The 113,086-nt window shown below is 74.2% G+C and carries 102 protein-coding genes, 1 tRNA gene and 1 pseudogene (1 of these 104 cut by a window edge); 58 read left to right on the top strand and 46 right to left on the bottom strand.

The window, feature by feature from the left end; all coding sequences use genetic code 11:
- A protein-coding gene (lon, locus tag ACZ7LB_RS13355) for an endopeptidase La (protein ID WP_471467795.1) crosses the window boundary here: on the top strand, positions 1-480 show its 3' portion. Its footprint begins 1,944 nt before the window's first position; only the last 480 of its 2,424 coding nucleotides appear in the window; the start codon falls outside the window, past its left edge; the stop codon is at positions 478-480.
- Positions 481-583: 103 nt separating this feature from the next.
- Here the strand turns inward: lon and ACZ7LB_RS13350 are convergent, their stop codons facing one another.
- On the bottom strand, positions 584-1,414 hold the full coding sequence (locus ACZ7LB_RS13350) for a lysozyme (RefSeq protein WP_471467794.1): 831 nt from the start codon (positions 1,412-1,414) through the stop codon (positions 584-586).
- A 252-nt stretch (positions 1,415-1,666) separates the two neighbouring features.
- On the opposite strand from ACZ7LB_RS13350, the gene ACZ7LB_RS13345 reads away from it, so the two are divergent.
- A complete protein-coding gene (locus ACZ7LB_RS13345) occupies positions 1,667-2,161 on the top strand; it encodes a MarR family winged helix-turn-helix transcriptional regulator (RefSeq protein WP_471467792.1) in 495 nt (164 codons plus the stop codon).
- A 609-nt stretch (positions 2,162-2,770) separates the two neighbouring features.
- On the opposite strand, the gene ACZ7LB_RS13340 is transcribed toward ACZ7LB_RS13345, so the two are convergent.
- Entirely contained in the window at positions 2,771-3,562 is a 792-nt protein-coding gene (locus tag ACZ7LB_RS13340; protein WP_471467790.1) for a protein phosphatase 2C domain-containing protein, read from the bottom strand.
- A gap of 450 nt (positions 3,563-4,012) precedes the next feature.
- Here ACZ7LB_RS13340 and ACZ7LB_RS13335 point away from each other — a divergent pair, with 450 nt between their 5' ends.
- The 5 genes from ACZ7LB_RS13335 to ACZ7LB_RS13315 all read left to right on the top strand — a co-directional run bounded on the left by ACZ7LB_RS13335 (position 4,013) and on the right by ACZ7LB_RS13315 (position 10,606).
- Positions 4,013-7,681, top strand: coding sequence for a sensor histidine kinase (locus ACZ7LB_RS13335; RefSeq protein ID WP_471467789.1), 3,669 nt, complete (start codon positions 4,013-4,015; stop codon positions 7,679-7,681).
- Positions 7,678-8,181, top strand: coding sequence for a roadblock/LC7 domain-containing protein (locus ACZ7LB_RS13330; protein WP_161227952.1), 504 nt, complete (start codon positions 7,678-7,680; stop codon positions 8,179-8,181). Before ACZ7LB_RS13335 ends, ACZ7LB_RS13330 begins: the two co-directional genes overlap by 4 nt.
- A complete protein-coding gene (locus tag ACZ7LB_RS13325; protein WP_471467787.1) occupies positions 8,178-8,600 on the top strand; it encodes a DUF742 domain-containing protein in 423 nt (140 codons plus the stop codon). Before ACZ7LB_RS13330 ends, ACZ7LB_RS13325 begins: the two co-directional genes overlap by 4 nt.
- Positions 8,581-9,222 carry a GTP-binding protein gene (locus ACZ7LB_RS13320; protein WP_471467785.1) on the top strand — a complete coding sequence of 214 codons (642 nt, stop codon included), beginning with the start codon at positions 8,581-8,583 and terminating at the stop codon, positions 9,220-9,222. The genes ACZ7LB_RS13325 and ACZ7LB_RS13320 overlap by 20 nt, the downstream gene beginning before the upstream one ends.
- A 103-nt stretch (positions 9,223-9,325) precedes the next feature.
- Positions 9,326-10,606, top strand: coding sequence for a styrene monooxygenase/indole monooxygenase family protein (locus tag ACZ7LB_RS13315; protein ID WP_471467783.1), 1,281 nt, complete (start codon positions 9,326-9,328; stop codon positions 10,604-10,606).
- Between the two features lie 92 nt (positions 10,607-10,698).
- Here the strand turns inward: ACZ7LB_RS13315 and ACZ7LB_RS13310 are convergent, their stop codons facing one another.
- The 11 genes from ACZ7LB_RS13310 to ligD form a co-directional block, all read right to left on the bottom strand.
- The gene (locus ACZ7LB_RS13310) at positions 10,699-11,823 is read right to left on the bottom strand and encodes a C40 family peptidase (protein WP_471467781.1); all 1,125 of its coding nucleotides are present in this window, start codon (positions 11,821-11,823) and stop codon (positions 10,699-10,701) included.
- Between the two features lie 103 nt (positions 11,824-11,926).
- The gene (locus ACZ7LB_RS13305; RefSeq protein WP_471467779.1) at positions 11,927-12,226 is read right to left on the bottom strand and encodes a hypothetical protein; all 300 of its coding nucleotides are present in this window, start codon (positions 12,224-12,226) and stop codon (positions 11,927-11,929) included.
- 4 nt (positions 12,227-12,230) lie between these two features.
- On the bottom strand, positions 12,231-12,890 hold the full coding sequence (locus ACZ7LB_RS13300; RefSeq protein ID WP_471467777.1) for a TetR/AcrR family transcriptional regulator: 660 nt from the start codon (positions 12,888-12,890) through the stop codon (positions 12,231-12,233).
- A 194-nt stretch (positions 12,891-13,084) separates the two neighbouring features.
- On the bottom strand, positions 13,085-14,023 hold the full coding sequence (locus ACZ7LB_RS13295; protein WP_471467775.1) for an AurF N-oxygenase family protein: 939 nt from the start codon (positions 14,021-14,023) through the stop codon (positions 13,085-13,087).
- Positions 14,024-14,304: 281 nt separating this feature from the next.
- Positions 14,305-14,850 carry a DUF3291 domain-containing protein gene (locus ACZ7LB_RS13290; protein ID WP_471467773.1) on the bottom strand — a complete coding sequence of 182 codons (546 nt, stop codon included), beginning with the start codon at positions 14,848-14,850 and terminating at the stop codon, positions 14,305-14,307.
- Between the two features lie 100 nt (positions 14,851-14,950).
- Positions 14,951-16,408, bottom strand: a complete 1,458-nt coding sequence (locus ACZ7LB_RS13285) for a penicillin-binding transpeptidase domain-containing protein (RefSeq protein WP_471467771.1) — start codon at positions 16,406-16,408, stop codon at positions 14,951-14,953.
- A complete protein-coding gene (locus tag ACZ7LB_RS13280; RefSeq protein ID WP_471468013.1) occupies positions 16,405-17,739 on the bottom strand; it encodes an FtsW/RodA/SpoVE family cell cycle protein in 1,335 nt (444 codons plus the stop codon). The genes ACZ7LB_RS13285 and ACZ7LB_RS13280 overlap by 4 nt, the downstream gene beginning before the upstream one ends.
- Positions 17,740-17,857: 118 nt before the next feature.
- Positions 17,858-18,379 (bottom strand): SH3 domain-containing protein, encoded by a 522-nt coding sequence (locus tag ACZ7LB_RS13275; protein ID WP_471467770.1) that lies wholly within the window; start codon positions 18,377-18,379, stop codon positions 17,858-17,860.
- Between the two features lie 643 nt (positions 18,380-19,022).
- Positions 19,023-20,258 (bottom strand): ATP-binding protein, encoded by a 1,236-nt coding sequence (locus ACZ7LB_RS13270; RefSeq protein WP_471467769.1) that lies wholly within the window; start codon positions 20,256-20,258, stop codon positions 19,023-19,025.
- Entirely contained in the window at positions 20,255-21,040 is a 786-nt protein-coding gene (locus ACZ7LB_RS13265) for a hypothetical protein (RefSeq protein ID WP_471467768.1), read from the bottom strand. The genes ACZ7LB_RS13270 and ACZ7LB_RS13265 overlap by 4 nt, the downstream gene beginning before the upstream one ends.
- A gap of 342 nt (positions 21,041-21,382) precedes the next feature.
- Positions 21,383-22,264 carry a non-homologous end-joining DNA ligase gene (gene ligD, locus ACZ7LB_RS13260; protein ID WP_471467766.1) on the bottom strand — a complete coding sequence of 294 codons (882 nt, stop codon included), beginning with the start codon at positions 22,262-22,264 and terminating at the stop codon, positions 21,383-21,385.
- 67 nt (positions 22,265-22,331) lie between these two features.
- Here ligD and ku point away from each other — a divergent pair, with 67 nt between their 5' ends.
- Positions 22,332-23,513 (top strand): non-homologous end joining protein Ku, encoded by a 1,182-nt coding sequence (ku, locus tag ACZ7LB_RS13255; RefSeq protein ID WP_471467764.1) that lies wholly within the window; start codon positions 22,332-22,334, stop codon positions 23,511-23,513.
- A gap of 366 nt (positions 23,514-23,879) precedes the next feature.
- On the opposite strand, the gene ACZ7LB_RS13250 is transcribed toward ku, so the two are convergent.
- From ACZ7LB_RS13250 to ACZ7LB_RS13205, 10 genes are all read right to left on the bottom strand, one after another.
- Positions 23,880-24,455, bottom strand: coding sequence for a hypothetical protein (locus ACZ7LB_RS13250; protein ID WP_471467762.1), 576 nt, complete (start codon positions 24,453-24,455; stop codon positions 23,880-23,882).
- A 277-nt stretch (positions 24,456-24,732) separates the two neighbouring features.
- The gene (locus tag ACZ7LB_RS13245) at positions 24,733-25,245 is read right to left on the bottom strand and encodes a nitroreductase family deazaflavin-dependent oxidoreductase (protein WP_471467760.1); all 513 of its coding nucleotides are present in this window, start codon (positions 25,243-25,245) and stop codon (positions 24,733-24,735) included.
- A gap of 302 nt (positions 25,246-25,547) precedes the next feature.
- The gene (locus tag ACZ7LB_RS13240) at positions 25,548-26,363 is read right to left on the bottom strand and encodes a DUF3152 domain-containing protein (protein ID WP_471467758.1); all 816 of its coding nucleotides are present in this window, start codon (positions 26,361-26,363) and stop codon (positions 25,548-25,550) included.
- A gap of 417 nt (positions 26,364-26,780) precedes the next feature.
- On the bottom strand, positions 26,781-27,116 hold the full coding sequence (locus ACZ7LB_RS13235) for a TcmI family type II polyketide cyclase (protein ID WP_265292591.1): 336 nt from the start codon (positions 27,114-27,116) through the stop codon (positions 26,781-26,783).
- A 30-nt stretch (positions 27,117-27,146) separates the two neighbouring features.
- Positions 27,147-27,626 (bottom strand): SRPBCC family protein, encoded by a 480-nt coding sequence (locus tag ACZ7LB_RS13230; protein ID WP_471467756.1) that lies wholly within the window; start codon positions 27,624-27,626, stop codon positions 27,147-27,149.
- A gap of 2 nt (positions 27,627-27,628) precedes the next feature.
- Positions 27,629-27,898, bottom strand: coding sequence for an acyl carrier protein (locus ACZ7LB_RS13225; protein WP_365208619.1), 270 nt, complete (start codon positions 27,896-27,898; stop codon positions 27,629-27,631).
- A gap of 80 nt (positions 27,899-27,978) precedes the next feature.
- Entirely contained in the window at positions 27,979-29,229 is a 1,251-nt protein-coding gene (locus ACZ7LB_RS13220; protein WP_471467755.1) for a ketosynthase chain-length factor, read from the bottom strand.
- Positions 29,226-30,494: a beta-ketoacyl-[acyl-carrier-protein] synthase family protein gene (locus tag ACZ7LB_RS13215; RefSeq protein ID WP_471467754.1), complete on the bottom strand. Its 1,269-nt coding sequence runs from the start codon at positions 30,492-30,494 to the stop codon at positions 29,226-29,228. Before ACZ7LB_RS13215 ends, ACZ7LB_RS13220 begins: the two co-directional genes overlap by 4 nt.
- Entirely contained in the window at positions 30,491-30,958 is a 468-nt protein-coding gene (locus ACZ7LB_RS13210; protein ID WP_471467752.1) for a cupin domain-containing protein, read from the bottom strand. The genes ACZ7LB_RS13215 and ACZ7LB_RS13210 overlap by 4 nt, the downstream gene beginning before the upstream one ends.
- A gap of 197 nt (positions 30,959-31,155) precedes the next feature.
- Positions 31,156-32,406 carry a SchA/CurD-like domain-containing protein gene (locus tag ACZ7LB_RS13205; protein ID WP_471467751.1) on the bottom strand — a complete coding sequence of 417 codons (1,251 nt, stop codon included), beginning with the start codon at positions 32,404-32,406 and terminating at the stop codon, positions 31,156-31,158.
- 371 nt (positions 32,407-32,777) lie between these two features.
- Here ACZ7LB_RS13205 and ACZ7LB_RS13200 point away from each other — a divergent pair, with 371 nt between their 5' ends.
- Both ACZ7LB_RS13200 and ACZ7LB_RS13195 read left to right on the top strand, forming a co-directional pair.
- Complete coding sequence (locus ACZ7LB_RS13200; protein ID WP_471467749.1) at positions 32,778-34,481, top strand: FAD-dependent oxidoreductase; 1,704 nt, start codon at positions 32,778-32,780, stop codon at positions 34,479-34,481.
- Between the two features lie 284 nt (positions 34,482-34,765).
- Positions 34,766-35,023 (top strand): LapA family protein, encoded by a 258-nt coding sequence (locus tag ACZ7LB_RS13195; RefSeq protein WP_471467748.1) that lies wholly within the window; start codon positions 34,766-34,768, stop codon positions 35,021-35,023.
- 188 nt (positions 35,024-35,211) lie between these two features.
- Here the strand turns inward: ACZ7LB_RS13195 and ACZ7LB_RS13190 are convergent, their stop codons facing one another.
- Together ACZ7LB_RS13190 and ACZ7LB_RS13185 are read right to left on the bottom strand one after the other, a co-directional pair.
- Positions 35,212-35,697 (bottom strand): DUF1269 domain-containing protein, encoded by a 486-nt coding sequence (locus ACZ7LB_RS13190; RefSeq protein WP_471467746.1) that lies wholly within the window; start codon positions 35,695-35,697, stop codon positions 35,212-35,214.
- A gap of 97 nt (positions 35,698-35,794) precedes the next feature.
- The gene (locus tag ACZ7LB_RS13185) at positions 35,795-36,121 is read right to left on the bottom strand and encodes a thioredoxin family protein (protein ID WP_471467744.1); all 327 of its coding nucleotides are present in this window, start codon (positions 36,119-36,121) and stop codon (positions 35,795-35,797) included.
- Between the two features lie 646 nt (positions 36,122-36,767).
- Here ACZ7LB_RS13185 and ACZ7LB_RS13180 point away from each other — a divergent pair.
- From ACZ7LB_RS13180 to ACZ7LB_RS13170, 3 genes and pseudogenes are all read left to right on the top strand, one after another.
- Positions 36,768-38,450: an SWIM zinc finger family protein gene (locus ACZ7LB_RS13180; RefSeq protein WP_471467742.1), complete on the top strand. Its 1,683-nt coding sequence runs from the start codon at positions 36,768-36,770 to the stop codon at positions 38,448-38,450.
- Positions 38,451-38,625: 175 nt separating this feature from the next.
- Positions 38,626-38,970: pseudogene (locus ACZ7LB_RS13175) on the top strand (transposase family protein); the annotation flags it as partial.
- Positions 38,971-39,042: 72 nt separating this feature from the next.
- The gene (locus ACZ7LB_RS13170) at positions 39,043-39,294 is read left to right on the top strand and encodes a hypothetical protein (RefSeq protein ID WP_471468032.1); all 252 of its coding nucleotides are present in this window, start codon (positions 39,043-39,045) and stop codon (positions 39,292-39,294) included.
- Here ACZ7LB_RS13170 and ACZ7LB_RS13165 read toward each other — a convergent pair.
- Both ACZ7LB_RS13165 and ACZ7LB_RS13160 read right to left on the bottom strand, forming a co-directional pair.
- The gene (locus ACZ7LB_RS13165; RefSeq protein WP_471468011.1) at positions 39,184-39,543 is read right to left on the bottom strand and encodes an HNH endonuclease; all 360 of its coding nucleotides are present in this window, start codon (positions 39,541-39,543) and stop codon (positions 39,184-39,186) included. The genes ACZ7LB_RS13170 and ACZ7LB_RS13165 overlap by 111 nt on opposite strands.
- Positions 39,544-40,282: 739 nt before the next feature.
- A tRNA-Arg gene (locus tag ACZ7LB_RS13160) sits at positions 40,283-40,354 on the bottom strand.
- 180 nt (positions 40,355-40,534) lie between these two features.
- On the opposite strand from ACZ7LB_RS13160, the gene ACZ7LB_RS13155 reads away from it, so the two are divergent.
- The 25 genes from ACZ7LB_RS13155 (at position 40,535) to ACZ7LB_RS13035 (ending at position 68,820) form a co-directional block, all read left to right on the top strand.
- Positions 40,535-40,984, top strand: coding sequence for a response regulator (locus tag ACZ7LB_RS13155; RefSeq protein ID WP_161227985.1), 450 nt, complete (start codon positions 40,535-40,537; stop codon positions 40,982-40,984).
- Between the two features lie 886 nt (positions 40,985-41,870).
- The gene (gene nrtL / locus ACZ7LB_RS13150; protein WP_471467740.1) at positions 41,871-43,091 is read left to right on the top strand and encodes an ArgS-related anticodon-binding protein NrtL; all 1,221 of its coding nucleotides are present in this window, start codon (positions 41,871-41,873) and stop codon (positions 43,089-43,091) included.
- Between the two features lie 17 nt (positions 43,092-43,108).
- On the top strand, positions 43,109-44,500 hold the full coding sequence (lysA, locus tag ACZ7LB_RS13145; RefSeq protein WP_471467738.1) for a diaminopimelate decarboxylase: 1,392 nt from the start codon (positions 43,109-43,111) through the stop codon (positions 44,498-44,500).
- A gap of 150 nt (positions 44,501-44,650) precedes the next feature.
- A complete protein-coding gene (locus tag ACZ7LB_RS13140) occupies positions 44,651-45,943 on the top strand; it encodes a homoserine dehydrogenase (protein ID WP_471467736.1) in 1,293 nt (430 codons plus the stop codon).
- 6 nt (positions 45,944-45,949) lie between these two features.
- Positions 45,950-47,008 carry a threonine synthase gene (gene thrC, locus ACZ7LB_RS13135; RefSeq protein WP_471467734.1) on the top strand — a complete coding sequence of 353 codons (1,059 nt, stop codon included), beginning with the start codon at positions 45,950-45,952 and terminating at the stop codon, positions 47,006-47,008.
- A 568-nt stretch (positions 47,009-47,576) separates the two neighbouring features.
- Complete coding sequence (thrB, locus tag ACZ7LB_RS13130) at positions 47,577-48,494, top strand: homoserine kinase (protein ID WP_161227990.1); 918 nt, start codon at positions 47,577-47,579, stop codon at positions 48,492-48,494.
- 406 nt (positions 48,495-48,900) lie between these two features.
- Entirely contained in the window at positions 48,901-50,967 is a 2,067-nt protein-coding gene (gene rho / locus ACZ7LB_RS13125; protein ID WP_471467731.1) for a transcription termination factor Rho, read from the top strand.
- 836 nt (positions 50,968-51,803) lie between these two features.
- The gene (locus ACZ7LB_RS13120; protein ID WP_471467729.1) at positions 51,804-52,979 is read left to right on the top strand and encodes an LCP family protein; all 1,176 of its coding nucleotides are present in this window, start codon (positions 51,804-51,806) and stop codon (positions 52,977-52,979) included.
- A gap of 122 nt (positions 52,980-53,101) precedes the next feature.
- Complete coding sequence (gene rpmE, locus ACZ7LB_RS13115) at positions 53,102-53,326, top strand: 50S ribosomal protein L31 (protein ID WP_055625166.1); 225 nt, start codon at positions 53,102-53,104, stop codon at positions 53,324-53,326.
- Between the two features lie 115 nt (positions 53,327-53,441).
- A complete protein-coding gene (gene prfA, locus ACZ7LB_RS13110) occupies positions 53,442-54,518 on the top strand; it encodes a peptide chain release factor 1 (protein WP_471467727.1) in 1,077 nt (358 codons plus the stop codon).
- A 107-nt stretch (positions 54,519-54,625) separates the two neighbouring features.
- Positions 54,626-55,471 (top strand): peptide chain release factor N(5)-glutamine methyltransferase, encoded by an 846-nt coding sequence (prmC, locus tag ACZ7LB_RS13105; protein WP_161227994.1) that lies wholly within the window; start codon positions 54,626-54,628, stop codon positions 55,469-55,471.
- A 55-nt stretch (positions 55,472-55,526) separates the two neighbouring features.
- Positions 55,527-56,174, top strand: coding sequence for an L-threonylcarbamoyladenylate synthase (locus ACZ7LB_RS13100; protein ID WP_161227995.1), 648 nt, complete (start codon positions 55,527-55,529; stop codon positions 56,172-56,174).
- A complete protein-coding gene (locus ACZ7LB_RS13095; RefSeq protein ID WP_471467725.1) occupies positions 56,171-56,851 on the top strand; it encodes an arsenate reductase/protein-tyrosine-phosphatase family protein in 681 nt (226 codons plus the stop codon). Before ACZ7LB_RS13100 ends, ACZ7LB_RS13095 begins: the two co-directional genes overlap by 4 nt.
- Before the next feature lie 584 nt (positions 56,852-57,435).
- The gene (locus ACZ7LB_RS13090) at positions 57,436-58,680 is read left to right on the top strand and encodes a serine hydroxymethyltransferase (protein WP_471467723.1); all 1,245 of its coding nucleotides are present in this window, start codon (positions 57,436-57,438) and stop codon (positions 58,678-58,680) included.
- A 129-nt stretch (positions 58,681-58,809) separates the two neighbouring features.
- Positions 58,810-60,120 (top strand): MraY family glycosyltransferase, encoded by a 1,311-nt coding sequence (locus ACZ7LB_RS13085; protein WP_471467721.1) that lies wholly within the window; start codon positions 58,810-58,812, stop codon positions 60,118-60,120.
- Positions 60,121-60,409: 289 nt separating this feature from the next.
- Positions 60,410-60,847 (top strand): hypothetical protein, encoded by a 438-nt coding sequence (locus tag ACZ7LB_RS13080; RefSeq protein WP_471467720.1) that lies wholly within the window; start codon positions 60,410-60,412, stop codon positions 60,845-60,847.
- 210 nt (positions 60,848-61,057) lie between these two features.
- A complete protein-coding gene (atpB, locus tag ACZ7LB_RS13075; RefSeq protein WP_161228000.1) occupies positions 61,058-61,897 on the top strand; it encodes a F0F1 ATP synthase subunit A in 840 nt (279 codons plus the stop codon).
- A gap of 69 nt (positions 61,898-61,966) precedes the next feature.
- Entirely contained in the window at positions 61,967-62,188 is a 222-nt protein-coding gene (gene atpE / locus ACZ7LB_RS13070; protein WP_471467718.1) for an ATP synthase F0 subunit C, read from the top strand.
- Positions 62,189-62,228: 40 nt separating this feature from the next.
- Positions 62,229-62,789 carry a F0F1 ATP synthase subunit B gene (locus tag ACZ7LB_RS13065; RefSeq protein ID WP_345943498.1) on the top strand — a complete coding sequence of 187 codons (561 nt, stop codon included), beginning with the start codon at positions 62,229-62,231 and terminating at the stop codon, positions 62,787-62,789.
- Between the two features lie 5 nt (positions 62,790-62,794).
- Positions 62,795-63,610 carry a F0F1 ATP synthase subunit delta gene (locus tag ACZ7LB_RS13060; protein ID WP_471467716.1) on the top strand — a complete coding sequence of 272 codons (816 nt, stop codon included), beginning with the start codon at positions 62,795-62,797 and terminating at the stop codon, positions 63,608-63,610.
- Positions 63,611-63,762: 152 nt separating this feature from the next.
- Positions 63,763-65,352, top strand: a complete 1,590-nt coding sequence (gene atpA, locus ACZ7LB_RS13055; protein ID WP_471467714.1) for a F0F1 ATP synthase subunit alpha — start codon at positions 63,763-63,765, stop codon at positions 65,350-65,352.
- Between the two features lie 21 nt (positions 65,353-65,373).
- Positions 65,374-66,291, top strand: coding sequence for a F0F1 ATP synthase subunit gamma (locus tag ACZ7LB_RS13050; protein WP_471467712.1), 918 nt, complete (start codon positions 65,374-65,376; stop codon positions 66,289-66,291).
- Positions 66,291-67,727 (top strand): F0F1 ATP synthase subunit beta, encoded by a 1,437-nt coding sequence (gene atpD, locus ACZ7LB_RS13045; RefSeq protein WP_471467711.1) that lies wholly within the window; start codon positions 66,291-66,293, stop codon positions 67,725-67,727. The genes ACZ7LB_RS13050 and atpD overlap by 1 nt, the downstream gene beginning before the upstream one ends.
- Positions 67,728-67,859: 132 nt before the next feature.
- Positions 67,860-68,234 (top strand): F0F1 ATP synthase subunit epsilon, encoded by a 375-nt coding sequence (locus tag ACZ7LB_RS13040; protein ID WP_471467710.1) that lies wholly within the window; start codon positions 67,860-67,862, stop codon positions 68,232-68,234.
- Positions 68,235-68,376: 142 nt separating this feature from the next.
- On the top strand, positions 68,377-68,820 hold the full coding sequence (locus ACZ7LB_RS13035) for a DUF2550 domain-containing protein (protein ID WP_471467708.1): 444 nt from the start codon (positions 68,377-68,379) through the stop codon (positions 68,818-68,820).
- Positions 68,821-68,871: 51 nt separating this feature from the next.
- Here the strand turns inward: ACZ7LB_RS13035 and ACZ7LB_RS13030 are convergent, their stop codons facing one another.
- From ACZ7LB_RS13030 to ACZ7LB_RS13020, 3 genes are all read right to left on the bottom strand, one after another.
- Positions 68,872-70,707 carry a glycosyl hydrolase family 18 protein gene (locus ACZ7LB_RS13030; RefSeq protein ID WP_471467706.1) on the bottom strand — a complete coding sequence of 612 codons (1,836 nt, stop codon included), beginning with the start codon at positions 70,705-70,707 and terminating at the stop codon, positions 68,872-68,874.
- Positions 70,708-70,841: 134 nt separating this feature from the next.
- Positions 70,842-71,483 carry a response regulator gene (locus tag ACZ7LB_RS13025; RefSeq protein ID WP_471467705.1) on the bottom strand — a complete coding sequence of 214 codons (642 nt, stop codon included), beginning with the start codon at positions 71,481-71,483 and terminating at the stop codon, positions 70,842-70,844.
- Positions 71,480-72,673, bottom strand: coding sequence for a sensor histidine kinase (locus ACZ7LB_RS13020; RefSeq protein ID WP_471467704.1), 1,194 nt, complete (start codon positions 72,671-72,673; stop codon positions 71,480-71,482). The genes ACZ7LB_RS13025 and ACZ7LB_RS13020 overlap by 4 nt, the downstream gene beginning before the upstream one ends.
- A gap of 148 nt (positions 72,674-72,821) precedes the next feature.
- On the opposite strand from ACZ7LB_RS13020, the gene ACZ7LB_RS13015 reads away from it, so the two are divergent.
- From ACZ7LB_RS13015 to ACZ7LB_RS13005, 3 genes are all read left to right on the top strand, one after another.
- Complete coding sequence (locus ACZ7LB_RS13015; RefSeq protein ID WP_471467702.1) at positions 72,822-73,400, top strand: hypothetical protein; 579 nt, start codon at positions 72,822-72,824, stop codon at positions 73,398-73,400.
- Positions 73,401-74,288: 888 nt separating this feature from the next.
- Positions 74,289-74,696: a YciI family protein gene (locus ACZ7LB_RS13010; protein WP_471467700.1), complete on the top strand. Its 408-nt coding sequence runs from the start codon at positions 74,289-74,291 to the stop codon at positions 74,694-74,696.
- Between the two features lie 8 nt (positions 74,697-74,704).
- Positions 74,705-75,850, top strand: coding sequence for an RNA polymerase sigma factor (locus ACZ7LB_RS13005; RefSeq protein WP_471467698.1), 1,146 nt, complete (start codon positions 74,705-74,707; stop codon positions 75,848-75,850).
- A gap of 133 nt (positions 75,851-75,983) precedes the next feature.
- On the opposite strand, the gene ACZ7LB_RS13000 is transcribed toward ACZ7LB_RS13005, so the two are convergent.
- Positions 75,984-76,556 (bottom strand): cob(I)yrinic acid a,c-diamide adenosyltransferase, encoded by a 573-nt coding sequence (locus ACZ7LB_RS13000; RefSeq protein ID WP_471467697.1) that lies wholly within the window; start codon positions 76,554-76,556, stop codon positions 75,984-75,986.
- Between the two features lie 120 nt (positions 76,557-76,676).
- On the bottom strand, positions 76,677-77,411 hold the full coding sequence (locus ACZ7LB_RS12995) for a D-Ala-D-Ala carboxypeptidase family metallohydrolase (RefSeq protein ID WP_471468009.1): 735 nt from the start codon (positions 77,409-77,411) through the stop codon (positions 76,677-76,679).
- A 352-nt stretch (positions 77,412-77,763) separates the two neighbouring features.
- On the opposite strand from ACZ7LB_RS12995, the gene ACZ7LB_RS12990 reads away from it, so the two are divergent.
- The 3 genes from ACZ7LB_RS12990 (at position 77,764) to ACZ7LB_RS12980 (ending at position 82,519) form a co-directional block, all read left to right on the top strand.
- Positions 77,764-78,612, top strand: a complete 849-nt coding sequence (locus ACZ7LB_RS12990) for a 3-hydroxyacyl-CoA dehydrogenase family protein (protein ID WP_471467696.1) — start codon at positions 77,764-77,766, stop codon at positions 78,610-78,612.
- A 206-nt stretch (positions 78,613-78,818) separates the two neighbouring features.
- Complete coding sequence (locus ACZ7LB_RS12985; RefSeq protein ID WP_161228015.1) at positions 78,819-79,142, top strand: STAS domain-containing protein; 324 nt, start codon at positions 78,819-78,821, stop codon at positions 79,140-79,142.
- A gap of 509 nt (positions 79,143-79,651) precedes the next feature.
- Positions 79,652-82,519 carry an ATP-binding protein gene (locus ACZ7LB_RS12980; RefSeq protein ID WP_471467695.1) on the top strand — a complete coding sequence of 956 codons (2,868 nt, stop codon included), beginning with the start codon at positions 79,652-79,654 and terminating at the stop codon, positions 82,517-82,519.
- A 348-nt stretch (positions 82,520-82,867) separates the two neighbouring features.
- On the opposite strand, the gene nucS is transcribed toward ACZ7LB_RS12980, so the two are convergent.
- Positions 82,868-83,539, bottom strand: a complete 672-nt coding sequence (nucS, locus tag ACZ7LB_RS12975) for an endonuclease NucS (RefSeq protein ID WP_471467694.1) — start codon at positions 83,537-83,539, stop codon at positions 82,868-82,870.
- 301 nt (positions 83,540-83,840) lie between these two features.
- Between nucS and ACZ7LB_RS12970 the strand changes: the two genes are divergently transcribed.
- Positions 83,841-84,233 carry an SCO5389 family protein gene (locus ACZ7LB_RS12970; RefSeq protein WP_471467692.1) on the top strand — a complete coding sequence of 131 codons (393 nt, stop codon included), beginning with the start codon at positions 83,841-83,843 and terminating at the stop codon, positions 84,231-84,233.
- 147 nt (positions 84,234-84,380) lie between these two features.
- Here ACZ7LB_RS12970 and ACZ7LB_RS12965 read toward each other — a convergent pair whose 3' ends face one another.
- Complete coding sequence (locus ACZ7LB_RS12965; RefSeq protein WP_471467690.1) at positions 84,381-85,409, bottom strand: LLM class flavin-dependent oxidoreductase; 1,029 nt, start codon at positions 85,407-85,409, stop codon at positions 84,381-84,383.
- 190 nt (positions 85,410-85,599) lie between these two features.
- Here ACZ7LB_RS12965 and ACZ7LB_RS12960 point away from each other — a divergent pair, with 190 nt between their 5' ends.
- Positions 85,600-85,932 (top strand): ATP/GTP-binding protein, encoded by a 333-nt coding sequence (locus tag ACZ7LB_RS12960; RefSeq protein ID WP_471467688.1) that lies wholly within the window; start codon positions 85,600-85,602, stop codon positions 85,930-85,932.
- A 22-nt stretch (positions 85,933-85,954) separates the two neighbouring features.
- Here the strand turns inward: ACZ7LB_RS12960 and ACZ7LB_RS12955 are convergent, their stop codons facing one another.
- From ACZ7LB_RS12955 to mce, 7 genes are all read right to left on the bottom strand, one after another.
- A complete protein-coding gene (locus tag ACZ7LB_RS12955) occupies positions 85,955-86,827 on the bottom strand; it encodes an ABC transporter permease (protein ID WP_471467686.1) in 873 nt (290 codons plus the stop codon).
- Entirely contained in the window at positions 86,824-87,969 is a 1,146-nt protein-coding gene (locus tag ACZ7LB_RS12950; RefSeq protein WP_471467685.1) for an ABC transporter ATP-binding protein, read from the bottom strand. Before ACZ7LB_RS12950 ends, ACZ7LB_RS12955 begins: the two co-directional genes overlap by 4 nt.
- Before the next feature lie 130 nt (positions 87,970-88,099).
- Entirely contained in the window at positions 88,100-88,876 is a 777-nt protein-coding gene (locus ACZ7LB_RS12945) for an ABC transporter permease (RefSeq protein ID WP_471467683.1), read from the bottom strand.
- Positions 88,873-89,940: an ABC transporter ATP-binding protein gene (locus ACZ7LB_RS12940; protein ID WP_471467681.1), complete on the bottom strand. Its 1,068-nt coding sequence runs from the start codon at positions 89,938-89,940 to the stop codon at positions 88,873-88,875. The genes ACZ7LB_RS12945 and ACZ7LB_RS12940 overlap by 4 nt, the downstream gene beginning before the upstream one ends.
- A gap of 96 nt (positions 89,941-90,036) precedes the next feature.
- On the bottom strand, positions 90,037-90,972 hold the full coding sequence (locus ACZ7LB_RS12935; RefSeq protein ID WP_161228024.1) for a coiled-coil domain-containing protein: 936 nt from the start codon (positions 90,970-90,972) through the stop codon (positions 90,037-90,039).
- A gap of 206 nt (positions 90,973-91,178) precedes the next feature.
- Complete coding sequence (gene scy, locus ACZ7LB_RS12930; RefSeq protein ID WP_471467679.1) at positions 91,179-95,225, bottom strand: polarized growth protein Scy; 4,047 nt, start codon at positions 95,223-95,225, stop codon at positions 91,179-91,181.
- Positions 95,226-95,460: 235 nt separating this feature from the next.
- Positions 95,461-95,901 carry a methylmalonyl-CoA epimerase gene (mce, locus tag ACZ7LB_RS12925; protein WP_471467678.1) on the bottom strand — a complete coding sequence of 147 codons (441 nt, stop codon included), beginning with the start codon at positions 95,899-95,901 and terminating at the stop codon, positions 95,461-95,463.
- A gap of 149 nt (positions 95,902-96,050) precedes the next feature.
- Here mce and ACZ7LB_RS12920 point away from each other — a divergent pair, with 149 nt between their 5' ends.
- The 3 genes from ACZ7LB_RS12920 (at position 96,051) to ACZ7LB_RS12910 (ending at position 100,426) form a co-directional block, all read left to right on the top strand.
- The gene (locus ACZ7LB_RS12920; RefSeq protein ID WP_471467677.1) at positions 96,051-97,274 is read left to right on the top strand and encodes an acetyl-CoA C-acetyltransferase; all 1,224 of its coding nucleotides are present in this window, start codon (positions 96,051-96,053) and stop codon (positions 97,272-97,274) included.
- A gap of 33 nt (positions 97,275-97,307) precedes the next feature.
- A complete protein-coding gene (gene meaB / locus ACZ7LB_RS12915) occupies positions 97,308-98,264 on the top strand; it encodes a methylmalonyl Co-A mutase-associated GTPase MeaB (protein WP_471467676.1) in 957 nt (318 codons plus the stop codon).
- A 734-nt stretch (positions 98,265-98,998) separates the two neighbouring features.
- Positions 98,999-100,426, top strand: a complete 1,428-nt coding sequence (locus ACZ7LB_RS12910; protein ID WP_471467675.1) for an MFS transporter — start codon at positions 98,999-99,001, stop codon at positions 100,424-100,426.
- A gap of 262 nt (positions 100,427-100,688) precedes the next feature.
- Here the strand turns inward: ACZ7LB_RS12910 and ACZ7LB_RS12905 are convergent, their stop codons facing one another.
- From ACZ7LB_RS12905 to ACZ7LB_RS12890, 4 genes are all read right to left on the bottom strand, one after another.
- Entirely contained in the window at positions 100,689-101,165 is a 477-nt protein-coding gene (locus tag ACZ7LB_RS12905) for a MarR family winged helix-turn-helix transcriptional regulator (protein WP_471467674.1), read from the bottom strand.
- A 101-nt stretch (positions 101,166-101,266) separates the two neighbouring features.
- Positions 101,267-102,037 (bottom strand): AIM24 family protein, encoded by a 771-nt coding sequence (locus tag ACZ7LB_RS12900; RefSeq protein WP_471467673.1) that lies wholly within the window; start codon positions 102,035-102,037, stop codon positions 101,267-101,269.
- Positions 102,034-102,684, bottom strand: a complete 651-nt coding sequence (locus ACZ7LB_RS12895) for an AIM24 family protein (protein WP_471467672.1) — start codon at positions 102,682-102,684, stop codon at positions 102,034-102,036. The genes ACZ7LB_RS12900 and ACZ7LB_RS12895 overlap by 4 nt, the downstream gene beginning before the upstream one ends.
- Before the next feature lies 1 nt (position 102,685).
- Entirely contained in the window at positions 102,686-103,318 is a 633-nt protein-coding gene (locus ACZ7LB_RS12890; protein ID WP_471468007.1) for an AIM24 family protein, read from the bottom strand.
- 258 nt (positions 103,319-103,576) lie between these two features.
- On the opposite strand from ACZ7LB_RS12890, the gene ACZ7LB_RS12885 reads away from it, so the two are divergent.
- The 5 genes from ACZ7LB_RS12885 to ACZ7LB_RS12865 all read left to right on the top strand — a co-directional run bounded on the left by ACZ7LB_RS12885 (position 103,577) and on the right by ACZ7LB_RS12865 (position 107,330).
- Positions 103,577-103,921, top strand: coding sequence for a DUF3817 domain-containing protein (locus ACZ7LB_RS12885; protein WP_471467670.1), 345 nt, complete (start codon positions 103,577-103,579; stop codon positions 103,919-103,921).
- Positions 103,918-104,211: an MTH1187 family thiamine-binding protein gene (locus ACZ7LB_RS12880; protein WP_161228033.1), complete on the top strand. Its 294-nt coding sequence runs from the start codon at positions 103,918-103,920 to the stop codon at positions 104,209-104,211. Before ACZ7LB_RS12885 ends, ACZ7LB_RS12880 begins: the two co-directional genes overlap by 4 nt.
- A gap of 84 nt (positions 104,212-104,295) precedes the next feature.
- Positions 104,296-104,805 (top strand): MarR family winged helix-turn-helix transcriptional regulator, encoded by a 510-nt coding sequence (locus ACZ7LB_RS12875; RefSeq protein WP_471467668.1) that lies wholly within the window; start codon positions 104,296-104,298, stop codon positions 104,803-104,805.
- 203 nt (positions 104,806-105,008) lie between these two features.
- Positions 105,009-105,347 carry a DUF3817 domain-containing protein gene (locus ACZ7LB_RS12870; protein WP_471467666.1) on the top strand — a complete coding sequence of 113 codons (339 nt, stop codon included), beginning with the start codon at positions 105,009-105,011 and terminating at the stop codon, positions 105,345-105,347.
- 282 nt (positions 105,348-105,629) lie between these two features.
- On the top strand, positions 105,630-107,330 hold the full coding sequence (locus ACZ7LB_RS12865; RefSeq protein WP_471467664.1) for an acyl-CoA mutase large subunit family protein: 1,701 nt from the start codon (positions 105,630-105,632) through the stop codon (positions 107,328-107,330).
- Positions 107,331-107,491: 161 nt separating this feature from the next.
- Here the strand turns inward: ACZ7LB_RS12865 and ACZ7LB_RS12860 are convergent, their stop codons facing one another.
- Positions 107,492-108,109 carry a TetR/AcrR family transcriptional regulator gene (locus ACZ7LB_RS12860; protein WP_265292655.1) on the bottom strand — a complete coding sequence of 206 codons (618 nt, stop codon included), beginning with the start codon at positions 108,107-108,109 and terminating at the stop codon, positions 107,492-107,494.
- Between the two features lie 367 nt (positions 108,110-108,476).
- On the opposite strand from ACZ7LB_RS12860, the gene ACZ7LB_RS12855 reads away from it, so the two are divergent.
- From ACZ7LB_RS12855 to ACZ7LB_RS12840, 4 genes are all read left to right on the top strand, one after another.
- Positions 108,477-109,457, top strand: a complete 981-nt coding sequence (locus ACZ7LB_RS12855) for a tetratricopeptide repeat protein (RefSeq protein WP_471467662.1) — start codon at positions 108,477-108,479, stop codon at positions 109,455-109,457.
- 637 nt (positions 109,458-110,094) lie between these two features.
- Complete coding sequence (locus ACZ7LB_RS12850) at positions 110,095-110,727, top strand: DUF6230 family protein (RefSeq protein WP_471467660.1); 633 nt, start codon at positions 110,095-110,097, stop codon at positions 110,725-110,727.
- Between the two features lie 129 nt (positions 110,728-110,856).
- Complete coding sequence (locus ACZ7LB_RS12845) at positions 110,857-111,450, top strand: DUF6114 domain-containing protein (protein ID WP_471467658.1); 594 nt, start codon at positions 110,857-110,859, stop codon at positions 111,448-111,450.
- A complete protein-coding gene (locus tag ACZ7LB_RS12840; protein ID WP_471467657.1) occupies positions 111,440-112,996 on the top strand; it encodes a DNA polymerase III subunit gamma/tau domain-containing protein in 1,557 nt (518 codons plus the stop codon). The genes ACZ7LB_RS12845 and ACZ7LB_RS12840 overlap by 11 nt, the downstream gene beginning before the upstream one ends.
- Positions 112,997-113,086: the final 90 nt, after the last annotated feature.

Raw genomic sequence — 113,086 nt, 5'->3', positions numbered from 1 at the left:
GGGCAGCTCGGCGACGTGATGAAGGAGTCGGCGCGGATCGCCCTGGGCTACCTGCGCAGCCGCGGCGCCGAACTGGAGCTGCCGGTGGCCGACCTCAAGGACCGGGGTGTGCACATCCACTTCCCGGCGGGCGCGGTCCCCAAGGACGGCCCGAGCGCCGGCATCACCATGATCACCGCCCTGGCCTCACTGCTCTCCGGCCGCCCGGTGCGCACGGACGTGGCGATGACCGGTGAGGTGTCGCTGACCGGACGGGTGCTGCCGATCGGCGGGGTCAAGCAGAAGCTGCTCGCGGCGCACCGGGCGGGCGTCACCACGGTGATCATCCCCAAGCGCAACGAGCCCGACCTGGACGACGTCCCCGCCCGGGTGCTGGCGGCGCTGGACGTCCACGCCGTCACCGATGTCCGCCAGGTGCTGGAACTGGCCCTGGCCCCGGCCGCCGGCGCCGGACGGCGGGAGGCGCCGCTGGCCGCGTGAGCCGTCCGCGCGCGGGGGCCCGGGAAGGGGTTCCGCGCGCGGAGGCCCGGAACCCCTTCCCGGGGTTCCGGGCCCGTGCGCGCGGTGCGGAAGGGGGCGGGGGTCAGCCGTTGGCCAGCGCCTGGACCCGGTCCAGGGCACCGTTGAACCGGCTGTGGTCGCCCACCGTCGGGCCGGAGGAGGTGTACTGCCACATGGTCTGGAAGCCCCACCCGGCGGGCAGCGTGCCCACCGCGTCCGCGTACCGGGCGATCCACAGCGGGTTGTTCACCGCGAAGCCGCCGTAGTTGCCGGTGCACTGGGTCCACCAGCTCGTGGCCGTGTAGATGACGGCGTCGCGGCCCGTGCGGGCCTTGTAGGTGTTCAGGAAGTCCGCGATCCAGGAGACCATCTGGCCCGCGCTCTTCCCGTAGCAGGTGTCCCCGTACGGGTTCCACTCGATGTCGAGCGCGCCCGGCAGCGTCCTGCCGTCCCGGGACCAGCCGCCGCCGTGGTCGACGAAGTAGTTGGCCTGGACGGCGCCGCCGGTGGTGTCCGGGGTGGCGAAGTGGTACGAGCCCCGGATCATGCCGACGCCGTAGGAGCCGTTGTACTGCTGGGCGAAGTAGGGGTTGGTGTAGTACGTCCCCTCGGTGGCCTTGGCGTAGGCCCACTTGACGCCGCCGGACCACAGGGTGGGCCAGTCGACGTTGCCCTGGTGGCTGGAGACGTCGACGCCCTCGGTCTGGACGGCGGCGTTCGCGGCGCGGCCGGAACCGCGCTGCTGCCCGTCGTGGGCGACGACGCCCATGCCGAGGTGGGCGCTGCCGCGGGCGGGGGTGTCGGCGGCGGACGCGGGGGACGCCGGCAGGGCCAGTAGCAGGGAGAAGGCGGCGAACAGGACGGCGGCCGCGGTCCGGCGGCGGTGGGGGGATCCGGGTCTGGGCGCGAGCATGACGTGCCTCCGATGGCTCGGTGGTGCTCGGTGGGGGGGTGTGGTGCGTGGGGGGTGGGCACGACGGGGTCCGCCCGTATGGCGTGACCATGCCATTCGTGTCCTGTCCATGACGCTACGCACGTAGAACGGGGGTGGGAAGGGAACGGGAAACCTCCGTTGGTCTAAGCCTGCGAAATACTTGTGGAGCTGCGGTGATGGGGGCCGTTGGCGGAAACTTTCAGGACCGGGAACTTCGAGACAGGGGCTGACGTGCGCGAAGACGGAATCGGCGGCGGTCACGGGGACGGACCGGCGGTGCCCGCGAATGGTGTGAACCAGCCCGGATTCCTGGCGCTGGAGCGGGAACTGACGGTTCTGCTGCGCCGCGCCCGCGCCAGCCAGGGCGAGATGGCCCGGGAGGTCCACCCCGACCTCGAACCCTCCGCGTACGGGCTGCTCGTCCGGCTCGGCGAGTGCGGCGGGCAGCGCGCCACCGAACTCGCCGCCTACATCGGCGTGGGCAAGGCCACGATGTCCCGCCAGTTGCGGGCCCTGGAGGAACTGGGCCTCGTCGCCCGCGAACCGGACCCCGCCGACGGCCGCGCCTGGCTGATCACCCTGACCCCGCGCGGCCAGGACCGGGTCGGCAGGGTCCGCGACGCCCGCCGGGCCCGCTACGCGCGCCGGCTGGCCGGATGGGACCCGCGCGAGGTGACCGAACTCGCCCGGCTGCTGCACGAGCTGAACCGGGGCATGGACAAGTAGCCGCGCGCCGGACCCCGCTCACCCCCCCGCCCGCGCCGCGCGCGGGTGTCCGCTCACCTCATCCGGGACGGGCGCCGGTGTCCGCTCACCTCATCCGGGACGCGCGCGGGTGTCCGCTCACCCCGTTCAGGACGCGTGCGGATTCCGCTCATCCCGCCCGGGACGCGCTCCGGCCCGGCCGTCGCCCACCCGCACTGGTCGCGTCCGCCGGCCTGTCCGCGCCCTCGGTCGGTCCACCCGTGTCGGTCCGCCCGTGTCGGTCCGTTCACTTCGCCCGCGCCGCGTTCCGGTCGGCTCCGGCCGTGCCCGGCGCGCGGCGACCGGCCCGCCCGTGTGGCGTCCGGTCACCGGTGCCGGTGCCGGTGCCGGTGCCGGTGCCGAGTTCCGGTCGGCCTCGGCCGTGCCCAGCGGTCGGCCCGGCCGTCGGTCCGCCCGCGCCGCGTCCGCTCGTCCGGCCCGCCCTCGACGGTTCGGGACCGTCCGCCCGGGGGCGGCTCCGGAGGTGCGCCCGTTCCGGCCTCGTGCCGTTCCCGGTCGGCGCCGCCCGGGTCCGTACCGTCCCGGTCCCCGGCGGCACCCGCCGGGGGAGAGGGGCGCACCCGGTGCCGGTCACAGTTCCGCGTGGACCACCGTCGCGTCGTCGTGCGTCTTGGAACGGCCCAGGAAGGAGCGGGAGCGCGCCGCGTCGGACCGCTCCAGGTGCCGGACCCGCTCCACCAGGGCGCGGGCGCCCTCCTCGCGGATCACCGACAGACAGTCCGCCCAGTCGCCCTCCCGGAACGTCTCCACCCAGCGCGTCGCCCCGTCCGTCAGCGCCGCCAGCGTCCGCACCGCCCCCCGGGGCAGCACCCCCGTCACCGCCCGCGCCGCCACCGCCGGATCGGCCGCCGCCGTGAAGAAGCCGCCCTCCTTGTTCCGCAGCACCGCGTCCACCTCCGCCTCCGAGGCCAGCGCCGAGCGCGGCAGCCGCGCCAGCCGGTCGTCGAGCAGCGCCCTGACCCCGCCGTCCGGCCCCTCCACCAGCAGCGCCGAGTCGCAGAGCACCAGGTACTCCACCCAGGAATCGGACCAGCGGGCCAGGGCCACCGTCGCCTGCGGCGTACGCGGGTGAGAAAGGTCACAGGTCTCCGCGTGGGCGGACGCGGTACGGGCGATGGCCCGGCCCAGCACCCCGGCCAGGGAGACGTCCGGGAGCGAAACGGCCAGTTCGGTCAGCGCGCCGCCGAGACGGGCGGTGAACCACGGGACGGAATGCAGACAGCCCGTGGCACCCCGGGGCGGCGTCACCCCGTCCAGGACGACGAGCGCGCCACCCCGTCCGGACGCCGGTAGTCCGACGCTCGCGAAGTCCTCATTGGGGCGGTCGGGCCGGCCGGGTTCCGAGACGAGTTCCGTACGCATCCGGCCAGTCTGCACGACCCCTTCACGTCACCCGCGAAAGCCCGCCAACTCTCACCAAATCGACGCGACAGCCCTGTTCCGGTGCCGCTTTTGACGGGGAATACGGTGGTCCCGGAAGGCGTGGCGGCACATCCTCCCACCGCCCGTCGCGGACGTCCAACCGGCACGCCACCGGTGCGGCCGACATGCGCCAGGGGAACTTGCCCCTCAACTCCCCTCCGGGGTTCACTCCTTCGGGTGGCGGGTCAGATGATGCCCGCCCACCGCATACCGGCACTGGGATGGTCGGGAACCGGTGGGGGGTCTGCCCCGCTCACGCGGCCACCCCGCCCGACGCGCAGCCGACGGGGAGGGACGGCCGGGAGCTTGGGGGAGGGCGCACGCCGCCCGGCCAGTTTGACGGAGCGCCACCCGGGCCCACGGGTACACGAGTCAGGAATGCGAGCACCGGTGCAGAAGACGCGGCCTCGTCGCAGAGACAAGCAGACGGCCCCCGCGGAAAGCGCGGAGCGGACCCCCGGCACCTCCGCCCCGGGAGCACCCGCCACCCCACCGGCCCCCCCGGCGCCCGCCGTCGGCAAGGGCCGGCCCACGCACGTCCGCAACCGCCTCATCGTCGCGGTGGCGGTCGTCGCCGCCGCGGTCGCCGGGGCCGGGGCGCCCTCGGTCGTCGCCGCCTCCGGGCAGCTCCACGACACCCAGGCACTCGTGACCCTGGCCGGCCGCACCCAGGACGCGCTGACGCTCGCCCACTCCCTCGCGGACGAGCGGGACGAGGTCACCCCCTACATCGCCGCCGGGCGGCCGCGGTCCAAGGCGCCCTCCGAGCAGCGCGGCGCCCGGGTCGACCGCCAGGTGGAGGAGATGCGGGCCGATCCCGCCACGCCCGCCGCCCTGCGCGAGGACCTCGACGCTATCGCGACGCTGCGGAGAGCGGCGCTCACCGGCAAGAGCACCGCTCTCGAAGCGCACGAGGAGTACACCCGCACCATCACCGAGCTGCACTCCCTGGCGACGGAGCTGGCCGAGCGGATGCCGCCCCGCGCGGGCGCCGGCGCCCACGCCCTGGCCGAGCTGGACACCGCCGTCCAGCAGGCCGCCGCCACCCGCGGTCTGCTGCTCGCCGCCCTCAGTGTGCCCAGCAGCACCCAGACCGTCATCGACCCCCTCACCGGGCTGCCCACCGAGACCACGGTCACCTCCGACGCCGACACCGAGCGCCGGGACGCCCTCACCACCGCGGCCCAGCAGGCCCGGGTGCGCTCCGACGCCTCCCTCACCGCCTTCCGCGAGGGCGCGCCCAGGGAGAGCCGCGACCGCTACGACGCCACCGTCACCGGACCCGAGGTCAACTCGGCCGAGAAGTACCTGGCCGGGCTCACCGACCGGCCCGTCCTCTCCGACGAGGACCTGCGCACCTCGGTCAAGCGGCTGGACGCCGCCCTGTCGGCCCGGATCGACGCGATGCGCGGCGCCGAGTCCGCCCTCTACGAGAAGCGCACCGCCGGTCTGGAGCAACTGCGGGACGACGACGTGACCGGGCTGGAGCTGCGGATCGCCGCCCTCGGCGCCCTGATCCTGCTCGCCCTCGGCGTCGCCACGGCCATGGCCCGCACCCTCACCCGCCCGCTGTCGGTACTGCGCCGGGGCTCCGCCCGGCTGGCCGCCGCCGAGCAGCCCGCGGCCGAGCAGCCCATCGCCTTCACCGGCCGCAACGACGAGTTCGCCCAGGTCGTCCGCTCCGTCAATGCCCTGCACGCGCAGGCCGCCACGCTGGCCGAACGGGTCGTCACCCTGGAGTCCGACCGCAAGCACCTGGTCGGCCAGCGCCAGCGGATGGCCGACGCCCGCGAGGAGCTCCGCTCCGAACTGGCCGAATCCACCGCCCGGCTGGAGACGGTGCGCAAGAGCATCGGCGGCACCTTCGTCAACCTGGCCCTGCGCACCCTCGGACTGGTCGAGCGTCAGCTCGCCGTCATCGAGAGCCTGGAGCAGCGCGAGCAGGACCCGGACCGCCTGTCCACCCTGTTCAAGCTGGACCACTTCGCCACCGTGATGCGGCGGCACAGCGAGAACCTCCTCGTGCTGGCCGGCACCGAGCACATCCAGCACAGCTCCGGGCCGGTGCCGCTGGTCGACGTCGTACGGGCCGCGGTCAGCGAGATCGAGCGGTACGAGCGGGTCCGCATCGCCGCGCTGCCGCCGCGCGCGCACGTGGCCGGGTTCGCCGCGGACGACCTCTCCCACCTGCTCGCCGAGCTGATGGAGAACGCCACCTCGTTCTCGCCGCCGGACCTGCCCGCCGAGATCTCCGGCTGGCTGCTGGAGAACGGCGAGGTGATGCTCTCCGTCCAGGACGAGGGCATCGGCATGACCGCCGAGCGGCTGGAGCGGCTCAACGCCCGCCTCACCGACTTCGACCCCGAGGCGCCCTACGAGCAGGACGAGGAGGACGGGCTCGGGCTCGGCCTCTACGTCGTCGCCCGCCTCGCCCACCGGCACGGGGTGCGGGTGCGGCTGCGGGAGCAGAAGCAGGGCGGGATCGCGGCCGTCGTGGTCCTGCCGACCACGCTGCTCGCGGCGGAGCCGCCGGCCGCGGTCGCGCCGTCCGCCGCCGCCCCGGGGGCCGAGGAGTCCGGCACGGTCTCGCTGCCGGGCGCCGACTCGGAGGCCAACTCCAACGTCCTGCCCGGCCGCGCCGCCCAGGGCTCCGCGAAGACGCCCACCGTCCCGGCGGCACGCCGCGCGGAGCCGGACGCCGTCACGGAGGGCACCCGGGACCCGGCGCGGGGTGAGGCGGACGCCCCGGCGCGGGCCGGGGCGGGCGGGGACACCCCGACGCCGGACACCTCGACGCCGGACGTCCCGGGCACGGATGCCCCGGGCACGGACGTCCCGGACCTGGATGCCGCGGACTCGGACGCTCCCGATCCGGATGCCTCGAACCCGGACGCCCCCGGCACGACCGCCCCGGACCCGGAGACCGTCGGCACCGATGCCCCCGGAACGGGCGCCCCCGGAACGGGCGCCCCCGGCACCGACGCCCCCGGCACCGACGCCCCCGGCTCGGGCGCCCCCGGTACCGACGCCCCCGGTACCGACGCCTCCGGCACGGGCGCCGCCGCCTCCGAGCGGCAGGGTGCCTCCTCGCCGGGCGAGGACACCGAGGGGGCGGCCCCGTCCGCCGCCCCGGACCCGTCCGACACCGTGTCTTCCGTCCCGGCTTCCGGCCCCGGCCCCGAGCCCGACACCGCCCCGGCCGCCCCCGGCACCGAGGGCGCCGAGACCACCGCCACCCCCGGGACCTCCGGGGGGACCCGGCCCGGCGCCGGAGCCACGGCGGCCCCGGACACCGCTGCCGTGGACGGGACCCCGGACACCCCGGAGCCCGCCCCGCGCACGGAGACCCCGCGCACCCCGGCGGCCCCGGACGCCGCCGCCCCCTTCGCGGCCCCCGCCACCGCCCTCGCGGACCGCGCGCCCACCGCCGCCGGGGAGACCCCCGGGCCCCCGCGGGCCGGGGCCCCCCGGACCTCCGCGACCGGGACCGCCCCACAGGCCCCCGCGGCTCCCGCCGCCCCGCCCGCTCCGGAGACCCCCGAGCCCCCGGCGGCCCCCCGCACCCCCGCGCCCCGCTCCGGCGGCGCCGCCGACGCGGACGCCCCCGACGCGAACGCCCCCCAGGGGGACGGCCCCGCCGGGGACCCCGCCCCGGCCACCCGCGGCCGCCGGGAACTGCCCGACGACACCACCATGGCGCTCCTGCTCCCCGCACCGGCGCAGGCCCCCGCCGACGACCCCTACGCCATCGGCCCCGACGCCCATGAGCGCACCCCCGACGAGGCCACCGACCGGCAGGCCGAGCCCGTCACCGACAAGGGGCTGCCCAAGCGGACCCCGAAGCTCACCACTCCCACGCCGGCCGAGCGGCCGCGCACGGGTTCCGTCGACGCCGAGGCGCTGCGACGCCGTCTGGGAGGCTTCCGCCGGGGGGCGGAGGCCGGGCGGCGCGATGTCGAGGCGGAGATCGCCGACCGGACGGCCGGGCACCGGTCCCCGGCGGCAGCAGGGACGACCGAGGAAGCAACGGGGGGCACCGTCGAGGAGGCAAGCAGTTGACCGCGCCCAGTACGCTCCGACCGAGCAGTGAAGCCCGCAACCTGCACTGGCTGTTGACGAACCTGGTCGAGGAGGTCCCCGGCATCCGGTCCGTCGCCGTGGTCTCCTCGGACGGACTGCTGCTCCTCTCCTCCGACCCCGGCCGCCACGACGAGGCCCGCAGGAACCACGACGACGCCCCCGCCGGGCCCCGGGGCCACGCCGCCGACCTGGCCACCGTCGTCTCCGGCGTGGGCAGCCTCACCGTGGGCGCCGCCAAGCTGCTGGAGTTCGGCGGCGTCAAGCACACCATGGTCGCCATGGAGGAGGGCAGCCTCTTCGTCATGTCGATCAGCGACGGCTCGCTGCTCGGCGTGCACGGCTCCGCCGACTGCGACATGAGCGTGGTGGCCTACCACATGGCCCTGTTCGTCGGCCGCGCCGGACATGTGCTGACCCCCGAACTCCGCAGCGAGCTGCGCAGGTCGCTGGAGGGCGAGCCGGCCGGGAGCGCGCGATGACCGACCGTGCCGCCGCGAACCGCGGCGACCTGCCGGTGCGCGGCGCCGACCGCAAGCCCGCCCGGGTGCGCCCCTACTCGCTCACCAGCGGCCGCACCCGCTTCGGCCACGTCCTGCTGGTGGAGACCTTCGTCGGCGCCACCGCGATCGAGGCCGCCGGGGAGCGCCGCGAACTGGCCGGCCCGGCCTCCCGGGTGATGCCCGAGATGCGGGCCATCGTCGAACTCTGCCGCCGGATGCGTACGGTGGCCGAGATCTCCGCCCTGCTGAGGATGCCGCTCGGCGTCGTCCGCGTGCTGCTCAGCGACCTGGCGGACCAGGGAAAGATCCGTGTCTACGGCACCGGGACCGGCCATGGCACGGGCCGCCCGGACCGTGTTCTGCTCGAAAGGGTGCTCAGTGGACTCCGCCGTCTCTGACGCCGCCGTCGGCGGCGCTCCGCTCGCCGGGACCGACGACGGACCGCTGCTGCCGTGGCAGACCGACCGCACCCGCGCCCCCGTCGCCACCAAGATCGTGGTGGCCGGCGGCTTCGGCGTGGGCAAGACCACCCTGGTCACCACCGTCTCGGAGATCACGCCCCTGCAGACCGAGGCGCTGATGACCGAGGCGAGCGCCGGGACCGACGACCTCAGCGCCACCCCGGGCAAGCTCACCACCACCGTGGCCATGGACTTCGGCCGCATCACCCTCGACGACAGCCTGGTCCTCCATCTGTTCGGCACCCCCGGCCAGCAGCGCTTCTGGTTCATGTGGGACGACCTGGTGCGCGGCGCGATCGGCGCCGTCGTGCTGGCCGACACCCGCCGTCTGAAGGACTGCTTCCCGGCGCTGGACTACTTCGAGAGCTGCCGGCTGCCGTACATCGTCGCCGTCAACCACTTCGACGGCAGTGAGCTGTTCGACGCGGCGGACGTGCGCGAGGCGCTGTCGGTCCCCCCGCACATACCCGTCGTGATCATGGACGCGCGCAACCGGGTCTCCGTCGTCGAGACGCTGCTGTCCCTCGTGGGCCACGCGCTCGACGAGACCCCCGAGTAGACCGGACCCCCGGACACCCGGGGACCCCGTGCACCCGGACCCCCCGCCGGAACCGGCCGGCCGCGCCCCAGCAGACGCAACCCGAGTAGGAGTCGAACGCCGCATGCGGAAGATACTCGTCGTCGGAGCCGGGCAGTCCGGCCTGCAACTGGCCCTGGGCCTCCAGTCCCACGGCTACGAGGTCACCCTGATGTCCAACCGGACCGCGGACGAGATCCGCACCGGCCGGGTCATGTCGACGCAGTGCATGTTCCACACCGCCCTCCAGCACGAGCGCGACCTCGGGCTGAACTTCTGGGAGTCCCAGGCACCGAGGATCGAGGGGCTCGGCGTCTCGGTGGCCGTCCCCGGCTCCCACGACCCCGGCCCCACCCGCCGGGCGGTCGACTGGCTCGGGCGGCTGCGGGGCTTCGCCCAGTCCGTCGACCAGCGGGTGAAGATGGCCGGCTGGATGGAGACCTTCGCCCAGCGCGGCGGCCAACTGGTCATCCACGGTGCCGCGGTGGGCGACCTCGACTACTTCTCCCGCGCCTACGACCTCGTCCTGGTCGCCGCGGGCAAGGGCGAACTGGTGGGGATGTTCGGCCGGGACGGCTCCCGCTCCCCGTACGCCGAGCCGCAGCGGGCGCTGGCGGTGGCGTACGTCCACGGGCTGGGCCCGCGCCCCGAGCACCCGGACACCGAGGCCGTCCGCTGCAACCTGGTGCCCGGCGTCGGCGAGATGTTCGTCATGCCGACCCTCACCACCTCCGGCCGCGCCGACATCCTCTTCTGGGAGGGCATACCGGGCGGCCCCCTCGACGTCTTCCGGGGAGTCAAGGACCCGGCGGAGCACCTCTCCCTCACCCTCGGCCTGATGAGGACCTTCCTCCCCTGGGAGTACGCGCGGGCCACCGGGGTCGAACTGACCGACGCGGGCGCCACCCTCGCCGGGCGCTACGCCCCCACCGTCCGCCACCCCGTCGGACGGCTGCCCGGCGGCGGACTCGTCCTCGGCGTCGCGGACGTCGTCGTCGCCAACGACCCGGTCACCGGCCAGGGCTCCAACTCGGCCTCCAAATGCGCCGCCAGCTACCTCGCCTCGATCGTCGAGCACGGCGACCGGCCCTTCGACGAGGAGTGGATGCTGCGGACCTTCGACCGCTACTGGGACACCGCCCGGCACGTCACCAAGTGGACCAACGCCATGCTCGCCCCGCCGCCCGGGCACGTCCTGGACCTCGTGGGCGCCGCCGGGCAGCTCCAGCCGGCCGCCGACCGCTTCGCCAACGGCTTCGACGACCCCTCCGACTTCGAGAAGTTCTTCTACGACCCCGAGCTGACCGGCTCCTACCTGGCCGGGCTGGGCGCCACGCCCCCGGCCGCCCCGGCCAAGGCCCCCTGAGACCGGTCCGGCGATTCCCGTCGGCCGCCCCACGGGCGACGCCGGCGGCGGCCGTCGGACGGCCCCGGGCCGGCGGCCGCCCGGCCCCGGGGCTACCCGGCGAACCCCGCGTCGGACCCGGCCGCCGCCCCCGCCGGCAGTGAGGGCGGCGTGTACCGGCGCAGGGGCACGCCCTCCGGGTCGGGGCGCACGGCGCCGAGGACCGGGTTGGCCGCGACCGGGGAGACCTTGACCCGGGCCCCGGGGCGCGGCGCCTGCACGACCAGGCCGCCGCCGAGGTACAGCGCCACATGGGTCGCCTCCGGGAAGTAGACGACCAGGTCGCCGGGGCGCAGCGCGGACATCGGCACCCGGCGCAGCCGCGCCCACTGCTCCTGGCTGGTGCGCGGGATCGCCCGGCCCGCCCGCCGCCAGGCCGCCGAGGTCAGCCCCGAGCAGTCGTAGGACGACGGGCCCTGCGCGCCCCAGACGTAGGGCTTGCCGAGCTGGCCCACCGCGAACCGCACCGCGCTGCGGCCCGCCGCCGACGGCTTCCCGTCGTCGCCGAGCGCGCCGGACGCCAGCAGCCGCTCCTGCGCCAGGGCGGTGCCCGAGCGCTCCAGCGCGGCCACCCCGGCCCGCTGCTCCGGGGTGAGCGCGGCCAGCAGCCGCTCCACGTCGGCGAGACCGCGCCGGACCTCGTCGCGCTGCCGCCGCTGCTCGGCGGCCAGGGCGAGCTGGGCGCCCAGGGCGGTGCGGGCGCGCCGGGCCAGCGCCTCGGTCCGCCGCTCGTCCCGGGCCAGCCGGCCCACCACCCCGGCCCGCTCCCGGGCCAGCCGGGCGAGCACATGGCCCTGTTCGAGGGCGCCCTGCGGATCGCGGGCCAGCAGCAGCCGGAGATAGAGGGAGAGGGCACCGCCGTCCCGGTACTGCTGGCGGGCCAGCGATCCGGCGGCGGCCCGGCTGTCGCCGAGGGAGGTCCGGGCCCGCGCCAGCTCGGTGTCCAGCCGCTTCACCTCGGCGCGCCGGGTGCCGAGCCGCTCGGCGGTGCCGTTGTAGGTCTCGGTGGCCTTCTCGGCCTCCCGGTAGAGCCGCTGGAGGTCCGTCAGCAGTTCGGCCGGGGTCCGGCCGCCGGCCGCGCCGCCCGGCCCCGGGGCGGCCCCGGCGGGCAGCGGCGCGAGGACGAGACCGGCCGTCAACGCCGCCGTGCACACCAGACGCGGGAACCTTCCTGACACGCCATCACCTCCGCCGCGGGGCGGGCCCTCCGCTCCGCACGGTGAATATCGGGCGATGGCGCCGGGTCCGCGCGCCGGATGTGCGCGGTTCGGCGCAACGGAGTCACCCGTGGGCGTCGTCCGGCTTGCCGTCCGGCGTGGCGTGCGGCCGGGACCAGGGCCAGCGCACCCGGGGGCCCCGGTCGCCCCCGGGGTCGTAGGCGTACTTCCAGCGGGCGAACCCGGCCCGGGGGCGTTCGGAGCGGGGGACGCGCCGGTAGACCAGCACGGTGGGCGGACCGCCGCCGGGGGCGGGGACGGGGATGCGGTAGGTCTTCGGGGGGTGGCCCGTCATGCCGACCAGCACGGGCAGCACCCGGCCGTCCATGGGACCGCCCTCGAAGGGGGTGTCTTCGCTCTTCACCGGATCAGTGTCGGACATCCGCCGCGGGCGCCCCGAGGAGCGCGGCGGTCCGCGGGTCGTGCCGGGCGGTGACCGCCAGTGCCGCGAGGAACTGCTCCACCAGCCAGTCCCGCAGCTCCTCCACCGGCGGCTGCCGGCCCTCGTCCAGCCAGATGAGCGAGGCCGCCTCCACCGCCGTGATCCACACGCGCACCGTCATCCGCAGCCGGGGACCGGGGTCGGCGGCGTCCAGGTGGCGCAGGATGTGCCCGGCGGCGGCCCGGCGCACCCCGTCCACGATGGCGGCGGTGCGGGAGGTCGCCGCGACGCTGCCGCCGCGCAGCAGGGCGCTGAACCCGGGGCCGTGCCCGTCGACGAAGGCCAGATAGCGGTCGAGGGCGCGGGCCAGCCGGTCGGGCAGCGGGCCCTCCGGGGGCTCGTCGAAGCAGGACCGCAGCGCGTCGGCGGCCGAGCCGAGGGCGGCCTCGTAGAGCTGCTGCTTGCCGCCGGGGAAGTACCGGTAGACCAGCGGACGGGAGACCCCGGCCCGCTCCGCCACGTCGTCCAGGGAGACCTCCTCCGGCGGCCGGTGGGCGAAGAGGCCGAGCGCCGTGTCGAGGAGCTGGCCGCGGCGCTCCTCGACGCTGAGCCTGCGGTAGGCGGGGGTGGGGGCCTGCGGGGTCATGGGCGCAGGGTAGCGGCCGGGGCCCGGCGGCGGCCCCGCCGGGAACGCCCGCTCCCGGTCCCGGTCCCGGCCCCGGTCCCGTGAGCGGTCCCGGCTCCGGGCCAGGCCCAGGCCCCGGTCACGACCGGCCTTCGGTCGGCTGCCGGCCCCGGCCTCGGGTCCCCGGCCTTCCGTCCCGGGCCCCGGGGCGGTCGTCAGGCGAGCAGGCCCGAGGAGCGCCAGAGGCGGCGGCCGACGCCGCGCAGGACCCCGATGTCGTCGAGGAAGCCGGTGAGCCGCCCGGCGCCGGTCCGCATCACCTCGCGGCGGTGTCCGCTGGCCCTGACCTGGGCCACGGCCTCGTGCCGGTCCAGGCCGACGCCGGTGTACACCTCGGGGTTGACGAAGGCGACGGAGAAGACCCGGGCGAACTCGCCCGAGCTGATCCGGGTGAGCTCCCGGGACCACCTCGGGGCGGTCACCATCTGGCGGCGCAGCTCCTCCCGGGCGTAGCGGACGTGGCGGGCCTCCTCCACCACGTGGATCCGGGTGACGCCGCGGACCAGCGGCTGGACGCGCTCGTCGGGGAAGGTCAGCCGCTGCATCCAGTCGAGCACCTCCTCGCCGAGCAGGGTGGCGGTGAAGGAGCCGGGCGTGGTGGAGACGGTCTTGAACAGCCGCCCCAGCTGCTGGTGGGCCCGGCCGACCGGGTACCAGGGGGCGCCGCTCCGGGTGATCAGCCGGGCGAACATCCTGGAGTGGCGGCACTCGTCCTCGATCTCGGTGAGCGCGTAGCGCACATGGGCGCTGGTCGCCGGCTTGTCGTAGGCGTGCCGGACCAGCAGCTGCATGAGGATCAGCTCGAACCAGATGCCGAGCGAGGCGAGCGCGGCGGCCTCGTGCCGGGAGAGCAGGACGCGCTGCTCCTCGCCCATCCGCCGCCACATCGGGGTGTCGTACAGGGAGACCAGCTCCGGTGGCCAGAACCACTTGCCGTCCTCGAAGGGGGCGTCCCAGTCCAGCTCCCGGTCGGGGTCGAAGGAGTGGCGGGCGGAGGAGGCGAGCAGCCGTTCGGCCACCCGCTCCCGGTCCTTGAGCGGACCGAGCGCGTCGCGCGGGCCGTCGAGCGCGTCGGCTTCCGTCGGGATCGTCATGGCTGTCCCACCTCGTCGTGCGGTTCGGTGTTACCGGCGGTCACTCATCCCCTCTTATGAGACTGCCTGTCAGCAAGACCGTCAATCCCCCGCGCGGCACTTGTCGGTGACAGGGGCGGGGGGAGGGGGCCCGGGCCGCTCGCGGGCGGAGCCGGGGCGGCACCTCCCGGGCGGGCTCCGTGGGGGAGGGGCTCCCTCGGCGGGTCTCCGGGGCGGCGCCCCGAACCCCCGGGTGGCACGGGTCGCGGGCCGACGGAGCCGGGACCCGTGCCGCGCCGCCGTCAGACCGGGCTGCCCGCCTCCTCCGGTCTCCCGTCGGCCACCGGGGACGCCCCCGCCGCCACCGGCTCGGCCTCCGCCGCCACCGGCTCCGCCGGCCCCGGCGGGAACGACGTGCGCAGGGTGAACGCGTACGGCGTCGGCCCGTGCGCCCGCAGATGCAGCAGCCGTTCCTCCGCCTCGGCCACCGTCGGCCGGTGGTCCGACGGCACCCACCACAGCGCGGTCACCGCCTCCGACAGCCGTTCGAACCACTCCCGCCGCCTGGCCAGCAGTTCCCGGTGCCGCCCCTGGTACATGAACGCCGTCAGGGCGTCCGTGTCCCGCCACACCGACATGTTGACGATCAGCCAGGAGTCGCCGAGCACCGGCACCTCCGTGGCGTTGCCCGACTCGTCCTGGAGCCGCCACACGAACCCCGGCGCCGCGTCGGCGACCGCGTTCACCGGGTCGAGCGCGTCGACGAAGTCCTTGAGCAGGGGCGAGTCCAGAGGGGCCCTGAGACGGGCGATGTTGACCTGGGCGAGCCGGTGTCCGGAAGTATCCATGCACCGGATGCTAGATCGCTCCCCCAACACCGCTGCGACCGGCGGTGGTTGGGGCGCCCGTACCCCTCCGGGCCGGACGGGGGCCGCCGCCCGCGCCGGCTCACCCGCCCAGCACCGCCTCCATCACCGCCCGGGCCACCGGCGCCGCCAGCCCGCCCCCGCTGATCTCCTCCCGCTCCCCGGGCGCCCCCTCCACCACCACCGCCACCGCGACCCGCGGCCGGGCCTCCCCGTCCCGCTGCGCCCAGGACACGAACCAGGCGTACGGCGTCCCCGCGTTGCCCACCCCGTGCTGCGCCGTGCCGGTCTTGCCGCCCACCAGGGCGCCCGGGATCGCCGCGTTGGCGCCGGTGCCGTGCTCCACGACCCCCGCCATCAGCTCCTTCAGCCGCCGCGCCGTCGACGGCCGCATCGCCTCCCGCACCGGCCGCGACCCGGCCGCCGCCACCAGGCTGCCGCCCGCCCGCACCGTCCGCTCCACCAGGTACGGCGCCCGCACCTGGCCGCCGTCCGCCACGGCCGCCGCCACCATCGCCATCTGCAACGGGGTCGCCCGGGTGTTGTACTGGCCGATCGACGACAGCCCGAGCTGCGCCCGGTCCACCTCGGTGTCGAACGTCGACCGGGCGACGGAGAACGGGATGCGCAGCCCCTCGTCGTTGAACCCGAACGCCTCCGCCGAGGCCGCCATCCCCGCCACCCCCACGTCCACGCCCAGCTTCGCGAAGACCGTGTTGCACGACCACTCGAAGGCGTCCCGCAGCGAGGCGTTCCGGCACCCGTCGCCCTCGTTGGTCAGCCGCGTCCGCGTCCCCGGCAGGGTGTACGGGTCGGGGGTGAGGGTCGGCGCGTCCAGGTCGCGCACCACCCCGGCGTCCAGCGCCGCCGCCGCCGTGACCACCTTGAAGGTCGACCCCGGCGGATAGGTGCCCCGCACCGCGCGGTTGAGCATCGGCTTGTCCGGATCGCGGTTCAGCCGGGCCCAGGTGCCGTTGGCGTCCGCGCCGTTGCCGGACAGCAACTGCGGGTCGTACGACGGCGTGGACACCAGCGCCAGCACCCGCCCCGTCGCCGGGTCGACCGCCGCCACCGCCCCCTTGCGCGCCCCCAGCCCCTCGTACGCCGCCCGCTGCGCCGCCGGGTCGACGGTCGTCACCACGTCGCCCCCCGGGCTGCGGCCGCCGGTGACGTCGTTCCACAGCGGCAGCGGCGCCAGCACCGGATCGGCGCCCGACAGCAGCCCGTCCTCCGCGTGCTCCAGCAGCGTCGTGCCGTACGCCTGCGAGGCGAAGCCGGTCACCGGCGCGTACAGCGGACCGTCGGCGTACGTCCGCTCGAAGCGCAGGTGCTCGCCGGTGTCCCGGGAACCGGTGACGGCCCGCCCGCCGACCAGGATGTTCCCGCGAGGCTGCTGGTAACGGGCGATGTCCGGGCGGCGGTTGGCCGGGTTGCCGTCGTACTCCGGGGCGCGGACCAGCTGCACCCGGACCGCGTTCGCGAGCAGCGCGGCCAGCAGCAGCGCACAGAAGAGGGCGGCGTGCCGGATGTTGCGGGTCATGGCCGCGCCCCGCGCCGGGCCGCGTCGCTGATCCGGATGAGCAGCGCCACCATCGCCCAGTTGGTCACGACCGACGAGCCGCCCTGCGCCAGGAACGGCATCGCCATCCCGGTCAGCGGGATCAGCCCCGTCACCCCGCCCGCGATGACGAACACCTGGAGCGCCAGGATGGAGGAGAGGCCGACGGCCAGCAGCCGGCCGAAGGGGTCGCGGGCGCCCAGGCCCGCCCGCAGCCCCCGCTCCACCAGCAGCCCGTAGAGCAGGAACAGCGCGGCCAGCCCGAGGAAGCCCAGCTCCTCGCCCGCGGTGGCGAGGATGAAGTCGGACTTCACCGCGAAGCCGATGAGGGCCGAGTGGCCGAGCCCCAGCCCCGTCCCCGTCCAGCCGCCCGCCGCGAACGCGAACAGCGACTGCGCGAGCTGGTTGGGCCCCTGGCCCGCCTCGATGGAGGCGAAGGGGTGCAGCCAGTCCTCCACCCGCGCGTGCACGTGCGGCTCCAGCCACCCCACGGCGAGCGCGCCCAGCGAGGCCAGCAGCAGGCCGACGGCGATCCAGCCGCTGCGGCCGGTCGCCACGTACAGCAGGACCACGAACAGGCCGAAGAACAGCAGCGAGGTCCCGAGGTCCCGCTCCAGCACCAGCACCAGCACGCTGACCAGCCACACCGCGAGGATCGGGCCGAGCACCCGCCCGGTGGGCAGCCGCAGCCCCCACACCCGGCGCCCCGCGTACGCCAGCGCGCCCCGGTTGGCGGCCAGATAGGCGGCGAAGAACACCGCGAGGAGGACCTTGGCGAACTCCCCGGGCTGGATCGACAGGTCCCCGACCCGCAGCCAGATCCGGGCCCCGTTGACCGCCGGGAAGAGGATCGGCAGGGTCAGCAGCACCAGCGCGGCGGCGACCGACACGTAGGCGTAGCGCTGGAGCACGCGGTGGTCGCGCAGCAGCAGCACGACCAGGGTGAACAGCCCGATGCCCAGCGTCGACCAGACGAGCTGCGCGGGGGCCGCCCGGTCGCCCGGCGTCTCCAGGTCCAGCCGGTAGATGAGGACCAGGCCGAGGCCGTTGAGCAGGACCCCGATGGGCAGCAGCAGCGGGTCGGCGTACCGGGCGCGCAGCCGGACGGCGAGGTGCGCGAGGACCGCGAGCACGCCGAGCCCGGCGCCGTAGCCGGCGGCGCCGGGCGGGAGGGTGCCGTGCCGGGCGAGGCCCACGGCGCAGTAGCCGCAGACCGAGAGCAGCACGGCCAGCAGGATGAGGGCGAGTTCGACGCCGCGGCGCCGGGGGAGCCCGGCGGTGGGTTCGGGGGCGTCCGCCTCGGCCACGGCCATCCCGATGCCCGGTCCGGCGCCGGTGCCGTGCCCGGTGCCGTGCCCGCCGTCTCCCGTGCCGTGCCCGGTCCCGGTGCCGGGTCCCGCTCCGGCCGTCGTCATCCGCGGTCCTCCGGCGTCAGCACCAGCGCGGTGCGGGGCCGATGTTGTCGATGTACCGGGCGGTGCCCCAGGCCCAGGTGCCGTCCGTGAGGAGGTACCAGAGCGGATTGCCCCGCACGGTGTCACCGGGGGTCTTGCAGTGGATGGAGACGATCTCGCCCCGGTGGGCGTAGCGGATCACGTCCCCGCCGCGGGTGGGCGAGGTGCGCAGGGCCAGCCGGTCGGCGGTGACGACGCCCCGGTAGGCGCCGCTCTGCTCCGGCCGCCCGGTGCCGCCGCCCCCGTCGCCGGTGCCCTCGTGGCCTCCGCCCCCGGTGCCCTCGTGACCCCCGGCTCCGTTGCCCCCGCCGCCCCCGTCGCCGGAGCCGCCGCCGGGCCGTTCGCCGTGGGCGTTCTGCCCGGTGGCCGCCGAGGGCCCCGGGTCCGGGCCGTCGGCCGCGCCCGCGGGGGTGGCGGCCACGGAGGCGAGGAGCGCTCCGGCGGCCACCGCTATGGCGAACCGGCGGACGGGGACGGGGCGCGGCTGCCACGTCGGCATGGGAACCTCCCGGGAGGACGAGTGCACCGGAACGGTGTCGAAGGTGGGCAAACGCCACCTTAGAAGCGCCCCCGGCGCCCCGCCCGTCTCACTGCGCCATCGGGGCCCCGGGCGGGCGTACGGCGGCGTGTGCGGGGCGGGGCGGGGGCTTGCGGCGCGGCGGGGGTACGTGGTGGGGCGCGGTGGGGGTGCGCGGTGGGGCACGGCGGACCACGGCGCGGGGTTCCCGGCCGCCGGAGTCCGGGGCGGGGCCGTGGGTTCGCGAACGGCCTGTCGTCGGGAGGGTGTTGGCGTGAGGGGCCGACGGCCACGGGATCCGGCCGGGGCGTCACCGGCGGCTCGCGGTCGGCACCCCGGCGGGATGCGGCGGAGCGGGTACGGGTGGTCGGCGCGGGTCGGCGCGGGTCGGCGCGGGTCGGCGCGGGTCCGCGTGGGTCGGCGTGGTGGGGCGGGCCGGGCGGCCGGCTCGGGGTGCGGCCGGTCGGGGCGCGGTCGGCCGGGACGCGGCCGGCCGGGCGGGTCGGGCGCGGTAGGGCGGTCGTGCAGGGCGTTGTGGGGTTGTCGGCCGGGCGCCGTCGGGGTTGGAGTTCCCGGGGGCCGGGGCCGGGGCCGGGGGCGTGGGTCGTGGGGCCGGGGTCCGTGGTCAGGGGAGGGTCAGGACCGCCCGGGCCCCGCCGTCGGGCGGGTTGGTGAACTCCAGGCGCGCGCCTAGCACGTCCGCCTGTCCCAGGGCGATGGTCAGCCCCAGCCCGTGCCCCTTGGAACCGCCCTCCGTGCGGAACCGCTGCGGCCCGTGCGCGAGCAGGTACTCCGGATAGCCGTCCCCGTGGTCCCGGACGGAGACCTCCCGGCCGTCGACGGTCAGCACCACCGGCCCCCGCCCGTGCCGGTGCGCGTTGGCCACCAGATTGCCGAGCACCCGCTCCAGCCGCCGCCGGTCCGTCTCCACCCGGGCCTCCCGCACGACCTCCACCCGGGTGGAGGTGCCCGAGGCGCCCACCACCCGCCGGGCCAGCTCGCCCAGGTCCTCGGTGTCCGTCTCCAGCAGCTCCCGGCCCGCGTCCAGCCGGGAGATCTCCAGCAGGTCCTCGGTCAGCGTGCGCAGCGCCGCCACCCGGTCCCGCACCAGCTCCGTCGGACGGCCCGGCGGCAGCAGTTCGGCCGCCGCGTGCAGCCCGGTCAGCGGGGTGCGCAGCTCGTGCGCCACGTCCGCGGTGAACCGCTGCTCCGCCAGCAGCTTGCCCTGGAGCGAGGCGGCCATGGAGTCCAGCGCCGCGGCGACCGAGGCCACCTCGTCCTGCCGGGACACCGGGTCCTTGGTCCGGGGGTCGTCGACCCGCGCGTCCAGGTCGCCCGCGCTGATCCGCCGGGCGACCCGTGCCGTGGTGTGCAGCCGGCGGGTCACCCGGGCCACCGCGAAGGCCCCCACCAGCAGCGTCGCCCCGATCGCCAGCGCCGACGACCACACGATCGCCCGGTCCAGGTCCTCGATGGTGCGCCTGCCCTGGGAGTGGTCGACCCCGACCGCGAGCACCCGGCCCCCCTCGGCCGGACCCGCCGCCCACATCGTGGACCGTCCGCCCTCCTCGGTGGCCATCGTGCCGTGCCGGCCCGAGGCGGCCAGCGCGCGCAGCGGCTCCGGCAGCCCCGGCGGATCGATGGCGGCGCCCGGCCGCAGCGGGTCCCCGGCCTCGTACGCCGCCGTCGCGTCCCGCAGCCGGACCAGCGCCGTCTCCCGGGCCCGGCCCTCGGTCTGGTCGGCCACCGAGACATGGACCAGCACACCGAGCAGCGCGGCCAGCGCGCAGCACATCACGGTGATGAACACGGCGGCGCGCACCGCCAGCGGACCGGCCCAGCGGGGGCGGACGAGCCTCACCGGACCCCCGCCGGAGGCGTGGGCGGGGACGGCGCGGGTGAGGACGGCGGAGGTGAGGAGGGGGAGGCGGAGGGCGGCCCCGACGGCCGCCGGCCGTCACCGGTGCGCAGCATCTCGTCCCGGGTGAGCAGCATCGCCCGCTGGTCCGGGTCCCAGGTCCACTGGAGCCGGTACTCGTAGCCCGCGACCTCCGACGGCGCGCGGACGATCACCGACCGCCCGGCCAGCTCGACGGCGCTCACGGCGTCCTCGTAGGCCATGATCCGGACGAGCCGGTCCCCCTCCACGGTGAAGACGCGCACGGCGGTCAGCTTCTCCGGCAGCAGCCGGAACCCCAGCGTCAGCTCGGGCCGCCCGTCGCCGGTGAGGTCCCGGTAGTACGGCCGCAGCACCGGGCACCCGGCGCCCCGCCCGGCCGCCGAGCAGTCGGCCAGGCGGCGGGTCGTCTCCCGGTACGGCGCCCGGTCGCCGTCGTACTGCTCGGGGTGCGCGGTGATCTCGGCCCGTACGGCGGCCAACGGGTCGACGTCCCGGATGTCCCCGCCGGGCACGCCGACGCCCTCGACGTCCTGGTGCTCCACCTCGCCGATGTCGTAGGCGGGGCTCGACGCGGGCGGCAGCTCCGGCCAGGGCCGGGCCGGGCTCACGGCCGTCGGGGTCGCCCCGGCGCCCCGCAGTCCGCCGGTGTCCCCGCAGCCGCTCACCGCCACGGCGGCCCCCAGCGCCGCCACCGCGGCGGCGGACGCGCGGGCGGCGCGGCGCCGTGGGCGACTGGTGGGCACAGCACTCCTGTGGGGGGAGGGCGGACGGGGCGGCCTGGCCCCGCACGCCCTGTTCGGCTTCGTACGCCTGTCCATCTTGCCTGGCGCACCCGGCGAACGACCACCGAGACCCCCCTGGAAACCCGGCTCGCCCCGCGCGCACTCGCGAGGACCGCCCGCCCCCGGGCGGGTCCCGGGCCCCTCCGTGTCCCGGCCCCGGCCGTCCCGGAGCCGGGGGTCTCCCCGGTCCCCCGCCCCGGTCGGCCCCGGCGCGCACCCCGGGTTCCCGCCGCGTCCCGGCGCCGTGCGCACCATGAGTTCCCGGCCGCGCGGACGCCACGGGCCCCGGCTGCCCGGCCCCGCTCAGGGGGGCGGGGCCGCCCGGTCGCGGTCCAGGAGGGGGGCCAGCAGGTCGCCGTGGGAGGCGAGGCGCGCGAGGACGTCCCCGGGGAGGAAGCGCAGCCGGTCCGGGTCGTCGCAGTCCGCCACCTCGTCCCAGGTCACCGGCGTCGAGACGGCGGGCGTGGCGCGGGCCCGCACGGTGTAGGGGGCGGCGGTGGTCTTGCGGGCCGCGTTCTGGCTCCAGTCGACGAACACCTTCCCCGGCCGCAGGCTCCGCGTCATCCGGTGCACCACCAGTCCCGGCAGCGCCGCCTCCGCCTCCACCGCCAGCCCCTTCGCGTACGCCGACACCCGCTCCGGCGACGCCCCGCGCACCCCCGCCAGCAGGTGCAGCCCCTTGGCCCCGGAGGTCTTCGCGTACGCCTCCAGACCGTCCGCCGCCAGCCGCTCCCGCAGCCACAGCGCCACCTCGCAGCACTGTGCGACGGTCGCGGGCGGGCCGGGGTCCAGGTCGAGCACCAGGCGGTCCGCCTCACCGGGCGCGGCGGCGGTCCACTGGTGGGTGTGGAACTCGGCGACCAGGTTCGCCGCCCACATCAGGCTCGGCAGGTCCTGCACCATCACCATCCGCGCGGGCCCCTCCGACCGGGCCACCTCCGCCGTGGTGACCCAGCCGGGCGTACCCGGCGGCACGTTCTTGGTGAAGAACACCTGCCCGTCCGGCCCGTCCGGATAGCGCAGGAAGGAGAGCGGGCGGTCCCGCAGGTGCGGCAGCAGCGCCCCGGCCGCCGTCGCGTAGTAGTGCAGGAGCTCGCCCTTGGTGAGGCCGGTCGCCGGATACAGCACCTTCCCCAGGTTGCTGAGGGCCACCCGCCGCCCCTCCACCACGGTGATAGGCGCCATACCATGAGAATCTCACGCAATACGGATGAACCGCCCGGCGGTGGGCGCGACCGGAAAGGTGCTGCACGTGCGATCCATCTGGAACGGCGCCATATCCTTCGGCCTGGTCAGCATCCCCATCAAGCTGGTGAACGCGACCGAGAGCCACACCATCTCCTTCCGCCAGATCCACACCGAGGACGGCGGCCGGATCCGCTACCGCAAGGTCTGCGAGCTGGACGACCAGGAGGTCACCTCCGGGGAGATCGGCAGGGCCTACGAGGACGCGGACGGCTCGATGGTCCCGATCACCGACGAGGACCTCTCCCGGCTGCCGATCCCCACGGCGCGCACCATCGAGATCGTGGCCTTCGTGCCCGGGGACCGGATCGACCCGCTCCAGATGGGCTCCGCCTACTACCTCGCCGCCGCCGGGGCGCCCGCCGCCAAGCCGTACACCCTGCTGCGCGAGGCGCTCAAGCGCAGCGACCGGGTCGCCATCGCCAAGTTCGCGCTCCGCGGCCGGGAGCGCCTCGGCATGCTCCGGGTGGTGGGGGACGCCATCGCCATGCACGGGCTGCTCTGGCCGGACGAGGTGCGCGCCCCCGAGGGCGTGGCCCCGGACGCCGACGTCACCGTCCGGGACAAGGAGCTGGACCTCGCGGACGCCCTGATGGACACCCTCGGCGAGATCGACCTGGACGATCTGCACGACGAGTACCGCGAGGCCCTGGAGGAGGTCATCGCCGCGAAGTCGGCCGGCGAGGCGCCGCCGGAGAGCCCGGAACCGGCGGGCCACGGCAAGGTGCTGGACCTGATGGCCGCGCTGGAGGGCAGCGTGCGGGCGGCCCGGGAGTCGCGGGGCGAGGGCGAGAGCGGCGGAGGCGGGGCGGAGGGCGGGGGCGGGAGCGGGAAGGGCGCCGGGCGTGATGCCGCCGGGCGCGAGGACGCCGAGGTCAGGGCGCTGCCGCGGCGCGAGGCGTCCTCCCGGGCCACCCCCAAGCGGACCGGCGGCAAGAAGTCGACGTCGGCGGCGAAGAAGTCGGCCGCAGGGAAGCCGGGGTCGGCGGCGAAGAAGTCGACCGCGCGGTCCTCCGCCGGATCGCGCACCGGCTCGGCGTCCGGGTCGGCCTCCGGGTCGGGGTCGGGGGCGGGGAAGAAGGCCGCCGCCAAGGGGGCCGGGGGGAGGAATACGGCGGGCGGCGGCTCGGGGAAGGGCACGGCGGGGACGACGGCGAAGAAGACGTCGTCCCGCAAGCGCACGGCCTGATCCCGGGCGCGCGCGGCACCGGCGGGTCCGGAACCGGGGCCGGGTCCTGCCGGGACGCCACCGCCGGGTGCCGGGGGAGTACGTCCGGCGGCCGGGCCCGCCCGACGGACGTCATCAGGCCCGCCGGATCGGATCGGCATCCGGGCCCGCCCGATCGCACCGGCATCCGGGGCTGCCCGAGCGACCGCACCCGCACCCGTGCCCGCACCCGTGCCCGCACCCGCACCCGTGCCCGCACCCGTGCCCGCACTCGTGCCCGCACCCGCACCCGTGCCCGGGCCCGCCCGGCTGGACCCGCGTCCGGGCCGCCCGGCCCCGACCGCCGGCAGGGCCCGCCCGCCACGCCGTCCACGGCGAGGGGCGGCGTCAGCTTCCCGGTGCCCCGGAGGGTGCGTACAGCGCGGGGCCCGCGGACGCCGTCGCCTCCGGAGCCCCCGTGGCCACGGGCACCGCCGGGGCCACCGACGCCGCCGGGGCGGCCGGTACCGCCGAAGCGGCCGGTGCCGCCGGTGGCGTCGACGCCGTGGGTGACGCCTCCGTCGGCAGGCCGAAGGGGGTCTCCTCCAGCGGGCGGCCGATGGTGTCGGCGGGGCCCTCCACCGGGGCGACCGGGCCCCCGGCCCACTGCGACCAGGCCGTCAGGGCGAGGGCGACCGCCGCCGCCGTGCCCGCCACCCGGCCCGCGCGACGCAGCCGTCCGCCCCGGTCCAGTTCGCCCCAGGCGGGGCGGGACCGGGGCTCCTCCGGCTGCCACGGTTCGCCCACCGTGTCGGCGTACGGCGCACGGGCCGGCGGGGGCGGGACCGACGGGGGCGGCGGCGCGGTCGTCCGGCCCCGGCCCCGCTCCGCGGCGGCGGGCTCCCTGGGCGCCGAGGCGAGGATCGCGCGCTCGGTGTCCGCCAGGAACTTCCGCCAGACGTCCTCGCCCACCGGCTCGCCCACCGGGGGGACCGGGGGCGGCGCGGGCACGGGAGGCACCGGGGGCGGGGACGGCCGCGAAGGCGTCCCGTCCGGCCCCGGAGGAACCCCGGCGGCGCCGTCGGGTTCCTCGGCACCGCCGGGTCCGCCGGGTCCGCCCGGTCCGCCGGGTCCGTCCGGCTCAACCGGCTCGCCCGGGCCGCCCGGTTCGTTCGGTCCGGAACCGCTCATCGTGCCCCTCCGGCCGTCGCGAAGCCCGGGCGGCGCCCGGGGGAAGGGGGAGCGCGGTGGTGCCCGTCCGTCATCCGCGGCCCCCGTCGGCCGCGTCCAGCCGGACGAACGGGATGATCCGGCCCGCCGCGCGGAACGACTCCTCGCCACCGTCCACCGCCAGGCCCATCAGCGCGCACAGCCGCCGGGCGGTAACCGGATGGCGCCGGGCGTAGTCCGCCATGATCCCGGCGCCCGCGTCCGGCGTCAGGAACCGCGCGGTGATGGCGTGGTGGCGGTTGCCGAACTGGATGACGGTCTTGGGCTGCCGCAGCAGGTTGCGGTACCAGTCCGCCGTCGGGCCGAACCCGGAGGCGACGGTCCAGCTCCGGCCGTCCGGCTCGTGGCGCTCGTACTCCACCACCTCCAGCACCGACCGCCGGTCCAGGCCGCTGACCCGGCCGGTGTGGTGCAGCAGGAGCAGGCGGCCCCGGAAGAGGGGGGCCAGGCCCGCCCGGAAGAGGAGGTCCGGCAGCCGGGCGGCGAGCCGCCGCCACCGGGTGGGCGACTGGGGCCGGCCGGGTGCGGTGCGGGTGCGCGCCATGATCGCCCTCCCGGTGCGAGCGGTACGGAACGGAACGGTACGGATCGCCAGGGAACAGATCCTTCGCCGCCCACCCTTCCACAGTCACCCGGTCACCGTGCAGTCGCCGCCGTTCACGGTCCGCTCACGGTCGGGTCACGGCCGCCCCGGGCCGCCGTCGCGGAGGAGCGTGAGGGGGGAACGGGGGGAGGGGAAGCGGGGGAGAGGGACGACGAAGGCGCGGGGCGCGGAGGGTGGGAGCGGGGCGCGGGGGCGCCGCCCCGCCGTGCCCGGCGGGGCGGAGCGTCAGGGGACCGGGAGCGTCAGGGGACCGGGGGGCCGCCGAGATAGGTGCCGGCGCGGTCGTGGGGCCAGGCGTTGGCCACGCATCCCTTGAGCCCCTTGATCTGCTGCATCATCACCGGCGCGGGACGGCCGGGCCCGGGGCAGGTCTCGTGGCCCCGGCCGATGCGGTGGCCCACCTCGTGGTTGACGATCAGCGCCCGGTACTCCCCGATCGGCCCGTCGAACTCCGGCGAACCCAGCTTCCAGCGCTTGAGGTTGACCACCACGTCGCTGCCGACGCTGCAGTTCACCTCGCCGCGCGTGTCCAGTCCCGCCCGGCCGCAGATGGCGTCGACGGTGCCCGGGGTGGCGATCCGCACCACGAAGTCGTACGGCTCCGAGCCGGCCAGCCGGAAGGACTCGGTGCCGTCACGGGTCCAGCCGCGCGGGTCGGCCAGCACGTCCGCGATCTCGGCAGCGGCCTTCTCCGGGTTGACGTCGATGCCGTTCTCCACGACCACCATGTACCGCCGGACCCGGCCGCCGTGCCCCACGACCCGGCCGTCCGCCTTCGCCGTGACGAAGGTGCCGGGGCCGGTCGCCGGGATCGCGCCCGGTGACGGCGGGGGCGCGGCGGGGGAGGCCGGGGCGGGCGCGGAGCCGGGCGGTACGGCGGCCGGGGAGGGCCCGCCGGGGGACGCGGTGCCCCCGGCCGCCGGGGTCCCGGACCGGGCCGGCGGGTCCGCCGCCTCCGGTGTCCGGTGCCCGTTCCAGTACAGCAGCGCGGCACCCGCCAGCACGACGGCTCCGGCGGTCCGCGCGGTCACGGGCGGGCGGCCTCGGTGTGGGCTCATGGCGGGTGCCTCCTCCTCACGGCGCGTCACCTCCGGCGCCGTTCCCTCCGCCAAGATCAAACCGGATGGATGTGCGAAAGGGGTACGGATGGTCATGTAACCCTTCTCACAGGGGGGTTGACGCGAGGCGGTGCAACCTCCCGGGACCGGCGTCCCTCCCCGCTCGCACCCGCCCCGCGCGCCCGTGCCCCCCCGTGTCCATGTCCCCCGCTCGCCCGCGCCCGCTCGCCCGCGCCCGCTCGCCCGCGCTCCGGGTCCGCGCCCCGCGTCCCGTGCCCGAGCCCCGCATCCCTCCTCCCGGCGCCGAGCCCCGCCCGCGCCCCGGGCCCCTTCACCCGCGCCCCCCGTTCACGCCCCCGCCCACGCGCCGGGGCCGCCCCGCGACGGCGGGACGGCCCCGGAGGGGGAGCGCGGGCGTCAGCCGGGGGCGGACCGCTCCCAGCGGTAGAAGCAGCGGGCCATCGCGTCCCGGGGACCCCGCCAGGTCTCCGGGTCGTACGCCGAGACGTACGGCTCCAGCCGCTCGCTGACCTGCCGGAACTCCGGATGTCCGGTCAGCCTGCCGATGGCGGGCGCCGGGTCCTCCTCGCTCTCGATGAGGTGCAGGTACACACCGTCACCGAACTCGAAGAGACTGCGCCGGCTGACGCCCACGAGATGGGGCAGCTCGCCCCGGTCGGACTCGGCGAACACCTTCGCGATGTCCGGTGCCGCGCCCGGGGCCATCCGGGCGACGATCAGGGTGTGGTGCATGCGGATGCCTTCCCGGTCGGCGGGGCCGTGTCAGTCCGCGACCGCGGCGGCGGTCCGCCGCTCGCCCGCCGCCTGCTCGATCCGGTCCCGGATCAGGGCCATCTGCGTACGGGAGTTGCGGTTGATGTTGTCCGTCATCCCGGCGTCGTCCACCGGGGCCTCCGGCTTCATCGCGAAGTCCTGGATCCAGCGCATCCGGGTTCCCTGCGGGGTCTCGGCGTACTCCCAGACGATGTCCATGTACTGGAACGGGCCCGTCTCCACCCGCCGGGCGCGGACGGTGCGGGCCACCGGGTCCACGACCCGCTCCGAGACCCAGCTCCACACCCGGTCCTGCTCGTCCGGGTGCATGGTGAGCCGGAACACCACGCGGTCCCCGTCCCGCTCGATGACGTCCACCGAGGCGTACTCGCTGAACAGCCGCGGCCAGTTGTCGACGTCGTTGGTCATCGTCCACACCAGCTCCAGCGGCGCGGCGATGGTGATCTCGTTGTCGGTGTGCCCTGCCATGCTCACACTCCTGTCCTGAGGGCGCCGTTGACCAGCGCGAGGAAGTCCGCGGGCGTCTTGCACCGCTCGGCCTGCTCGGGCAGGCCGAGGCCGTAGCGCTTCTCCAGCTCGGCCACGATGCCCAGCAGCCCGAGGGAGTCCAGGCCGAAGGCCTCGAAGCCGTCGCCGGCCTGCTGCTGGAGGGTGACCGGGTCGACCTGGACGCCCGCCGTGCGCTTCATCAGCGCCGACAGCTCCTCGACGGTCACCTGGTGGTCCACTTGGTCGGTCATGGGTGGTGCTCCTTCACTGGTTCGCTGGATGCGGCGCGCGCCCGCGGCGGCGCCGGTCGGATCGGCCGGACCGGCCGTGGTCAGGCCCCCGGGGTACCGCCCCGGCGCAGGACGAGCGCCGAGTTGCCGCCCATCAGCCCCCGGCCGAGGACCAGCGCGGTGCGCGGCCGGGCGGCCCGGGCCCGGCCGGTCACCAGGTCCAGGTCGTGGCGGACCTCGTGGACGTTCGGGGTGGGCGGGATCAGCCCGTGCTCCATCGAGAGCACCGCCGCCGCCACGTCCAGCACCGGCGCCGCGCAGTACGCCCGGCCGGTCCCGGTCTTCGGCGCCGTGACCGGCACCCGGTGGGCGTGCGGGCCCAGCGCGTCGGCGAGGGCGAGGGCCTCCGCCCGGTCGGCCTCCGGCACCCCGAGGGCGTCGGCGAAGACCACGTCGACCTCCTCGGGCCGGCACTCCGCCTCCGCCAGCGCCCCCCGGACCGCGCGGGCCAGCCCCTCCCGGGACTCCGCCCACCGGGACGCGCCGGTGAAGGTCGCCGCGTGCCCCGCCACCGTCGCCCGGACGTCGGCGCCCCGCCGCCGGGCCGCCCGCTCCTCCTCCACCAGCAGCACCGCGCCGCCCTCGGCGGGGGCGAAACCGCACGCCGCCTCGGTGAACGGGCGGTAGGCGCGGCCGGCTTCGGACTCCCGGCTCAGCTCCGGGTAACCGAGCTGGCAGACGATGGAGTACGGCGCGAGCGGCGCCTCCGTCGCCCCGCACACCACGGTGTCGGTGCCCCCGCGCACGGTCAGCGCCGCGTGCGCCAGCGCGTCCAGCCCGCCGGCCTCGTCGGCCGCGACCACCCCGCAGGGGCCCTTGAAGTCGTTGCGGATGGAGATCTGGCCCGTGCTGGCCGCGTAGAACCAGGCGATCGACTGGTACGGGCCCACGTACCGCGAGCCCTGGCCCCACAGGTTCTGCAGCTCCCGCTGGCCGAACTCGCCGCCGCCCGAACCGGCAGCCGTCACCACTCCCACCGAGAACGGCGACGACACGTCCGCCCGTCCGAACCGGGCGTCGTCCAGGGCCAGTTCGGTGGCGGCCAGCGCGAAGTGCGTGAACCGGTCGGTCTGGACGAGGTAGCGCTCCTCGACCGTCCCGGCCGGCTCGAAGCCGCGCACCTCGCCCGCCACCCGCAGCGGCAGGTCCCCGCAGCCCTCCCGGGTCACCGGGCCGAGGCTGCTGGTGCCGTCCGACGTCGCCTTCCAGAACGTCTCCACGCCGATGCCGTGCGGGGACACCACACCGAGGCCGGTGATGACGGCGTTCCGCCGCCGCTGCCGTCCGCTCATCGCAGCCCTCCTTCGCCGCCGAGGACGACCGCCGACTGGAAGCCGCCGAAACCGCTGCCCACCGACAGCACGTGCCGCAGCGTCCGCTCCCGCGCCTCGCGCGGCACGTAGTCGAGGTCGCACTCGGGATCGGGGGTCGTGTAGTTCGCCGTCGGCGGCACCACCTGGTGGTGCAGCGCCAGGACGCAGGCGGCCAGCTCGATGGAGCCGATCGCCCCCAGCGAGTGGCCCACCATCGACTTGATGGAACTCATCGGGGTCGCGTACGCGTGCTCGCCCAGGGACCGCTTGACCGCCGCGGTCTCGTGCCGGTCGTTCTGCAGCGTGCCCGAGCCGTGCGCGTTGACGTAGTCGACGGCGGTGCCGTCCAGCCCGGCCATGTCCAGGGCGCAGTCGATGGCCCGCGACATCTCCAGGCCCTCCTTGGTGAGCCCGGTCATGTGGTAGGCGTTGCCGAAGGTGGCGTAGCCGGTGATCTCGCAGTACACGTCGGCGCCCCGGGCCCGCGCGTGCGCCAGGTCCTCCAGGACCAGCACCGCCGCGCCCTCGCCCATCACGAAACCGTTGCGGTCGGCGTCGAACGGCCGGGAGGCGTGCTCCGGGTCGTCGTTGTTCGGCGAGGTGGCCTTGATGGCGTCGAAGCACGCCATGGTGATCGGGGCGATCGGCGAGTCCGAGGCGCCCGCCAGGCAGACGTCGGCCCGCCCCTCCGCGATCGTGTGGTACGCGTACCCCACCGCGTCCAGCCCGGAGGTGCACCCGGTGGACACCGTCCGCACCGGTCCCCGCACCCCGGCCCGCTCGGCCACCGCCGAGGAGAGCGTGGCCGGGGTGAAGGCCCGCTCCAGATGCGGCTCGGCCCGCCCCGCGTCGACGTCCCAGCGCGAGCCCCGCTCGCTGACCAGCACGTAGTCGTGCTCCAGCCGGGTGGTGCCACCGACCGCGGTGCCCAGTACGGCACCGGCCCGCCAGGGGTCCTCCCGCGCCATGTCGAGCCCCGCGTCGCGGATCGCCTCGTCGGCGGCGACCAGCCCGAACTGCACGTAGCGGTCGCTGCGCTGGACGGTCGCGAGGTCCAGGCCGTGCTCCGCGGGGTCGAAGTCGCACTCGGCGGCGATCCGCGACCGCAGCCCCTCCGGGTCGAAGAGGGTGATGCCGCGCGTCGCCGTGCGGCCGGCCGCCAGCATGTCCCAGAACGCCCGTGCGCCGATGCCGCCCGGCGCGACCACGCCTATGCCGGTGACGGCCACCCGACGCCGGGTCATGACAACGCCTCGGCGGCGGTGGGCCGCCCGTGCCCGGCGCACCCCGCGTGGTCCGCGCCGGGCAGGGGGTTGCCGGCCGCGTCCTCCGTGTCGACGTGCCCCAGTTCCGGGCGGGGCGCGAGCGGCCCCAGGTGGAACACGATCCGCGCCTCCGTGTCACCGGTGTTGCGGAAGCGGTGGCGCACGTCCTGCGGGATGAGCACGCCCTGCCCGGTCGCGAGCGGGTGCGGCACACCGTCCAGGTCGACCTCCAGGGCGCCGTCGGTGACGTACACGAACTCCTCGGAGTACGGGTGGTAGTGCTCGGCGATCCGCTCGCCGGGCCGCACCGTGGCCACGCCCATGAAGCCGCTGGTCGACCCGGCGGTCGTGGGGGTGAGGAGGGCGCGGACGTCACCGCCGCGACGGCGGTTGGGGGCGATGTCGGCGAGGGAGACGATGCGTGCCTGCTGCTGGTCTGACATGTCGGTCACTCCGGGGTGGGCGGAAGGCTGGGGGAGGGGCACCGCGGTGTCCGGCACCCGCCTCGGCGGGACCGCCGGACACGGCGGTGGGTCGGGGTGGCGGACCGGGGCCGCCGGGTCGGGGCCGCCGGACCGGTGGGACGGGCCGCGGACGACGGGCCGTGGGGGAGCGTCGCGGACGGGGCGGACCCCGGCCGTCAGGTCTCGGAGGCGCGCCGGTCGGTCAGCGGCCTCATCCGCGCGTACGCGAGCAGCCGGGCCTGCGTCTCCGGGTCGGTCAGCGGACCGTCGGCCCCGGCGGCGTCGGTGTCCAGCAGCCGCCGGGCCCCGTCGGCCGCCCGCCCGTACAGCCCGAGCACCCGGCCCGGGGCGTTTGCCGGGTCACCGGCCACGTCGACCAGGCGGACGACGAGGTCCTCGCGGTGGAAGACGGTGGCGGCGCGCACCGGGCCGCCCGGTTCCCGTACGGCGGCCTCGTCCTGCCGGGCCAGCAGCCGCGCCAGTTCGGGACCGGCGCCGGGGCGCACCGGGTAGAGGAGCCCGCAGCGCGTCGTGGGGGCGGTGTCCGCCGCCGCCGATCCGGTGGCGGCCCGCGGGGTCCTGCCCGTCCCGGCCGGGGCCGTCATGTGGTGCACGGCGGGCATCGCGGCCCGGGTGAAGAACGCGCGGGCGGACCGCGGGTCGTCCAGGTCCCGGTCCTCCTCCAGGTGCGGGTTGAGCGCCTCCTCGACGGCCCGTACACCGGGCTGCCGGGCGACGTGCCGCAGCGCGGTCTGGAGGTCGCCTCGCACCTCCACGGCCCGCACGATCCGGTTGCCGTGCAGGAACAGCGAGGTCCGCAGCAGCCGGGTGGCGCCGTCGACCTCGGCCGCGGGCGACACATAGGTCGACAGCAGCTCCGCGGCCCGCTCCTCGCTGCCGGGCCGCACCGTGAAGGTCAGCGCGTGCCGCACGACGTCCCCGCCGATCCGGGGGGCGCCGAGCAGCGGGCCGTCGGCCGGGGCGGCGCCGCCCTCCGGGAGGGTCTCCCGCAGGACGCTGTAGCGCAGCGAACGCGTGTCGCGGACGCAGTCCTGCAGCGGCTCGACGGTCGCCAGGTGCTCGTCGCTGTTGACCCACGCGAGGAAGGGCCCGGCGCTCTCCCACTCGCTGGTCAGCAGCCACTGCGTGGGGTTCTCCAGGGACTGGCAGAGCTGGTCGCTCACGTGCCCCGGCACCGCCGCCACCCGGTCGCGGATGCGTTCGTAGGCGTTCAGGAACTCCCGCTGCATGCCGTCGTGGATGTCCAGCATCAGCACGACCCGCACACGGGCTCCGTCGAACGCGGATATCGAGACGCCGCCCTCCTCGGCGGCTCCGGCGGCCGTCGTCGCGGCGGCGGCCGGGGCGTCCAGGGACGCGGCATCGGTCGATACGGTGTCCGTCGGTACGACGGGAGAGACCGTCATCCGGCCCACCTCTTCTCGGAAACGTCTTTCGGGTCTTCTTCACGGCCCGGGTACGGAACGGGTGCCGCGGCCGGGGAGCCGATGCTCCGGCCGGGCGGCCGCCCGGCCGTCCGCCGGGACGTGCCGTGGGCGCGCCCGCCGCGGCGGTGCGGGGACCGTGCCGCCCCCGGATGCGTCACGCCGTTGTGACGAGGGGTGCCGGTCGCACAAGGACGATCGTGTGCCGTGCCCGCGGTGACCGCGAACCAGACGGGTTAAGCGGGTGAAGCCTGGGCCGCGGGCGGCCCGGCGGGGCATGGATGAAGGCCCAGGTCCCGACGTGTCCGGGACCCGCCGTCAGACATCAGCCGCGCCGCAACGGAGGACGAGCAATGAAGGAAAGAGCCGATCGATCCGCGCCCCGGTCCGACCCCGGGGCGGCGTCCGAGCCCGGCCCCGGGCCCGGCGGCCTGCGGGTGCCGGTGCTGATCGTCGGGGGGTCCCTGGTCGGACTGTCGGCCTCGGTGTTCCTGGGCCGGCTCGGTGTCCGGCACACCCTCGTGGAACGCCACACCGGCACCTCCCGTCACCCCCGGGGGCGCGGCAACAACGTCCGCACGATGGAGCTGTTCCGCGTCTCCGGCACCGAACCGGACATCCGGCGGGCCGCCGCCACCCTCGCCGGCAACCACGGCATCCTGCAGACGCCCACGCTCGTCGGCGACGCCGGGGAGTGGCTGTTCAAGGACATCGACCCGGGCAACGGACTGGCCCGCTTCAGTCCCAGCTCCTGGTGCCTGTGCAGCCAGAACGACCTGGAGCCCCAACTGCTCCGGCACGCCCGCGACCTCGGCGGCGACCTGCGCTTCGGCACCGAACTGCTGTCCTTCGAGCCGGCCGCCGACGGGGTGACCGCCGTCCTCAAGAGCCGCGAGACCGGCGAGCACACCACCGTCCGCGCGGACTACCTGATCGCCGCCGACGGCCCCCGCAGCCCCGTCCGCGAGCAGCTCGGCATCGGCCAGAGCGGCCCCGGCGACCTGTTCCACAACATCAGCGTCACCTTCCGCTCCCGCCGCCTCGCGGACGTGGTCGGCGACCGCCGCTTCATCGTCTGCTACCTGACCGACCCCGACGCCGACGGCGCCCTGCTGCCCGTCGACAACCGCGAGAACTGGGTCTTCCACGCCCCCTGGCACCCCGAACGGGGCGAGACCCTGGAGGACTTCACCGACGAGCGGTGCGCCGCCCACATCCGCCGCGCGGCCGGCGACCCGGACCTCGACATCGAGATCACCGGCCGGGCGCCCTGGCACGCCGCCCAGCGCGTCGCCCGCGGCTACCGGGCGGGCCGCGTCCTGCTCGCCGGGGACTCGGCGCACGAGATGTCCCCCACCGGCGCGTTCGGCTCCAACACCGGCATCCAGGACGCGCACAACCTCGCCTGGAAGCTGGCCGCGGTCATCGGCGGCTGGGCGGGCGACGGCCTCCTCGACACCTACGACGCGGAACGCCGCCCGGTCGCCGAGGCCACCAGCGCCCGCGCCGCCGCCCGTTCGGCCGAGCACAGCCACCCCGGCTTCGCCCCGCCGCCCACCCCGGGGGGCGGCCCCGGCCCCCAGCGCGGCATCCTCAACGTCGCCCTCGGCTACCGCTACCCCCGGGGCGCGGTCGTCGGCGCCGACCCGGCCACGCCGGTGGTCCCCGAGGGCCTCGACCTCACCGGAGCCCCCGGCAGCCGCGCCCCCCACCTCTGGCTGCGCCGGGGCGGGGAGCGGATCTCCACCCTCGACCTCTACGAGGACGCCCCCGTCCTGCTCAGCGACGCCGCCGAGGGCACCGGATGGCACGAGGCCGCGCTCCGCCTGGCCGACGACACCGGCATCCCCCTGCGCTCCCACCGCCTCGGCGACGCCCCCGGCGCGGACCTCGCCGTCGAGGACGGCGCCGACTGGGCGAGGCCGCACGGCGTCACCCGCGGCGGGGCGGTCCTGGTCCGCCCCGACGGCTTCGTCGCCTGGCGCTCCCCGGGCCCGGCCACCGACCCGGTCCCCCTTCTGCGCCGGACCCTGACGGCGGTGCTGTCCCTCACCTGACCCTCGACCGGGGCACACCACACCCACCGGAGGCATACGAGTCCCCGGGCCTCACGCGGGCTCGGGGGCCGACGGCTCGGGCTCGGGGCCGGCGGCTCGGGACCGGGGCCCAGAGGGCGGCACCGGGACCCGGGGCTGACGGCCCGGGAGCCCGCCCCGACCCTCCTCGGACGCGTTCCCCCGGCCGGCTGCCGGGGGAACTCCGCCGGAGCGGGCGGAGGCGGTGCACCCGACCGGCCGTACCCAACGGACCGCCACCCGCCGGAGCAGCCGATCCTGGCTCCATGAGCCCAGAACGATCGTCCCCGCAGTCGTCCGGCACCCGAAGGGGCGGGGGCCGCGGCTCCCCGCTCACCCCGTCCCGCGTCGCCACCCTGGTGGTGGCCGCGCTCGCCGTCGTGCTCATCGTGCAGAACACCAGGGAGGTCAGGATCAGGCTCCTGGTACCGGTGGTGACCATGCCGCTGTACCTGGCGCTGCTCATCATGTTCGTGCTCGGCGGCCTCTGCGGTGCCCTCCTGTGGCGCGGCAGGGGCAAGTGAGCCGACGACGGCGCGGATCAGGACCGCAGGGACGCTCACGGGGCCGGGCCCTCGCGACGACGGCCCACACCCGCCACGAGGGCTCGGCACCCGCCCATGACGGCCGGACGCCCGCGACGGCGTGCCGGGAGCCGGGCGTGGAGCCCGGTTCCCGGCACGCCGCCGAGACGTTCGATGACCCGCCCTGTTCAGTCCGCGAAGACCGAACGCAGCTTGGCCTCCTGCTCACCGTTCAGGTTGGACTGGAGCAACTGGGCGTGGCCGCTGGGGAAGGCCTCCCGCACCCGGTCCACGACCGCGTCCTGGGAGAGCAGGAACAGCGCGGAGGTGCCGGGCGTGACCTCGGACTTGACCGACTCGATGAAGTCGTCGTCGATCCCGACGTCGGCCATCTTCCCGCCGAGCGCACCGGCCGCGGCGCCGACGGCCGCCCCGAACAGCGGCATGAGGAAGATCAGCCCGAAGAGCATCCCCCAGAAGGTGCCGGACAGCGCCCCGGCGCCGGTGAGGTTGTGCAACTGCTTGGTCTTCGGCTTGCTCGCCCCCGCGGGCCAGGAGGCGACCGCCGCGTCCAGGATCCTGATCAGCTCCTGCTTCTGCAGCCGGAGCAGGGTCTCCTCGGCGGTGGCCGCTCCCTCGGGCGTGTCGAACTTCCAGACGGTCAAGGTGGCCATGGGCCCCTCCGGTGACGTACGGCGGACGATCGGTGCCCCCAGTAAATCCGCACCGGACAAAAGCCGCATGTCGCGGCAGTCGCCACCGCCCGCCCGGTCACAGGTGCGGCGTGACCAGCTCCACGACGTTGTCCCTGGAGGCCGGCCCAATCCTCGTGGCCGCGATGCTCCCGCCCTTGAACAGGTGCAGGGTCGGGATGGCCGTGACGCCGTACCGCGGCGGTGTCCGCGGGCTCCCGTCGATGTCCAGCCGGGCAACGGTCAGGCGGCCCGCGTGGGCGGCGGCGACGTCCGCCAGCACCGGGTCCAGGGCGCGGCACACGCTGCTCCACTCGGCACGGAAGACGGCGAGCACCGGCCCGGCGGCCGTGGCCACCTTCGCCTCGAAGTCCGCATCGGTCACGTCGACGACGGTCGCGGTCACTGGTGATCCTCTCGTTCGCACGGCACCCACCGAAAGTAGCGAAGCGCGTGCAGTGCGTCACGATCGATTCCCGCCCCGCGAAGGTTGGCCGAACGGCCCCCCTTGCGGAACGCGATCGTGCGACGAGAGCTGCCGGGCGGCCCGGAACGCACGCGCGGTGGACCGGGGGGTGATTTTTTCCGTGAACACAATGAGGGAGACTGCCAGGAAGGCGCTCATATGAGCGCAAACCTCCGTCGATCCGGGCGGCGCCCGACACGGAACCCTGAAGCGACCGGACTCACCACCCCGCATCACCCGGGACACCAACGGCGACACGAAGAATCGCTCCCGCCAGGGACCCGGAACACGGCGAAGCCCCCACACCTGCCCGCACGACATGGACGCAACCGCCCACGAACGCCAGGAAGCAACCAGCCCCGAACAGACCTATGGGGAAGCGTAGTCAGGCCCGACACGCGGCCAACTCGCCTCTCGGGCAGAACGCCACGCAGCCGCCGAACGCCAACCAGGCAGCCTTCAGGCGCGTTTCAACACCCCTGGCCCCCTGGTTCACGTGCTTCTCGTCGACGGACCGCGCCGAACCCCGAATGCGCCCGGCGCCCACCCGCTAGCTTGGGGGACCGCCGACGGGAGTGGGGGAGACGTGGGGCGATTCACCGAGTCGGAACTGCGATCGGCGTCCGGAGCACGCTCGTTCGCGCGCGGGCACGCCTACGTCGAACGGGTCTCGGGGGTCGAGACCGGCAAGGGCCGGATCAGGGCGTCGGTCGACGGCACGGAGCGGTACGCCGTCGAGCTGGACCTCGACGGCGACGACGGGCCGACGGGCACGTGCGACTGTCCCTACGGGCAGGAGGGCAACTTCTGCAAGCACCTGGTAGCCCTCGGTCTGTCCCTGCTGCCGGAGCGCGCCGGCCCCTCCGGTCCGTCGGATGACGAACGCGAGCGCGCGCGGGACCTGGACGACTGGCTGTCGGGCCTGGCGAGAGAGGATCTGCTGTCCCTCGTCCGGGGTGAGGCGGCCACCGACGCGCGTCTGAGGCGGCGCCTGGGACTGCGGGCGGCGAGCGACCGCGGCGACCTCGCCGCGATCAAGGACCGGGTGCTCGAACTCCTGGACATGGAAAGCTTCTTGCTCGAAAGCCCGCAGGGGGGCGTCGACCTCCACGAGGGTGCCGACCGCGCGGACGAGGCGCTGGCGGCGATACGAGGGCTGCTCCACGCGGGCCGGGCCGCCGACGCGGCGGTCGTGGCCAGGGAGGCGCTGGAACTGCTGGCCGCGAGGGTCGGCAGCGTCGGCGAGGACGACAGCTGGCTCGGCATGCTCTGCTCCGGTCTCGTCACGGTCCACCACGAGGCGTGCCGCGCGGCACGGCCCGACCCGGAGGACCTGGCACGCTGGCTGGTCACCCAGGCCGTCGGCGACACCGGCGGAGTGATCGACGCCGATCCGCTCGGCCACGAGGACGTGCTCGGGGAGCGCGGGATGGCCGCCATGCGCCGGTTCGTCCGGGAGGCGTGGCGGGCGAACCCCACCGGCTGGAACGAGAAGTACCTGATGAACCGCCTGGCCCGGGCGGACCGGGACATCGACACGGTGATCGCCGTCCAGGCGGCGGATCTCGCGCCGAACGGCCACACCCACCTCGCCATCGCCCGTGAACTCGAGGACGCCGGACGGCACGAGGAGGCCCGCGCGTGGGCCGAACGCGGCCTGCGCGAATGCGAGGACCTCGCCACCGTCGCCGAAGCCCTCGTCGATCACCTCGCCGACCTCCACCACCTCGCCGGCCGGTACACCGAGGCCCTCGCCCTGCGCCGCGACCACTTCACCGCCCGTCCCACCCTGCGCTCCTACCGGCGGCTGCGCGACGCGGCCCGTTCGGCCGACAGCGGACCGGCCGAGCGGCACGAGGCCCTCGAACTCCTGCGCACCGACGCCGCGCGTGGGAGTTCCCGCCGGGGGAGCGCCCGTCGCGCCACCCTGCTCGTGGACGTGCTCCTCGACGACAAGGACACCGCCGCGGCCTGGCAGGCGGCCACGCGCCACGGCGCGGACGACGCCCAGTGGCTCGCCCTTGCCGACCAGACCCGCTCCCTCCGCCCCGCGGCCGCCCTCACCGTCTACCTCCGCCTGGCCACCCCGCTCACCAACGAGACGGGCAACCGCGCGTACACCCGACTCGTCGATCTGCTCCTGAGCATCCGAGACTGCCACCAACGCCTGGACACCGAAGCCGAGTTCACCGCCTACGTCACGACCCTCCGCAAGACCCAGAAACGCAAACCCAACCTGATGCGCCTACTGGACCAGAACGGACTGTGAACCTTTTCCCATCTCCGGTTCGAGCTCGGCAGTTGGGCTTACAGACAGGTGAAGCCTCTGGCAGATGGGATTTCGACCGAGAAGAACCCGTGCTCACCAGAGACTTCGCATTCCTGTCAACCCGTCCGGGCTGAACGTGTCCAGCTCCGCCCTGCGCTTCCTCGCCGCTCGTCCGTGGGTATCTCCCGCCGTGCCCGGGACCGTCCACGACGTCCGTGCGGCCCGCGAGCACGGTGTCGTCGACGCTCGCGCAGGAGCCGGCATTGTCTGCTGGGCAGACAAGGGACACCACGGAACTGGGGGCATGATCCGTGCGCCCTGCCGCGGCCGGCGGGAGACGCTCTGCTCAGGGGCCATCAGGCCGTCAACCGGTCCTACGCGAAGATCCGGCCCCAGGCCGAGCATGCCGCCGCCACCCCCAAAGTCCTGGCGGCTCCTCCGCAGGCTCCGCTGCCCGACCACCCGCGTCACGGACCTCGTTCAGGCCACCCTCACCCTGTATCTGGCCAGCTCGGAGTGAAGATGGAAAAGGGCTCAGTATGTCACCAGCCGTCGTATCGAGGACCTGCTGCGCGAGTACGAATGACGGCACTTGACCTTCACCGATGCCTCTGGCTCCCGGCCAGGGGCATCGTCGCCCATTCGCGAAGCGGCCCTCGTGTCGCGGGTGGCGCTGGAACGCTCACCGAAGATCACGTCCCATGGCGCACACACACGGAGGTTGTTGGCGCGGCTACCGACCTCCTTTGCCGACTCCACCGATATGACTCCGGTGGTATTCCAGGTAGCGACGCTCGATCTGATGCTCGGGATTTTCCTCGAGTCGCCCTATCGGTGTTTCTGAGTTCTGATCAATGACGGCAAGGTCATCGTTGATGTGCAGCGTCCCGAGGTCGAAGAGCACATGGTGATTGGGGCATAGGCACAGCACATTCGACGGTATGTCAGGGCCTTCGTGCGGCCGCCCCAACGGTTGTATGTGAGCTGCCTCGGCGTAGGCACCTGTCGGTGTGATGAGTCGAGTTCCGCATATTTGACAGGTGCTGTCGTGAACGCGCTTCACGTACTCCGCGACCGCGGTGCTGCGAACCATGCGTTGAGTGGTCATCTCGACGCGTGTTGGAGATCGGGTGCCGTCTGGCTGTAGCGGGTCGACGTTTCGCTCTCTCGGTGCCCCCGGCAGTGCAGTGCTGGCCGCCAGACCTCGACTTTCCCTGTACGCGTTCGAACCGGCTTCTGTCAGCCTCCATACCCCCCGCGATTCACGTGCCGGTATCAGCAGCCCCTCGCGTTCCATCTTCTTCCGCTCGAACCTGGTCCTATTGTGCCATTTAGGCTCATTGTCCCGCTCGGTTCCTTCCCAGTCGCCGGGTGTCAGACGGGATCCGTAGCGTCGCTCCATCTGACGAAGGGCGTGGGCTGTCGGGGCGCTGTCTCCCAGTTCCCCCGGCGTCGTCAACAGCCATGAACGCAGGACTTGTTGGGGCGTCAGATCTGCTTTCATGGCAGGAGAGTAGAGAGCCTGAGCTCTCGGGGACAGCCTTCCGCGGCTCGGTCGTCGTTGTGTGGGGGTTCCTGCCGCCGAAGGCGCGAATGTTGCACCTGCCTGACGCGGGTCGCAGAGCTTGGTGTGGCGTCTCCCGGGCATGCCGACGTAGAGGAACTTCTCTCCCGATCTCGGGCCCTCACCCGGGGTAATGTCCCAAGATCCCGGCCCCGTCCGCAGACCCCCGGCACACGCCCGCTCCGAGCGGCACACGCCTGCTCATACACGAAGACCCCATCCTCAGCGTTTCCGCTGGTGACGGGGTCTTTGGGCACCTCATGAAGGGTGCCCCCGGCAGGATTCGAACCTGCGCACACGGCTCCGGAGGCCGTTGCTCTATCCCCTGAGCTACGGGGGCGTGTCCGTCGCGGTGGTGTTGCTCGCGGCGACGGGTAGAACACTACCAGCTCCGGTGGGGTGGTCCGGAACGGGTTTCCGCGAGGTCGGGGGCGTCATCGGCGTGGGGCGTTGTCCCCCGCACGGGGTGGAAGTGGGGAAAACCCGGACGCGGCGGCCGGGGCCGACCTACTCTCGGAGGGTGCCTAGGGCGTCCGGCCGGATTCTTGTTGTGGACGACAACAAGGTCATCCGGCAGCTGATCAGGGTCAACCTCGAACTGGAGGGCTTCGAGGTCGTGACCGCGGCCGATGGTGCCGAGTGTCTGGAAGTCGTCCATCAGGTACGTCCCGACGCGGTCACTCTGGATGTGGTGATGCCGTGCCTCGACGGCATCCGGACCGCCGCCCGGCTGCGTGCCGATCCCCGCACCCGCGATCTGCCCCTCGCGATCATCAGCGCCTGCACCCAGGCCGAGGTCGACGCCGGGTTCGAGGCCGGGGCCGACGCCTATCTCTCCAAGCCCTTCGAACCCGCCGATCTCGTCGCCCTCGTACGGCGGCTCGTCGAGGGGAAGGGCAAGCGCCGGGGGAGTCGCCCCAAGCGGGAGAGCCGGGGGTCCTCGGCCGCCCAGGCCGAGTCGGCCGGATAGTTCCGTCGTCCCCATGGACCCGGGGTTCGTTGAGTCGGGCCGGGCCGGGGTCGGGCCGGCTGGTTGAGGGGTGAGGGCTCGTGCCCCGCCCGTTTCGTGCGTGTACGCGGCGGCCGGACCATCCCGACCGCCGGGCCGTCCCCTCTCCGTTCCGCGCGTGCGCGAGTGTCTGCCCGTGCGTGCCGCCGTCGTGTTGTCGTGGATGAATGTTGCCGCTTGCCGCTTGCCGCTTGCCGCTTGCCGCTTGCCGCCCGGCGTTCCGCGTCACCTCGTCGCCGGTTGCCGCGTGGCGTTCCGTACCGGGCGGTCGCATCGGTTCCGGTGGCCGTAGCGTTACGGTCGCCGGGGCCTCCGCTCCTCGGCGGAAGTGTCTCTCCGCCCTTCCCGGCCCCGGCGGCCGGTGCCGCCTCGCACCACCCGGCCCCGCCGGCCGCGTTCCGCGTCTGCCCGCGGCGACTCCCGATCTTCCGCCCCCGGGCATGCCCGACGATTCAGTCGTGCCCCGGCCGCCCGGCCCCGCCGATCGCTTCCGAATCCCTCCGGGTCTCCCTCGCAATCGGCCACCACCGACCTTCCGTCCGGCGGGCACCCTCCGACGGCCGGTGCTGTCCCGCGCCGCCTCGCCTCCTGCGACTCCGCACCCTCCCGTCGCCCGGTCCCTCGCCCCGCGGCTACGCGACCATCCGCCGCCGGAGCATGTCCCGCACGCCCCATGCCCCGCCGCAGCCCGGCACCCCCCGCCCCGCTCGCCCACCCCCGTCGCTCCCACCCCCGGGTGACGGGAACCGTCCCGTCCGCCCGCTTCGTCGCCCCCCTCGCGTCCATATGTCGGGACTGCCATAAACCAGTTCGCCTACCCACCCCCCTCCTCCCCTACGCTTGTCCCGTGACCCCCGCCGAGCTGTCCCGTACCGTGCTGCACGCGGTGCGTCGTGCCGTCGACGCGGGGGAGCTGGGCGTGGGCGTTCCCGAGCGGGCCGTCGTCGCGCCGCCGGGGCCCGGGGGCTGCGGCGACTACGCCACCACCATCGCCCTCCAGCTCGCCGGGGCCGCCGGGCAGCCGCCCCGCCGGGTCGCCGAGGTGCTGCGGGCGTACCTCCTCGATGCGGACGGCGTCACGGACGCCGTCATCACCGGGCCCGGGTTCCTCAACCTCACCCTCGGCTCCACCGCCCCCGCCGCCCTCGTCGCCGAGATCCTCCGGCGCGGCCCCCGCTACGGGCACGCCCCCACGGCCCCCGGTGCCGTCGACCCGGACGCCCCCGGCATCCCCGCCCCCCTCGTGCTGACCTGCGCCCACGAGCCCCGCGCCGTCGTCGTCGCCCAGGCCGCCGCCCGCATCCTGCGTTCCCAGGGCACCCCGGCCCGCACCCGGTGCGCCGCCGAGCCCGACCCCGCCTGGACGGCCGCCCTCGGCGCGCGTGTCGACGCCGTCGGCACTGTCGGCGCCTGCGGAGACGGGTCCGGGGAGGCCGCCGCCCGGATCCGCCCCGTCCCCGCCCCCGGCGGCGTGCTGCGCCTCGGCCGGGACGCCGGGCGCTGGGCCCTGCTCCACCCCGCCCCGCACGACCGGCCCCGCGCCGGCGACGGGCATCTCGTCCAGCGCGAGAGCAACCCCCTGTTCCGGGTGCGGTACGCGCACGCCCGCAGCCGCGCCCTCCTCCGCAACGCCGCCGATCTCGGCTTCGCCCCCGACGCCGGGGCCGGCACGGACACCGCGGCCGAAGCCACCCCCCACGCCGCCACCGCCCACGCCGCCACCGCCCACGCCGTCACCCCCCATGCCGCCGTCACCGCCGACGCCCGGCCCGGCAAGCCCGGTACCGCGGAAGCCCCCGCCCCCGCCCCCCGGGCCCTGCTCGCCGCCCTCGCCGCCCACCCCCGCGTCCTCGCCGCCGCCGCCGAGCACCACGCGCCCGACCGGCTCGCCCGGCACCTCGTAGTCACCGCCGACGCCGCGCTGCCCTTCCTGACCACCGTGCTGCCGTGCGGCGCGGAGAAACCCTCGGCCGCCCACCGCGCCCGGCTGGCGCTCGCCGCCGCCGCCGGGACGGTGCTGGCCGGCGGCCTGACCCTGCTCGGCATCGACGCACCCGACCATCTCTGAGAGAGCATCAAGACGCCATGAGCCGTTCCGCGCACCCCGCCGGGCCCCGTCACGCCGACGTCCTCCCCGAGGGCCACTACGCCGCGCCGCCCGCCGACCTCAACGCCCTCGACCCCAAGGTGTGGGCGCGGACCGTCGAGCGCGCCCCGGACGGCACCGTCACCGTGGCCGGCATCCCCGTCACCCGGCTCGCCGAGGAGTTCGGCACCCCGGCGTACATCCTCGACGAGAGCGACTTCCGGGCCCGTGCCCGTGCCTGGCGCACCGCCTTCGGCAGCGAGGCCGACGTCTTCTACGCGGGCAAGGCGTTCCTGTCCCGGGCCGTCGTGCGCTGGCTGCACGAGGAGGGGCTCAACCTCGACGTCTGCTCCGGCGGGGAACTGGCCACCGCGCTCTCCGCCGGCATGCCCGCCGAGCGCATCGCCTTCCACGGCAACAACAAGACCGTCCACGAGATCCGCCGGGCCGTCGAGGCGGGGGTCGGGCGGATCGTGCTCGACTCCTTCCAGGAGATCGTCCGCGTCGCCCACATCGCCGGGGAGCTCGGCCGCCGCCAGCGCGTGCAGATTCGTATCACCGTCGGCGTCGAGGCCCACACGCACGAGTTCATCGCCACCGCGCACGAGGACCAGAAGTTCGGCATCCCGCTGGCCGGCGGGCAGGCCGCCGAGGCCGTGCGGCGGGCCCTGCGGCTCGACTCGCTGGAACTGATCGGCATCCACTCGCACATCGGCTCGCAGATCTTCGACATGTCGGGCTTCGAGGTCGCCGCCCACCGGGTCGTCTCCCTGCTGCGCGACATCCGCGACGAGCACGGCGTCGAACTCCCCGAGATCGACCTCGGCGGCGGCCTCGGCATCGCCTACACCAGCGAGGACGACCCCCGTGAGCCGCAGGAGATCGCCAAGGCGCTGACCGACATCGTCACCCGGGAGTGCGAGTCCGCGAAGCTGCGCACCCCGCGGATCTCCGTCGAGCCCGGCCGGGCCATCGCCGGGCCCACCGCCTTCACCCTCTACGAGGTCGGCACCATCAAGCCCCTGGAGGGGCTGCGCACCTACGTCTCCGTCGACGGCGGCATGTCCGACAACATCCGCACCGCGCTGTACGACGCCCAGTACAGCGTCGCCCTGGTCTCCCGCGCCTCCGACGCCGAGCCCGTGCTGGTCCGCGTCGTCGGCAAGCACTGCGAGAGCGGCGACATCGTGGTGAAGGACGCCTTCCTCCCCGGCGACCTGGCCCCGGGCGACCTCATCGCCGTCCCCGCCACCGGCGCCTACTGCCGCTCCATGGCGAGCAACTACAACCACGCCCTGCGCCCGCCGGTCGTCGCCGTCCGGGACGGCGGGGCGCGTGTGATCGTCCGCCGGGAGACGGAGGAGGACCTGCTGGGCCTCGATGTGGGATGAGACACGGCACTGACGGTGGGGGGCGGAAGATCTTCGCCCCCACCCCTGCGAGAATGAAATAAATGTCTCACGATTCGGACGAAACACGGAAAATCCCGTCCGTTGCATGAGACTGGTCGAACCGTAGACGGTATGAGGAAACGAGGTCGGATGATGCGTACGCGTCCGCTGAAGGTGGCGCTGCTGGGCTGTGGAGTGGTCGGCTCAGAGGTGGCGCGCATCATGACGACGCACGCCGACGACCTCGCCGCCCGCATCGGGGCCCCGGTCGAGCTGGCCGGGGTCGCCGTCCGCAGGCCCGACAAGGTGCGCGAGGGCATCGACCCCGCCCTGGTCACCACCGACGCCACCGCCCTGGTCAAACGCGGTGACATTGACGTGGTGATCGAGGTCATCGGCGGCATCGAGCCCGCCCGCACCCTGATCACCACGGCCTTCGAACACGGCGCCTCCGTCGTCTCCGCCAACAAGGCCCTGCTCGCCCAGGACGGCGCCGCCCTGCACGCCGCCGCCGACCAGCACGGCAAGGACCTCTACTACGAGGCCGCCGTCGCCGGTGCCATCCCGCTGATCCGCCCGCTGCGCGAGTCCCTCGCCGGGGACAAGGTCAACCGTGTGCTCGGCATCGTCAACGGCACCACCAACTTCATCCTCGACGCCATGGACAGCACCGGCGCCGGATACCAGGAAGCGCTCGACGAGGCCACCGCCCTCGGATACGCCGAGGCCGACCCGACCGCCGACGTCGAGGGCTTCGACGCCGCCGCCAAGGCCGCCATCCTCGCCGGGATCGCCTTCCACACCCGGGTGCGCCTCGACGACGTGCACCGCGAGGGCATGACCGAGGTCACGGCCGCGGACTTCGCCTCCGCCAAGGGCATGGGCTGCACCATCAAGCTGCTCGCCATCTGCGAGCGGGCCGTGGACGGCGCGTCGGTCACCGCGCGCGTGCATCCGGCGATGATCCCGCTCAGCCACCCGCTGGCCAGTGTGCGGGGCGCCTACAACGCGGTGTTCGTCGAGTCCGACGCCGCCGGGCAGCTCATGTTCTACGGCCCCGGCGCCGGCGGCTCGCCCACCGCCTCCGCCGTGCTCGGGGACCTCGTCGCCGTCTGCCGCAACCGGCTCAGCGGCGCGACCGGACCCGGCGAGTCCGCCTATGCCGCACTGCCCGTCTCCCCGATGGGCGACGTCGTCACGCGCTACCACATCAGCCTCGACGTCACCGACAAGCCCGGCGTGCTCGCCCAGGTCGCGACCGTGTTCGCGGAGCACGGTGTCTCCATCGACACCGTGCGGCAGTCCGGCAAGGACGGCGAGGCCTCCCTCGTCGTCGTCACCCACCGCGCGTCCGACGCCGCCCTCGCCGGCACCGTCGAGGCGCTGCGCACCCTCGACACCGTGCGGGGTGTCGCCAGCATCATGCGCGTTGAAGGAGAGTAACGAGCAATGACCCACCAGTGGCGCGGAATCATCGAGGAGTACCGGGACAGGCTGCCGGTCTCCGACAGCACCCCGGTCGTGACGCTCCGCGAGGGCGGCACGCCGCTCGTGCCCGCGCAGGTGCTCTCCGAGCGCACCGGCTGCGAGGTCCACCTCAAGGTGGAGGGCGCCAACCCCACCGGGTCCTTCAAGGACCGCGGCATGACCATGGCGATCAGCCGGGCCAAGGAGGAGGGCGCGCAGGCCGTCATCTGCGCGTCCACCGGCAACACCTCCGCCTCCGCCGCCGCCTACGGGGTGCGGGCCGGGATGGTCTCGGCCGTCCTGGTGCCGCAGGGCAAGATCGCGCTCGGCAAGATGGGCCAGGCCCTCGTGCACGGCGCGAAGATCCTCCAGGTCGACGGCAACTTCGACGACTGCCTCACCCTGGCCCGCGCGCTCAGCGACAACTACCCCGTGGCGCTGGTCAATTCGGTCAACCCGGTGCGCATCGAGGGCCAGAAGACCGCGGCCTTCGAGATCGTCGACATGCTCGGCGACGCCCCCGACATCCACGTCCTTCCGGTCGGCAACGCGGGCAACATCACCGCGTACTGGAAGGGATACCGGGAGTACGCCGCCGACGGGCCCGCCACCCGGACGCCCCGCATGTGGGGCTTCCAGGCCTCCGGCAGCGCCCCGATCGTGCGCGGCGAGGTGGTCAAGGACCCGTCGACCATCGCCACCGCCATCCGCATCGGCAACCCCGCCTCGTGGGATCTCGCGCTGGCCGCGCGGGACGAGTCCGGCGGCGCCATCGACGAGGTGACGGACCGTGAGATCCTGCGCGCCTACCGGCTGCTGGCCTCCCAGGAGGGCGTCTTCGTCGAGCCCGCCTCCGCCGCGTCGGTGGCCGGCCTGCTGAAGGCCGCCGAGCAGGGCAAGGTCGACCCGGGCCAGCGGATCGTCTGCACCGTCACCGGCAACGGCCTGAAGGACCCCGACTGGGCCGTGGCCGGAGCGCCGCAGCCGGTCACCGTCCCGGTCGACGCGGCCACCGCGGCCGAGCGCCTCGGCCTGGCCTGAGCACGACCCTCCCGGCCGGGCCCCGGGTCCCCCCGCGGGGCCCGGGGCCCGGCCGCGAGGGCGGTCCGCGGCCCCGGCCCCGCAGGACGTCCGGCGGGGCCTGCGCCGTGAAACCGCCGGTGGGAGCGGTGGGCGGCGGCCGGGTCCGCCGCCCGGACGGCGCGGACACCGGGCGGGGGACCGCCCCGCGGGGCCCCGGGAGCGGGCGCCCGTCCCGGACGGGCGTAACCGCCGCCCGCCCGGGAATGTCCTGAACGGGGGGTGCACGGGGGGCTTACGACACGCATCGTGCGCCTGCCGTGCGCCCTGTGTCGCCGCAGAACCTTCCTTCGATAGGCTGTACCGAATCCGACCGCCGCATATGCCGCGGCGCCGCGCCGTCCCCGCGGCCCGCCGACGGCAGCGGAGGGCCGCCCGCCCGGGTGCGCGGCGGCGACCGGGCGACCGTCACCGCACGCCGGCCGCACGCCGTCCGGTCACCGGACGGCCGTACTGTTCCACCACCCGCTCCACCCCGCCGTTCCACCAGGCAGTCCACACCACGCCGTTCAAGGAGAGTCATCGAGCGATGGCCGGTCCCGCGTTCCGCGCCGCCGCCGTCCGGGTGCGCACCCCCGCCACCAGCGCCAACCTCGGTCCGGGCTTCGACGCCTTCGGGCTCGCGCTGGGGCTGTACGACGACGTGGTCGTCCGGGTGGCCGACTCCGGGCTGCACATCGACATCGCCGGGGAGGGCAGCGAGACGCTGCCGCGCGACGAGCGCCATCTCCTCGTCCGCTCCCTGCGCACCGCCTTCGACCTGCTGGGCGGCCAGCCGCGTGGTCTGGAGATCGTCTGCGCCAACCGCATCCCGCACGGCCGCGGCCTCGGCTCGTCCTCCGCCGCCATCTGCGCGGGCATCGTCGCCGCGCGCGCCGTGACCATAGGCGGCGAGGCCCGCCTCGACGACGCGGCGCTCCTCGACCTCGCCACCGAGATCGAGGGCCACCCCGACAACGTGGCGGCCTGTCTGCTCGGCGGGTTCACCCTGTCCTGGATGGAGTCCGGAGCCGCGCGCGCGATCAGGATGGAGCCCGCCGATTCCATCGTTCCGGTGGTTTTCGTGCCCGGGAAGCCCGTGCTGACGGAGACCGCCCGCGGACTGCTCCCGCGCACCGTCCCGCACGTCGACGCCGCGGCCAACGCCGGCCGGGCCGCCCTGCTCGTCGAGGCCCTCACCCGGCGCCCCGAACTGCTGCTCCCGGCCACCGAGGACCGCCTCCACCAGGAGTACCGGGCCCCCGCCATGCCGGAGAGCGCCGCCCTGGTCGAGAGGCTGCGCGCGGACGGCGTCCCCGCGGTCATCTCCGGCGCCGGACCCACGGTGATGGCGCTGGCCGACGCCGGTACGGCGGACAAGGTGGAGGCGCTGGCGGGTGCCGACTGGGCGGCCAACCGGCTGGGCCTCGACACCCGGGGCGCGAGCGTCCTGCCACTGGCGGCCTGACACGGTTGCCGTATTTCGAGAGGGGGAATGTTTGTTGGGTCCGGTAGTGTTAACCTCAAGTCTGCACCCGACCCCACCATGGCGAGGTGCCTCGTGTCCCCGTCCGGGACAGACATCCTTCCGGGAGCCCCCCAAGTCGCATTGTGTGCTGGATGTCGTACGCGAACAGTACGGCCTACACGGACACTGAGCGGCCCCACGGGCACGCTCCGGAACCGGTGCGACCACACCGCGTGACCCAGTCCCTGGGTGCCACGGCCAGGGGGCGCGCCATCACCAGTCATCTCTTCCGCCGAATGGGCGGACAACCGCCCCGGCACGGTCCGCACAGCAAGGACCGAAGCCGGACAGCACAACCGGTCGCCGAGCCAGACAGGCCGACGTCCGCTCCAGGGAAGGACCCTTCGTGAGCGACACCACCGATCTGATGGGCGCACGTGTCGAGGAGACCGCTGCCGCGCCCGCCACAGACGCCTCCGCGCCTGCCACCGGTGCCGGCTCCCGGCGGCGCCGCGGTACCGGCCTCGAGGGCATGGTCCTGGCCGAGCTGCAACAGGTCGCGTCCGGCCTCGGCATCAGGGGCACCGCGCGGATGCGCAAGAGCCAGCTGATCGAGGTCATCAAGGAGGCGCAGGCCGCCGGGGGTGCCCCGGCCAAGGCCGCGCCCGCCGCCGACGCCGGTGAGACCAAGCCGAAGCGCCGCACGACCTCCCGGGCCCGCGCCGACGAGGCCCCCGCCGCCGAGCAGGCGGAGAAGCCGGCCGCGAAGGCCGCCGCCGCCGAGCAGCCCGCGGCCCAGCAGCAGATCGAGATCCCCGGTCAGCCCTCCCCGAAGGCCGCCGCGTCCGAGCAGGCCCCCGCCGAGGAGGCGCCCGCCCCGAGCCGTCGCCGCCGCGCGACCGCCGAGGCCGGCAGCCCGGCCGCCGGCGCCGAGACGGCCGTCGCCGAGGCCCGGACCGAGCCCCGGTCCGAGACGAGGACCGAGCAGTCCGCCCCGCAGCAGTCCCAGGGCCAGCAGCACCAGGGCGACGACGGCGACGGCCGCCGGGGCCGTGACCGCGACCGCCGCAGCCGTGACCGCGAGCGCCGCGGCAAGGGCGACGACCAGCAGCAGGGCCAGGCCGGCGGCCAGCAGCAGCGCCAGCAGCAGAGCAACGGCCGCCAGGACCGGCAGGAGCGCCAGGAGCGCCAGCAGCAGCACCAGGACCGTCAGCAGCACGACGACGGCTACGACGACGACGGCGGCGGGCGCCGCGGGCGCCGCGGGCGCTACCGCGACCGCCGGGGCCGCCGCGGGCGCGACGAGGTGCAGGAGCCGCAGATCACCGAGGACGACGTCCTGATCCCGGTCGCGGGCATCCTCGACATCCTCGACAACTACGCGTTCATCCGGACCTCCGGCTACCTGCCCGGCCCGAACGACGTGTACGTCTCCCTCGCCCAGGTCCGCAAGAACGGCCTGCGCAAGGGCGACCACCTCACCGGTGCCGTGCGCCAGCCCAAGGACGGCGAGCGCCGCGAGAAGTTCAACGCGCTGGTGCGCCTGGACTCCGTCAACGGCATGGCGCCCGAACACGGCCGCGGGCGGCCGGAGTTCAACAAGCTGACGCCGCTCTACCCGCAGGACCGGCTCCGTCTGGAGACGGACCCGGGCGTGCTGACGACCCGCATCATCGACCTGGTCTCGCCCATCGGCAAGGGCCAGCGCGGTCTGATCGTGGCCCCGCCGAAGACCGGCAAGACCATGATCATGCAGGCGGTCGCCAACGCCATCACGCACAACAACCCCGAGTGCCACCTGATGGTCGTCCTGGTCGACGAGCGTCCGGAAGAGGTCACCGACATGCAGCGGTCGGTCAAGGGCGAGGTCATCTCCTCGACCTTCGACCGTCCGGCCGAGGACCACACCACCGTCGCGGAACTGGCCATCGAGCGCGCCAAGCGCCTGGTGGAGCTGGGCCACGACGTGGTCGTCCTGCTCGATTCGATCACCCGTCTGGGCCGCGCGTACAACCTCGCCGCCCCGGCCTCCGGCCGCATCCTGTCCGGTGGTGTCGACTCGACCGCCCTGTACCCCCCGAAGCGCTTCTTCGGCGCGGCCCGCAACATCGAGGACGGCGGCTCGCTGACCATCCTCGCCACCGCCCTGGTGGACACCGGGTCCCGCATGGACGAGGTGATCTTCGAGGAGTTCAAGGGCACCGGCAACATGGAGCTCAAGCTCGACCGGAAGCTCGCCGACAAGCGCATCTTCCCGGCGGTGGACGTCGACGCGTCCGGCACCCGCAAGGAGGAGATCCTGCTCAGCGGCGAGGAGCTGGGCATCGTCTGGAAGCTGCGCCGGGTGCTGCACGCCCTCGACCAGCAGCAGGCGATCGAGCTGCTCCTCGACAAGATGAAGCAGACCAAGTCGAACGCCGAGTTCCTGCTCCAGATCCAGAAGACGACCCCGGCCCCCGGCAACGGGGACTGACAGCGTCGCACCACGGCCGCGCGGCCCGTCCGCGCGCCCGGCACGGGGCCGCCCCCGTCACCGCAGGGTGACGGGGGCGGCCCTTTCGCATCCCCGGGCCCCGCGCCCCGGACCCGCGCCCGCGCCCGCGGCCACGGAGCCGCCGGAGCCGCCGGGCCCGGGGCCCACGGACACGGACACACGGCCCCATGGCCCTCGGCCTCACGTCACCGCGCCACGGCGCCCCCGCCCCACGGCGACGCGGGACGCACGCGGGCCTCGGGCATGTCACCTGCGCCCCGCCGCCGCTCCTGCGGCACTCCCCGCCTGCCGGCCCCTCGGAGGCCGCCTCCGCCCCTCTCAGGGCTCCCCTGGGAGTCCTCCCGGGATTTCCCCCTCCGGGATCCCCGGTTCGGCCGCTCTCCGGGACCCCGCGCGGTCCTGGGAGGGGACACCCTCCGCCCTCCTTCCGGACATCCTGGCCCGCCGTCCGCCGTCCGCCGTCCGCCGTCCGCCGTCCGCCGTCCGCCGTCCGCCGTCCGCCGTCCGCCGTCCGCCGTCCGCCGCCCGCCGCTCTCCGAGGCCCCGGCCGGCCCCCTCTCCCCTCGGGGAGATCCCTCAGGGACCCCGGAAGCCCACCCCGGCGAGGGAACCCGTCCCACCGCGGCCTCCGGCGAGCGGCCCCGGCGGCCTCCGGCGAGCGGCCCCGCACACCCCTCACCCCGCGCCCGGCTCCCTCCGGCTTGCCGGTACGGCCGGACGGGCGACGATGGTTCCCTGGGGGTTCTCAGGGACCCGGGCCGACGCGAGGACGGGGAGCAGGGGCCAGCCGACCGGGGAGACGAGCCGAGGAGCAGATGGCCGACAGCAGCAGACCGGACCCCGCCGCACCCGGGGAGCCCCCGGCCACCGGGCCGTCGGGCGGGGCGGCCCGGCGCCTCCGGCGAGGGCTCCGGCGCGGGTCCCGCCGCGGCCCCCGGAGCGCGCGGCGCACGGCCCTGCTGGTCACGGCCTGGACGGCGGCGGGCATCCTGCTGCTCGGCGGCACCGGTGCCGCGTACCTGTACATCAAGCTCAACGGCAACCTCAGCAGCGTCGACATCGACCACCTCCTCGGCGGCGACCGGCCCGAGAAGTCCGCCAACGGCTCCCGCAACGTCCTCGTCCTCGGCTCCGACACCCGCTCCGGCGGCAACCGCGACCTCGGTGGCGGTGGCGACGACGGGACCGCCCGCTCCGACACGGCGATGATCGTGCACATCCGGGCGGGCCACGAGAAGGCCGACGTGGTGTCCATCCCCCGCGACACCCTCGTCGACCGGCCCGCCTGCACCGGACCGGACGGCGCCGGGCACCCCGCCGCGCGCGGCGTGATGTTCAACTCGGCCTACGCCACCGGCGGCGCCGTCTGCGCCGTCAAGACCGTGGAGACCCTGTCCGGGCTGCGCATGGACCACTACCTGGAGATCGACTTCCGCGGCTTCCAGCGGATCGTGGACGACCTCGGCGGCGTGCGGATCACCACCACCGTGGACATCCACGACCCGGACAGCCACCTCGACCTGGAGGCCGGCACCCACACCCTCGACGGCGCCAGGGCGCTCGGCCTGGTCCGCACCCGGCACGGCGTCGGGGACGGCTCCGACCTCGGCCGCATCCAGCTCCAGCAGGCCTTCGTCCGGGCCCTGCTCGACCGGATCGACGACATCGGCCTGCTCACCAGCCCCAAGAAGCTCTACGACCTCGCCGACACCGCCACCAGCTCCGTCACCACCGACTCCGGGCTGGGCTCCGTCAACGCCCTGATGTCCTTCGCCGACGGGCTCAAGGACATCGGCCCCGGCGGCCTGCGACTGCTCACCCTCCCCGTCGGCTACGACCCGGCCGACCGCAACCGCGTCCTGATCCGGCCGGAGAAGGCGCGGCAGGTGTGGGACGCCCTGCGCGCGGACCGGCCCGTCCCGCGCGGCGCCACCGAGGGAACGGCCACCGGCGAGGCGCAGGGAGTGGTGGGCGCGGAGCGCGGGGAATAACGGCCCCCACCCCCCGGTTTGGGGACATGGCACCGGTCCTGGCAGACTGGTACGTCGGCTCCGGTTCACGCTTCCGCATCCCGCGGCTGCGACCCGGCGCCCTCCCGAACCTAGGAGACACCTTGAAGCGCGACATCCACCCCGAGTACGTCGAGACGCAGGTCAGCTGCACCTGTGGCGCGTCGTTCACCACCCGCAGCACCATCTCGTCCGGCACCGTCCGCGCCGAGGTCTGCTCCGAGTGCCACCCGTTCTACACGGGCAAGCAGAAGATCCTCGACACGGGTGGCCGCGTGGCCCGCTTCGAGGCCCGCTTCGGCAAGGCTGCCGCCGGCTCCAAGAAGTAGCGAGCCACCGATCGCCGGTCCACGGCCGCGCCCCCAGCCCGGGGGAGCGCCGGGACCGGCGTTTTTGGTCGCCCGCCTTCCCCCTCCCCACGCCACGCAGTAGCAGGAGCCCAAGATGTTCGAGGCCGTCGAGGAACTCGTCGCCGAGCACGCCGATCTGGAGAAGAAGCTCGCCGACCCGTCGGTCCACTCCGACCAGGCCAACGCGCGCAGGCTGAACAAGCGCTACGCCGAGCTGACCCCGATCGTCGGCGCCTACCGGTCCTGGCGGGCCACCGGCGACGACATCGAGACCGCGCGCGAGCTGGCCGTCGACGACCCCGACTTCGCCGCCGAGGTCAAGGAGCTGGAGCGGCGCCGCGACGAGCTGACCGAGAAGCTGCGCCTGCTCCTCGTCCCGCGCGACCCCAGCGACGACAAGGACGTCATCCTGGAGATCAAGGCCGGCGCCGGCGGCGACGAGTCGGCCCTGTTCGCCGGGGACCTGCTGCGCATGTACCTGCGCTACGCCGAGCGGGTGGGCTGGAAGACCGAGATCATCGACTCCACCGAGTCCGAGCTGGGCGGCTACAAGGACGTCCAGGTCGCCGTGAAGGCCAAGGGCGGCCAGGGCGCCACCGAGCCCGGCCAGGGCGTCTGGGCGCGGATGAAGTACGAGGGCGGGGTGCACCGGGTGCAGCGGGTGCCGGCCACCGAGTCCCAGGGCCGCATCCACACCTCCGCGGCGGGCGTGCTGGTGACGCCCGAGGCGGAGGAGATCGACATCGAGATCAACCCCAGCGATCTGCGCATCGACGTCTACCGGTCCTCCGGTCCCGGCGGCCAGTCGGTCAACACCACCGACTCCGCGGTGCGGATCACGCATCTGCCCACCGGCGTCGTCGCCTCCTGCCAGAACGAGAAGAGCCAGCTCCAGAACAAGGAGCAGGCGATGCGTATCCTGCGCTCCAGGCTGCTCGCCGCGGCGCAGGAGGAGGCGGAGCGGGAGGCCGCGGACGCCCGCCGCAGCCAGGTCCGCACCGTCGACCGCTCCGAGAAGATCCGCACGTACAACTTCCCGGAGAACCGCATCTCCGACCACCGCGTCGGATTCAAGGCGTACAACCTGGACCATGTCCTGGACGGCGAGCTCGACGCGGTGATCCAGGCCTGCGTCGACGCGGACTCGGCCGCCAAGCTGGCCGCGGCCTAGCCCGCGCCCGCCGGGCCGCACCGCCCGCCGGGGCGGCGGAACCGGCCCCCGGACGCACCACCCGCGCGCCCCGCGCGACCGAACGGAAGACAGCTCGGAGGACCAGCGTGAACCTGCTGCTCGCGGAGGTGGCCCAGGCCACCCAGCGGCTGGCCGACGCCGGCGTGCCCTCGCCGCGCACCGACGCGGAGGAACTGGCCGCGCATCTGCACGGCGTCAAGCGGAGCGAGCTGCACACCGTCCGGGACGCGGACTTCGACGCCCGCTACTGGGAGGTCGTCGCCCGCCGGGAGGCCCGGGAGCCGCTCCAGCACATCACCGGCCTGGCCTACTTCCGCTATCTGGAGCTCCAGGTCGGGCCCGGGGTCTTCGTGCCCCGGCCCGAGACGGAGTCCGTGGTCGGCTGGGCCATAGACGCCGTGCGGGCCATGGACGTCGTCGAGCCCTGCATCGTCGACCTGTGCACCGGCTCCGGGGCCGTCGCGCTGGCGCTCGCCCAGGAGGTGCCGCGCTCGCGCGTGCACGCGGTGGAGCTGTCCGAGGACGCCCTGGTGTGGACCCGCCGGAACATGGCCGGCTCCCGGGTCGACCTGCGCCAGGGCGACGCCCGCACCGCCTTCCCGGACCTCGACGGCCAGGTCGACCTGGTGATCTCCAACCCGCCGTACATCCCGCTCACCGAGTGGGAGTACGTCGCCCCCGAGGCCCGCGACCACGATCCGCAGATGGCCCTGTTCTCCGGCGAGGACGGCCTCGACCTGATCCGCGGCCTGGAACGCACCGCCCACCGCCTGCTGCGCCCCGGCGGGGTCGTCGTCGTCGAGCACGCCGACACCCAGGGCGGCCAGGTGCCGTGGATCTTCGCCGAGGAGCGGGGCTGGGCCGACGCGGCCGACCACCCCGACCTCAACAACCGCCCGCGGTTCGCGACCGCCCGCAAGGCGCTGCCGTGACCGGCGACCGGACTTCGACCCCGCAGCAGGACCTGTACGAGGAGGACCGCTAGACATGGCACGGCGATACGACACCAACGACGCGACCGACCGAGTGACGGGTCTGCGCGAGGCCGCGTCCGCCGTCCGCCGTGGCGAGCTGGTGGTCCTGCCGACGGACACCGTCTACGGCGTCGGCGCCGACGCCTTCTCCCCGGAGGCCGTCGCCGCCCTGCTCTACGCCAAGGGCCGGGACCGCGCCATGCCCACCCCCGTCCTCATCGGCTCCCCGAACACCCTGCACGGGCTGGTCACCGACTTCTCCGAGCGGGCCTGGGACCTGGTGGACGCCTTCTGGCCGGGCGCGCTGACGCTGGTCACCAAGCACCAGCCGTCCCTCCAGTGGGACCTCGGCAACACCCGGGGCACCGTGGCCGTCCGGATGCCGCTGCACCCGGTCGCCCTTGAACTGCTGACCGACTTCGGCCCGATGGCGGTCTCCTCCGCCAACCTGACCGGGCACCCGGCCCCGGAGGACTGCGACGCCGCCCAGCAGATGCTCGGCGACTCCGTCTCCGTCTACCTCGACGGCGGTCCCACCCCCGGCATCGTGCCGTCGTCCATCGTCGACGTCAGCCGTGACGTGCCGGTGCTGCTGCGCGCGGGCGCGCTGTCGGCGGAGGAGCTGCGCAAGGTGGTACCCGACCTCGAGGTGGCGAATTGACGGCCCCTCGGACGGGGCGTGGCATAGGCGGCCAGGAGAGCGCCGCGGAGGTGACGACGACGTTCGGCTTTCCGCGCGACAGTTTCCGCATCCTCCATGTCAGCACCGGCAACGTCTGCCGCTCGCCCATCACCGAGCGGCTGACCCGGCATTTCGTGGCGGAGCGGCTCGGGGTGCTGGGCGGCGCGCTGATCGTGGAGAGCGCGGGCACCTGGGGCCACGAGGGCGCGCCCATGGAGGCCAACGCGGAGACGGTCCTCGCGGACTTCGGCGCGGACGCGGCCGGCTTCACCGGGCGCGAGCTGCTCGACGAGCACGTCATCCGCGCCGACCTGGTGCTGACCGCCACCCGGGACCACCGGGCGCAGGTCATCTCCATGGGGCACTCGGCGGGGCTGCGCACCTTCACCCTCAAGGAGTTCACCCGCCTGGTCAACGCCATCGACCCGGCGACGCTGCCGCCGCTGGAGGACGGGGTGGTCGGCCGGGCCCGCGCCCTGGTCCGGGCCGCCGCCGCGCTGCGCGGCTGGCTGCTGGCGCCCACCGCCGAGGCGGACGAGGTCCATGACCCGTACGGGGCGCCCCTGCCGTTCTTCCGCTCCATCGGAGACGAGATACACGAGGCCCTGGACCCGGTGGTCACGGCGCTGACGGGGGTCGCGGCCCGGACCTGGTGACCTGAGTCAGAGATTCTTCGTCAGATCGCGGCCATCAGCCGGATGCCGTGCGGCCGACAGGGTTCCGGCCCGGCCTGCTGATATCCGGCCTCCGGCACGCCGGGCAGCTCGCGAGAACCACCCGAATATCTCCGACTCAGGTCACTAGGGCCCCTCGTTCGGATCATGCCGGGCTCGCGGGGTCCGGCGCCGCACCTCGCCGCGTGTCGTCGGTCGCCGGGGCTCCGCCCCGACTCCCTCCTCCGCCTGGCGACGCACGGCGCCGGACCCGCTCCCCGATCCGGCCCGATCCGAACGAAAGACCCTGGCCGGTCCGCGCCGCGGCGCGGGCGGTTCCGCCGGTCGCCGCGCGGGGCGGGCGGGCGGGGAGCGGCGGGCCTACATTGGTGCCACGGGCCGTCCCGTGATCCCCGGCGGGTGCGCGACGGCGGCCACGGCACCTCACGGCGTCGCCGGAGGCCCGGACGGCCGGGCACCCGGACGCCCCTCCGCCGCGCGCGGCACCGGGTCCGGCGCCGCGCACCGGTCCGCCGGGGATCACGGGACGGCCGCACGCCACCGTCGACGCACGCCCGGAGCGCCCCATGTCGGTCACCCACGAGGTCTCCCCGGCCGCCGCCGCCCTGCGGGGTCGGGACCCCGAGCTGGCGGAGATCCTGCTGGCCGAGAAGCGCCGGCAGGAGACCACGCTCCAGCTCACCGCCGCGGAGAACTTCACCCCGCCCGCCGTGCTGGCCGCCCTCGCCTCCCCGCTCGTCAACAAGTACGCCGAGGGCTACCCCGGCGCCCGGCACCACGGCGGCTGCGAGATCGTCGACACCGCCGAGCGGCTCGCCGTGGAGCGGGCCCGTAGCCTCTTCGGAGCCGGGCACGCCAACGTGCAGCCGCACTCCGGCTCCTCCGCCGTCCTCGCGGCCTACGCGGCGCTGCTGCGGCCGGGCGACACCGTCCTCGCGATGGGCCTGGAGCACGGCGGCCACCTCACCCACGGCTCGCCCGCCAACTTCTCCGGCCGCTGGTTCCGCTTCGTCGGCTACGGCGTGGACGCGGAGACCGGGCTGATCGACCAGGACCAGGTGCGGGCGCTGGCCCGGGTGCACCGGCCGAAGGCGATCGTGTGCGGTTCCATCGCCTATCCCCGCCACATCGACCACGCCTTCTTCCGGGAGGTCGCCGACGACGCGGGCGCGTACCTGATCGCGGACGCCGCCCATCCGATCGGCCTGGTCGCCGGGGGAGCGGCGCCCAGCCCGGTGCCGTACGCGGACGTGGTCTGCGCCACCACCCACAAGGTGCTGCGCGGGCCGCGCGGCGGCATGCTGCTGTGCCGGGCCGAGCTGGCCGGGCGGATCGACCGGGCGGTGTTCCCGTTCACCCAGGGCGGGGCGCAGATGAACGCCGTCGCCGCCAAGGCGGTGGCGCTCGGGGAGGCGGCGACCGGGGCCCACGCCGCCTACGCCCACCAGGTGGTCGCCAACGCCCGCACGCTCGCGGCCGCCCTGGCCGACGAGGGGCTGGCGGTGATCACCGGCGGCACCGACACCCATCTGATCACCGCCGACCCCGGTCCGCTCGGCACCGACGGCAGGACGGCGCGGGGGCGGCTGGCGGCGGCCGGGATGGTGCTGGACTGCTGCCCGCTGCCGCACGGCGACGGCCGGGGGCTGCGGCTGGGCACGGCGGCGACGACCACGCAGGGCATGGGGGAGCGGGAGATGCGGGTGGTGGCCACGCTGCTCGCCGGGGTGCTGCGGGGCGCGGTGGACCCGGCGGCGGCGCGGGCGGACGTGCGGGAACTGACCGCGGAGTTCCCGCCGTATCCGGGCTGATCCGGGGTGGGCGCGGCGGGTGGACCGGCAGTCGTGCAACCATCGTCGCTACCCGGAAGTCCTCATACGTATGCGCGCCTCGCTAGGGTGTGAGGCTGGGAATGGCCAGCGAGACCTGTGGGGAAGCCCGTGCGTGAATACCTGCTGACGCTCTGCATCACGGCCGCGGTCACGTACCTGCTGACCGGACCGGTGCGGAAGTTCGCGATCGTGGCGGGTGCCATGCCGGAGATCCGGGCGCGCGACGTGCACCGGGAGCCGACGCCGCGGCTCGGCGGCATCGCGATGTTCTTCGGGCTGTGCGCGGGTCTGCTGGTCGCCGACAACCTCACCAATCTCCACGAGGTCTTCGAGAAGTCCAACGAGCCACGGGCCCTGCTCTCCGGCGCCGCGCTGATCTGGCTGATCGGCGTCCTGGACGACAAGTTCGAGATCGACGCCCTGATCAAGCTGGGCGGCCAGATGATCGCCGCCGGTGTGATGGTGGTGCAGGGTCTGACGATCCTGTGGATCCCGGTGCCCAGCGTGGGCAACGTGGCGCTGACCCAGTGGCAGGGCACCCTGCTGACGGTGGCGCTGGTCGTGATCACCATCAACGCGGTCAACTTCGTGGACGGCCTGGACGGGCTGGCGGCCGGCATGGTCTGCATCGCCGCCGCCGCGTTCTTCATGTACGCCTACCGGATCTGGTACTCGTACGGCATCGAGGCGGCGGCCCCGGCGACCCTGTTCGCGTCGGTGCTGATGGGGATGTGCCTGGGCTTCCTGCCGCACAACATGCACCCGGCGCGGATCTTCATGGGCGACTCGGGCTCGATGCTGATCGGCCTGGTGCTGGCGGCCGGGGCGATCTCGGTGACCGGGCAGGTCGACCCGGACGCGATGCAGCTCTTCTCCGGCTCCGAGCGCAGCGCGGTGCACCAGATGGTGCCGGTGTACATCCCGCTGCTGATGCCGCTGACGATCATCGCCATCCCGGCCGCCGACCTGGTCCTGGCCATCGTGCGGCGCACCTGGCGCGGCCAGTCGCCGTTCGCGGCGGACCGGGGGCACCTGCACCACCGCCTGCTGGAGATCGGCCACTCGCACAGCCGGGCGGTGCTGATCATGTACTTCTTCTCGGCGCTGATCGGCTTCGGGGCGCTCGCCTACTCGGTCAACTCGGCGTCCATGTGGATCGTGCTGGGCGTCGTCTTCCTCAGCGCCGTCGGCCTGGTGCTGCTCCTGCTGCCCCGCTTCACCCCGCGCGCCCCGCGCTGGGCCGAGGGGTTCCTGCCGCCCCGCTACCGGCGCCGCCGCGCGGTGCCCGCGGCGGTGGGAGGGGCGTCCGGGGAGGGCCCGGAGGGCGCCGCGGAGGCCGGTGCGGAGGAGCAGGTTCCGGTGGCGGCGGGGGCGGCCAACGGCGCCACGGCCCTGGGGGCCCGGTCGCGCACAAGGTAAGAATCTGACGAGAGCATTGCCAATCCGTGGGAGAGCGAACTCCCGCAATATCAGACAATTCGGTTCAGTAATTACACAAACGCGCGCCGTCACTCTCATGTGTGACCGCAAGCACACGGACAGGTAAAGACCTCATCAAATAGTTTGTGATACGGTTCACGAGAACCCCCCGGATGGCGCCGATGGCCCGCAATGCGACGGTCCCTCGGCGTGAGGGCCTCGCTCGTCCCGGGACTACGCTCGTCCATGACGACACCCTGCCCCCTGTTGAAAAAGCGGAGTTGCCGCCATGCCGCCGTCCAATGACGTCCGCATCCTGCTTCAGGCCGCCGTGCCCACGGCTGCCGCCGGCGCAGTAGCCGCCGTCGTCAGCGGCGTGGTGGCCGGCGGCAAGGGTGCGGTCGGGGCCCTGGTCGGGACCCTGGTGGTGATCCTCTTCATGGGGCTCGGCCTCCACATCCTCCAGCGGACCGCCCGATCGCTTCCGCACCTCTTCCAGGCCATGGGCCTGATGCTCTACGCGGCGCAGATCCTTCTGCTGTTCGTCTTCGTCGCCGTGTTCAAGAACACCACGCTGTTCAATCCCCGGGCCTTCGCGCTCACCCTGGTCGCCGGCACCCTCGTGTGGATCGCCGCCCAGACGCGGGCGCACATGAAGTCGAAGATTCTTTACGTCGAACCCGAACCTTCGGGCGAAAAGCCCGAAAAGACGGGCCGCTCGTCGTGAGGGGTAGGGCCGGGATAAAGAGGCATGAGAGATCCTGCTATCGTCCGGTGCCAACTGCGGCATCGCGGGCGCGGGTATCCGAGCTGACATCTGCTCGATCGCGAGGCGAGATGCCCCACAGCAGCCCCCACATCCGTAACACCAGTCCCGTGCCGAACAGCGGCAGCGCGCCGCGCCGACACAACGAGGTTGTCGTACCCATGCGCCACGATGAAGGAGCCCGCGGTGAGTGCTGACCCGACGCAGGTGCTCGCCTTCGAGACCGACTGCCACATTTTCGACGGATGTGGCTTCCCGGCTCCCGGCCTGCACTCGTTCCTCTTCGAGCCGCTCTGGGGCAACGCAGACGGCAACGGCATGTACTTCAACAAGCCGATGCTGCTGGCCCTGCTCGGGTCCGTTCTCGTGGTGGGCTTCTTCTGGGCCGCGTTCCGGAAGCCCACCATGGTCCCCGGCAAGCTCCAGATGGTCGCCGAGGCCGGTTACGACTTCGTGCGCCGCGGCATCGTCTACGAGACGATCGGCAAGAAGGACGGCGAGAAGTACGTACCTCTCGCCGTCTCCCTTTTCTTCTTCGTCTGGATGATGAACGTCTGGTCCATCATCCCGATCGCGGCCTTCCCGGTGACGTCGATCATCGCCTACCCGATGGTCCTGGCGCTCATCGTCTACATCACCTGGGTCGCGCTCACCTTCAAGAAGCACGGCTTCGTCGGGTTCTTCAAGAACGTGACGGGCTACGACAAGACGCTCGGCCCGGTGCTGCCGCTCTCCATGACGATCGAGTTCTTCTCGAACCTCCTGGTCCGGCCCTTCACCCACGCCGTCCGACTGTTCGCGAACATGTTCGCCGGTCACACCCTGCTGCTGCTGTTCACCATCGCCACCTGGTACATGCTGAACGGCATCGGCATCGCCTACGCCGGCGTCTCCTTCGTGATGGTCCTCGTCATGACCATCTTCGAGGTCTTCATCCAGGCTGTTCAGGCGTATGTGTTCGTGCTTCTGACCTGCAGCTACATCCAGGGCGCGCTCGCCGAGCACCACTGAGCGCCCGCCCCGCCCGCAATCGTCCGGTGGCCAACCCCCACCGGTCCGTAAAGAGAAGGAAGAACTGGCATGTCTACCCTTGCTGCTGTCACCGGTGACCTCGGTTCCATCGGTTACGGTCTCGCGGCCATCGGCCCCGGCGTCGGTATCGGCATCATCTTCGGCAACGGCACCCAGGCCCTCGCCCGCCAGCCCGAGGCCGCCGGTCTGATCCGCTCCAACCAGATCCTGGGCTTCGCGTTCTGTGAGGCGCTCGCCCTCATCGGCCTCGTCATGCCCTTCGTCTACTAAGACGGCCTGACGACCGACCCTTTCGACGAAAGGCACTGATGTGAACTCCGCCCTGGTTTTCCTGGCGGCTGACGGCGAGAAGGAGAACCCTCTCATTCCGCCGTGGCCGGAGATCGTCATCGGCCTCATCGCTTTCGTCATCGTCTTCGGTTTCCTCGCCAAGAAGCTCCTCCCGACCATCAACAAGGTCCTGGAAGAGCGTCGCGAGGCCATCGAGGGCGGTATCGAGAAGGCCGAGGCCGCGCAGACCGAGGCCCAGAGCGTCCTTGAGCAGTACAAGGCCCAGCTCGCCGAGGCCCGGCACGAGGCCGCGCGCCTGCGCCAGGAGGCGCAGGAGCAGGGCGCCACGCTCATCGCCGAGATGCGCGCGGAAGGCCAGCGGCAGCGTGAGGAGATCATCGCCGCCGGTCACGCCCAGATCGAGGCCGACCGCAAGGCCGCGGCGTCCGCGCTGCGCCAGGACGTCGGCTCGCTGGCCACCGAGCTGGCCGGCAAGCTCGTCGGCGAGTCCCTGGAGGACCACGCCCGGCAGTCCCGCGTGATCGACCGCTTCCTCGACGAGCTGGACGACAAGGCCACGACGGCAGAGGCGACCCGGTGAGTGGGATGCACGGAGCGAGCCGCGAGGCTCTGGCCGCCGCCCGGGAGCGTCTCGACGCGCTGACGGACTCCACCTCGGTGGACCCCGCCACGCTCGCCGACGAGCTGGCCGCCGTCACCGCGCTGCTCGACCGCGAGGTGTCGCTGCGTCGGGTCCTGACCGACCCGGCGCAGGGCGGCGAGGCCAAGGCCGAGCTGGTCCAGCGGCTCCTCTCGGGGCAGGTCGGCGGCCCGACCGTCGACCTGGTGTCCGGCACGGTGCGCTCCCGCTGGTCGCAGTCCCGCGACCTGGTGGACGCGCTGGAGGAGCTGGCGAACACCGCCGACCTCACCGCCGCGCAGAAGACGGGCCGTCTCGACGGCGTGGAGGACGAGCTGTTCCGGTTCGGCCGGATCGTCGCCTCCAGCACCGAGCTGCGCGCCGCGCTCACCAACCGGTCGGCCGGTGCCGCCGCCAAGAGCGAGCTGCTGCGCAGCCTGCTCGGCGGACGCGCGGACGCCACCACGGAGCGTCTGGTGACGCGCCTGGTGACCGCCCCGCGGGGACGTAGCCTGGAAGCGGGACTCGAGTCCCTGTCCCGGCTCGCCGCCGACCGCCGGGACCGCATGGTCGCCGTCGTCACCTCGGCGGTGCCCCTGAGCGACGGGCAGAGGCAGCGCCTGGGCGCCGCCCTCGCCAAGCTCTACGGGCGCCGGATGCACCTCAACCTCGACGTGGACCCCGGGGTCCTCGGCGGGATCCGGGTGCAGGTCGGTGACGAGGTGATCAACGGCTCCATCGCGGACCGTCTCGAGGACGCCGGCCGCCGCATGGCGGGCTAGCGCCCCCGCGCGGCAGCACAACAAGCAGTAGGTACTTACGACGGCCCTGGTTGGGCCGTGCAGAGGATTCACCTCTTATTGGGGGGAGTCCCGAAACGTGGAATACCCCCCAAGTGAAACTTCGGGCCCAACAAGGAGAGCAGGGAACTCAGATGGCGGAGCTCACGATCCGGCCGGAGGAGATCCGGGATGCGCTGGAGAACTTCGTCCAGTCGTACAAGCCGGACGCGGCCTCGCGCGAGGAGGTCGGTACGGTCACCCTTGCCGGCGACGGCATCGCCAAGGTGGAGGGTCTTCCCTCGGCCATGGCCAATGAGCTGCTGAAGTTCGAGGACGGCACCCTCGGCCTCGCCCTCAACCTCGAGGAGCGCGAGATCGGTGCCATCGTCCTCGGTGAGTTCAGCGGCGTCGAGGAGGGCCAGCCGGTCACCCGTACCGGCGAGGTGCTGTCGGTCGCGGTGGGCGAGGGTTACCTCGGCCGCGTCGTCGACCCCCTCGGCAACCCGATCGACGGCCTCGGCGAGATCGAGACGGAGGGCCGCCGCGCCCTCGAACTGCAGGCCCCCACGGTCATGCAGCGCAAGTCGGTGCACGAGCCGATGGAGACGGGCTACAAGGCCGTCGACGCCATGACCCCGATCGGCCGCGGCCAGCGCCAGCTGGTCATCGGCGACCGCCAGACCGGCAAGACCGCCCTGGCCGTCGACACGATCATCAACCAGCGCGACAACTGGCGCACCGGCGACCCGAACAAGCAGGTCCGCTGCATCTACGTCGCCATCGGCCAGAAGGGCTCCACCATCGCGTCGGTCCGCCGCGCGCTGGAGGAGAACGGCGCGCTGGAGTACACGACCATCGTGGCCGCCCCGGCGTCCGACCCGGCCGGCTTCAAGTACCTGGCCCCCTACACCGGTTCGGCCATCGGCCAGCACTGGATGTACGAGGGCAAGCACGTCCTCATCGTCTTCGACGACCTGTCGAAGCAGGCCGACGCCTACCGCGCCGTGTCGCTGCTGCTGCGCCGCCCGCCGGGCCGCGAGGCCTACCCCGGCGACGTCTTCTACCTGCACTCCCGTCTGCTGGAGCGCTGCGCCAAGCTCTCCGACGAGATGGGCCGCGGTTCGATGACCGGTCTGCCGATCGTGGAGACGAAGGCCAACGACGTCTCGGCGTTCATCCCGACCAACGTCATCTCCATCACCGACGGCCAGTGCTTCCTGGAGTCCGACCTGTTCAACGCCGGCCAGCGCCCGGCCCTGAACGTCGGCATCTCGGTCTCCCGCGTCGGTGGCTCCGCCCAGCACAAGGCCATGAAGCAGGTCTCCGGCCGGCTGCGCGTGGACCTCGCCCAGTTCCGTGAGCTGGAGGCGTTCGCCGCCTTCGGTTCCGACCTGGACGCCGCGTCCAAGTCCCAGCTGGAGCGCGGTCAGCGCATGGTCGAGCTGCTGAAGCAGGACCAGTACCAGCCGATGGCCACCGAGGACCAGGTCGTCTCCGTCTGGGCCGGCACCACCGGCAAGATGGACGACGTGCCGGTCGTGGACATCCGCCGCTTCGAGAAGGAGCTGCTGGAGCACCTGCACCGCCAGGAGCAGGGCCTCATGACCTCCATCCGCGAGGGCGGCAAGATGTCGGACGACACCCTGCAGGCCGTCGCCGAGGCCATCGCCGCGTTCAAGAAGCAGTTCGAGACCTCGGACGGCAAGCTGCTCGGCGAGGACGCCCCGTCCGCCGCCAAGTGACGTAAGGAAGGGACCTGACTCATGGGAGCCCAGCTCCGGGTCTACAAGCGTCGCATCCGATCCGTCACCGCGACCAAGAAGATCACCAAGGCGATGGAGATGATCGCCGCCTCGCGCGTCGTCAAGGCGCAGCGCAAGGTGGCGGCCTCCACGCCGTACGCGCAGGAACTGACCCGCGCGGTCACGGCGGTCGGCACCGGGTCGAACACCAGGCACCCGCTGACCACGGAGGCGGAGAACCCGTCCCGTGCCGCGGTCCTGCTCCTCACGAGCGACCGCGGTCTGGCCGGCGCCTTCAACTCCAACGCCATCAAGGCCGCGGAGCAGCTCACCACGCGCCTTGAGCGCGAGGGCAAGCAGGTCGACACGTACATCGTCGGCCGGCGCGGCGTCGCCCACTACAACTTCCGTGAGCGCACGATCGCGGAGTCGTGGACGGGCTTCACCGACGAGCCGGTCTACGGGGACGCCAAGCTGGTCGCGGGCCCGCTGATCGAGTCCATCGAGAAGGACACGGCGGACGGCGGGGTGGACGAGCTCCACATCGTCTACACCGAGTTCGTCTCGATGATGACCCAGACGGCGGTCGACGCCCGGCTGCTGCCGCTGCGTCTCGACGAGGTGGCGACGGAGTCCGGGGCGAAGGGCGAGATCCTTCCGCTCTACGACTTCGAGCCGTCCGGCGAGGACGTCCTCGACGCCCTGCTGCCGCGCTACGTCGAGAGCCGGATCTACAACGCGCTGCTCCAGTCGGCGGCCTCGAAGCACGCCGCCACGCGGCGCGCGATGAAGTCGGCCACCGACAACGCGGGCGAGCTGATCAACACGCTCTCCCGTCTTGCCAACGCGGCCCGCCAGGCCGAAATCACCCAGGAAATCAGCGAGATCGTCGGTGGCGCCAGCGCCCTGGCCGACGCGACCGCGGGGAGTGACAACTAATGACCACCACTGTTGAGACCGCGGCGGCCACGGGCCGCGTCGCCCGGGTCATCGGCCCGGTCGTCGACGTGGAGTTCCCCGTCGACGCGATGCCGGAGATCTACAACGCCCTGCACGTCCAGGTCGCCGACCCGGCGAACGAGGGCGAGCTGAAGACGCTGACCCTGGAGGTCGCCCAGCACCTGGGTGACGGCCTGGTCCGCACCATCTCCATGCAGCCCACCGACGGTCTGGTCCGCCAGGCCGTGGTGACCGACACGGGCTCGGCCATCTCGGTCCCCGTCGGTGACTTCACCAAGGGCAAGGTGTTCAACACCCTCGGCGAGGTCCTGAACGTCGACGAGGACTACGACGGCGAGCGCTGGCCGATCCACCGCAAGGCGCCGAACTTCGACGAGCTCGAGTCGAAGACCGAGATGTTCGAGACCGGCGTCAAGGTCATCGACCTGCTGACCCCGTACGTCAAGGGCGGCAAGATCGGTCTGTTCGGCGGCGCCGGCGTCGGCAAGACGGTGCTCATCCAGGAGATGATCTACCGCGTCGCCAACAACCACGACGGTGTGTCGGTGTTCGCCGGTGTCGGCGAGCGCACCCGTGAGGGCAACGACCTCATCGACGAGATGAGCGAGTCGGGCGTCATCGACAAGACCGCGCTGGTCTTCGGCCAGATGGACGAGCCGCCGGGCACCCGTCTGCGGGTCGCGCTGGCCGGCCTCACCATGGCCGAGTACTTCCGCGACGTCCAGAAGCAGGACGTGCTGTTCTTCATCGACAACATCTTCCGCTTCACCCAGGCGGGTTCCGAGGTGTCGACCCTGCTCGGCCGCATGCCCTCCGCGGTGGGCTACCAGCCGAACCTGGCCGACGAGATGGGTCTCCTCCAGGAGCGCATCACCTCGACCCGCGGTCACTCGATCACCTCCATGCAGGCGATCTACGTCCCCGCGGACGACCTGACCGACCCGGCCCCGGCCACCACCTTCGCCCACCTCGACGCGACGACGGTGCTCTCCCGTCCGATCTCGGAGAAGGGCATCTACCCGGCCGTGGACCCGCTGGACTCGACGTCCCGCATCCTCGACCCGCGGTACATCGCGGCGGACCACTACAACGCCGCGATGCGCGTGAAGAACATCCTGCAGAAGTACAAGGACCTGCAGGACATCATCGCGATCCTCGGTATCGACGAGCTGGGCGAGGAGGACAAGCTCGTCGTCCACCGTGCCCGTCGCGTGGAGCGCTTCCTGTCCCAGAACACCCACGTCGCCAAGCAGTTCACCGGCGTGGACGGTTCGGACGTGCCGCTGGACGAGTCGATCACCGCGTTCAACGCGATCTGCGACGGCGAGTACGACCACTTCCCGGAGCAGGCGTTCTTCATGTGCGGTGGTATCGAGGACCTGAAGAAGAACGCGAAGGAGCTCGGCGTCTCCTGAGCCGTGCGTTCGTCGTGAGCCCTCCGGGGCTCGCACCGGAGGGGGCGGGTACGTCCCGCCCCCTCCTTCACGCCCATTAGACTTGTAACCAACACCCGGCTCCACGGCCGGGTGGTGACCCGAGGAGCCACCTTGGCTGCTGAGCTGCACGTCGCGCTGGTCGCGGCCGACCGAGAGGTCTGGTCCGGCGAGGCCACCCTGGTCGTCGCGCGCACCACGTCCGGCGACATCGGCGTCATGCCCGGTCACCAGCCGCTGCTCGGTGTGCTGGAGTCGGGCCCGGTGACCATCCGTACGAGCGGGGGAGGGACGGTCGTCGCCGCGGTGCACGGCGGTTTCATCTCGTTCGCGGACGACAAGCTGTCGCTGCTGGCCGAGATCGCCGAGCTGTCGGACGAGATCGACGTCCAGCGTGCGGAGCGGGCGCTCGAGCGCGCGAAGTCGGAGACCGACGCCTCCGCCGAGCGTCGTGCGGACGTCCGTCTGCGCGCGGCGGCGGGGCGCTGAACCACAGCACTGTGCTATAGCGTCGTACCGTGACGTCACTCAGCCGCGGCTGGGACCGGAGCCATCCGGACCCGGCCGCGGCTGAGGCAGATCCGGGTGTTTTTTCCGTTCCGTTACCAATTGGACGAGGAGGTCGGTGCCGATGATCCTCGCTCTGACTGTGTGCGGAGTCGTCATCGCCCTCGTGGTGGTGGGGCTGTTCGTCTTCGGCCTGCGCCGCAGGCTGATCCAGCGCTCGGGCGGCACCTTCGACTGCTCGCTGCGCTGGGACGCGCCCGGCCAGGGCGACGCCGGCAAGGGCTGGGCGTACGGGGTGGCCCGCTACAACGGCGACCGCGTCGAGTGGTACCGGGTCTTCTCCTACTCCCCGCGCCCCCGCCGCGTCCTGGAGCGTTCCGCCATCGAGGTCGCCGGCCGCCGTCTTCCCGACGGCGAGGAGGAACTGGCCCTGCTCTCCGACGCGGTCGTGCTCACCTGTCTGCACCGCGGCACCCGCCTCGAACTGGCCATGAGCGAAGACGCGCTGACCGGGTTTCTCGCGTGGCTGGAAGCAGCCCCGCCCGGTCAGCGCGTCAACGTCGCTTGAACGATCTTCAGTTGTGGTGCCAGGAGCTAGCCGTGCTCAGCTGCCGTGGAGTCAGGACTTCAGTCCGCTGTCCATGGCCGCCACGAGCTCGCCGTTCGCGGTGTCACCGCTGAACTCCCAGAAGAAGGCGCCGCCGAGCTTCTGCTGGTTGGCCCAGCTCATCTTCGCCTTGATGGTGGCGGGGGTGTCGTAGGACCACCAGTTGGTGCCGCACTTGGCGTAGGCGGTACCGGCGATGGTGCCGGTCGACGGGCAGCTGTTCTTCAGGACCTTGTAGTCCTCGATGCCGGCCTCGTAGGTGCCGGGAGCGGCGCCGGTGGCGCTGCCGCCCGGGGTGGCCTGCGTGACGCCGGTCCAGCCGCGGCCGTAGAAGCCGATGCCGATCAGGAGCTTGCTGGCCGGGACACCCTTGGCCTTGAACTTCGCCATCGCGTCAGCGGTGTTGAAGCCCTGCTGCGGGATGCCGTCGTACGCGGTCAGCGGCGAGTGGGGAGCCGTCGGACCGGTCTTGTCCCAGGCGCCGAAGAAGTCGTACGTCATCACGTTGTACCAGTCGATGTACTTCGCGGCCTCGCCGTAGTCGGCGGCGTCGATCTTGCCACCGGTGGAGGCGTCGGCGGTGGTGGCCGCCGTGACCAGGTCGCTGCCGAACTCGGCACGCATGGCCTTCATCATCTCGCTGAAGGCGTTCTTGCTGCTGGTCGTGTCACAGTCCAGACCGCAGGCGTTCGGGTACTCCCAGTCCAGGTCGATGCCGTCGAAGACATCGGCCCAGCGCGGGTCCTCGACCAGGGCGCGGCAGGACTTCGCGAAGGCGGTGGGGTTCTTCACAGCCTGCGGGAAGCCGCCGGACCAGGTCCAGCCACCGAAGGACCACAGGATCTTGATCTTCGGGTACTTGGCCTTCAGCTTGCGGAGCTGGTTGAAGTTGCCGCGCAGCGGCTGGTCCCAGGTGTCCGCGACGCCGTCGACGGAGTCGGCGGCGGTGTACGCCTTGTCGTAGTCGGCGTACGAGTCACCGATCGTGCACTTGCCGTTCTGCACGTTGCCGAAGGCGTAGTTGATGTGCGTGATCTTCGCGGCGGAGCCGGAGGTGACCAGGTTCTTCACGTGGTAGTTGCGCCCGTAGACGCCCCACTGGATGAAGTAGCCGAGGTTGACCTTGCTGCCGCCGCCGGTGCCGCCACCGTCGTCGCCGCCGCCACCGGTGGTGGTGACCTTGACGGCGCCGCTGAGCGGACCGGTCTGGTCCGCGGTGTCGCGGGCCTTGATGGTGTACGAGTAGTCCGTGCCCTTGGTGAGGCTGTTGTCCGTGTACGTGGTGGTGTTGACGGTGGCGACCGTCAGCCCGTCACGCAGGACGTCGTAGTTCTTGACGCCCTTGTCGTCCGTCGCCGCCGCCCAGGTGAGCTTCACCGAGGTGTCGGTGATGTTCGAGGCGGTGGGCGTGCCGGGGGCCGAGGGGGCCTCGTCGCCGGGGATGTCGTTGCCGTCGCAGCCGCCGCCGTTGAGCTTGCAGCCGGACGGGTTGCCCGGGCCGGTGCCGTTGAAGCCGAAGGAGACCGACGCCCCGGGGGCGAGGGTGCCGTTCCAGCCGACGTTCTTGGCGGTCCAGTGGGTGCCACTGCTGGTGACCTGGGCGTCCCAGGCCGAACCGACGCTGGTGCCGGCGGGGAAGTCCCACTCGACGGTCCACGAGTTGATCGTCGTGGTGCCGGTGTTCTTCACCGTCCAGTTGCCACCGAAGCCAGTACCCCAGTCCGAGGTCTTGGTGAAGGTGGCGGTCGCGCCCGCGGCCGCCTGAGCGGGACTCGCGAGGCCGACCATGCCGGCGAGGGGGAGAGCCAGGGTCGCGGCCATCGCCGCGGCTCTGTACCTGAAGCGCATGCTGCGCCTCCTTTGTGGGGATGTTGTTGTGGGCATGACTGAGCCTCATGCCCGCAGTGCCGCGAGAATAGAAAGGTCTGGACCAGAGGTCAATAGGTCTGGACCACTGCCGAGGAAACCGGCCGCGAATCCGGCTAGATACCCAACTCCTGCGCGAGCACCGCCGCTTGCACCCGGCTGCGCAGTCCCAGCTTCGCCAGAAGGCGGCTGACGTGCGTCTTCACCGTCGCCTCGGCCATCCCGAGCCGCTCGGCGACGGCCGCGTTCGACAGTCCCCGGCCGAGACAGGAGAGAACTTCCCGTTCACGCCGCGTCAGAGAGTCGAGGACGGCCGGATCGGCTCCGGACCCCCGGCCGGGCCGCGCGGCGAGCTCCGCGATCAGCCGCCGGGTCACCCCGGGGGCGACGACGCCCTCGCCGCCGGCGACCGTCCGCACCGCCGCGATCAGGTCCCGCGCCTCGGCGTTCTTCAGCAGGAAGCCGGCCGCGCCCGCCCGCAGCGCCCCGAAGACGTACTCGTCCAGGTCGAAGGTGGTCAGCACCAGCACGTCGGCCAGCTTCTCCGCGGTGATCAGCCGGGTCGCCGACACCCCGTCCAGCCGGGGCATCCGAAGGTCCATCAGCACCACGTCGGGGCGCAGCTCCCGGGCCAGCTCCACGGCCCGCTCGCCGTCCGCCGCCTCGCCCGCCACCTCGATGTCCGGGGCGCTGCCGAGGATCAGCACCAGCCCGGCCCGGACGGCCGACTGGTCCTCGGCGACGAGTACTCGGATCACGCGGGATCTCCTTCGTCGAGGGGCAGTGTCGCCCGGACCGTCCAGAGGGTGAAGTCCCCCGACGGTGAAGGTTCCGGCCCGGCGCCGAAGCTGCCCCGCAGCAGCGCCACCCGCTCGCGCATGCCGACCAGACCCGCGCCCGAACCGGGCACGCGCGGACCGTCCTCCCCGCCGTACGGGCTGGTCACGCGCACCCGCAGCACCCGCTCCCCGCGGGCGAGCCGCACCCGGACGGGGCCCCGCGCGGCGTGCTTGAGGGCATTGGTGAGCGACTCCTGAACGATCCGGTAGGCGGCCAGCTCGACCGGGGCGGGCAGCCCCTCGCCGTGCTCCGCCTCCAGGGTGACGTCGAGTCCGTTGGCGCGGGCGCCCTCGACCAGCGCGCCGAGCCCGTCGAGGGTGGGCGCGACGGCGGGCCCGCGGTCGTCGGCGGTGTCCCGGAGGAGCCCGATCAGCCGCCGCATCTCGGCCAGTCCGGCGACGCTGTTCTCCCGGATCACCCCGAGCGCCCGCCGGGTGGTCGCCGGATCGTCCAGCGAGAGCGCGGCGGTGGAGTGGATGGCGATGGCCGACAGGTGGTTGGCGACCAGGTCGTGCAGTTCCCGGGCCATCCGGGAGCGTTCCGCGGTGACCGCCTGGACCCGGTCCTTCTCGGCCAGCAGCGCGGTCTGCTCGGCGCGCAGCCGGGCGGTGTCGGCGGCCTCGCGGTGGCTGCGCACGATCAGCCCCGTGGAGGCGGGCGCGAACGACACGATGCCGACCGCCACCCCGATCAGCAGCGCCTCCGGGACCCGCCACAGCGCGTAGGGCACCACCGCTCCGGCGACCGTGAGCAGCCCGGTGATCCAGGGGATGCGGCGGGCGGAGGCGGGCGGTCCGTAAAGCACGGCGGCGTACATCAGATCGGTGTACATCATGATCGTCACCAGATTGCCCCGGGTGACGGTGTCGGCGATCAGGGCGGCCGTGCCGGTCAGCAGGGCGGCCCGGGGCGCGGCGCGGCGCAGCACCTCGCAGCCCGCCGTGACCGCGAGCGGGACCAGCGGCGCCCAGGGGGCGCCGACCAGCACGAGCGGCTCGTCGGCGGGCCGTACTCCCAGGCCGAGGCCCCACAGCAGCAGCCCGCCGAGCAGCCCCGCCGTCGCCGCGTACACGTCGAAGCGGTGCGGGCGGGGGAGTCGTACGGCCATGTCCCCATCCAACACGGGCCCCGCGCCGTCCGCCCGCCCCCCGGGGAGGTCCGGCACTGCATCCTTCGATGTACCCGGGGTTCGTCACCGGCGACGACGCCGCGGCCCGGCGCGCGCGGGAGGCTGGACCGGACGAGGGGAGACCGCCGTGGTCATCGGACTGATCATCGCCTGCGAGGTGGGCTTCTGGGTGCTCCTGGCCCTGGGCCTGGCCACCCGCTACCTGCTGAAGCGGCGCCGCGCGGGCGCGCTCCTGCTGCTCGGCGAGCCGGTCCTGGAACTGGTCCTGTTCGCCGTCACCGCCATCGACCTGCGCGACGGCGCCGAACCGGGCTGGCAGCACGGCCTGGCCGCGCTCTACCTCGGCTACACGGTCGCCTACGGGCGCTACACGCTGCACTGGCTCGACGGGCACGCCGCGCACCGGCTGGCGGGCGCCCCGCGCCCGCCGAAGCCGCCCCGCCACGGGATGGCCCGGGCCCGCCACGAGGGCGGGCTGTGGCTGCGCACCGTGCTGGGCGCCGCGGTGGCCTGCGCGCTGCTCCAGGCCGCCGTCTGGTACGTCGGCGACGCGGGGGACACCGCGTCGCTGCGGAGCTTCCAGGGGACGGCGCTGCAGGCGGTGGCCCTGCACGGGCTGATCGCGCTGTCCTACGCGGTGTGGCCGAAAAAGGCCCCCGCCGACGGCTCCGGGGAGGCCCGGCGCGAGGAGCGGGCGCACCACTGAGGGTGCCGCGGGCGGTCCGGTTGCCGGGCCCGGGGGTCTCCGTCGGGCCTCGGCGACCGTTTCCGGGTCCCCGGAGGGGGCCTCCGCCGGGGTCCGGCGGCCGCTTCCGGGCGGCCGTTCCGCCGGGGGCCTCGGCTGTCGTCGACGGGGCTTCGGCGGGGCCTCCCGGCCGGGCCCCCGGCCGCCGTTGGCGGGGCCTCGGCGGGGCTCGCCCAGCCGGAGCCCCGGCGGCCGTTGGCGGGCCCTCGCAGGGCCGCCCTGCCCCGCCCCTGCCGCCCTGCCCCCACTTGCCGGCCCGGGCCGCCCTGGCCGGTCCGCGCCGCCCTGCACGGTCCGTGCTGCGGCCGGGCCGCGCAGCCCGCTGTGTCGCGCCCGCGATGCCTCAGGTGTGCCCCCGGGGTGTGCCCCCGGGGCTGGGCCTCCCAGGGCTGCGCGTCCTCGGGTCCGCCCCCAGGATCTCCCCCCGGGGCTGCGTCTCCTCGGGGCTGCCCCTGGGGTCTGCCCCCGGGGTGCGTCTCCCGGGTCCGGGCCCCCTCCGAGGTCTGCGCGTTCTCGGGTCCGCACCGGGTCCGCACCCGCTCCGCCGCCCGGCCGGGCTCCGTACCGCGGCCCGGTCCCGGCGTCCCCGTACCCCTTGTGCCGCCGTGCCCCCGGCTTCCCCCCGCCCCCACCGGGCCGCCGCTGACGCGCCCGGGGGCCGTCGGGTGCCGCCGTCCCGGCCGGGGCGCCCTAGCCTGACCGCCGGGAGGAGCGGGCGGAATCCCCCGGGTCGCGGGCCCCGGCGAAACCGCCGGAAGGAATTCCGGCCGCCGGTGTCGAGAACCCGGGACCGGCTCCGTCCCCGTAGTGGAAGCGGCCACCGGGGCCGCACCGGCGAGGAGGACCACCATGGCGAAGTACCTGCTGCTCAAGCACTACCGGGGCGCCCCGTCCCCGGTCAACGACGTCCCCATGGACCGCTGGACGCCCGAGGAGATCACCGCCCACGTCCAGTACATGGCCGACTTCGCGGCCCGGCTGGAGGGGACCGGCGAGTTCGTCGACGGCCAGGCACTCGCTCCCGAGGGCACCTGGGTCCGCTACGGCGGCGAGGGGCGCCCGCCGGTGACCGACGGCCCGTTCGCCGAGACCAAGGACCTGATCGCCGGCTGGATGGTGATCGACGTCGACAGCCACGAGCGGGCCGTGGAGCTCGCCGGGGAGCTGTCGGCCGCTCCCGGCGCTGGCGGACGGCCGATCCACGAGTGGCTGGAGGTGCGCCCGTTCCTGACCGCGCCCCCCGTCGTCACGGAGTGACGTCCCCGATGGACGAAGCACTGCTCCGGAGCCTGACCCCGGGAGTGCTCGCGGTCCTCGTCCGCCGCGGAGCGGGATTCGCGGCGGCCGAGGACGCGGTGCAGGACGCCCTGGTCGAGGCCCTCCGGGTCTGGCCCGCCGACCCGCCGCGGGACCCGAGGGCGTGGCTGACCACCGTCGCCTGGCGCAGGTTCCTCGACGCGGCCCGGTCGGACGCCGCCCGGCGCCGACGCGAGGACCTGGCCGAGGAGGAGCCGTCGCCCGGGCCCGCCCCCGCCGTCGACGACACCCTGCGGCTCTACTTCCTGTGCGCCCACCCGGCGCTGACCCCCTCGTCGGCGGTGGCGCTCACCCTGCGGGCCGTCGGCGGGCTCACCACCCGTCAGATCGCCCGCGCCCATCTGGTCCCCGAGGCGACCATGGCGCAGCGGATCAGCCGGGCCAAGCGCACCGTCTCCACCGTGCGGCTCGACCGGCCCGGCGACATCGCCACTGTGCTGCGCGTGCTCTACCTGGTCTTCAACGAGGGCTACTCCGGCGACGTCGACCTGGCCGCCGAGGCCATCCGGCTCACCCGCGAACTGGCGGCGTCGGCCGACCACCCCGAGGTGTCGGGGCTGCTCGCCCTGATGCTGCTCCACCACGCCCGGCGGGCCGCCCGGACCACGCCCGACGGCAGCCTGGTCCCGCTCGCCGAGCAGGACCGGGGCCGGTGGGACACCGGGATGATCACCGAGGGCGTCGACGTCCTCCGGGCGGCCCTCGCCCGGGACCGGCTGGGCGAGTTCCAGGCCCAGGCCGCCATCGCCGCCCTGCACGCCGACGCGCCCACCGCCCCGGAGACCGACTGGGTCCAGATCGTGGAGTGGTACGACGAACTGGTGCGCCTGAACGACAGCCCCGTCGTCCGGCTCAACCGCGCGGTCGCCGTCGGGGAGGCCGACGGACCGCGCGCCGGCCTCGCCGCGCTCGCGGAGCTGGACCCCGCGCTGCCCCGGTACACCGCGGTCGCGGCCCACCTCCACGAGCGCGACGGCGACCCGGTGACCGCGGCCCGGCTCTACGCCGAGGCGGCCCACCGGGCGCCCAGCCTCGCGGAGCGCGACCACCTGACCCGGCGGGCCGCCCGGCTCAACGCCCGCCGCGCCACCTGACGGGCGCCGGGGAGGGGCGCCCGCACCGGGGGCGGGCGCCCGGGCCCCGGAGAGCGGCGCCGGAAAGCGGCCCCGGAGAGCGGCGCCGGGCCGGGGCACCGGGCCGGGGTGCCCGGGAGCGCGGGGTGCCGCGTCAGCGCTCCCCGCCCGGCACCCACAGCACGTCGCCGACCTCCTTGTTGGCCGTGCGGGCCAGGATGAACAGGAGGTCGGAGAGACGGTTCAGATAGGTCGCCGTGAGCGGGTTCATGGTGTCGCCGTGCGCCTCCAGCGCCGCCCAGGTGGAGCGCTCGGCCCGGCGCACCACGGTGCACGCCTGGTGCAGCAGGGCCGCGCCGGGGGTGCCGCCGGGCAGGATGAAGGAGCGCAGCTTCTCCAGCTCGGCGAGGAAGCGGTCGCAGTCGGCCTCCAGCCGGTCGACGTAGAACTGCTCGACCCGCAGCGGCGGGTACGGGGGGTTCTCGGCCACCGGGGTGGACAGGTCGGCGCCCACGTCGAACAGGTCGTTCTGGACGCGGACGAGGACCTCGGTGACGTCCTCGGGCAGTCCGCCCAGGGCGATGGCCGTGCCGATCACCGCGTTGGCCTCGTTGGCGTCGGCGTAGGCGGAGATCCTGAGGTCCGTCTTGGGGACCCGGCTCATGTCGCCGAGGGCGGTGGTGCCCTGGTCGCCGGTGCGGGTGTAGATGCGCGTCAGATTGACCATGGGCTCAGCGTAGTGACGGCCCGCCCGGAGCGGGCGCCGGTGTGCCGGGCGCCACGCGGCCGGGCGGGACGGGGGAGCGGACCCCCGGCCGTCCCGCCGGCGCGCGGTGCCGTTCGTCCGTCAGATGCCGCAGGAGGACGCGGACCAGTACGGCGACGGGTCGAAGGCCACGTGGGTGTGGGTGCTGTGGCCCGGGTAGCCGGGGCCGAGGATCTCCGAGAAGCCGTGCACCCGGGCCTGGCGGGCGAGGGTGCAGAAGCTCGGCGAGCCGACCAGGTCGGCCGCGTCGCCGTAGAGGTGACGGCTGCCCGCCGCGCCGCCGACGGCGCTGTTGCAGGAGGTGGAGCGGAACCCGCTGGAGATGGTGATCGGCACGTCACCGAGGGCGTGCCGCAGGGCCTCCAGCTTCCACATGGTCTTCAGGGCGTTGGCCTTGGCGGTGGCCGCCGGGACCGCGCCGCCCGCCCAGGTGGAGTTGCACCGGTTGAGCTCGGCGTAGGTGAAGTGGACGGGGGTGCAGTCGTTGTCCTGGAGCGCGTAGATCTTGTTGAAGGTCGCCGGGCCCGCCACACCGTCGGCGGCCAGCCCGTACGCCGACTGGAACTTCTTGACGGCGGCGGTGGTCCGGGCGCCGTACTGGCCGTCGTAGGAGAGCCGCTCGCCGGAGGTGACCCAGCCGGCCACCCGGATCTGGAGCTGCGTCACATCGCTGCCGGAGGCGCCCTGGGAGAGGGTGCGGCCCCAGGTGTAGCAGCCGTCGGCCTGGGCGGTTCCCGCGGTGGCGGCCACACCGAGGACCGAACCTGCCATGACCATGACAAATGAGAGGAGGATGCGTGTCGCGCGTCTGACCATCTGGGTCTCCTGATCGACCGTCGTGGGGGTGGGGTCGTGGCGGCCCCTGGCGGCGGGGCGTCCGGCGACCAGCGTGCGCCACGACGCTACGCGCGTCAACAACTCATGCGTGAACAAAGGTGGTTGGTGGAAGGAACACCGGCGGGGGACCCTTTCGCCGGGCCCCCGTCGTCCGGGCCCGCAGGGGCCCGCCGGGCCCCCGGCCGGACCGTCGGGAGCGGGACGTGACCGGCGTCTCACTGCGTGAGACGTGACACGCGTTACTAACCCGTCCCGCGCCCGGTCGCGAGCGCTAGTGTCCGCGAGTAACAGTCAGGAACAGTCCGTGAGTGTCTCGAAGGGGAGTCGCACAGTGGCACGGAAGCTCGCCGTCATCGGAGCCGGTCTCATGGGATCCGGTATCGCCCAGGTCTCCGCCCAGGCGGGCTGGGACGTCGTCCTGCGCGATGTCACCGACGAGGCGCTGCGCCGCGGCACCGACGGCATCAGGGCGTCGTACGACCGGTTCGTCGCCAAGGACCGGCTCACCGCCGAGGACGCCGGGGCCGCCCTCGCGCGCATCACCCCGACCACCGACCTGGACGCGGTCGCGGACGCCGACATCGTCGTCGAGGCCGTCTTCGAGCGGCTGGACGTCAAGCACGAGATCTTCCGCGCGCTGGACAAGCTGGTGAAGGACGAGGCGGTGCTCGCCTCCAACACCTCCGCCATCCCGATCACCAAGATCGCCGCGGTCACCGGGCGCCCCGAGCGGGTCGTCGGCACCCACTTCTTCTCGCCGGTCCCGATGATGCGGCTCTGCGAGCTGGTGCGCGGCCACAAGACCAGCGACGGGACGCTGGCCACCGCCCGGGAGTTCGCCGAGTCCACCGGCAAGACCTGCGTCGTCGTCAACCGCGACGTGGCCGGCTTCGTGACGACCCGTCTCATCTCGGCCCTCGTGGTGGAGGCCGCCAAGCTCTACGAGTCGGGCGTCGCCAGCGCCGAGGACATCGACCTCGCCTGCAAGCTGGGCTTCGGCCACGCGATGGGGCCGCTGGCCACCGCCGACCTGACCGGCGTGGACGTCCTGCTGCACGCCACGGAGAACATCTACACCGAGTCCCAGGACGAGAAGTTCGCCCCGCCGGAGCTGATGCGCCGGATGGTGGACGCCGGTGACATCGGGCGCAAGAGCGGGCAGGGCTTCTACAAGCACTGACGCCGCGTCCGCACCGTCGACATCACACGCCGGGGTGAATTCGGTATCGGTTCACTCACGGACGGCAACCTCTGGACGTTTCGGCCGGTCAGAGTTTGCATCGCCCGGCCGGGGCCGCGTCATGACCGCGCCACCCGGCCGCGCCGAGAGGCCGTACACGCCGGGACACATTCGCGGAGCACCACGACGCACGCCGGGGAGCGCATATGCACATCAGGGGCGACCACGTCGAGCTGGTCGTCGGGGGCCGCCTCGACGTCCGCAGCGCGGCGGACGCCCGTACGGTCCTGCACTCGGCCGTCGACGACGGGGTCGGCGACCTCGTGCTGGACCTGTCAGAGCTGGACTCCTGGGACGCCACCGGGCTCGGAGTGATCATGGGGGCGCACCGCCGGGCCGGGCGCCGCGGGCGACGGCTGGTCCTGCGCGACGTGCCGCCGCAGATGCAGCGCCTCCTGGTGGCCACCCGGCTGCACCGCATCCTCGCGATCGAGGGCGGCATCGGCGTGGAGAGCCTGCCGAGGGTGTGACCCCTCCGGCGCCGGGGTCCCGCCGGCCGGGCGCGGCCCCTGGGGCGCGTGCCGGTGGCGGTCGCGAGGCCGGTGACGGCGCCGGCGGCGGGTGACGGCCGGTGGAAGCCGGCGCGGTGACGCCCCTCCCCGCGGGTGACCGGGGTGACCGGGACGCCGCGCGGGGCCGGGTTGTCGTGCGGGCGGGCGCCGGGCGCGGAGCGCGGAGATGCACACGGCGGGCACGGGCGCGGGTCGGCCCCGCCGGTGCGCTCCGGCGGGCGGCGGCGCGGGCCGGGACCCGGCGAATCCGCCCTCCGCACGCAATCCTCACGAGACCGTGATGTCCCGGGCGGGCCGGTACCCCGGCCTGTCGGTGATACTGGGCGAAGGTTTAGGGTCTGGCTGCCCGCCGACTCGCGACCCACTGGCGGGCCCGGACCAGAGGCGACAGCGCGGTGTGCGGCAAGGCCGGGAGGGGACGGCCCCGACCGGGGCCCGGCACACGACGCTTTTGGGGGCTTGGACCGATGGACCCGAACACCCGGGGACCCGAGGAGCGCCGGAACGGCGACGGCCGCGCGCCGCGCCCGCGTCCGTCCAGGGACCCCCTGGCGGCCGACTTCGGGCAGCCCGCGCTCGCCCGCACGGCACGGCTGCACACCGGGGACCTGCTGCTCACCGTCAACCCCGTCGACGGCAGCGAGATAGAGGTCTGTCCGCCGCCCGCCCGCCCCGGGCCGCCCGCCCGCCGCACCGCCGCGGAGCGCGCCGAGGCGGACCGCGACGCCGCGCCGTCCGCCCCGGCGGGGACCGCCACGCCCCTCCTCGCCCCCGACGCCCGCCGCGACGAGCGCGAACGGCTGGTCGGCCTGCTCGCCCGGGGGCGCTCCGTCCGCCTCACCGGTCCCGAGGGCTCCGGCCGCAGCAGCCTCCTCGGTCTCGTCGCCGGGGACTGCGCCGCTCTCGCGCCCGACGGCGTCGTCCGCCTCAGCGGCTTCCACCGGAGCGCCGAGGACCTGCTCCACGACCTCTTCCACGCCGTCCACCACGCCCCCGGGTACCACCCGGACCGGGACCAACTGGCCGCGCACGTCCGGGACATCGGAGCCGTCGTCGTCCTCGACGACCTGGAGTTCGGCGGCGACGCGCTGGACGGGCTGCTGGCCGCCACCCCCGAGTGCGCCTTCCTCCTCGCCGCCGCCCCCGACGTGCCCGCGCCCTCCGCCGCGGCCGCCGTCGAGGAGGTCGCCCTCGCCGGACTGGACCGTGCCGCGGGCGCGGAACTGCTGAAACGTGCCGCCGGGCGGAGCCTCACCCACGAGGAGGTCACCTGGGCCGGTGACCTCTGGTTCGAGTCCGAGGGCCTGCCGCTGCGGTTCGTGCAGGCCGGCGCCCTGCTGCGGGACCGCGACCGCAAGCGGGCCGGGGCCGCCGGTGACCTCGGCGCCGCCGGGGAGTCCCCGGCCCCCGGCGAGCCCGGTGAAGCCGACGCGCCCGGTGGAGCCGGTGAACTCCGGTCCCACGAGGGCGAGGACGCCGCCGGGGACGCCCGGCCCGGCGGGGACGACGCGCCCCGCGACGCCGTGGCCGACGACCCGTCAGGGACCGCGCCCGCGCCGCCGCTGCCCTCGGTCGGCGAGGCCGCCGCGCCCGCGCCGCTGCTCGCCGCCGGACTGAGCGAAGCGGCCCGCGCCACCCTGGAGTTCGCCGTCGCCCTCGGGGGCGAGGTGCCCCACCAGGCGCATCTGCCCGCCCTGGTCGGCGACACCCACGCGGACGCCGCCCTGGGCGAGCTGACCGGCTGCGGACTGCTCACCCCCGTCGGCTCCCGCCACCGGCTCGCGGCCGGTGTCCTCGGCCAGTTGGAGGACGCCGGCTACGCCGACGCCCTCGCCGACCGCGCCCTGGCCGCCGCCCGGCACTACACCTGGTGGACCGGGCACCCCTCGGTCACCCCCGACCGCGTCCGCGCCGAGGCCGACGCGGTGCTGGCCGCGCTCACCGCCCTCGCCGCGCTCACCCCGGCGGCCGGCGCGGAGGCGCCGGAGGCGGCCGGGACCGGCCCGTCGGAGCCGGACGGGCGGGCGGACGACGAGGGCGTCCCCGCCGTCCTGCTGGCCCGCGCGGCGGCGCCCGCCCTCGCCGCCGGGCCGCACTGGAGCGCCTGGGAGCGGGCGCTGCGAGCCGGGGCCGAGGCGTCCCTGCGCGCCGGTGACGTCGCCGGACAGGCCTACTTCCGCCATGAGCTGGGCGTGCTCGCCCTGTGCGGGGGACAGCTCGACCGGGCCCGCGCCGAGCTGGAGGCGTCCATCGCGCTGCGCGGCGCGCTCTCCGACCGGCGCGGTGCCGTGGCCGGGCGGCGCGCCCTGGCCCTGGTCGCCGACCGCTCCGGGGACACCCCCGGCCCGTTCGTCCCGGAGGCCGGGCCCGCCGGCGCCACCGCCGCCGGTTTCGGCACCCTCGCCCTGCCGGGCGGTCCCGGCGCCGCCGGTTCCGGTCCGGCGGCGCGGCGGGAGCCGTCCGGCGCGGAGCCGTTCCCGGCGGGGGCGTTCGGGACCGGAGCCTTCGGGGCGGGGCCGTTCGGCGCGGAGCCCGAGGAGCCGGTGACGGCGGTCGTGCCCGCGCCGTTCCCGCCGCTCCAGCCGCCGTCGCACTTCCCGTCCGGCGCCACCCGCCCGGTGCCGAGGGCCGAGCCCGGCGGTGCCCGCGGGGGCGGCGGCATCAAGGGCTTCGCCCGGCGCAATCTGGTGGCCGCCGGGGCGGCGGCCCTGCTGGTCGCCGTGCTGGGCACCGTGGTCACCCTGGGCGCCACCTCGGACCACGACCCCACCGGCCCCGTCGACAGCGTCGGCACCACCCCGGCGGCCACCCGGGACGCCGACGGGGGCGAGCCGGACACCGGCCGCTCCGAGGACGACGGCAGCACCTTCGTGGACGCCGAGCGGACCGCCGGGCCCGCCGTGCCGGACCCCGGGACTCCCACCGGTCCCACCGGGTCCCCGTCGCCCAGCGACTCGGTGGAGCCCTCCGACGAGGCCACCACCCCGGACCCGACCGACGACGGGGACGACGGCGCCACCGACGGCACCGGCACGGGCTCGCCCAGCGGGACGCCCGGCTCGCCGACGCCGACCGGGACCGGGCCGGACCCCACCACGTCGCCCACCGGCGAACCGGACCCGACGGCCACGACGGCGACGGAGGAGCCGCCCACCGACGGCACCTCCACGGAGGCCGAACCGCCGGTGCCGCCGCAGACGGACACCGCCTCCGGGCCCGTCGGCGCCCCGGCCACGGCCGTCTCCCCTGACCCCGGCCCGGGGAGCGGCTCCCCGGGCGGCGCCGAGGACCTCCTCGTCCCGGTGCCGGGCCGGACCACCGACCCGATGATCTGAGCCCGGCCCGCCGCCGGTCCCGCTGCCCCGTCCTGCCCTCCCCGCGCCCCGTCCCCGCGTCCGCGCCGCACCCCCGCGGCGGCCCCCGGAGTAACCGCTCCGTGGCGCCCACCGCCGCAGTAACCGCTCCGTGGCGCTCCCGCAGTACCGCTCCGCGGCGTCCGCCCGCCGTACGGGTGCGCGGCGCGGTGACGGCCGCCGTGCCCCGCCCGTACGCGGCGCGGTGACGGCCGTCCGGTCCCGGCCCGTCACCGGCAGCCCGTGGGCGGGGCCCCGCCGGTCACCGCCCGCGCACGGCGAAGGGCCGGGTCCGTGGTCCGGACCCGGCCCCGTGCGGGGAGGCCCCGCTCAGAACAGGCGCAGCTTGTCGTCCTCGATGCCGCGCAGGGCGTCGTAGTCCAGGACGTGGCAGCCGATGCCGCGGTCCGTGGCCAGCACCCGGGCCTGCGGCTTGATCTCCTGGGCGGCGAAGACACCGCGCACCGGGGCGAGGTGGGGGTCGCGGTTGAGCAGCTCCAGGTAGCGGGTGAGCTGCTCGACGCCGTCGATCTCGCCGCGCCGCTTGATCTCGATGGCGACGGTCCCCCCGGCGGCGTCCCGGCACAGGATGTCGACCGGGCCGATGGCCGTCGGGTACTCGCGGCGGATCAGGGTGTAGCCCTCACCGAGCGTCTCGATGCGGTCGGCCAGCAGCTCCTGGAGGTGCGCTTCCACGCCGTCCTTGATCAGGCCGGGATCGACGCCCAGCTCGTGCGAGGAGTCGTGGAGGACTTCCTCCATCGTGATGATGAGCTTCTCGCCCGCCTTGTTGACGACGGTCCAGATCCCCGCCTCGTCACCCCCGCCCTCCTTGAGGGTGCAGGGCGGCGACATCCAGTTGAGGGGCTTGTAGGCCCGGTCGTCGGCGTGGATCGACACGCTGCCGTCGGCCTTGACCAGGATCAGGCGGGGGGCCGAGGGGAGATGGGCGGTGAGCCGCCCCGCGTAGTCGACGGAGCAGCGGGCAATGACGAGACGCATGGTCGGCAACGCTACTCGACGCGCCCGCCCCGGCGCGATTCGCCCGCCCCGGACCGGCCCGCCCCGCCGCCCGGCGGTCCGGGGGGTCCGTCCCACTTCTCCCATTGGCCCCGACTTCGGCACTGGCCGATTGTGTGCCTACCGCTTGATGTTCATACCGGCGTTCTCCTGGTGCCGTCACGTTCGGTTGCTTACGGTGGTGAACGGGAGGTCGCGAGGCGTGTACGCAGCGTGATCGGTTTCGTGCCCTCCTTTTACTGTCCGGCAACCCCTGCTGGTCGGGGGTGCGAGAGGAGAACCCATGTCGCTCGACGTCTCACCGGCCCTACTGGAAAAGGCCGAGCGAGGCGAGGTCGACGAAGCAGAATTCGTCGACTGCGTCCGGACCTCCCTTCCCTACGCGTGGGAGATGATCAGCTCCCTGGTGGCCCAGCTGAAGGTCGACGGCGGTGTCTTCGCCGACAACCAGACGCCTCCGCCGGACGAGCAGGCGCGCGGCCAGTTGCTGCGCGCGCTCGCGAGCGACGCGATCCGCGGCGCTCTGCAGCGGCACTTCGGAGTGCGGCTGGCCTTCCAGAACTGCCACCGGGTGGCGGTGTTCCCGACCGACTCCTCGGCGGACGAGAGGCTGTCCCGCTTCACCTCGGTGAGGGGCCAGTTGCTGAACCAGTCGCCGGAACTGCGCGACTGCTGACCCGCCGGCCGTCGGCCCGCCGCTCCGCGCCCGGGAGGTGCGTCAGTACCGGAGCGGCGGGCCGCCCGCGCGGCCCGGCGGTCCGGCCCCCGGGGGGACCGGGGCCGGGCCGCCGGGGCGGCGCGGGATCAGGGGCGCGGCGCGGGCTCAGGAGAGCCGGGGGAGCACCTCGGCGCCCAGCCGCCGGACGTTCTCCTCGGTCGCCGCGAGATCGCCGGAGCCCTCGACGAGCAGGGCGAAGCGCGTGATGCCGGTCCGCTCGCCGGTCGCCGCCAGCCGGTCCGCGCAGAGCCCGGGCGGTCCCACCGGATGGAGCCCGCAGAGCAGCTCGGTGTACGCCAGCGGGTCGCGCATCCGCCGGGGGCGCCCGTCCACCGTGACATGGGCGCCGAGCCCCTGGCGCAGCCAGCCCGGCATGGCCTTCTCCAGGGCCTCCGCCGCGTCCGCCCGCCGGTCCGCGATCTGGCAGACCCCGGCCGACACATGGCCCGCCGCCGCGGCCTCGTCCGCCGGGACACCGGCCGCGCGGGCGTGGCGCCGCCACAGGGCGACCATCTCGGCCTTCTCCTCGTCCCCGACGTGCATCCCGAGCAGCATCGGCAGCCCCCGCTCGGCGGCCAGCCGCACGCTCACCGGGGAGGTGCAGGCGACGACCACCTCCGGGCCCGGGGTCTCGGCCAGCGCCTCCGAGGGGCGCGGCACGACCGGCACCTCGCGGAAGCGGAAGCGGTCCCCCGAGGCGCCGACGGACGGTTCGCGCAGCCAGCGCATCAGCAGATCGAGTGACTCCGGGAACCCGTTCTCGTACGCCGCGAGGCCGCCGCCGAACACCTCCAGGTCGACCCAGGGGCCGCCGCGCCCCACGCCCAGCGAGAACCGGCCGCCGCTGGTGATGTGCAGCAGTGCGGCCTGCTCGCCCAGGGCGACGGGGTGCGCGGTGGGCAGCACGCTGACCGCGGTGCCGACCCGGATGCGGCGGGTGCGGCCCAGCAGCAGCGCCGCCAGCGTCACCGCCGACGGGCAGGTGCCGTACGGGACGAAGTGGTGCTCGGCCAGCCAGACCGCGTCGAGCCCCGACTCCTCCGCGACCTCGGCCGTGCGGACCGCGCGGTGCAGCGCCTCCCCGTGGCCCTGGCCCGGGAACTGGGCGCCCAACACGAAAGTACCTACGCGCATGCTCTTCCTGCTTCCTCGGCCCCGACCCGGAGCTCCCCCGCAGGGCATAACCGCCCGACACGTGCCGAGGACACGGTGGGCTCGGGGAGATTTGCGGATTGTCTGCAGAATCGCTCGTCGCGCCGGGGCGCCGCTCCCCGCCGCGTACGCTGGACGGGCCCGTCCCCGCACAGCTCCGAGAGGTGTCCGAGTGTCCCCGCGTCGCAACCGACCCAAGGGAGCAGGTCCGTCCGGCCGGAGCGCCGAGGACGACGACCCGGGCCGCTACGGCGGCTGGCAGTCGTCCGAGGACTGGCAGGGCGAGGAGTGGAACGTGCGGCACGTGGCGGGCGCCAGCGCGCGGGGCAAGGCGTACCGCTGCCCCGGCTGCGACCAGATGATCCCGGACGGCGTCCCGCACGTGGTGGCCTGGCCCGACCACGCGGGCGTCGACGACCGCCGGCACTGGCACAAGGCCTGCTGGAACGCGCGGGACCGCCGCACCACGCGGGTGCGGCGGTCCCGTAACGCGCCGAAGTTCTGAGCCGGGGCGGGCGCCCGGCCGGTCAGACGTCCCGCTGCTCCAGCAGGGCGAAGGCGGCGCCGAACGCCACGGCCGTCACCCCGAGCATGATCCACAGCGGGTCCCAGCCCGAGGGGCCGGTGTCGCTCAGCGAGGTGGAGTAGAAGACGCCGAGCTGGTTGGGGATCGAGTACTCGAACAGGGCGAGCTGGAGGCGCTCCAGCGAGGACGAGAACATGAACAGCGCGATCACCAGCGGGGCGAGGACCAGCCCGATCATGATGGTGATGGCGCCCGCCGAGTGGCGCATGATCGAGCCGATGGCCAGCGACAGCAGGCCGAGCAGCGCGATGTAGAGCGAGATGCCCACGGTGGCCTTGAGCCACTCCTCGCCCGTCGGGTCCGCGGCGCCGTTGCCCTCCAGCATCGACGCGTGGGCCAGCGCGACCAGGGTCACGGCGACCAGCGTCACCGAGAAGGCCACCAGGAAGAAGACCAGCGCCTTGGCCGCGAGCACCCGGCCGCGGCTGGGGCAGGCGGTCATGGTGGTGCGGATCATGCCGGTGCCGTACTCGGAGGCGGTGGTCAGCACGCCGAGCGTGATGACGCACATGCTGCCGAGCAGCAGCCCGAACATGCCGAGGCTCAGCGGGCTCTCGCCCGACGCGTCCGCGTCGGAGCTCGCCACGATCGCTCCGGCCGCCAGGCCGATGCCGATGACCAGCAGGACGAAGACGCCCAGGGTCCACATCGTCGAGCGCACCGACCGGATCTTCGTCCACTCGGAGGCCAGTGCGTGCCCGAGGTGGGTGCGCACCACCGGGATGGGCGAGGTGTAGGTCGGATACGGCGCGGCGTGGGCCGCCGGATGGGTGCCGGGGGCGGCCTGCGGCGTCGGGGGCTGGGGCGTGCTCATCGGGAGTCCTCGGGCTGGCTCGGGTCGGTGGCGGGCACGGGCGCGGGCGCCGGTGCGTCGGCCGGGGCGGGCGGGGCCGTGGCCGCCGCGGGCGGGGCCGCCTGGCCCGGCGGAGTGCCCTGGGGCGGCGGCGGGGCGTACCAGCCGGGCTGGCCCTGGCCCGGCACCGGCACCGGGGGCTGCGCGCCGGGCGGCAGCGGCTGCTGGAGCCCGGCCCTCTGGTCGACGGTCGAGCGGTAGTCGACGGCGCCCTGCGTCATCCGCATGTACGCCTCCTCCAGCGACGCCTGGTGCGGGGACAGCTCCCACAGCCGTACGTCCGTCCCGTGGGCGAGGTCGCTGATGCGGGGCAGCGGCAGCCCGGTCACCCGGAGCGCGCCGTCCTGCTCGGGCAGCACATGACCGCCGGCGCCGGTCAGCGCGGAGATGAGCTTCTCGCGCGGTTCCGGCTCGCCGTCCGGGGTGCGGACCCGCGCGAAGTCCGCGGAATTGGCCGAAATGAAGTCCTTGACACTCATGTCGGCGAGCAGCTGGCCGCGCCCGATCACGATCAGGTGATCGGCGGTCAGCGCCATCTCGCTCATCAGATGGGAGGAGACGAAGACGGTGCGGCCCTCGGCCGCGAGCGCCCTCATCAGATTGCGCACCCAGAGGATGCCCTCCGGGTCGAGGCCGTTGACCGGCTCGTCGAACAGCAGCACCTGGGGGTCGCCGAGCAGCGCCGCGGCGATGCCGAGCCGTTGGCCCATGCCGAGGGAGAAGCCCTTGGAGCGCCGCTTGGCCACGTCCTGGAGGCCCACCACGCCGAGCACCTCGTCGACCCGGCGGGCCGGGATGCCGGAGAGCTGGGCGAGGCTCAGCAGGTGGCTGCGGGCGGACCGCCCGCCGTGCACCGCCTTGGCGTCGAGCAGCGCGCCGACCTGGCGGGGGGCGTTCGGCAGCCTGCGGTACGGGTAGCCGCCGATCGTCACATGGCCCGCGGTGGGGTTGTCCAGGCCGAGCACCATCCGCATCGTCGTCGACTTGCCCGAGCCGTTGGGGCCCAGGAAGCCGGTGACGGCGCCGGGCCGCACCTGGAAGGACAGGTTGTGCACAGCGGTCTTGTCGCCGTAGCGCTTGGTGAGGCCGACTGCTTCGATCATGCTCCGCACCCATCGAAAGGTTCAGGACAGCGGGGCATCAGCCCCCGTAAGGGTTAGGAGGATACCGAGGCGCTGACGGTTCCGTTCAAACGCGGGTAAAATCGGGCGGGATCGGAACCGATGGGCCGGATCACGCATCCCGGTGCCTCAGCACCAGAAATCCGCCGAGCAGCGCCGCCGCCACCCACAGCGCCATGATGCCGAGCCCGCCCCAGGGGCCGTAGGGCGGCTCGCGGTCGACCGGGGTGACGACCTGCATGATCCGGCTGCCCGCCTGGTCGGGCAGGTACTGGCCGACCTTCCTGGTCACGTCCACGTTGCCGAGGATGTTGGAGATCAGGAAGAAGAACGGCATCAGGATGCCGAGCGAGAGCATGGGGGAGCGCAGCATCGCGGCGACGCCCATCGAGAACATCGCGATCAGCGTCATGTAGAGCCCGCCGCCGATCACCGCGCGCAGCACGCCCGGATCGCCGAGGGAGGCCCTGAGGTCCCCGAGCATCGCCTGGCCGAGGAAGAAGGCCAGGAAGGCGGTGACCAGGCCGACGGCCAGGGCGAGCGCGGCGGCCACCGCGACCTTGCTGAACAGGAAGGTGCCGCGCTGCGGCACGGCCGCCAGCGAGGTGCGGATCATTCCGGAGCTGTACTCGTTCGCCACCACCAGCACCCCGAACACGATCATCGCGAGCTGGCCGAGGCTCATCCCGGCGAAGCTGACGTAGGTGGGGTCGAAGGAGAGCCGGTCCCGGGGGCTCATGCTGCCGAACTCGTTCCGGGACAGCACCGAGATCAGTATGCCGAGGGCGACGGAGACGACCACGGCGAGGGACAGCGTCCACACCGTGGACGCCACCGAGCGGATCTTGGTCCACTCCGACCGTACGACCTGCGCCGCCGCCGTGCTCATCGCTGCCTCCACTCGCTGCCCCAGCCCTGCCGCGGACCCGGCGCCCCCGGCCGTTCCGGCGGCCCGGCCGCCCCCGCCGTCACGTCCGGTGCCGCCGTTCCGCCCGGTCCCGCGGTCCCGTCCGGTCCGGCCGCCCCGGAGAGCGGCGCGGCGGGCTGTCCGTCGTGCGCGTGGTACTCCACCGACCCCGCCGTCAGCCGCATGAACGCCTCCTCCAGCGAGGCGCGCTGCGGACTCAGCTCGTGCAGCGTGATCCCGTGCCGCGCGGCCAGCTCCCCGACCGCCTCCGACTCGGCGCCGTCCACCTCCAGCACCCCGCCGCCGCCCTCGACGGCCGTCAGCCCCGCCCCGCGCAGCGCGTCCAGCAGACGCTCGCGCTCGGGGGCGCGGACCCGGACGTAGCCGCGCGAGTTCTCCGCGATGAAGTCCGCCATCGAGGTGTCGGCCAGCAGCCGGCCCTGACCGATCACCACCAGATGATCGGCGGTCAGCGCCATCTCGCTCATCAGATGTGAGGAGACGAAGACCGTGCGGCCCTGTGCCGCCAGCGACTTCATCAGGTTCCGGATCCAGTGGATGCCCTCGGGGTCGAGACCGTTCACCGGCTCGTCGAACATCAGGATGCGCGGATCCCCGAGCAGCGCTCCCGCGATCCCCAGCCGCTGGCCCATGCCGAGCGAGAAGCCCTTCGCCTTCTTCCGCGCCACCGGCGTCAGCCCGACCGTGTCCAGCACCTCGTGCACCCGCCGCGCCGGAATCCCGTTGGCCTGCGCCAGGCACAGCAGATGGTTGAAGGCGCTGCGCCCGCCGTGCATCGCCTTCGCGTCCAGCAGCGCGCCGACCCGGGTCAGCGGGTCCTTCAGTCGGTCGTAGCGCCGCCCTTCGATGCGGACGTCCCCCGAGGTGGGCCGGTCCAGACCGAGCACCATCCGCATGGTGGTGGACTTGCCCGCGCCGTTGGGACCGAGGAAGCCGGTGATGATGCCGGGCCTGACGGTGAAGGTGAGGTCGTCGACGGCGACCCTGTCGCCGTACCGCTTCGTCAGCCCGTCCAGCTCGATCATGCGGCCCACGCTAGAACGGGACGGGGCCCCCTGCCACCGCAGTGGCAGGGGGCCCCGCCGGTGCTCCTCACCCGTCCGGCCGGGTGTGCCCGGGCGTCAGCGCGACTGCTGGGCCGGCACTCCGCGGGAGACCGACTCGTCCTCGACGGGCGAACCCGCCGCCGCCACCGCGGCACCCGTGAGCGTCGCCAGCATCTCGCGCACGTTGGTGAGCTGCGCGTTGATGGAGTCGCGACGGTTGGTCAGGGCCGCCAGCTCACGCTCGGACTCCGAACGGATGCGGTCGGCCTTGGTGTTGGCGTCGGCCACGATGTCCTCGGCCTGGCGCTGCGCCGTCTCCACGGTCTGGCGGGCGCGGCGCTCGGCGTCCGTGCGCAGCTTCTCCGCCTCCAGCCGGAGCTGCTCCGCCCGGTGCTCGATCTCCGCGAGCCGCTTCTCCGCCTTGGCCTGACGGGAGGCCAGGTCGCGCTCGGACTGCTCGCGGCGCTTGGCCAGGTTCGTCTCGAAGTCGGCGGCGGCCTGCGCGGCCTTGGCGCGGGTCTCCTCGAAGAGGGCGTCCGCCTCCTCGCGCTTGGACTGCGCGTCCTTCTGCGCCTCGGCCCTGAGCTGCGACGCGTCGCTCTTGGCCTTCTCGACGATCCGGATGCCCTCGTCCTCGGCCTTGGCCTTGCGCTCGCTCGCGTAGGACTCGGCCTCGTTGCGGACCTGCTGGGCGGACGCCTCGGACAGCTCGCGGTGCTGCTCGGCCGCGCGACGGGCCTCCTCACGCAGGTCCTTCGCCTCCTCCTCGGCCAGGCGCAGGATCTTCTCGACCCGGGCACCGAGACCGGCGTACGACGGCTCGGCGTCGCTGACCTGGGCCTGGGCGTTCTGGGTCTCGAGGTGGAGTTCCTCGATCCGCTTTTCCAGGGCGGTGATACGGGTGAGAGCGCTGTCACGGTCGGAGACGAGCTTGGAGATCCGTTCGTCCACCTGAGCGCGGTCGTACCCACGCCGCACAAGCTCGAATCCGTATGGGGAAGTGTCGCTCATGGGGTTCCTGTCGAAAGAGACCGGTGAGGTGATAGGGGGAATCCTAGGCGCCGATGCGGTGTGTCATCGAGCGGTTGCGCTGTTGATCTGGAGAATCACACCTCTTTTGAGTGGCTGGCTTCCGGAAGGCTTGCCAAAGGTCTGATCAGAGCATCGAACCGGGGTGTGGTCAAATACCCCAGGACACTACGAAACCGCCCCCCACGCTAGCTGTCTGACGACTTGCCACCCGAACGAGGGGCCCCCACGGTGGCATTCGCCTTCCCCCCGTTCTCCTTCACCCCCGTCGGCGCCTCGAAGGACTCCAGCGCCTCCAGGACGTCCTGCACCCTGGAGATCTCGGCGTTGATGTCCTGGCGGCGGCGCACCAGCGTGTCCAGTTCGCGCTTGCCCTCCTCGACCGTGCGCCGTGCCTCGCGGATCGCCTCGGCCTTGATCGCCTCGGCCTCCTTGGTCAGCGAGGACGTCTTCGCCTCGGCCTCCTTGAGCAGCCCCTCGGCCTTCCGCACGGCGGCGATGCGCACCTTGCCCGCCTCCGAACCGGCCTCGGAGACCAGCTCCTCGGCCTTCGCCTCCGCCTTCGCGAGCTGCTCCTCGGCCGCCTTGATGAGCGCGTCGCACCGGTCGCCGGCCGACTTCATCGTCTCGGCCGCCTCCCGGCGGGCCCGCTCGTGCAGCTCCTCGATCTCGGAGGTCAGCCGGTCGCGCAGCTCCTCCGCGCGCTCCCTTATGGCCGTCGCGTCCCGGCGGGCCCCGACCAGCAGCTCGTCGGCGTCCGTACGGGCCCGCTCCACCCGGGTGTTGCCCTCGATGGCCGCCTCCGCGACGATCCGCTCGGCCTCCGTACGGGCCGCGCCCACCATGGTGTCGGCCTGCGCCTCGGCGTCCGCCGTCGTCGTCTGCGCCTGCTGCCGCGCCTCGGCCAGCAGCTTGTCGGCCTCCGCCGCGGTCTCGGTGATCAGCGTGTCGACCTGCTCGGCGGCCTCCGAACGCCGCTTGTTGGCGTCCTTGCGGGCCTCGTCGAGGGTGCGCTCGGCCTCCTCCCGGGCCGCCGCGGTGACCCGCTCCGCCTCCCGGGCCGCCTCCGCGCCGGCCCGCTCCGCCCCGGCGCGCACCCGCTCCGCGTGCTGCTGGGCCGACCCCACCGTCTCGGCGGCCTCGGCCCGCAGCCGCTCCGCCTCCCCGGTGGCCTCCGACACCAGCCGCTCGGCACGGGCGGTGGCCTCCGAGCGCAGCCGGTCGGCCTCCGTCACCGACTCCGTCAGCAGCCGGTCCGCCTCGCCCGCGGCCTCGGTACGGACCCGCTCCGCCTCGGCCGCGGTCTCCGTACGGACCCGCTCCGCCTCGGCCGCGGTCTCCGTACGGACCCGCTCCGCCTCGGCCGTCGCCTCGGTACGGACCCGCTCCGCCTCCGCGGCCGTCTCCGCCGCCAGCCGCTCGGTCTCGGCCGCCGTCGTCGTCGTGAGCCGCTCGGCCTCCGACCGCGCCTCGGTGATCAGGGTGTCCGCCTGCGCCGCAGCGTCGGACCGGATGCGGTTGGCGTCCTCCCGGGCGTCCGCCCGGGTCCGCGCCGCGCCGCGCTCCGCCTCGGCGATGGTGTCCGAGGCCTCCGTGCGCAGCCGCTGGACGTGCTCCGCCGCGTCCGCCCGGACCCGCTCGGCCTGCTCGACGGCCTCGGTCACGGTCCGCTCGGCCAGCGCCTTGGCGGCCTCCGACTCCTCCCGCGCCTCGCGGCGCAGCCGGGAGGCGTCCTCGCCCGCCCGCTCCCGCTCCGCGTGGGCGTCGGAGCGGACCCGGTCGGACTCCTCGCCCGCCTCGCGCCGGGTGCGCTCCGCCGCGTGCTCGGCGGCGCTGCGCAGTCCGGCGATCTCCTCCTGCGCCTGCTCGTGCAGCCCGGCGACCGACTCCCGCACCTGCGTCGCGTGCTGCTCGGCGGCGGCCACCATCTCCGTCGCGCGCCGCTCGGCCTCCTCGACCAGGCGGACCGCCTCGGCCTGCGCCTCCTCCACCCGGGTGCGAGCCGAGGCCAGCAGCTCCTCGCTCTGCTCCCGGGCCCGCTCCCGCTCCTGCCCGGCCTCCTGGCGGGCGGCGCCGAGCGTCTCCTCGGCCTCGCGACGGCGCCGGGCCGCCTCCTCCTGCGCGGCGGCCAGCGTCTCCGACGCCTCCGCCGAGATCCGCTCGGCCGCGGCCCCCGCCTCCGCGCGCACCCGGTCGGCGGTGTCCTGCGCCTCCGACTTCAGCCGCTCCGCCTCGCTCGCCGCCTCCGCCCGCAGCCGCACGGCGACGGACTCGCCCTCGGCACGGGAGGCGGCGGCGTCCGCGCCGGCCTCGGTGCGCAGCCGCTCGGCCTCCGCCTCGGCCTGCTGCTGGAGCGCCCGGACCCGCTCGGCGGCCTCGGTGCGCAGCCGCTCGCTCTCCTCGCCGGCCTCCCGGCGGATGCGCGCGGCCTCCTCGCGGGCCCCGGCCAGCGCCTCGTCGGCCGACGTGCGGCGCTCCTCGGCCTCCGCCTGGAGCCGCGCGGCCTCCTCGGCCGCTTCCGCCCGCCGGGCCGCCATGGCCCGCTCGGTCTCCTCGCGCAGCTCCCGGGCGGCCCGCTCGGCCTCCTCCTGGAGCGCCTCCACCCGCTCGGCGGCCTCCGCGCCCTGCCGCTCGGCGTCGGCGCGGGCCCGCTCCAGCGTCTCCTCGGCCTGGCGGCGCAGCGACGTCGCCCGCTCGATCGCCTCGGTGCGGACCTTCTCGCTGTCCGCCGTCGAAGCCCGCCGCAGCTCGTCGGCGTCGGCCTTCGCCTTGGCGAGCAGCTCCTCGGCGGACTTCGCCGCCTCCTCGATCTGCGCCACCGCCTCCTTGCGGGCCCCGGCGCGGATCTTCTCGCCCTCGGCCACCGCGTCGGCCCGGAGCTGCTCGGCCTCGCCGCGCAGCCGGCGCGCCTCCTCCTGCAGCTCGACGGTCTTGGCGCGGTACTCCTTGGTGTCGTCCTTCGCCGCGCCCTTGAGCTGTGCGGCGATGTCGTGCGCCTCGGCCCGCAGCCGGTCCGACTCGGCCTCGGCCTCGCCGCGGATCCGCTCGGCCTCCTCGGCGGCGGCCCGGGTGGTCCGCTTGGCCTCCTCGGACGCCTTGTTCAGCACGTCCTCGGCGGTCCTCGCCGCCTTCGACAGCTGGGTGGCCGACTCCTCGGCGGTCAGCGTCCGGGCCTTCTCGACGGCCTCGGCGACGACCTTCTCGGCCTCCGCGCGGGCGTCCGCGACCACCTGCTCGGCCTCGGCCCGCGTCGACTCGGCGTCCTTCGTGGCCTCGCCGACCAGCCGGGCGACCTGCTCCTTCGCCGTCCGGGTGCGCTGCTCGTTGGCGGACTCGGCGCTCGCCAGGGCCTTGGCCGCCGCCTCGGTCGCCTCCGTGACCAGCTTCTCGGCCTCGGACTGCGCCGTGCGCAGCGCCTCCTCGGCCTCCGTCATGCGCTGCTCGGCGGCCCGGCTCAGCTCCTGGGCCTCCCGGCGGCTGGTCTCCGACTCGGCCGCCGTGGTGCTGCGCACCTGCTCGGCGTGGTCGGTGGCCTCCTGCGCCTGGGTGGAGGCGGCGTTCAGCAGCCGCTCGGCGTCCGCGCGGGCCCGGCGCAGGAGCTGCTCGGCCTCGGAGCGGGCGCTCTCCGCCTCGCCGCGCAGCCGCTGCCGCGCCTCGCCCGTCACCCGTTCGGCCTCCGCGCGGGCGGTGGCCAGGGCCTGCTCGGCCTCGGCGCGGGACTCGTCGAGCAGCCGGCGGGCCTGCTGCTCGGTCCGGGCCCGCAACTGCTCGGCCCACGACACGTTCTCGTTGACGTGCGCCTCGACGGTCTGGCGGCGCTCGGCCAGCTCCTGGTCGAGCTGCTGGCGCCGGGTGACGGCCTCCTGGTGCAGCTCGGCCTGGAGACGGGCGGCCTGCTCCGCGTGCTCCTGGAGGATGCGCTGGGTCTGCGCGCGCGCCTGGCTCAGCTCCCGCTCGGCGTCCGCGCGCAGCTGCTCGGCCTGCACCTGCGCGTTCCGCAGCAGCTGCTCGGCCTGGTACCCGAGGTCGCCGCCGTCGAAGGCGGGCCGGGACATGATGGTGCGCCGCGCCTCGTGCAGCTTGGCGCGCAGCACCTCGACCTGGTAGCCGAGGTCCTCGGCGTGCTGGATCGCCTTTTCCCGCTCGGTCCTCAGCCGCTTCATCTCGGCCTCGAACCGAGAGAGGTGGTCGACGTCAGCCGCCGGCTCTCGCTCCTGGCTCTCGTAGCCCCGCACTGCGCGGTCCCATCCGTCCCCTGGTCGCGAATCTCCTTGACAGGGCTCCGTCCGTCCCGCCGAACGGGGCCCCCGGGGAATGGTGTCAGATCACGGGGGGAGCGGGGGCTGCCGCCCCGTCGCCCGCCCCCCGAAACACGGGCCCCGGCGGTCCCGGCGCCGACGACGACAGGACCGGGTCACCCTGGACTGAGCGGCGACCGCACCCAACCCTACCGGCCCCTATGCAGGAGGGTCAGTGCTCCGGTGTCCCAACGGCCGCCGAAGTGACCAGTTCTGTCAGAACGCCATGGCAGTCCTTGGGATGCAGGAAGGTGATGCGGGACCCCATGGACCCGCGCCGGGGCTCGTCGTACAGGACCCGGACCCCCTTGCCGCGGATCTCCTCCGCGTCCCCGTCGACGTCCGCCGTGCCGAAGGCGATGTGGTGCACGCCCTCCCCGTTCCTGGCGAGCCACTTGCCGACGGCGGAGTCCTCCCGGACGGGCTCCAGCAGCTGGAGGTAGCAGGAGCCGCCGTCCGAGGTGCCGTTGATCCGCAGCATGGCCTCGCGCACCCCCTGCTCCTCGTTGACCTCGGTGTGGGTCACCTCGAAACCGTAGGTGGCACGGTAGAACTCGACGGTCGTGTCGAGATCGCGGCAGGCGATTCCGATGTGGTCGATTCGCGTCAGCATGGACTCAGTGCAACGCCCCCGCCGCGGTTACGCAACGTGCGCGCGATCACACCGACGGCCCGGTGACGGGGCGGAGGGCCGCTCAGTACATTCGTAGTAAACCCTCGTTCACTCCGCGGCTGTGCAGGCCGGTAAGGGGATCGCAGCTCATGGCTTCTGGAACTTCGGGAACTTCTGGGACGAACGGTACGACCTCGGTGATCGTCGCGGGCGCGCGAACCCCCATGGGGCGGCTGCTCGGCTCGCTCACCCCGTTCTCCGCCGCCGACCTGGGCGGCTTCGCGATCAAGGCGGCCCTGGAGCGGGCGGGCGTCACCGGCGACCAGGTGCAGTACGTGATCATGGGGCAGGTGCTCCAGGCCGGCGCCGGGCAGATCCCCGCCCGCCAGGCCGCCGTCAAGGCGGGCATCCCCATGAGCGTCCCCGCGCTCACCGTCAACAAGGTGTGTCTGTCCGGCCTCGACGCCATCGCCCTGGCCGACCAGCTCATTCGCGCCGGTGAATTCGACGTGGTGGTGGCCGGCGGCCAGGAGTCCATGACCAACGCCCCGCACCTGCTGCCGAAGTCCCGGGCGGGCCACAAGTACGGCGCGGTGGAGATGCTGGACTCCATGGCGCACGACGGGCTGACCGATGCCTTCGAGCACATCGCCATGGGCGAGTCCACCGACCACCACAACACGCGCCTCGGCATCACCCGCGAGGAGCAGGACGCCATCGGCGCCCTCTCCCACCAGCGTGCCGCCGCCGCCCAGAAGGACGGCGTCTTCGAGGCCGAGATCACCCCCGTGGAGATCCCGCAGCGCAAGGGCGACCCGGTCCTCTTCAGCCAGGACGAGGGCATCCGCGGCGACACCACCGCCGAGACCCTGGCCCGGCTGCGGCCCGCCTTCGGCAAGGACGGCACCATCACCGCCGGCACCGCCTCGCAGATCTCCGACGGCGCGGCGGCCGTGGTCGTCATGAGCAGGGCCAGGGCCGAGGAGCTGGGCCTGGAGTGGATCGCCGAGATCGGCGCCCACGGCAACGTGGCCGGCCCCGACAACTCTTTGCAGTCGCAGCCCTCCAACGCCATCCTGCACGCCCTGGGGAAGGAGGGGCTGGACGTCTCCGACCTCGATCTCCTGGAGATCAACGAGGCGTTCGCCGCGGTCGCCGTGCAGTCAATGAAGGACCTCGGCGTCTCCACCGAAAAGGTGAACGTCCATGGCGGTGCCATCGCCCTGGGCCACCCGATCGGCATGTCCGGCGCCCGCCTCGTCCTCCATCTCGCGCTGGAGCTGAAGCGGCGCGGCGGCGGGACCGGGGCGGCGGCCCTGTGCGGCGGCGGCGGCCAGGGCGACGCGCTGATCGTCCGGGTCCCCTCGGCCTGACCGGGCCACCACCTCTCACCGAACGGAGCTGTGATGCAGGACGTCTCCTCGCTGGTCGCCCAGGCCCGGGAAGGCCGGCCGCGGGCCGTGGCCCGGCTGATCTCCCTGGTCGAGGGGGCGTCCCCGCAGCTCAGGGAGGTCATGGCGACCCTCGCCCCGCTGACCGGGGGCGCCTATGTGGTGGGCCTGACGGGCTCGCCGGGCGTCGGCAAGTCGACGTCCACCTCGGCGCTGGTGACGGCCTACCGCAAGCAGGGCAGACGGGTCGGCGTGCTCGCGGTCGACCCGTCGTCCCCCTTCTCCGGCGGCGCCCTGCTCGGCGACCGGGTCCGCATGTCCGACCACGCCTCCGACCCGGGCGTCTACATCCGCTCCATGGCCACCCGCGGCCACCTCGGCGGACTCGCCTGGGCCGCGCCGCAGGCCATCCGGGTCCTGGACGCGGCCGGCTGCGAGGTGATCCTCGTGGAGACGGTCGGCGTCGGCCAGTCCGAGGTCGAGATCGCCTCGCAGGCCGACACCTCCGTCGTCCTGCTCGCCCCCGGCATGGGGGACGGCATCCAGGCGGCCAAGGCGGGCATCCTGGAGATCGGCGACGTGTACGTCGTCAACAAGGCCGACCGGGACGGCGCGGACGCCACCGCGCGGGAGCTGAACCACATGCTCGGCCTCGGCGAGGCCCGCGGCCCGGGCGACTGGCGCCCGCCCATCGTGAAGACGGTCGCCGCGCGCGGCGAGGGCGTCGACGAGGTGGTCGAGGCGCTGGAGAAGCACCGGGCCTGGATGGAGGAGCACGGCGTCCTGGCCGAGCGCCGCCGGGCGCGCGCCGCCCGCGAGGTCGAGACCATCGCGGTCACCGCGCTGCGCCGCCGCATCGGCGACCTCCACGGCGACCGCCGCCTGGACGCCCTCGCGGAACGCATCACCGCCGGCACGCTGGACCCCTACCGTGCGGCGGACGAACTGATCGAGGGCCTGACCGGGGCGTGACCCTCCGGGTGTGAGCGGGGGTCCGGGGCGAGGGCGCCGGTGCCTGTGCGGGGGCCTGTGCCTGTGGGGGCGTGGGTGCCCGTGCCCATGCCCGTGCACGGACGGGTGCCGTGCCGGTGGCCGCGCCGTGCCCGGCGCCGGCGGGGGAGTGGCGTCTGGGCCGACGCCGTGCCGGGAGGCCCGTGCCGGGAGGCCGGCCCGGGCCGGCCGGTGGCGCGTGGGCCCGCGCGGGAGCGGTGTCGGTCTCGGCGCCCCGCCGTTGGCCGGCCGGTGCGGCGGTGCGGCGGTGCGGCGGTGGTCGTGGTGCCGGTGAGCGGTGTTGTCGCTGCCGGTGTCGTGCCGGTGCGGGGTGGTGCCCAGGGCCGTTGGCCGGTGCCGGTGCGACGAGCCTCGCGGGTGCGGGCGCCTGCCCGGGCGAGGGGCCGAGGCGGTGCCCGCGAGGTACGTTCGCGGGCGGCCACGGCGGCCACGGCGGCCACGGCGGCCACGGCGGCCACGGCGGCCACGGCGGGCGTGGCGGCCACGGCGGGCGTGGGGCAGGGGGCCGGGCGCCCGGGCGAAGGGCGGGGCGAGTGCGGTGGGGGAACGCGGGTGACCCGCGCCGTCGGCGCTGGTAGGTTGCCCCGCATGTTCCTCCTCTTGGCGTAGGGCCCGCCCAGGACCGCGACCGGCGCACACCGGCCGTCGCGGCACTCCGGCGACCCCTTCCGCCTCTTCTCCGAGGAACCCTTCGCGTGACCACCTCAGCCGCGCGGCCCACCTATGCCGCCGTTTTCCGTGTCCCCCATGCCCGCCGCACCTTCCTGTCCGCCCTCGTGGGCCGGCTCTCGTACGGCACCGTCTCCCTCGCCCTGATGCTCTCCGTGACCCGGGCCACCGGGTCCTACGCCGCGGCCGGCACGGTCATGGCCCTCTTCGGCGCCGCCAGCGTGCTGCTGACGCCCACCCGGGCGGCCCTGGTCGACCGGTACGGCCCGCGCCGCGCCCTGCCGCCCATGGCGCTGCTCTACGCCGTCCTGCTCTGCGTCCTCGTGGCGGTCGCGCGGCTGCCGGGCGTCCCCGTGGCGCCGCTCGCCGCCACCGCCGTCCTCGCCGGGGCCTGCACGCCCCCGCTCGGGCCCACGATGCGCGCGGTCTGGGCCGCCCTCCTCCCCGACCGGGAGCTGCTGCAACGCGCCTACAGCCTGGACGGCGTCGCCGAGGAACTCCTCTTCGTCACCGGCCCGCTGCTGATCGGCGTGGTGATCGGGGTGGCCTCGCCGGACGCCGGGGTGGTGCTGAGCGCGCTGCTGGTGGCGGTGGGCACCCTCGCCTTCGCCGCCTCCCCGGCCACGGGCGCCCTGCACCGGACGGCGCCCCCGGCCCCGGACCACCCCGGCACCCCCGGCGCTCCGGCGGACCCCCGCGAGGCGGGCAGGCCGGTCCGCGCCCTGGTGCAGCCGGTCGCCGTCGCCGCGGGCGTCGGCCTCGCGCTGAGCGCCGTCGACCTGCTGGCCGTCGCCTCAGCCGGGGAGCGCGGCCTGGGCGACGGAGCCGTCGCCTGGATGCTCGCGGCGCTGTCGGCGGGCAGCGCGGTGGGCGGTCTGCTCAACGGCGCCGTGCGCTGGAGCACCCCCGCGCGCGTACGGCTTCCGCTGCTGGCGGCGGGGCTCGGGCTGACCCTGGCCGTCGCGGGACTCGCCCCCGGTCCGGTCACCCTGGTCGCGGTGCTGGCCTGCGCGGGGCTGTTCGTGTCACCGGCGCTGACGACGGCGTACCTGATCGCGGACGGGAGCGTCCCGCCCGGGTTCCGTGTCCGGGCGGGCGCCTGGGTCAACACGGCGGTCAACGCGGGCAGTTCCGCCGGGATGGCGGCGGTGGGCCTGCTGCTGGAGCGGGTTCCGCCGGCGGGGTGCTTCGCGCTGTGCGGGGCCTGCGCCCTCGCGGCCGCGCTGGTGCCGGGCGGACGGGAACGGGCCGGGGGCGGCGGACGCCGCTCCGTTCTCCGCCCGCGCCGGGGCGACGGCGACCGGGGCCCGGCCCGCGCGGCCCGCACGGGTGGTCCCGATGGGGGCCCGGGCGGCGCGGGTGGTCCGAGCGGCGACCCGGGCGGCGCGGGTGGCTCCGGCGGTGGCCCGGTCGGTCCGGGCGTCGGCCCCGGCGGCACGGGTGCCGGGAGCTGATCCCCCGCCGCCCGGCACCGGACGCTCCCCTCCGGCACCGGACGCTCCCGCCCGGTCCGCGCCGCCCGCCCCGCGGGGCTCCGGCGGTCCCGCAGGCGGTACCGCCCGGCGGACGCGGGTCCGGGCGGCTCCGTGGGCGGCCCCGGCGGACTCGGGTCCCGGAGCCGAACGGCCCGGCCCGGCGGAGGTGCGGGGATCCGCACCTCCGCCGGGCCGGGCCGCGGAAGGGTTCCTCAGCGTGCGGTCGGCGTGCCGCTGAGGGTCACGGGCGCCCGCGCTGTCCGCGCAGATGCTCCGCGATGGGCTTGAGCGCCTTGTCCAGGTCGGTCAGCGCCTCGGGGTCCATCAGGTCGATGAAGTGCCTGCGCACGGAGGCCACGTGGTGCGGCGCGACCTTGCGCATCGTCTCCATGCCGTGCTCGGTGAGGACGGCGAACAGGCCCCGGCGGTCGGACTCGCAGTTCTCCCGGCGGACCAGGTTCGCGTTCTCCATGCGGGTGATCTGGTGGGAGAGCCGGCTCTTGGACTGCATCGTGGCGGCGGCGAGATCGCTCATCCGCATCCGGTCGTCCTCCGACTCGGACAGGTTCACCAGGATCTCGTAGTCGTTCATCGTCAGGCCGAACGGCTGCAGATCCCTTTCGAGCTGGTAGGTCAACAGCCTGTTGACCTCCAGATGGGTGCGCCACGCACACTGCTCCGACTCGGTCAGCCAGCGGGTGGCGGTATCGGTCTCCATGAATGAAGTCTACCTAAAAAGTTGAATTGTGAACTAGGAAGAGTGGCGATGTGACGAAGTCGCTGGGCAGGCGTTCGAGGTGACACTCCGCAGGGTACCGCTCACCGTCCGAAGCGGTTCTGCAGACCGCCGAGCTGTCCGGGAAGACCCCCCGCCCCCGGACGGCCCCCCTGGCCGCCCGGACCGCCGGGCACGCCCGCCTGCGCCGGAGGCAGCCCCCTGTCCCTCTCCTCCATCAGGGCCTCGCTCGACTGCAGCAGCACCGTCCCGGCGCCCACGAACTCGAACTGGTGCTCCTCCCCCGAGGCCCCTCCCAGCCCCGTCATGGCCCGCAGACCGCCCAGGAAGCCGGTCAGATAGGCGTGGTCGTAGTGGTGGCACGGGGAGGGGCAGTCCGCCCAGCCGACCAGGGCCTGCGGGTCCACCCGGATCGGCGGCTCGACGAACACCACTGGACCATTCGACGCCGCCACGAACTTCCCGGTTCCGATCAATGTCAGAAAGCCCGGCACGATCGACTGCTTCAGTGCCAGACTCGGTTCGAAAGCGAGCAGATTGCCGGAGCGGATGGTCAGATTGCCGTCCTCCAGGTCGTACGAGTTCACATCGAAGGCCCGGTCCGCCAGCAGCATCAGGCCCGACCCCTCGGCCACCACCCAGTCGCTCGCGTGCAGCGGCGAGTGGAACGACATGCGCGTCAGGCGGTCCAGCCGGCCGTGCCCGATCCCGTTGAACTCGACCGACCCGTAGTAGGCGATCATCTTCCCCTTCTGCAGGAACCACTGACTCCCCTTCAGGGAGACGCAGAAGGTGTACGCGTTGACGTTGTCGTTCTCCGGCAGGGTCGACGGATCGTGGTGGACGATGCTCACAGCTTCTCCTCCGACGCCTGGACGTACACCGCGCCGCTGCCGCTCAGCTCCAGTTGGAACGCCTCGCCGGAGCCGCGCCCCACCATGTCCCGCCAGCCCAGCGCCGTGGACAGCCGGTTCCGCACGTCCCCGTGGTGGGCGACGTAGGCCTGGGGGTCGACGTGCACCGGGCGCTGCGGGGTGATGGGGACCTCCAGCACCCCGCCGTGGGCCATCACCGCGACCGCGCCGTGCCCCTTCAGGGTGGTGGTGAACAGGCCCTGGCCGCTGACCTGGCCGCGCACCATGCCCATCACGCCGCCCTGCGAGCCCAGGAACACCGTGCCCTGCTCCAGGGTGCCCTCGAAGGCGAGCAGCCGGTCCGCCTCCACGTACAGCGTGTCGCCGGAGAGCCGGATCACCTGGACGTGGTGGCCGCCGTGCCCGAAGAACACCGTGCCGTCGCCCTCCACCGTCATCAGCGGCGTCGACTCGTTGGCCACCCGGCGGCCGATCATCGACATCACCCCGCCCTGCCCGCCGAGCAGGTCGGGGGTGAACGTGACCTCGCCCCGGTACGCCAGCATGGCGCCGCGCTGGCTGAACAGCCGGGCGCCCGGGGTCACCGTCGCCCGCACCATCTTGGAGTTGACCTCCTCGAAGCCCATGTCACACATCCCCCCCGACGGTGTTGCGCTCGCTGGGCTGCACGTACACCAGGCCGTCGCCCTCGAAGCGGATCTGGAAGGCCTCGCCGCCGCCCTCGCCGAACAGGGTGCGCACGCTCGCGCCGGACTGGAAGGACTGCCGCAGATTCCCCTGGTGCGCCACGTACGCCCCCGGGTCCACCGTCAGCGGGTACCGCGCGCTCACCCGCAGCACCACCGCCGGGCCGTCCGACATGATCGCCACCTGGCCCTGCCCCTCGACCGTCGTGGTGAACAGCCCGTTGCCCTGGGAGGCGCCGCGCAGCCCGGTGAAGCTCGTGCCGGTGCGCAGCCCGGTGTCGGCCGCCAGGAAGTTGCTGGACTCGACGTAGAGTCTCTCGCCCCGGAGCGCCACGAGGTTGATCTCCGAGGCCCGGTCCGCGAACCAGCAGGTGCCCCGCCCCTTCACCTCCATCACGGCCATCCGCTCACCGGTGAGCCGCCGCGTCACCATGCCCCGCACGCCCTCACCCCCGCCCGTCAGCTTCTTGAAGGCCATCTCCCCGTCGTACGCGACCATCGAGCCGTTCTTCGCCTTCACGGCGTCCCCGGTCAGGTCGACGGCGAGCACCCTGCTGCCCTGAAGTCGAAACATCGCCACGCAGCGAAGGTAGCCGCCGCGGGGCCCCCGCCGACAGCCCCGCGGGGGTGGGTTCGCCCTGATCTCTCCCCTGGGGGACGTCTCGGGGTCGCCCGGGGCACGAGGCCCCGTGCCCGCCCCTCGCGCCGGCCTGGTCCCACCCCCTCGCCCGGTCGCTCCGCGCGTTTGCCACAATGGACGGGGCGCTTGTGCGCGAGTTCACAAGCCGCCCGGCCCATCGCTGCCCGATGCCCCTTTCCCTGAAGGTGACCCGTGGACCTCAAGACCGCCTCCGCCCTCCGCCGCCTCCGACTGGTCTCGGCCCCCGAGGCGATCTCGTTCCTGCTGCTGATCGTCTGCTCGGTGCTCAAGCGGACCACCGACTTCAACGCGGTGCCGGTGATGGGCATGCTCCACGGTGTCCTCTTCGTGCTCTACGTGGTCTTCTGGGCGGACGCCTGGAACCGCGCCAAGTGGCCGCTGGGCACCGCCGCGCTCTACTTCGTGCTCTCGGTCCTGCCGCTCGGCGGCTTCTTCGCGGAGCGGCGCCTCAAGCGCGAGGCCGAGAGCGCGGTCATCGCCTCCCGCGCCCGCCGGGAAGGGGTCGTCGGCGCATGATCGTCGCCTTCTCCGTGACGCCCCTCGGCGTCGGCGAGGACGTGGGGGAGTACGTCGCCGACGCCGTCCGCGTGGTCCGCGAGTCGGGGCTGCCCAACCGCACCGACGCGATGTTCACCTCCGTCGAGGGCGAGTGGGACGAGGTCATGGACGTGGTCCGGCGGGCCGTCGCCGCCGTGGAGGCGCGGGCGCCCCGTGTCTCCCTCGTCCTCAAGGCCGACCTCCGCCCCGGTGTCACCGACGGGCTTACCGGCAAGGTCGAGACCGTGGAGCGCCACCTCGCGTCCTGAACGGGCACGGGCCGGCGAACCGGACGGTATCGAAGGACGAGACGGGGCTGAACGGCATATGACCGGCCGGTATGGTCTGGTCCCGTGCCGAAGCCCCTCAGTCTCTCCTTCGATCCCATCGCCCGAGCCGACGAACTCTGGAACCGGCGCTGGGGCGGTGTCCCCTCGATGGCGGCGATCACCTCCATCATGCGGGCCCAACAGATCCTGCTGGCCGAGGTCGACGCGGTGGTCAAGCCGTACGGGCTGACGTTCGCGCGCTACGAGGCGCTGGTGCTGCTCACCTTCTCCAAGGCGGGCGAGCTGCCGATGTCCAAGATCGGCGAGCGGCTGATGGTCCACCCCACCTCGGTGACGAACACCGTCGACCGGCTGGTGCGGTCGGGTCTGGTCGGCAAGCGGCCCAACCCCAACGACGGGCGCGGCACCCTCGCCAGCATCACCGCCAGGGGCCGCGAGGTCGTCGAGTCCGCCACCCGCGACCTGATGGCCATGGACTTCGGTCTGGGCGCCTACGACGCCGAGGAGTGCGCCGAGATCTTCGCCATGCTCCGCCCCCTGCGGGTCGCCGCCGGAGACTTCACGGCGGAGTGACGCCCGGCCCGGCCGCGGCAGGCCACCCGTGCGGGTGGGAGCCCGGCCGCCGTGCGCGCGCGGCCCTGTCCGCGCGGCGGAGCGGCGGTGCCTCGTGGCCCGGCGTGTCCCCGGCGGCCCCGGCGCACCGCCCCCCGGCCGCCGCCGCGGGGCCCGGCGACCCGGGGCGGGATCTCCCGGAACGGCCCGTTACGCTCGATGCCATGAAGAAGAGCGTGCTGACCCGCTACCGGGTCATGGCCTACGTCACCGGTGTCCTCCTCGTCGCGCTGACCCTCGGCATGATCGGCAAGTACGCCCTGGACATGGGCGGCGCGGCCGACTTCACCCAGGTGGTCAGCATCGCCCACGGCTGGCTCTACGTCGTCTACCTGATCTTCGCCTTCGACCTGGGCTCCAAGGCCAAGTGGCCGGTGAAGAAGCAGCTCTGGGTGCTGCTCGCCGGGACCGTTCCCACCGCCGCGTTCTTCGTCGAGCGCCGGATCAGCCGCGAGCTGGGGGCCCGGGGCGCGGACGGCACCCCCGCCGTCGCCAAGGCCTAGGCTCCCGCCGCCGGGGCCCGGCCCTCGCCGGCCGGTGCCCGCGCTCCCGCCGCCGGTGCCCGGCCGCCGCCACGGGGGCCGCGCTGCCGCCGCCGGGGGAGGCCCCCGCGTCGCGGCGCGGCCGTCGGCCGGCCCCGGCGGGCCCGCGGGCCGTGCCACGGGGCTCCCCGCGTCCGGCCCGGACCGGTGACATGCCTGGTCACGGCCGCCCCACCGCCGTACGGAGCAGCGCACGGCGGTCCGCCGTCGACATTTACTTGGACGTCCTAGTAAATTGGAGGCATGGACGCTGACGCCATTGAGGAAGGCCGCCTTCGGTGGCAGGCCCGTTACGACGCGGCGCGCAAGCGCGACGCCGACTTCACCACGCTCTCCGGCGATCCCGTGGAGCCGGTCTACGGGCCCCGGCCCGGGGACGCGTACGACGGGTTCGAGCGCATCGGATGGCCCGGGGAGTACCCCTACACCCGGGGCCTGCACCCGACCGGCTACCGGGGGCGGACGTGGACCATCCGCCAGTTCGCCGGGTTCGGCAACGCCGAGCAGACCAACGAGCGCTACAAGATGATCCTGCGCAACGGCGGCGGCGGCCTCTCCGTCGCCTTCGACATGCCGACGCTCATGGGCCGCGACTCCGACGACCCGCGCTCCCTCGGCGAGGTCGGCCACTGCGGCGTCGCCATCGACTCGGCCGCCGACATGGAGGTCCTGTTCAAGGACATCCCGCTCGGCGACGTCACCACCTCCATGACGATCAGCGGGCCCGCCGTGCCCGTCTTCTGCATGTACCTGGTCGCCGCCGAGCGGCAGGGCGTCGACCCCGCCGTGCTCAACGGCACGCTCCAGACGGACATCTTCAAGGAGTACATCGCCCAGAAGGAGTGGCTCTTCCAGCCCGAGCCCCATCTGCGGCTCATCGGCGACCTGATGGAGCACTGCGCCGCCGGCATCCCCGCCTACAAGCCGCTCTCCGTCTCCGGCTACCACATCCGCGAGGCCGGGGCCACGGCCGCGCAGGAGCTGGCGTACACCCTCGCGGACGGCTTCGGCTACGTCGAGCTCGGCCTCAGCCGCGGCCTGGACGTGGACGTGTTCGCGCCGGGCCTGTCCTTCTTCTTCGACGCGCACCTCGACTTCTTCGAGGAGATCGCCAAGTTCCGCGCCGCCCGCCGCATCTGGGCCCGCTGGATGCGGGACGTCTACGGCGCCCGGAGCGACAAGGCGCAGTGGCTGCGCTTCCACACCCAGACCGCGGGCGTCTCCCTCACCGCCCAGCAGCCGTACAACAACGTCGTGCGGACCGCCGTCGAGGCGCTCGCCGCCGTGCTCGGCGGGACCAACTCCCTGCACACCAACGCCCTGGACGAGACCCTCGCCCTCCCCAGCGAGCAGGCCGCTGAGATCGCGCTGCGCACCCAGCAGGTCCTCATGGAGGAGACCGGCGTCGCCAACGTCGCCGACCCGCTGGGCGGCTCCTGGTTCGTCGAGCAGCTCACGGACCGGATCGAGGCCGACGCGGAGAAGATCTTCGAGCAGATCAAGGAGCGCGGTCTGCGGGCCCACCCCGACGGGCGGCACCCCATCGGCCCGATCACCTCCGGCATCCTGCGCGGCATCGAGGACGGCTGGTTCACCGGCGAGATCGCGGAGTCCGCCTTCCGCTACCAGCAGGCCCTGGAGAAGGACGAGAAGAAGGTCGTCGGCGTCAACGTCCACACCGGCTCCGTCACCGGCGACCTGGAGATCCTCCGGGTCAGCCACGAGGTCGAGCGCGAGCAGGTCCGCGTGCTCGGCGGGCGCAGGGCCGCCCGGGACGACGCCGCCGTGCGCTCCGCCCTGGACGCGATGCTCGACGCCGCCCGCTCCGGCGCCAACATGATCGCGCCCATGCTCGACGCCGTGCGCGCCGAGGCGACGCTGGGCGAGATCTGCGGGGTGCTGCGCGACGAGTGGGGCGTGTACACCGAGCCCGCCGGTTTCTGATCCGGCACCCCGCCGGTGCCCGCGCCACCGCCGCTCCGGCGCCGGCGCGGGCACCGGTGCCGGTGGGGGCGTGGAGGTGGGCGCGGGATGGGCTCGGCCGCCCCCCCCTGCGCCCCGCCCTCCCCCCTGCGCCCCGCCCTCCCCGGCGCCGACCCCCCCTCCTACGCCGCCTCCGACAGCCCGCCCAGCAGCACCCGGGTGAGGCCGCGCACCCACTCGCCGTCCGCCGGTTCCGCGCGGACCAGCGTGCGGTGCACCACCGCCCCCGCCACCACGTCGAAGATCAGGTCCGCCGTGCGGGCCGCCTCGGCCGGGTCGGTCTGCGGCGGCAGCTCCCCGCGCCGCTGCGCCCGCGACCGCCCCTCCAGCACCAGCCGCTTCTGCCGCTCCACGATCGACGCCCTGATGCGCTCGCGCAGCGCCTCGTCCCGGGTGGACTCCGCGACCACCGCCATCAGCCCGCTCATCGCCTCCGGCCGGGCCAGGATCGCCGCGAACTGGCGCACCACGCCCTCGATGTCCGCCGCCAGCGAGCCGCGGTCCGGCAGCTCCAGCTCGTCGAACAGCTCCGCCACCGCGTCCACGACCAGCTCGTTCTTGCCCGCCCAGCGGCGGTAGAGGGTCGTCTTGGCGACCCCCGCCCGCGTCGCCACGTCCCCCAGCGTCAGCCCGGACCAGCCCAGGTCGACCAGGGCCGCCCGCGTCGCGGCCAGGATCGCGGCGTCCGCGGCGGCGCTGCGGGGACGTCCGGCACGGCCGGCGGAGGCGCTGCTCTGCATGTGCCGACCCTAAGGGCTGTCCCGCCGGGGAGCGCGGGACGGCCCTCGGCGGCGGCCCGCCGGCCCCCGTCGTGAGGGAGATCACCGGGGCGGGCTGTCGCGGCGGCCCCCGGTGGTATTACGCTACGAGGCGTAGCGAAAGCGCGGGCGACCTCCCGCGCCCGAGCGACGACCACGACAGGCGCGGGGTGGGGACCCGGCGCCGCTCCGCCCCTCCGGCCGGCGCCCTCCGGCCGGTGGCGGCACCCGCGGAACCCGCCGGGGGGACCTTCCGCGGAGCACGGCTCGGCACGGCGAACGGCACACATACGGGCGGGCTTCCACCCCGCTTTTCACGCGCACGCGCGGTACGGGGGAGGATGGGCCCATGCAGCCACGGAACATGTCCATGAGCGGGGTCGTCGACCTCGCCGCGGTGAAGGCGGCCCAGGAGGCCAAGGCGAAGGCGGAGCAGGCGCGCGCCGAGGCCGCCCGCAACGGCGGGGCGGGTGCCGTCTCTCCCGCCGACCTCGTCATCGACGTCGACGAGGCCGGATTCGAGAGCGAGATCCTCCAGCGGTCCACCGAGGTCCCGGTCGTCATCGACTTCTGGGCCGAGTGGTGCGAGCCCTGCAAGCAGCTCAGCCCGGTACTGGAGCGGCTCGCCGTCGAGTACGACGGCCGCTTCCTGCTCGCCCGGATCGACGTCGACGCCAACCAGATGCTCATGCAGCAGTTCGGCGTCCAGGGCATTCCCGCGGTCTTCGCGGTCGTGGCCGGACAGGCCCTGCCGCTCTTCCAGGGAGCCGCGAGCGAGACCCAGATCCGCCAGACCCTCGACCAGTTGGTCCAGGTCGCCGAGGAGCGCTTCGGTCTGACCGGCCTCACCGTCGACCCCGGGGCCGAGCCGGGCGGCGGCGGTCCCGACGCCGCCTCCGAGCCCCCCGCCGGTCCGCACGACGCGGCCCTGGAGGCCGCCGTGCGCGCGCTGGACGCGGGCGACATGGGCGCGGCCGTCGAGGCGTACCGCGGTGTGCTGGCCGAGGACCCGGGCAACACCGAGGCCAAACTGGGCCTCGCCCAGGCCGAGTTGCTCCAGCGGGTGCAGGCCGCCGACCCGCAGACGGTGCGCCGGGACGCCGCCGAGCGGCCCGACGACGCCGAGGCGCAGATCGCCGCCGCCGACCTCGACCTCGTGGGCGGCCACGTGGAGGACGCCTTCGGGCGCCTCATCGACACGGTGCGCCGCACCACCGGCGACGACCGCGACGCCGTACGGCTGCGGCTGCTCAAGCTGTTCGACGTCATCGGCGCCGACGACCCCCGGGTCGCCGCCGCGCGCCGCGCGCTCGCCCGCGCCCTGTTCTGACCGGTCCGTAGCGCCCTCCGGCCCGTGCCGCCGACCGGCTCCCTGTCCGGGAGCCGTCGGCGGCACCCCGGAATGGTTCCCGCTTTGCCAAATCTTGGTAATCGGCCTTGCTGTTACTGCAAGTAAGTCACCCGCGTCGTTCTGTCGGCCTTCGTCCGGCCATCGCGGTTTTTGTTCTGCCCTGATGTCGCACCCAGTGTCGCTGTCCCGCGCCGCTGCGCCGTGCCACGGGCATGTGCGCGTTACCAGCGAGTAATGAACCCCTTGTGCCGGGGACGGGAATGCACCACGATCGGCCACGCTCGGTCCATTCCCCCTTCCCCGACAGCCAATCGGGGCACGGGGCTTCCTGGGTCCCCACCGGGCAGGACCGCCGGCCGTGCCGTCGGTCCTCGGGCAGGGGGGTCTTCGCTCTCCCGGCGGAGCCTGCCCGGCAGGGTCGTGCGTGATGTGTGTCAGGCACGGCCAGTGGTTGTCGCTCGGGGGTGATCGCCGGTGGTTCGGACGCGCTTACGTGCCGCCGAGCACGGGCGCTCTCCTTCCCGAGGACGTAGCACTTCTCCCATCCCTGCCCTGCCGAACCGCCGTCCGGCGGTGGAGCCGGGGTCAGGAGATGTACGTCCGAGAAGGAGGAAATATGGAGTCCCAGGTGCGTGGCGGGACGAGATGGAAGCGGTTCGCGGTCGTCATGGTGCCGAGCGTGGCCGCCACCGCAGCGATAGGCGTCGCGCTGGCGCAGGGCGCCCTCGCCGCGTCGTTCAGTGTGTCCGGCCAGTCGTTCAAGGTGACGGCGGACCGGCTCGACGGTACGGGCTTCGTCCAGTACGGAGCCATCGACTCGGGTTACACGCTCGACGGCAGGCAGACGGCGCACCCGGTCGCCGTGTCGGCGTTCAAGACCGCGTCGATCGAGGGCATGTGCCAGTCCGTGGTCACCCCGGACATCCCGGTGCTCGGCTCGGTCAGCCTCATCCTGAAGGCCGGCGGGGGCGGCACCCCCGTCCGCGCCGAGAACCTGTACATCGACGTCGAGCAGCTCGAGGCCGATGCCACCTTCCGCGGCATCGACATCGGCGTGGCCGCCAAGGACGCCGTCAAGGGTCCGGGCATCCACAAGGGCGACACCGCGAACCCGTACGGGTTCGCCCAGCAGGCCGACTCGGCGACGCTGCTGAACGTGAAGCAGACGGCGTGGGCGACCACCGCCGGAACCTTCAAGCTCAGCGGGCTGAAGATGTCGCTGTCCAAGGGTGTCAAGGAATGTTACTGAGCACCCCCTGACGGGCGCTCACTGACGGGCGGGGGAGCCGGTGGCGCCCCCGCCCGTGCACCCGGTCCGCGCCCCGGCGCGCGGGCCGCGTCTCCACCCCAGCAAAGCCGTACCAGGGAGCTGTTTTCCATGAGCGCCGAGACCCCTGCCGCCGCATCCGGCCAGTTCACCCGCTGGAGGCTGCAGTTCCGTGACTGGCGAGGCACCCGGCCGTTCTGGGCCGGCCTGTTCGTCGCGCTCGGCGGACTCCCCATCGCCTACTTCCCCTACGCGAACCTCCAGATCGGGCACCTGACCCTGGCGATGGCCACCACCGCCGGCGCCGGGTCGCTGATCATCGGCGTGCTGCTGGTCGTCCTGGGCGTCAGCCTCTGGTTCCAGAAGCACGTCCGGGTCTTCGCGGGCGTGGCGGCGATCCTGCTCGCGCTGGTGTCCATCCCCGTCTCCAACCTCGGCGGCTTCTTCATCGGCTTCCTGCTCGCCCTGGTCGGCGGCGCGATGGCCGTGTCGTGGGCGCCCGGCGAGCCGTCGGCGGACGGGTCCCCGGTGGAGGGCGGGGGAGCGGGCGTCGCACCCGGGGCCCCGGTCCCCGGCATGACGGTGCCCGGCGTCCCCGCGCCCGGCGCCCCGGTGCCGCAGCCGCGGGACACCACGGACGAGCCGAACGATCTGTCAGGAACGAGCCCGGCCAACGGGGCGAACGGGAGGCACAGTGCCGGCTGACGAGGTGACCAGCGGGACCGATGCGGAGGGGCTCCGGGCGAGGACCGGGCCGCGCCACGCGGCGCCCAGAAAGCCGTTGCTCACCAGATTCCACATGCCGGCCGGGAAGGCGATAGCCCTGGCGGCGATGCCCACGGCCGTCCTCATGGGCATGGGGTTCACGCCCACCCTCGCCCTCGCCGACGGCAACGACGCGGTGGCACCGCCCTCCAACAGCCTGACGGCCGAGGAGTACCGGGCGTGCGTGGAGGCCCTGGCGGGCGGGCCCGGGTCCGCCGAGCCCTCCGGCCCCGCCGAACCCTCCGAGCCGGCCGCCGTGCCCTCCGGGACGGCCGCCGGGCCGAGCGGTTCCCCGGTCCCGTCCTCCTCCGCGGACCCCACGCCGGACCCCACCCCGACGCCCGCCGTCACGTCCTCGCCGACGGACGACGGCGGCCGGGGCGTGGGCGGCCGGCCGTCCCCCTCCGCCGGCGCCGGGCAGGGCACGGGACCGTCCTCTTCGCCGGATTCAGGTTCCGACGACGAGGCCGGGCCCGGCGCCCCGCCCGGCACGGGCACCGCGCCGCCCGCCCCGCACCCCTCGGCCCCCCGGGGCGGCGGTCTCCTCCAGGACGTCGGCGACGCCCTCGGCGACGTGCTCGGCGACACCCTGGGCGGTGTGCTCCCCGGCGGGGGCGGCCCCGGCCACGGTGGCGGAGGCGGTCCGGGCGCCGGGGCCGGGCAGCCCCCGGTACCGGACGCCACCCCCACCGCCGGGGCCCCGCGGCCGGAGGCGTCCGGACCCGCGACGGACACGTCCCCGGTACCGGACGCCACGGCGACCGGCGCGGCCGGGGACACCGCGAAGGACGCACCGGACACCGGCACCGACGGCGCGGCGGGGGACACCGGCGCCGACGGCACCCCGCCCGGCCCCGGCACCCCGCCCGGCCCCGGCACGGCCGACGGTGCCACGGCCGGGACCGGTCCGGCGGGCGAGGAGGGGGACGGAGCCGGCGACGGGCGGCCCGGTGCCACGGAGGCGGCCACCCCGTCCCCCACCCCCTCCGCGAGCGGCGGCCCCGACCCCGCCGACTGCCCCGTCGCCACGGACGCCGAGGGCGGCGTCGACAACCCGGTGCCGCTGCCCGACGACCCCTGGTACCTCAACGCCGGCTCCCTGCTGCTCAAGGGCGCCTCGTACAAAGGCGTCGTGCGCGTCAGGACCGCCAACGGCACCACCAAGAAGGTGCTCAAGTACGTCATATCCAGCGGCACCGACATCGGCGACCTGCACCAGACCTACAAGGACGCGCAGTCCGGGCGGACCTACCACGTCCGGGCGGCCAGGGGCTCCACGTCCACCATCCGCGACGGCGAGACCGTGATGTACACGCAGAGCATCTCCGGCAAGCTGCTCGGGCTCATCCCGGTCACCTTCGACCCGGAAACCCCGCCGCCGCTCGACATCCCGCTGATCTACTTCACCGAGGTCACCGTCGTCCAGGCCGGGCAGTTCGGCGGCACCCTGCACATCCCCGGGCTGCGCCAGTACATCACCGGCTGACCCCGCCGACCGTCCCGGCACGACGACGAGGGTGCCCCCCCGTCTGGGGGGAACCCCCTTGTTGTTTTCGGGAGATTTGCACCCCGGTCC

The sequence above is a fragment of the Streptomyces sp. NPDC107521 genome (genome assembly GCF_055598485.1).
The sequence above is the reverse complement of the archived record's forward strand: the minus strand, read 5'-3'. Positions and strand labels throughout refer to the sequence as shown.

What these genes read in the sequence shown, in the direction of transcription:
- ACZ7LB_RS13350 (WP_471467794.1), bottom strand. Translation starts at nt 1,414, where the DNA reads ATGCTCGCGCCCAGACCCGGATCCCCCCACCGCCGCCGGACCGCGGCC.
- ACZ7LB_RS13340 (WP_471467790.1), bottom strand. Translation starts at nt 3,562, where the DNA reads ATGCGTACGGAACTCGTCTCGGAACCCGGCCGGCCCGACCGCCCCAAT.
- ACZ7LB_RS13325 (WP_471467787.1), top strand. Translation starts at nt 8,178, where the DNA reads ATGACCGACCGTGCCGCCGCGAACCGCGGCGACCTGCCGGTGCGCGGC.
- ACZ7LB_RS13315 (WP_471467783.1), top strand. Translation starts at nt 9,326, where the DNA reads ATGCGGAAGATACTCGTCGTCGGAGCCGGGCAGTCCGGCCTGCAACTG.
- ACZ7LB_RS13300 (WP_471467777.1), bottom strand. Translation starts at nt 12,890, where the DNA reads ATGACCCCGCAGGCCCCCACCCCCGCCTACCGCAGGCTCAGCGTCGAG.
- ACZ7LB_RS13295 (WP_471467775.1), bottom strand. Translation starts at nt 14,023, where the DNA reads ATGACGATCCCGACGGAAGCCGACGCGCTCGACGGCCCGCGCGACGCG.
- ACZ7LB_RS13290 (WP_471467773.1), bottom strand. Translation starts at nt 14,850, where the DNA reads ATGGATACTTCCGGACACCGGCTCGCCCAGGTCAACATCGCCCGTCTC.
- ACZ7LB_RS13285 (WP_471467771.1), bottom strand. Translation starts at nt 16,408, where the DNA reads ATGACCCGCAACATCCGGCACGCCGCCCTCTTCTGTGCGCTGCTGCTG.
- ACZ7LB_RS13280 (WP_471468013.1), bottom strand. Translation starts at nt 17,739, where the DNA reads ATGGCCGTGGCCGAGGCGGACGCCCCCGAACCCACCGCCGGGCTCCCC.
- ACZ7LB_RS13275 (WP_471467770.1), bottom strand. Translation starts at nt 18,379, where the DNA reads ATGCCGACGTGGCAGCCGCGCCCCGTCCCCGTCCGCCGGTTCGCCATA.
- ligD (WP_471467766.1), bottom strand. Translation starts at nt 22,264, where the DNA reads ATGGCGCCTATCACCGTGGTGGAGGGGCGGCGGGTGGCCCTCAGCAAC.
- ACZ7LB_RS13245 (WP_471467760.1), bottom strand. Translation starts at nt 25,245, where the DNA reads ATGGCGCGCACCCGCACCGCACCCGGCCGGCCCCAGTCGCCCACCCGG.
- ACZ7LB_RS13240 (WP_471467758.1), bottom strand. Translation starts at nt 26,363, where the DNA reads ATGAGCCCACACCGAGGCCGCCCGCCCGTGACCGCGCGGACCGCCGGA.
- ACZ7LB_RS13235 (WP_265292591.1), bottom strand. Translation starts at nt 27,116, where the DNA reads ATGCACCACACCCTGATCGTCGCCCGGATGGCCCCGGGCGCGGCACCG.
- ACZ7LB_RS13230 (WP_471467756.1), bottom strand. Translation starts at nt 27,626, where the DNA reads ATGGCAGGGCACACCGACAACGAGATCACCATCGCCGCGCCGCTGGAG.
- ACZ7LB_RS13225 (WP_365208619.1), bottom strand. Translation starts at nt 27,898, where the DNA reads ATGACCGACCAAGTGGACCACCAGGTGACCGTCGAGGAGCTGTCGGCG.
- ACZ7LB_RS13220 (WP_471467755.1), bottom strand. Translation starts at nt 29,229, where the DNA reads ATGAGCGGACGGCAGCGGCGGCGGAACGCCGTCATCACCGGCCTCGGT.
- ACZ7LB_RS13215 (WP_471467754.1), bottom strand. Translation starts at nt 30,494, where the DNA reads ATGACCCGGCGTCGGGTGGCCGTCACCGGCATAGGCGTGGTCGCGCCG.
- ACZ7LB_RS13210 (WP_471467752.1), bottom strand. Translation starts at nt 30,958, where the DNA reads ATGTCAGACCAGCAGCAGGCACGCATCGTCTCCCTCGCCGACATCGCC.
- ACZ7LB_RS13205 (WP_471467751.1), bottom strand. Translation starts at nt 32,406, where the DNA reads ATGACGGTCTCTCCCGTCGTACCGACGGACACCGTATCGACCGATGCC.
- ACZ7LB_RS13200 (WP_471467749.1), top strand. Translation starts at nt 32,778, where the DNA reads ATGAAGGAAAGAGCCGATCGATCCGCGCCCCGGTCCGACCCCGGGGCG.
- ACZ7LB_RS13195 (WP_471467748.1), top strand. Translation starts at nt 34,766, where the DNA reads ATGAGCCCAGAACGATCGTCCCCGCAGTCGTCCGGCACCCGAAGGGGC.
- ACZ7LB_RS13190 (WP_471467746.1), bottom strand. Translation starts at nt 35,697, where the DNA reads ATGGCCACCTTGACCGTCTGGAAGTTCGACACGCCCGAGGGAGCGGCC.
- ACZ7LB_RS13165 (WP_471468011.1), bottom strand. Translation starts at nt 39,543, where the DNA reads ATGGTTCGCAGCACCGCGGTCGCGGAGTACGTGAAGCGCGTTCACGAC.
- lysA (WP_471467738.1), top strand. Translation starts at nt 43,109, where the DNA reads ATGAGCCGTTCCGCGCACCCCGCCGGGCCCCGTCACGCCGACGTCCTC.
- ACZ7LB_RS13140 (WP_471467736.1), top strand. Translation starts at nt 44,651, where the DNA reads ATGATGCGTACGCGTCCGCTGAAGGTGGCGCTGCTGGGCTGTGGAGTG.
- thrC (WP_471467734.1), top strand. Translation starts at nt 45,950, where the DNA reads ATGACCCACCAGTGGCGCGGAATCATCGAGGAGTACCGGGACAGGCTG.
- thrB (WP_161227990.1), top strand. Translation starts at nt 47,577, where the DNA reads ATGGCCGGTCCCGCGTTCCGCGCCGCCGCCGTCCGGGTGCGCACCCCC.
- ACZ7LB_RS13120 (WP_471467729.1), top strand. Translation starts at nt 51,804, where the DNA reads ATGGCCGACAGCAGCAGACCGGACCCCGCCGCACCCGGGGAGCCCCCG.
- prfA (WP_471467727.1), top strand. Translation starts at nt 53,442, where the DNA reads ATGTTCGAGGCCGTCGAGGAACTCGTCGCCGAGCACGCCGATCTGGAG.
- ACZ7LB_RS13100 (WP_161227995.1), top strand. Translation starts at nt 55,527, where the DNA reads ATGGCACGGCGATACGACACCAACGACGCGACCGACCGAGTGACGGGT.
- ACZ7LB_RS13090 (WP_471467723.1), top strand. Translation starts at nt 57,436, where the DNA reads ATGTCGGTCACCCACGAGGTCTCCCCGGCCGCCGCCGCCCTGCGGGGT.
- ACZ7LB_RS13080 (WP_471467720.1), top strand. Translation starts at nt 60,410, where the DNA reads ATGCCGCCGTCCAATGACGTCCGCATCCTGCTTCAGGCCGCCGTGCCC.
- atpB (WP_161228000.1), top strand. Translation starts at nt 61,058, where the DNA reads ATGAAGGAGCCCGCGGTGAGTGCTGACCCGACGCAGGTGCTCGCCTTC.
- atpE (WP_471467718.1), top strand. Translation starts at nt 61,967, where the DNA reads ATGTCTACCCTTGCTGCTGTCACCGGTGACCTCGGTTCCATCGGTTAC.
- ACZ7LB_RS13060 (WP_471467716.1), top strand. Translation starts at nt 62,795, where the DNA reads ATGCACGGAGCGAGCCGCGAGGCTCTGGCCGCCGCCCGGGAGCGTCTC.
- atpA (WP_471467714.1), top strand. Translation starts at nt 63,763, where the DNA reads ATGGCGGAGCTCACGATCCGGCCGGAGGAGATCCGGGATGCGCTGGAG.
- ACZ7LB_RS13050 (WP_471467712.1), top strand. Translation starts at nt 65,374, where the DNA reads ATGGGAGCCCAGCTCCGGGTCTACAAGCGTCGCATCCGATCCGTCACC.
- atpD (WP_471467711.1), top strand. Translation starts at nt 66,291, where the DNA reads ATGACCACCACTGTTGAGACCGCGGCGGCCACGGGCCGCGTCGCCCGG.
- ACZ7LB_RS13035 (WP_471467708.1), top strand. Translation starts at nt 68,377, where the DNA reads ATGATCCTCGCTCTGACTGTGTGCGGAGTCGTCATCGCCCTCGTGGTG.
- ACZ7LB_RS13030 (WP_471467706.1), bottom strand. Translation starts at nt 70,707, where the DNA reads ATGCGCTTCAGGTACAGAGCCGCGGCGATGGCCGCGACCCTGGCTCTC.
- ACZ7LB_RS13020 (WP_471467704.1), bottom strand. Translation starts at nt 72,673, where the DNA reads ATGGCCGTACGACTCCCCCGCCCGCACCGCTTCGACGTGTACGCGGCG.
- ACZ7LB_RS13010 (WP_471467700.1), top strand. Translation starts at nt 74,289, where the DNA reads ATGGCGAAGTACCTGCTGCTCAAGCACTACCGGGGCGCCCCGTCCCCG.
- ACZ7LB_RS13005 (WP_471467698.1), top strand. Translation starts at nt 74,705, where the DNA reads ATGGACGAAGCACTGCTCCGGAGCCTGACCCCGGGAGTGCTCGCGGTC.
- ACZ7LB_RS13000 (WP_471467697.1), bottom strand. Translation starts at nt 76,556, where the DNA reads ATGGTCAATCTGACGCGCATCTACACCCGCACCGGCGACCAGGGCACC.
- ACZ7LB_RS12995 (WP_471468009.1), bottom strand. Translation starts at nt 77,411, where the DNA reads ATGGTCAGACGCGCGACACGCATCCTCCTCTCATTTGTCATGGTCATG.
- ACZ7LB_RS12985 (WP_161228015.1), top strand. Translation starts at nt 78,819, where the DNA reads ATGCACATCAGGGGCGACCACGTCGAGCTGGTCGTCGGGGGCCGCCTC.
- ACZ7LB_RS12980 (WP_471467695.1), top strand. Translation starts at nt 79,652, where the DNA reads ATGGACCCGAACACCCGGGGACCCGAGGAGCGCCGGAACGGCGACGGC.
- nucS (WP_471467694.1), bottom strand. Translation starts at nt 83,539, where the DNA reads ATGCGTCTCGTCATTGCCCGCTGCTCCGTCGACTACGCGGGGCGGCTC.
- ACZ7LB_RS12970 (WP_471467692.1), top strand. Translation starts at nt 83,841, where the DNA reads ATGTCGCTCGACGTCTCACCGGCCCTACTGGAAAAGGCCGAGCGAGGC.
- ACZ7LB_RS12965 (WP_471467690.1), bottom strand. Translation starts at nt 85,409, where the DNA reads ATGCGCGTAGGTACTTTCGTGTTGGGCGCCCAGTTCCCGGGCCAGGGC.
- ACZ7LB_RS12955 (WP_471467686.1), bottom strand. Translation starts at nt 86,827, where the DNA reads ATGAGCACGCCCCAGCCCCCGACGCCGCAGGCCGCCCCCGGCACCCAT.
- ACZ7LB_RS12950 (WP_471467685.1), bottom strand. Translation starts at nt 87,969, where the DNA reads ATGATCGAAGCAGTCGGCCTCACCAAGCGCTACGGCGACAAGACCGCT.
- ACZ7LB_RS12945 (WP_471467683.1), bottom strand. Translation starts at nt 88,876, where the DNA reads ATGAGCACGGCGGCGGCGCAGGTCGTACGGTCGGAGTGGACCAAGATC.
- ACZ7LB_RS12940 (WP_471467681.1), bottom strand. Translation starts at nt 89,940, where the DNA reads ATGATCGAGCTGGACGGGCTGACGAAGCGGTACGGCGACAGGGTCGCC.
- ACZ7LB_RS12935 (WP_161228024.1), bottom strand. Translation starts at nt 90,972, where the DNA reads ATGAGCGACACTTCCCCATACGGATTCGAGCTTGTGCGGCGTGGGTAC.
- mce (WP_471467678.1), bottom strand. Translation starts at nt 95,901, where the DNA reads ATGCTGACGCGAATCGACCACATCGGAATCGCCTGCCGCGATCTCGAC.
- ACZ7LB_RS12920 (WP_471467677.1), top strand. Translation starts at nt 96,051, where the DNA reads ATGGCTTCTGGAACTTCGGGAACTTCTGGGACGAACGGTACGACCTCG.
- meaB (WP_471467676.1), top strand. Translation starts at nt 97,308, where the DNA reads ATGCAGGACGTCTCCTCGCTGGTCGCCCAGGCCCGGGAAGGCCGGCCG.
- ACZ7LB_RS12905 (WP_471467674.1), bottom strand. Translation starts at nt 101,165, where the DNA reads ATGGAGACCGATACCGCCACCCGCTGGCTGACCGAGTCGGAGCAGTGT.
- ACZ7LB_RS12895 (WP_471467672.1), bottom strand. Translation starts at nt 102,684, where the DNA reads ATGGGCTTCGAGGAGGTCAACTCCAAGATGGTGCGGGCGACGGTGACC.
- ACZ7LB_RS12890 (WP_471468007.1), bottom strand. Translation starts at nt 103,318, where the DNA reads ATGTTTCGACTTCAGGGCAGCAGGGTGCTCGCCGTCGACCTGACCGGG.
- ACZ7LB_RS12880 (WP_161228033.1), top strand. Translation starts at nt 103,918, where the DNA reads ATGATCGTCGCCTTCTCCGTGACGCCCCTCGGCGTCGGCGAGGACGTG.
- ACZ7LB_RS12870 (WP_471467666.1), top strand. Translation starts at nt 105,009, where the DNA reads ATGAAGAAGAGCGTGCTGACCCGCTACCGGGTCATGGCCTACGTCACC.
- ACZ7LB_RS12865 (WP_471467664.1), top strand. Translation starts at nt 105,630, where the DNA reads ATGGACGCTGACGCCATTGAGGAAGGCCGCCTTCGGTGGCAGGCCCGT.
- ACZ7LB_RS12860 (WP_265292655.1), bottom strand. Translation starts at nt 108,109, where the DNA reads ATGCAGAGCAGCGCCTCCGCCGGCCGTGCCGGACGTCCCCGCAGCGCC.
- ACZ7LB_RS12855 (WP_471467662.1), top strand. Translation starts at nt 108,477, where the DNA reads ATGCAGCCACGGAACATGTCCATGAGCGGGGTCGTCGACCTCGCCGCG.
- ACZ7LB_RS12850 (WP_471467660.1), top strand. Translation starts at nt 110,095, where the DNA reads ATGGAGTCCCAGGTGCGTGGCGGGACGAGATGGAAGCGGTTCGCGGTC.
- ACZ7LB_RS12845 (WP_471467658.1), top strand. Translation starts at nt 110,857, where the DNA reads ATGAGCGCCGAGACCCCTGCCGCCGCATCCGGCCAGTTCACCCGCTGG.